Annotated in this window: 107 protein-coding genes and 1 riboswitch (1 of these 108 only partly in view); of the genes, 60 read left to right on the forward strand and 47 right to left on the reverse strand. The window is 72.8% G+C overall.

The window, feature by feature from the left end; genetic code table 11:
* Positions 1–89, reverse strand: partial view of a CAP domain-containing protein gene (locus tag AC1UE5_RS12630; RefSeq protein ID WP_482923794.1) — the start only. The gene continues 454 nt to the left of window position 1, outside the view; the window shows 89 of its 543 coding nt (coding positions 1–89); its start codon is at positions 87–89; the stop codon falls past the left edge of the window.
* Between the two features lie 39 nt (positions 90–128).
* Positions 129–209, reverse strand: a riboswitch (cyclic di-GMP riboswitch).
* Between the two features lie 333 nt (positions 210–542).
* On the opposite strand from AC1UE5_RS12630, the gene nucS reads away from it, so the two are divergent.
* Positions 543–1,220 (forward strand): endonuclease NucS, encoded by a 678-nt coding sequence (gene nucS, locus AC1UE5_RS12635; RefSeq protein WP_482923796.1) that lies wholly within the window; start codon positions 543–545, stop codon positions 1,218–1,220.
* Positions 1,221–1,223: 3 nt separating this feature from the next.
* Here nucS and AC1UE5_RS12640 read toward each other — a convergent pair whose 3' ends face one another.
* Positions 1,224–1,874: an MBL fold metallo-hydrolase gene (locus AC1UE5_RS12640; protein WP_482923798.1), complete on the reverse strand. Its 651-nt coding sequence runs from the start codon at positions 1,872–1,874 to the stop codon at positions 1,224–1,226.
* Between the two features lie 83 nt (positions 1,875–1,957).
* Between AC1UE5_RS12640 and AC1UE5_RS12645 the strand changes: the two genes are divergently transcribed.
* The gene (locus AC1UE5_RS12645) at positions 1,958–2,662 is read left to right on the forward strand and encodes a Type 1 glutamine amidotransferase-like domain-containing protein (protein WP_482923800.1); all 705 of its coding nucleotides are present in this window, start codon (positions 1,958–1,960) and stop codon (positions 2,660–2,662) included.
* Positions 2,663–3,436, forward strand: coding sequence for a Type 1 glutamine amidotransferase-like domain-containing protein (locus AC1UE5_RS12650; RefSeq protein ID WP_482923802.1), 774 nt, complete (start codon positions 2,663–2,665; stop codon positions 3,434–3,436).
* On the opposite strand, the gene AC1UE5_RS12655 is transcribed toward AC1UE5_RS12650, so the two are convergent.
* The gene (locus AC1UE5_RS12655; protein ID WP_482923804.1) at positions 3,433–4,101 is read right to left on the reverse strand and encodes a class I SAM-dependent methyltransferase; all 669 of its coding nucleotides are present in this window, start codon (positions 4,099–4,101) and stop codon (positions 3,433–3,435) included. The two genes, AC1UE5_RS12650 and AC1UE5_RS12655, sit on opposite strands and share 4 nt — an antisense overlap.
* Complete coding sequence (locus tag AC1UE5_RS12660) at positions 4,098–4,526, reverse strand: secondary thiamine-phosphate synthase enzyme YjbQ (protein ID WP_482924243.1); 429 nt, start codon at positions 4,524–4,526, stop codon at positions 4,098–4,100. The genes AC1UE5_RS12655 and AC1UE5_RS12660 overlap by 4 nt, the downstream gene beginning before the upstream one ends.
* An 18-nt stretch (positions 4,527–4,544) precedes the next feature.
* Between AC1UE5_RS12660 and AC1UE5_RS12665 the strand changes: the two genes are divergently transcribed.
* From AC1UE5_RS12665 to AC1UE5_RS12675, 3 genes are read left to right on the forward strand one after another with little or no spacing between them, the layout of a single operon-like run.
* Positions 4,545–4,802, forward strand: a complete 258-nt coding sequence (locus AC1UE5_RS12665) for an MGMT family protein (RefSeq protein ID WP_482923806.1) — start codon at positions 4,545–4,547, stop codon at positions 4,800–4,802.
* Entirely contained in the window at positions 4,799–5,707 is a 909-nt protein-coding gene (locus AC1UE5_RS12670) for a DUF1028 domain-containing protein (RefSeq protein WP_482923808.1), read from the forward strand. Before AC1UE5_RS12665 ends, AC1UE5_RS12670 begins: the two co-directional genes overlap by 4 nt.
* Before the next feature lie 2 nt (positions 5,708–5,709).
* A complete protein-coding gene (locus AC1UE5_RS12675) occupies positions 5,710–6,369 on the forward strand; it encodes a cobalamin B12-binding domain-containing protein (RefSeq protein WP_482923810.1) in 660 nt (219 codons plus the stop codon).
* 77 nt (positions 6,370–6,446) lie between these two features.
* On the opposite strand, the gene AC1UE5_RS12680 is transcribed toward AC1UE5_RS12675, so the two are convergent.
* The 3 genes from AC1UE5_RS12680 to AC1UE5_RS12690 are packed head-to-tail and all read right to left on the reverse strand — an operon-like array spanning position 6,447 to position 11,739.
* Positions 6,447–10,763 (reverse strand): multifunctional oxoglutarate decarboxylase/oxoglutarate dehydrogenase thiamine pyrophosphate-binding subunit/dihydrolipoyllysine-residue succinyltransferase subunit, encoded by a 4,317-nt coding sequence (locus AC1UE5_RS12680; RefSeq protein ID WP_482923811.1) that lies wholly within the window; start codon positions 10,761–10,763, stop codon positions 6,447–6,449.
* Between the two features lie 14 nt (positions 10,764–10,777).
* Positions 10,778–11,056, reverse strand: coding sequence for a hypothetical protein (locus AC1UE5_RS12685; protein ID WP_482923813.1), 279 nt, complete (start codon positions 11,054–11,056; stop codon positions 10,778–10,780).
* Positions 11,057–11,091: 35 nt separating this feature from the next.
* A complete protein-coding gene (locus tag AC1UE5_RS12690; RefSeq protein WP_482923815.1) occupies positions 11,092–11,739 on the reverse strand; it encodes an NUDIX hydrolase in 648 nt (215 codons plus the stop codon).
* A gap of 46 nt (positions 11,740–11,785) precedes the next feature.
* Between AC1UE5_RS12690 and AC1UE5_RS12695 the strand changes: the two genes are divergently transcribed.
* Positions 11,786–13,366 (forward strand): FAD-binding oxidoreductase, encoded by a 1,581-nt coding sequence (locus AC1UE5_RS12695; RefSeq protein WP_482923817.1) that lies wholly within the window; start codon positions 11,786–11,788, stop codon positions 13,364–13,366.
* Here AC1UE5_RS12695 and AC1UE5_RS12700 read toward each other — a convergent pair.
* On the reverse strand, positions 13,341–14,057 hold the full coding sequence (locus tag AC1UE5_RS12700) for an alpha/beta hydrolase (protein WP_482923819.1): 717 nt from the start codon (positions 14,055–14,057) through the stop codon (positions 13,341–13,343). The genes AC1UE5_RS12695 and AC1UE5_RS12700 overlap by 26 nt on opposite strands.
* Before the next feature lie 70 nt (positions 14,058–14,127).
* On the opposite strand from AC1UE5_RS12700, the gene AC1UE5_RS12705 reads away from it, so the two are divergent.
* Genes AC1UE5_RS12705 through AC1UE5_RS12725 form a run of 5 tightly spaced genes read left to right on the forward strand, consistent with a single transcriptional unit; the run spans position 14,128 to position 17,647 of the window.
* A complete protein-coding gene (locus AC1UE5_RS12705) occupies positions 14,128–15,567 on the forward strand; it encodes a D-glucuronyl C5-epimerase family protein (protein WP_482923821.1) in 1,440 nt (479 codons plus the stop codon).
* The gene (locus tag AC1UE5_RS12710) at positions 15,564–16,439 is read left to right on the forward strand and encodes a ketopantoate reductase family protein (RefSeq protein ID WP_482923823.1); all 876 of its coding nucleotides are present in this window, start codon (positions 15,564–15,566) and stop codon (positions 16,437–16,439) included. Before AC1UE5_RS12705 ends, AC1UE5_RS12710 begins: the two co-directional genes overlap by 4 nt.
* 11 nt (positions 16,440–16,450) lie before the next feature.
* Positions 16,451–16,798 (forward strand): hypothetical protein, encoded by a 348-nt coding sequence (locus AC1UE5_RS12715; RefSeq protein WP_482923826.1) that lies wholly within the window; start codon positions 16,451–16,453, stop codon positions 16,796–16,798.
* 55 nt (positions 16,799–16,853) lie between these two features.
* On the forward strand, positions 16,854–17,279 hold the full coding sequence (locus tag AC1UE5_RS12720) for a PaaI family thioesterase (RefSeq protein ID WP_482923829.1): 426 nt from the start codon (positions 16,854–16,856) through the stop codon (positions 17,277–17,279).
* Between the two features lie 11 nt (positions 17,280–17,290).
* Positions 17,291–17,647, forward strand: coding sequence for a VOC family protein (locus AC1UE5_RS12725; RefSeq protein ID WP_482923831.1), 357 nt, complete (start codon positions 17,291–17,293; stop codon positions 17,645–17,647).
* 4 nt (positions 17,648–17,651) lie between these two features.
* Here the strand turns inward: AC1UE5_RS12725 and AC1UE5_RS12730 are convergent, their stop codons facing one another.
* Together AC1UE5_RS12730 and AC1UE5_RS12735 are read right to left on the reverse strand one after the other, a co-directional pair.
* The gene (locus AC1UE5_RS12730) at positions 17,652–19,166 is read right to left on the reverse strand and encodes a Ppx/GppA phosphatase family protein (RefSeq protein WP_482923834.1); all 1,515 of its coding nucleotides are present in this window, start codon (positions 19,164–19,166) and stop codon (positions 17,652–17,654) included.
* 9 nt (positions 19,167–19,175) lie between these two features.
* On the reverse strand, positions 19,176–19,553 hold the full coding sequence (locus AC1UE5_RS12735) for a VOC family protein (RefSeq protein ID WP_482923837.1): 378 nt from the start codon (positions 19,551–19,553) through the stop codon (positions 19,176–19,178).
* Positions 19,554–19,609: 56 nt separating this feature from the next.
* Here AC1UE5_RS12735 and AC1UE5_RS12740 point away from each other — a divergent pair, with 56 nt between their 5' ends.
* The 9 genes from AC1UE5_RS12740 to AC1UE5_RS12780 all read left to right on the forward strand — a co-directional run bounded on the left by AC1UE5_RS12740 (position 19,610) and on the right by AC1UE5_RS12780 (position 31,858).
* Positions 19,610–20,995 carry an ABC1 kinase family protein gene (locus AC1UE5_RS12740; RefSeq protein WP_482923840.1) on the forward strand — a complete coding sequence of 462 codons (1,386 nt, stop codon included), beginning with the start codon at positions 19,610–19,612 and terminating at the stop codon, positions 20,993–20,995.
* A 553-nt stretch (positions 20,996–21,548) separates the two neighbouring features.
* The gene (locus AC1UE5_RS12745) at positions 21,549–22,229 is read left to right on the forward strand and encodes a hypothetical protein (RefSeq protein WP_482923842.1); all 681 of its coding nucleotides are present in this window, start codon (positions 21,549–21,551) and stop codon (positions 22,227–22,229) included.
* A 467-nt stretch (positions 22,230–22,696) separates the two neighbouring features.
* Positions 22,697–23,434, forward strand: a complete 738-nt coding sequence (locus tag AC1UE5_RS12750; protein ID WP_482923844.1) for a hypothetical protein — start codon at positions 22,697–22,699, stop codon at positions 23,432–23,434.
* A gap of 92 nt (positions 23,435–23,526) precedes the next feature.
* Positions 23,527–24,225, forward strand: coding sequence for a hypothetical protein (locus AC1UE5_RS12755; RefSeq protein WP_482923847.1), 699 nt, complete (start codon positions 23,527–23,529; stop codon positions 24,223–24,225).
* Positions 24,226–24,302: 77 nt separating this feature from the next.
* Entirely contained in the window at positions 24,303–25,019 is a 717-nt protein-coding gene (locus tag AC1UE5_RS12760; RefSeq protein WP_482923849.1) for a hypothetical protein, read from the forward strand.
* 317 nt (positions 25,020–25,336) lie between these two features.
* Positions 25,337–25,972: a hypothetical protein gene (locus tag AC1UE5_RS12765; RefSeq protein ID WP_482923852.1), complete on the forward strand. Its 636-nt coding sequence runs from the start codon at positions 25,337–25,339 to the stop codon at positions 25,970–25,972.
* A 449-nt stretch (positions 25,973–26,421) separates the two neighbouring features.
* A complete protein-coding gene (locus tag AC1UE5_RS12770) occupies positions 26,422–28,509 on the forward strand; it encodes a hypothetical protein (RefSeq protein ID WP_482923855.1) in 2,088 nt (695 codons plus the stop codon).
* A 35-nt stretch (positions 28,510–28,544) separates the two neighbouring features.
* The gene (locus AC1UE5_RS12775) at positions 28,545–31,448 is read left to right on the forward strand and encodes a carbon-nitrogen hydrolase family protein (protein ID WP_482923857.1); all 2,904 of its coding nucleotides are present in this window, start codon (positions 28,545–28,547) and stop codon (positions 31,446–31,448) included.
* Positions 31,449–31,582: 134 nt separating this feature from the next.
* Entirely contained in the window at positions 31,583–31,858 is a 276-nt protein-coding gene (locus AC1UE5_RS12780) for a helix-turn-helix domain-containing protein (RefSeq protein ID WP_482923860.1), read from the forward strand.
* 240 nt (positions 31,859–32,098) lie between these two features.
* On the opposite strand, the gene AC1UE5_RS12785 is transcribed toward AC1UE5_RS12780, so the two are convergent.
* The gene (locus AC1UE5_RS12785; protein WP_482923863.1) at positions 32,099–32,800 is read right to left on the reverse strand and encodes a hypothetical protein; all 702 of its coding nucleotides are present in this window, start codon (positions 32,798–32,800) and stop codon (positions 32,099–32,101) included.
* Between the two features lie 108 nt (positions 32,801–32,908).
* The gene (locus tag AC1UE5_RS12790) at positions 32,909–33,592 is read right to left on the reverse strand and encodes a TetR/AcrR family transcriptional regulator (RefSeq protein WP_482923865.1); all 684 of its coding nucleotides are present in this window, start codon (positions 33,590–33,592) and stop codon (positions 32,909–32,911) included.
* 269 nt (positions 33,593–33,861) lie between these two features.
* Between AC1UE5_RS12790 and AC1UE5_RS12795 the strand changes: the two genes are divergently transcribed.
* The 6 genes from AC1UE5_RS12795 to AC1UE5_RS12820 are packed head-to-tail and all read left to right on the forward strand — an operon-like array spanning position 33,862 to position 42,262.
* Positions 33,862–35,148 (forward strand): MlaD family protein, encoded by a 1,287-nt coding sequence (locus AC1UE5_RS12795; protein WP_482924245.1) that lies wholly within the window; start codon positions 33,862–33,864, stop codon positions 35,146–35,148.
* The gene (locus AC1UE5_RS12800; RefSeq protein ID WP_482923867.1) at positions 35,145–36,524 is read left to right on the forward strand and encodes an MlaD family protein; all 1,380 of its coding nucleotides are present in this window, start codon (positions 35,145–35,147) and stop codon (positions 36,522–36,524) included. Before AC1UE5_RS12795 ends, AC1UE5_RS12800 begins: the two co-directional genes overlap by 4 nt.
* Positions 36,521–37,948, forward strand: a complete 1,428-nt coding sequence (locus AC1UE5_RS12805) for an MlaD family protein (protein WP_482923869.1) — start codon at positions 36,521–36,523, stop codon at positions 37,946–37,948. The genes AC1UE5_RS12800 and AC1UE5_RS12805 overlap by 4 nt, the downstream gene beginning before the upstream one ends.
* On the forward strand, positions 37,945–39,438 hold the full coding sequence (locus tag AC1UE5_RS12810; RefSeq protein ID WP_482923871.1) for an MlaD family protein: 1,494 nt from the start codon (positions 37,945–37,947) through the stop codon (positions 39,436–39,438). The genes AC1UE5_RS12805 and AC1UE5_RS12810 overlap by 4 nt, the downstream gene beginning before the upstream one ends.
* Positions 39,435–40,784 (forward strand): MlaD family protein, encoded by a 1,350-nt coding sequence (locus AC1UE5_RS12815; protein WP_482923873.1) that lies wholly within the window; start codon positions 39,435–39,437, stop codon positions 40,782–40,784. Before AC1UE5_RS12810 ends, AC1UE5_RS12815 begins: the two co-directional genes overlap by 4 nt.
* Positions 40,781–42,262 carry an MlaD family protein gene (locus AC1UE5_RS12820; RefSeq protein WP_482923875.1) on the forward strand — a complete coding sequence of 494 codons (1,482 nt, stop codon included), beginning with the start codon at positions 40,781–40,783 and terminating at the stop codon, positions 42,260–42,262. The genes AC1UE5_RS12815 and AC1UE5_RS12820 overlap by 4 nt, the downstream gene beginning before the upstream one ends.
* A 2,184-nt stretch (positions 42,263–44,446) precedes the next feature.
* Here AC1UE5_RS12820 and pyk (AC1UE5_RS12825) read toward each other — a convergent pair.
* Complete coding sequence (pyk, locus tag AC1UE5_RS12825) at positions 44,447–45,859, reverse strand: pyruvate kinase (protein WP_482923877.1); 1,413 nt, start codon at positions 45,857–45,859, stop codon at positions 44,447–44,449.
* A gap of 276 nt (positions 45,860–46,135) precedes the next feature.
* On the opposite strand from pyk (AC1UE5_RS12825), the gene AC1UE5_RS12830 reads away from it, so the two are divergent.
* Genes AC1UE5_RS12830 through AC1UE5_RS12845 form a run of 4 tightly spaced genes read left to right on the forward strand, consistent with a single transcriptional unit; the run spans position 46,136 to position 51,204 of the window.
* Complete coding sequence (locus AC1UE5_RS12830) at positions 46,136–47,248, forward strand: sensor histidine kinase (protein WP_482923880.1); 1,113 nt, start codon at positions 46,136–46,138, stop codon at positions 47,246–47,248.
* On the forward strand, positions 47,245–47,928 hold the full coding sequence (locus tag AC1UE5_RS12835; RefSeq protein WP_482923883.1) for a response regulator: 684 nt from the start codon (positions 47,245–47,247) through the stop codon (positions 47,926–47,928). Before AC1UE5_RS12830 ends, AC1UE5_RS12835 begins: the two co-directional genes overlap by 4 nt.
* A gap of 58 nt (positions 47,929–47,986) precedes the next feature.
* Positions 47,987–50,062 (forward strand): MMPL family transporter, encoded by a 2,076-nt coding sequence (locus AC1UE5_RS12840; RefSeq protein WP_482923886.1) that lies wholly within the window; start codon positions 47,987–47,989, stop codon positions 50,060–50,062.
* Between the two features lie 47 nt (positions 50,063–50,109).
* A complete protein-coding gene (locus AC1UE5_RS12845) occupies positions 50,110–51,204 on the forward strand; it encodes a Fic family protein (protein ID WP_482923888.1) in 1,095 nt (364 codons plus the stop codon).
* Here AC1UE5_RS12845 and AC1UE5_RS12850 read toward each other — a convergent pair.
* From AC1UE5_RS12850 to AC1UE5_RS12865, 4 genes are read right to left on the reverse strand one after another with little or no spacing between them, the layout of a single operon-like run.
* Positions 51,201–52,283 (reverse strand): aminopeptidase, encoded by a 1,083-nt coding sequence (locus AC1UE5_RS12850; RefSeq protein ID WP_482923890.1) that lies wholly within the window; start codon positions 52,281–52,283, stop codon positions 51,201–51,203. The genes AC1UE5_RS12845 and AC1UE5_RS12850 overlap by 4 nt on opposite strands.
* Positions 52,280–53,419, reverse strand: coding sequence for a pyridoxal-phosphate-dependent aminotransferase family protein (locus tag AC1UE5_RS12855; protein ID WP_482923892.1), 1,140 nt, complete (start codon positions 53,417–53,419; stop codon positions 52,280–52,282). Before AC1UE5_RS12855 ends, AC1UE5_RS12850 begins: the two co-directional genes overlap by 4 nt.
* Before the next feature lies 1 nt (position 53,420).
* Positions 53,421–53,783, reverse strand: a complete 363-nt coding sequence (locus tag AC1UE5_RS12860) for a hypothetical protein (RefSeq protein WP_482923894.1) — start codon at positions 53,781–53,783, stop codon at positions 53,421–53,423.
* Positions 53,784–53,788: 5 nt separating this feature from the next.
* Positions 53,789–54,973 (reverse strand): ester cyclase, encoded by a 1,185-nt coding sequence (locus AC1UE5_RS12865; RefSeq protein WP_482923897.1) that lies wholly within the window; start codon positions 54,971–54,973, stop codon positions 53,789–53,791.
* 26 nt (positions 54,974–54,999) lie between these two features.
* Here AC1UE5_RS12865 and AC1UE5_RS12870 point away from each other — a divergent pair, with 26 nt between their 5' ends.
* The 3 genes from AC1UE5_RS12870 (at position 55,000) to AC1UE5_RS12880 (ending at position 58,709) form a co-directional block, all read left to right on the forward strand.
* A complete protein-coding gene (locus AC1UE5_RS12870; protein ID WP_482923899.1) occupies positions 55,000–56,004 on the forward strand; it encodes an MBL fold metallo-hydrolase in 1,005 nt (334 codons plus the stop codon).
* 45 nt (positions 56,005–56,049) lie between these two features.
* Positions 56,050–56,973: a methylenetetrahydrofolate reductase [NAD(P)H] gene (metF, locus tag AC1UE5_RS12875; RefSeq protein WP_482923902.1), complete on the forward strand. Its 924-nt coding sequence runs from the start codon at positions 56,050–56,052 to the stop codon at positions 56,971–56,973.
* Between the two features lie 74 nt (positions 56,974–57,047).
* Positions 57,048–58,709: a hypothetical protein gene (locus AC1UE5_RS12880; RefSeq protein WP_482923904.1), complete on the forward strand. Its 1,662-nt coding sequence runs from the start codon at positions 57,048–57,050 to the stop codon at positions 58,707–58,709.
* A 2-nt stretch (positions 58,710–58,711) separates the two neighbouring features.
* On the opposite strand, the gene AC1UE5_RS12885 is transcribed toward AC1UE5_RS12880, so the two are convergent.
* Positions 58,712–59,419: a class I SAM-dependent DNA methyltransferase gene (locus AC1UE5_RS12885; protein WP_482923906.1), complete on the reverse strand. Its 708-nt coding sequence runs from the start codon at positions 59,417–59,419 to the stop codon at positions 58,712–58,714.
* A gap of 90 nt (positions 59,420–59,509) precedes the next feature.
* Between AC1UE5_RS12885 and AC1UE5_RS12890 the strand changes: the two genes are divergently transcribed.
* The gene (locus AC1UE5_RS12890; protein ID WP_482923908.1) at positions 59,510–61,237 is read left to right on the forward strand and encodes a hypothetical protein; all 1,728 of its coding nucleotides are present in this window, start codon (positions 59,510–59,512) and stop codon (positions 61,235–61,237) included.
* Here AC1UE5_RS12890 and AC1UE5_RS12895 read toward each other — a convergent pair.
* The 5 genes from AC1UE5_RS12895 to AC1UE5_RS12915 are packed head-to-tail and all read right to left on the reverse strand — an operon-like array spanning position 61,234 to position 65,607.
* Positions 61,234–61,524 carry a hypothetical protein gene (locus AC1UE5_RS12895; RefSeq protein WP_482923911.1) on the reverse strand — a complete coding sequence of 97 codons (291 nt, stop codon included), beginning with the start codon at positions 61,522–61,524 and terminating at the stop codon, positions 61,234–61,236. The two genes, AC1UE5_RS12890 and AC1UE5_RS12895, sit on opposite strands and share 4 nt — an antisense overlap.
* A 54-nt stretch (positions 61,525–61,578) precedes the next feature.
* Positions 61,579–61,848: a hypothetical protein gene (locus AC1UE5_RS12900; RefSeq protein ID WP_482923913.1), complete on the reverse strand. Its 270-nt coding sequence runs from the start codon at positions 61,846–61,848 to the stop codon at positions 61,579–61,581.
* An 8-nt stretch (positions 61,849–61,856) separates the two neighbouring features.
* Positions 61,857–62,903 (reverse strand): threonine aldolase family protein, encoded by a 1,047-nt coding sequence (locus AC1UE5_RS12905; RefSeq protein ID WP_482923916.1) that lies wholly within the window; start codon positions 62,901–62,903, stop codon positions 61,857–61,859.
* Positions 62,900–63,556: an SDR family NAD(P)-dependent oxidoreductase gene (locus AC1UE5_RS12910; RefSeq protein WP_482923918.1), complete on the reverse strand. Its 657-nt coding sequence runs from the start codon at positions 63,554–63,556 to the stop codon at positions 62,900–62,902. The genes AC1UE5_RS12905 and AC1UE5_RS12910 overlap by 4 nt, the downstream gene beginning before the upstream one ends.
* Positions 63,553–65,607 carry a DUF6421 family protein gene (locus tag AC1UE5_RS12915; RefSeq protein WP_482923920.1) on the reverse strand — a complete coding sequence of 685 codons (2,055 nt, stop codon included), beginning with the start codon at positions 65,605–65,607 and terminating at the stop codon, positions 63,553–63,555. Before AC1UE5_RS12915 ends, AC1UE5_RS12910 begins: the two co-directional genes overlap by 4 nt.
* Positions 65,608–65,642: 35 nt before the next feature.
* On the opposite strand from AC1UE5_RS12915, the gene AC1UE5_RS12920 reads away from it, so the two are divergent.
* From AC1UE5_RS12920 to AC1UE5_RS12930, 3 genes are read left to right on the forward strand one after another with little or no spacing between them, the layout of a single operon-like run.
* Entirely contained in the window at positions 65,643–66,098 is a 456-nt protein-coding gene (locus AC1UE5_RS12920; protein WP_482923922.1) for an Lrp/AsnC family transcriptional regulator, read from the forward strand.
* A gap of 34 nt (positions 66,099–66,132) precedes the next feature.
* Positions 66,133–66,801: a M48 family metallopeptidase gene (locus AC1UE5_RS12925; protein WP_482923924.1), complete on the forward strand. Its 669-nt coding sequence runs from the start codon at positions 66,133–66,135 to the stop codon at positions 66,799–66,801.
* A 10-nt stretch (positions 66,802–66,811) separates the two neighbouring features.
* Positions 66,812–67,591, forward strand: a complete 780-nt coding sequence (locus AC1UE5_RS12930; protein WP_482923927.1) for a PfkB family carbohydrate kinase — start codon at positions 66,812–66,814, stop codon at positions 67,589–67,591.
* On the opposite strand, the gene AC1UE5_RS12935 is transcribed toward AC1UE5_RS12930, so the two are convergent.
* From AC1UE5_RS12935 to AC1UE5_RS12965, 7 genes are all read right to left on the reverse strand, one after another.
* Entirely contained in the window at positions 67,588–69,348 is a 1,761-nt protein-coding gene (locus tag AC1UE5_RS12935) for a S8 family peptidase (protein ID WP_482923929.1), read from the reverse strand. The genes AC1UE5_RS12930 and AC1UE5_RS12935 overlap by 4 nt on opposite strands.
* A 56-nt stretch (positions 69,349–69,404) precedes the next feature.
* Positions 69,405–69,737, reverse strand: coding sequence for a hypothetical protein (locus AC1UE5_RS12940; protein ID WP_482923931.1), 333 nt, complete (start codon positions 69,735–69,737; stop codon positions 69,405–69,407).
* A 24-nt stretch (positions 69,738–69,761) separates the two neighbouring features.
* On the reverse strand, positions 69,762–71,159 hold the full coding sequence (locus AC1UE5_RS12945; protein WP_482923933.1) for a hypothetical protein: 1,398 nt from the start codon (positions 71,157–71,159) through the stop codon (positions 69,762–69,764).
* Between the two features lie 57 nt (positions 71,160–71,216).
* Complete coding sequence (locus AC1UE5_RS12950; RefSeq protein ID WP_482923935.1) at positions 71,217–71,714, reverse strand: GNAT family N-acetyltransferase; 498 nt, start codon at positions 71,712–71,714, stop codon at positions 71,217–71,219.
* A gap of 64 nt (positions 71,715–71,778) precedes the next feature.
* The gene (locus tag AC1UE5_RS12955; protein WP_482923937.1) at positions 71,779–73,113 is read right to left on the reverse strand and encodes a citrate synthase; all 1,335 of its coding nucleotides are present in this window, start codon (positions 73,111–73,113) and stop codon (positions 71,779–71,781) included.
* A gap of 46 nt (positions 73,114–73,159) precedes the next feature.
* On the reverse strand, positions 73,160–73,378 hold the full coding sequence (locus AC1UE5_RS12960; RefSeq protein ID WP_482923940.1) for a hypothetical protein: 219 nt from the start codon (positions 73,376–73,378) through the stop codon (positions 73,160–73,162).
* Positions 73,379–73,380: 2 nt separating this feature from the next.
* Positions 73,381–73,695 carry a hypothetical protein gene (locus AC1UE5_RS12965; protein ID WP_482923942.1) on the reverse strand — a complete coding sequence of 105 codons (315 nt, stop codon included), beginning with the start codon at positions 73,693–73,695 and terminating at the stop codon, positions 73,381–73,383.
* Positions 73,696–73,799: 104 nt separating this feature from the next.
* On the opposite strand from AC1UE5_RS12965, the gene AC1UE5_RS12970 reads away from it, so the two are divergent.
* A complete protein-coding gene (locus AC1UE5_RS12970) occupies positions 73,800–74,477 on the forward strand; it encodes a ferritin-like domain-containing protein (protein WP_482923944.1) in 678 nt (225 codons plus the stop codon).
* Here the strand turns inward: AC1UE5_RS12970 and AC1UE5_RS12975 are convergent.
* Positions 74,474–75,415 carry a PfkB family carbohydrate kinase gene (locus tag AC1UE5_RS12975; protein WP_482923946.1) on the reverse strand — a complete coding sequence of 314 codons (942 nt, stop codon included), beginning with the start codon at positions 75,413–75,415 and terminating at the stop codon, positions 74,474–74,476. The genes AC1UE5_RS12970 and AC1UE5_RS12975 overlap by 4 nt on opposite strands.
* 30 nt (positions 75,416–75,445) lie before the next feature.
* On the opposite strand from AC1UE5_RS12975, the gene AC1UE5_RS12980 reads away from it, so the two are divergent.
* Positions 75,446–76,402 carry a quinone oxidoreductase family protein gene (locus AC1UE5_RS12980; protein WP_482923948.1) on the forward strand — a complete coding sequence of 319 codons (957 nt, stop codon included), beginning with the start codon at positions 75,446–75,448 and terminating at the stop codon, positions 76,400–76,402.
* A 64-nt stretch (positions 76,403–76,466) separates the two neighbouring features.
* On the opposite strand, the gene AC1UE5_RS12985 is transcribed toward AC1UE5_RS12980, so the two are convergent.
* Positions 76,467–77,105, reverse strand: coding sequence for a response regulator (locus AC1UE5_RS12985; protein WP_482923950.1), 639 nt, complete (start codon positions 77,103–77,105; stop codon positions 76,467–76,469).
* Between the two features lie 11 nt (positions 77,106–77,116).
* Between AC1UE5_RS12985 and AC1UE5_RS12990 the strand changes: the two genes are divergently transcribed.
* From AC1UE5_RS12990 to AC1UE5_RS13005, 4 genes are all read left to right on the forward strand, one after another.
* On the forward strand, positions 77,117–78,301 hold the full coding sequence (locus tag AC1UE5_RS12990) for a GAF domain-containing sensor histidine kinase (protein WP_482923952.1): 1,185 nt from the start codon (positions 77,117–77,119) through the stop codon (positions 78,299–78,301).
* Positions 78,298–78,876, forward strand: a complete 579-nt coding sequence (locus tag AC1UE5_RS12995; protein ID WP_482923954.1) for an RNA polymerase sigma factor — start codon at positions 78,298–78,300, stop codon at positions 78,874–78,876. The genes AC1UE5_RS12990 and AC1UE5_RS12995 overlap by 4 nt, the downstream gene beginning before the upstream one ends.
* Positions 78,877–78,963: 87 nt before the next feature.
* Positions 78,964–80,415 carry a DUF4331 domain-containing protein gene (locus AC1UE5_RS13000; protein WP_482923956.1) on the forward strand — a complete coding sequence of 484 codons (1,452 nt, stop codon included), beginning with the start codon at positions 78,964–78,966 and terminating at the stop codon, positions 80,413–80,415.
* A 79-nt stretch (positions 80,416–80,494) separates the two neighbouring features.
* Entirely contained in the window at positions 80,495–81,595 is a 1,101-nt protein-coding gene (locus tag AC1UE5_RS13005; RefSeq protein ID WP_482923958.1) for a tetratricopeptide repeat protein, read from the forward strand.
* On the opposite strand, the gene AC1UE5_RS13010 is transcribed toward AC1UE5_RS13005, so the two are convergent.
* The 3 genes from AC1UE5_RS13010 to AC1UE5_RS13020 all read right to left on the reverse strand — a co-directional run bounded on the left by AC1UE5_RS13010 (position 81,578) and on the right by AC1UE5_RS13020 (position 85,515).
* On the reverse strand, positions 81,578–82,051 hold the full coding sequence (locus AC1UE5_RS13010; protein ID WP_482923961.1) for a Fur family transcriptional regulator: 474 nt from the start codon (positions 82,049–82,051) through the stop codon (positions 81,578–81,580). The genes AC1UE5_RS13005 and AC1UE5_RS13010 overlap by 18 nt on opposite strands.
* Positions 82,052–82,136: 85 nt before the next feature.
* Positions 82,137–82,697, reverse strand: a complete 561-nt coding sequence (locus tag AC1UE5_RS13015) for a hypothetical protein (RefSeq protein WP_482923963.1) — start codon at positions 82,695–82,697, stop codon at positions 82,137–82,139.
* A gap of 52 nt (positions 82,698–82,749) precedes the next feature.
* Entirely contained in the window at positions 82,750–85,515 is a 2,766-nt protein-coding gene (locus AC1UE5_RS13020; RefSeq protein ID WP_482923965.1) for an AAA family ATPase, read from the reverse strand.
* Between the two features lie 35 nt (positions 85,516–85,550).
* Here AC1UE5_RS13020 and AC1UE5_RS13025 point away from each other — a divergent pair, with 35 nt between their 5' ends.
* The 4 genes from AC1UE5_RS13025 to AC1UE5_RS13040 all read left to right on the forward strand — a co-directional run bounded on the left by AC1UE5_RS13025 (position 85,551) and on the right by AC1UE5_RS13040 (position 90,210).
* Positions 85,551–86,957, forward strand: coding sequence for a DEAD/DEAH box helicase (locus AC1UE5_RS13025; RefSeq protein WP_482923967.1), 1,407 nt, complete (start codon positions 85,551–85,553; stop codon positions 86,955–86,957).
* 60 nt (positions 86,958–87,017) lie between these two features.
* Entirely contained in the window at positions 87,018–88,061 is a 1,044-nt protein-coding gene (locus AC1UE5_RS13030; RefSeq protein ID WP_482923969.1) for a hypothetical protein, read from the forward strand.
* A gap of 16 nt (positions 88,062–88,077) precedes the next feature.
* On the forward strand, positions 88,078–88,539 hold the full coding sequence (locus AC1UE5_RS13035) for a peptidylprolyl isomerase (protein ID WP_482923971.1): 462 nt from the start codon (positions 88,078–88,080) through the stop codon (positions 88,537–88,539).
* A 90-nt stretch (positions 88,540–88,629) separates the two neighbouring features.
* A complete protein-coding gene (locus tag AC1UE5_RS13040; protein ID WP_482923973.1) occupies positions 88,630–90,210 on the forward strand; it encodes an aldehyde dehydrogenase family protein in 1,581 nt (526 codons plus the stop codon).
* Between the two features lie 15 nt (positions 90,211–90,225).
* On the opposite strand, the gene AC1UE5_RS13045 is transcribed toward AC1UE5_RS13040, so the two are convergent.
* Positions 90,226–90,675, reverse strand: coding sequence for a PaaI family thioesterase (locus tag AC1UE5_RS13045; RefSeq protein WP_482923975.1), 450 nt, complete (start codon positions 90,673–90,675; stop codon positions 90,226–90,228).
* Positions 90,676–90,684: 9 nt separating this feature from the next.
* A complete protein-coding gene (locus AC1UE5_RS13050; protein ID WP_482923977.1) occupies positions 90,685–91,392 on the reverse strand; it encodes a CpsB/CapC family capsule biosynthesis tyrosine phosphatase in 708 nt (235 codons plus the stop codon).
* A 22-nt stretch (positions 91,393–91,414) separates the two neighbouring features.
* Between AC1UE5_RS13050 and AC1UE5_RS13055 the strand changes: the two genes are divergently transcribed.
* Genes AC1UE5_RS13055 through AC1UE5_RS13070 form a run of 4 tightly spaced genes read left to right on the forward strand, consistent with a single transcriptional unit; the run spans position 91,415 to position 93,484 of the window.
* Complete coding sequence (locus tag AC1UE5_RS13055; protein WP_482923981.1) at positions 91,415–92,281, forward strand: cytochrome c oxidase assembly protein; 867 nt, start codon at positions 91,415–91,417, stop codon at positions 92,279–92,281.
* A 4-nt stretch (positions 92,282–92,285) separates the two neighbouring features.
* Positions 92,286–92,441, forward strand: coding sequence for a hypothetical protein (locus AC1UE5_RS13060; RefSeq protein ID WP_482923983.1), 156 nt, complete (start codon positions 92,286–92,288; stop codon positions 92,439–92,441).
* A gap of 39 nt (positions 92,442–92,480) precedes the next feature.
* A complete protein-coding gene (locus tag AC1UE5_RS13065; protein ID WP_482923986.1) occupies positions 92,481–93,041 on the forward strand; it encodes a hypothetical protein in 561 nt (186 codons plus the stop codon).
* Entirely contained in the window at positions 93,038–93,484 is a 447-nt protein-coding gene (locus AC1UE5_RS13070) for an OmpA family protein (RefSeq protein WP_482923989.1), read from the forward strand. Before AC1UE5_RS13065 ends, AC1UE5_RS13070 begins: the two co-directional genes overlap by 4 nt.
* 49 nt (positions 93,485–93,533) lie before the next feature.
* On the opposite strand, the gene AC1UE5_RS13075 is transcribed toward AC1UE5_RS13070, so the two are convergent.
* The gene (locus AC1UE5_RS13075) at positions 93,534–94,382 is read right to left on the reverse strand and encodes an alpha/beta fold hydrolase (protein WP_482923992.1); all 849 of its coding nucleotides are present in this window, start codon (positions 94,380–94,382) and stop codon (positions 93,534–93,536) included.
* Between the two features lie 58 nt (positions 94,383–94,440).
* Here AC1UE5_RS13075 and AC1UE5_RS13080 point away from each other — a divergent pair, with 58 nt between their 5' ends.
* Positions 94,441–95,049: a TetR/AcrR family transcriptional regulator gene (locus AC1UE5_RS13080; protein ID WP_482923994.1), complete on the forward strand. Its 609-nt coding sequence runs from the start codon at positions 94,441–94,443 to the stop codon at positions 95,047–95,049.
* Here the strand turns inward: AC1UE5_RS13080 and AC1UE5_RS13085 are convergent.
* The 3 genes from AC1UE5_RS13085 to AC1UE5_RS13095 are packed head-to-tail and all read right to left on the reverse strand — an operon-like array spanning position 95,036 to position 97,978.
* The gene (locus tag AC1UE5_RS13085; protein WP_482923996.1) at positions 95,036–95,659 is read right to left on the reverse strand and encodes an HAD family hydrolase; all 624 of its coding nucleotides are present in this window, start codon (positions 95,657–95,659) and stop codon (positions 95,036–95,038) included. The genes AC1UE5_RS13080 and AC1UE5_RS13085 overlap by 14 nt on opposite strands.
* Complete coding sequence (locus AC1UE5_RS13090) at positions 95,646–96,725, reverse strand: phosphotransferase family protein (RefSeq protein WP_482923997.1); 1,080 nt, start codon at positions 96,723–96,725, stop codon at positions 95,646–95,648. Before AC1UE5_RS13090 ends, AC1UE5_RS13085 begins: the two co-directional genes overlap by 14 nt.
* Positions 96,725–97,978, reverse strand: a complete 1,254-nt coding sequence (locus tag AC1UE5_RS13095; protein WP_482924000.1) for an acyl-CoA dehydrogenase family protein — start codon at positions 97,976–97,978, stop codon at positions 96,725–96,727. The genes AC1UE5_RS13090 and AC1UE5_RS13095 overlap by 1 nt, the downstream gene beginning before the upstream one ends.
* Before the next feature lie 68 nt (positions 97,979–98,046).
* Here AC1UE5_RS13095 and AC1UE5_RS13100 point away from each other — a divergent pair, with 68 nt between their 5' ends.
* Positions 98,047–99,522, forward strand: coding sequence for a hypothetical protein (locus AC1UE5_RS13100; RefSeq protein ID WP_482924003.1), 1,476 nt, complete (start codon positions 98,047–98,049; stop codon positions 99,520–99,522).
* A 31-nt stretch (positions 99,523–99,553) separates the two neighbouring features.
* The gene (locus AC1UE5_RS13105) at positions 99,554–100,033 is read left to right on the forward strand and encodes a SixA phosphatase family protein (RefSeq protein ID WP_482924005.1); all 480 of its coding nucleotides are present in this window, start codon (positions 99,554–99,556) and stop codon (positions 100,031–100,033) included.
* Here AC1UE5_RS13105 and AC1UE5_RS13110 read toward each other — a convergent pair.
* Positions 100,030–101,382, reverse strand: coding sequence for an FAD-dependent oxidoreductase (locus AC1UE5_RS13110; protein ID WP_482924008.1), 1,353 nt, complete (start codon positions 101,380–101,382; stop codon positions 100,030–100,032). The two genes, AC1UE5_RS13105 and AC1UE5_RS13110, sit on opposite strands and share 4 nt — an antisense overlap.
* 30 nt (positions 101,383–101,412) lie before the next feature.
* Positions 101,413–101,595: a hypothetical protein gene (locus AC1UE5_RS13115; protein ID WP_482924010.1), complete on the reverse strand. Its 183-nt coding sequence runs from the start codon at positions 101,593–101,595 to the stop codon at positions 101,413–101,415.
* A 115-nt stretch (positions 101,596–101,710) separates the two neighbouring features.
* On the opposite strand from AC1UE5_RS13115, the gene AC1UE5_RS13120 reads away from it, so the two are divergent.
* The 3 genes from AC1UE5_RS13120 (at position 101,711) to bcp (ending at position 104,749) form a co-directional block, all read left to right on the forward strand.
* On the forward strand, positions 101,711–102,571 hold the full coding sequence (locus AC1UE5_RS13120; RefSeq protein WP_482924012.1) for a DNA-formamidopyrimidine glycosylase family protein: 861 nt from the start codon (positions 101,711–101,713) through the stop codon (positions 102,569–102,571).
* A gap of 26 nt (positions 102,572–102,597) precedes the next feature.
* Positions 102,598–104,007: a pyruvate kinase gene (pyk, locus tag AC1UE5_RS13125; RefSeq protein ID WP_482924014.1), complete on the forward strand. Its 1,410-nt coding sequence runs from the start codon at positions 102,598–102,600 to the stop codon at positions 104,005–104,007.
* Between the two features lie 280 nt (positions 104,008–104,287).
* On the forward strand, positions 104,288–104,749 hold the full coding sequence (gene bcp, locus AC1UE5_RS13130) for a thioredoxin-dependent thiol peroxidase (RefSeq protein WP_482924016.1): 462 nt from the start codon (positions 104,288–104,290) through the stop codon (positions 104,747–104,749).
* Here bcp and AC1UE5_RS13135 read toward each other — a convergent pair.
* Positions 104,746–105,471, reverse strand: coding sequence for an OBAP family protein (locus AC1UE5_RS13135; RefSeq protein ID WP_482924018.1), 726 nt, complete (start codon positions 105,469–105,471; stop codon positions 104,746–104,748). The two genes, bcp and AC1UE5_RS13135, sit on opposite strands and share 4 nt — an antisense overlap.
* A gap of 17 nt (positions 105,472–105,488) precedes the next feature.
* A complete protein-coding gene (locus AC1UE5_RS13140) occupies positions 105,489–106,970 on the reverse strand; it encodes an amidase (protein WP_482924020.1) in 1,482 nt (493 codons plus the stop codon).
* 261 nt (positions 106,971–107,231) lie between these two features.
* On the opposite strand from AC1UE5_RS13140, the gene AC1UE5_RS13145 reads away from it, so the two are divergent.
* Positions 107,232–109,181, forward strand: a complete 1,950-nt coding sequence (locus tag AC1UE5_RS13145) for a beta-propeller domain-containing protein (protein ID WP_482924023.1) — start codon at positions 107,232–107,234, stop codon at positions 109,179–109,181.
* Between the two features lie 49 nt (positions 109,182–109,230).
* Complete coding sequence (gene aac(3), locus AC1UE5_RS13150; protein ID WP_482924025.1) at positions 109,231–110,091, forward strand: aminoglycoside 3-N-acetyltransferase; 861 nt, start codon at positions 109,231–109,233, stop codon at positions 110,089–110,091.
* Here aac(3) and AC1UE5_RS13155 read toward each other — a convergent pair.
* Positions 110,088–111,032 (reverse strand): DNA-3-methyladenine glycosylase family protein, encoded by a 945-nt coding sequence (locus tag AC1UE5_RS13155; protein ID WP_482924027.1) that lies wholly within the window; start codon positions 111,030–111,032, stop codon positions 110,088–110,090. The two genes, aac(3) and AC1UE5_RS13155, sit on opposite strands and share 4 nt — an antisense overlap.
* Complete coding sequence (locus AC1UE5_RS13160) at positions 111,029–111,568, reverse strand: methylated-DNA--[protein]-cysteine S-methyltransferase (protein WP_482924029.1); 540 nt, start codon at positions 111,566–111,568, stop codon at positions 111,029–111,031. The genes AC1UE5_RS13155 and AC1UE5_RS13160 overlap by 4 nt, the downstream gene beginning before the upstream one ends.
* Between the last annotated feature and the right edge of the window lie 17 nt (positions 111,569–111,585).

A 111,585-nucleotide genomic window follows, 5' to 3' on the forward strand; every position in this document is an offset into this window, starting at 1 on the left:
GCGCAGGAGGCGGCCTCGGCGGCCGGAGCGGATAGCGCGGTGCCGGCGAGGGCGACGGTCGAAAGAGCAGCGATGGTCAGACGGCGCATAGGTGGACTCCCCTGTTGTCCTCGTGCGCCTCCAAGCCCTTCGGCGGCCCGGCCGGCTCCCTCCCAGGAGCCCCGTTGGCTTTGCGGACCCGCCTCGCGACGGGGGTGCCTTTCTCGGGGGCGCTTCTACGTTCTGTCTCTCAAGGGATCGGATCTTGGTCCAGACCTTTGACCGCCCCTGGTCCATCCGTCCAAGTGCCCCCGCGCCACCGACCGGAAGGCCCGTTCCGGCAGGCGCTGAAGGGGCGTCACGGCCCGTCGCAGAACTCGGCGCCGCGAGATGTCATCGAGCGTCGCCTGGCGACGCTCATCGTCATCTCGTCGTGCTGCACGTGACGAGATGTCGTTTCCCGTCACCACGTGCTGACCGCCCGGCGCTTCCGCGACGAAATCGCGCTGCGTGCGGGGTCGCTGCGAAGCTCCATCTGGCCGCCTGGCTACCGTCAACGGGCGATGCGTCTGATCGTTGCCCGCTGCGAGGTCGAGTACTCCGGAAGGCTCTCCGCCCACCTCCCCGAAGCCCTGCGCCTGCTCATGATCAAGGCCGACGGGTCCGTCATGGTCCACGCCGACGTCGGGGGCTACAAGCCGCTGAACTGGATGACCGCGCCCACGGCGATCGACGAGAAGGACGGCCGCATCACCGTTCGCAAGGTCAAGGGCGACGACCGGCTGGAGATCAAGCTCCACGAAGTGCTCCACGACGTCACCCACGACATGGGCGAGCCCGAGTCCACGGGCGGCCTCGTGAAGGACGGCGTCGAGCGCGACCTGCAGGAGCTGCTGGCCGACCAGCCGCACTGGTGCGGCGAGGGCTTCCGCCTCGTGCGCCGCGAGTGGCCGACGGACATCGGGCCGGTCGACCTCATGTGCCGCGACGAGCAGGACGGCTGGATCGCGGTCGAGATCAAGCGCGTCGGCACGATCGACGCGGTCGAGCAGCTCAACCGGTACCTGGAGCGCATCCGGCTCGACCCGGCGATGGCCGCCTGCGAGGGCGTCCTGGCCGCGCAGGTCTTCAAGCCGCAGGCGCGCGTCCTCGCGGGCTCGCGCGGCATCCGCTGCGTCGAGGTCGACCTCGCGGTCCTCCGCGGCGAGCGCGAGCCGGATCTCACGCTCTTCGCGGCCTAGCGCCTACTCGATCACGCGGAGCTTGTCGGCGGCGTCCCGGAGCACCGGGCCGTGGCCGAAGCACACGACGTCGGGGCGCAGGTCGATGAGCCTCTGCATCGACCCGCGGTTCTGCGGCACGTCGGCCGTGACGAAGTCGAACGGCGCGCGCAGCCCCGGCTTCAGGCGCGGGAAGAGCATGTTGAACCAGACGTCGCCGCAGACCAGCAGGCGGTCGGACTCCCGCCAGAACGCGATGTGGCCCTTGGAGTGACCGGGGACGTCGAGCACGGTGAAGCCCGCGACCTCGTCGCCCTCGGACAGCGTCCGGTCCGCGCGGATCGCCGGCAGCTTGCCGTTCATGTCCTTGAGCCACCCGAACCGCCCGCCCGCCGGGTCGCCGGCGCGCCCGAGCGCCAGGTTCTCCGCGTCGCCGGCCGGCGCCCAGAACGGGATGCCGAGCGCCTCCACGACCGCCTTCGAGCCGCCCGCGTGATCCGGGTGGCCGTGCGTGAGCGTGTGCGCGGCGACGGTCCGCCCGCTCAGCTTCCCGGGGAGCTTCTTGCCCATCCCCTTCGTCCCCGCGTCGACGAGCACGTCGCCGAGCAGATACGCGTTGACCGACTCGCGCGGCGCGAGCGGGATCTGCCAGACACCGTCAGCCACCTGCAACATGCGGCCGGACCCTACCGACCGGCGACCGACTTTGGACCGCGTGGACGATGACGCCCGGCCACGCCGGCCTCACCCTTGATCGGGTGCAGATCGTGGCTTTCGGCGGCGGCGGGTTCTCGATGGAGGCCGGCAACCCCCTGCTCGACGACTACGTCCTCGGCCTTCCGCAGGCCGAGCGCCCCAAGGTGTGCTTCCTGCCGACCGCGAGCGGGGACGCGGATCACTACATCGTGCGGTTCTACCGCGCGTTCGACCCTGGGCGGTGCGAGCCGAGCCACATCTCGCTCTTCCGGCGCGACCGGACGGCGCCGGACCCGGAGGAGCACCTGCTCAGCCAGGACATCATCTACGTGGGCGGCGGCAACGTCACGAGCCTGCTCGGCGTCTGGCGCGCGCACGGGCTCGACGAGGTGCTCGCGGAGGCGTGGCGCCGAGGCGCGATCCTCGCCGGCCTCAGCGCCGGCTCGCTGTGCTGGTTCAGCGAGGCGGTGACGATGTACAACCAGTCTCGCCCGCCGGCGCCGATCGAGGGCCTGGGCCTGCTCCCGTACTCGAACTGCGTCCACGTCGACGCCGAGCCGCGCCGGCTGGAGGCCTACCGGGAGCTGATCGAGGACGGGATGACGCCGGGCTACGCGGTCGAGGACAGCGCCGCGCTGCACTTCGTCGGCTCCGAGCTGCACCGCGTCGTGACGTCGCGGCCGAAGGCCAAGGCGTACCGTGTCGCGCCAGGCGAGATGACCCAGCTCGACTCCCACTTCCTCGGACCCGTGGCGGTGGCCGCCTAAGTGGCCCGGACGATCTTCGCCATGGGCGGGGGCGGCTTCACGATGGAGCCGGACAACCCCGCGCTGGACGAGTTCATCCTGTCGCTCGCCGACGCGCCCGATCCGCGCATCTGCCTGCTGCCCACCGCGTCCGGCGACGCCGACGAGCAGGTCCGCCGCTTCTACGCCACGTACGGCGACCGCCCGTGCACGCCGACGGACGTCTCGCTCTTCCGCCTCGGCCGCGACCCGATCGACGTCGAGGAGCACCTGCTCGGCCAGGACATCGTCTACGTCGGCGGCGGCTCGCTGCGCAACCTGCTGGCGATCTGGCGGGAGCACGGCGTCGACGAGATCCTGAGCCGCGCGTGGGAGCAGGGCACCGTCCTGGCCGGCATCTCCGCCGGCGCGATGTGCTGGTTCCGCGGCGGCGTCACGACCTCCAGCGGCCGGCCCGAGCCCGCTCGCGGCCTGGGGCTGCTGCCGCACTCGCTCAGCGTCCACCTCGACGGGGAGCCGGCGCGCCGGCCGGTCTACCTCGACGCCGTGCGCAGCGGCGCGCTCCCGCCGGGCTGGGCGGCCGACGACGGCGTGGGGCTCCTCTTCCGCGACGACCAGCTCGTCAAGGCGGTGTCGTCGCGGCCGCGCGCGGGCGCCATCGAGGTCCGCCCCGACGGCTGCACGCCGCTCGTGGTGGAGCAGCTCACCGTGCGCGAGCGGCCCAGCGACGCCCGCACCGCGCCGTTCGAGGTCCTGGAGCTGCGGTCGCTGCGCTACGGCTCCAGCAGGCGCTAGCCGGGGCGGCGGCAGGTCAGCACGACCTGCAGCGCGAACAGCTCCGGCCGGCGCGCGACGAGCGCGGGCCCGAACCGGGCGAGCGCCGGCACGCGGCTCTCCAGCGGCAGCGGCGCGGGGGCGAACGCCTCGCGCTCCACCACGAAGCCTGCGTCCTCGACCAGCGCGCGGGCGGTTGTGCGCGTGAAGAAGCGCAGGTGCGTGCGGTCGAACAGCCCGTGGTCCTCCTGCGGGAAGCGCCCGCGCAGCACCGCCCGCCGCGCGGTCCAGTGCGCGATGTTGGGGAGCGAGACCACGGCGCGCCCGTCCGGCGCGAGCAGCTCCCGCGCCCACCCCAGCACCGCGCCCGGATCGCGCAGGTGCTCCAGCACGTCGCCGAACAGGATGCGGTCGTACGGCGGCGCGGCGGGGACCTGCGCGCGGATCGCGGCGTCCTCGACGTCCCCGCTGACGACGGCCGCGCACGCCAGCGCCGCGACACCCGCGGCCGCCGGGTCCGCCTCGACGCCGACGACCTCACAGCCGCGCGCGGTCAGCTCCCGCGCCAGGTAGCCCTCGGCGCAGCCCACGTCGAGCACCCGCGCGCCGTCGGGCACGGCGTCGAGGAGCACGCGGTGGCTGGCGGACAGGCCCGCCTGCGCGACGAGCCCGCCGTAGACCGTCACCCGCGCGCCTGGCCCTGCAGCGTGATCGTCAGCCGCCGGGGGCCGCCGTGATCGCGCAGCTCGCACAGGTAGACGCCCTGCCACGTGCCGAGGTGGAGCTGCCCGTCTCGCACCGGCAGCGTCAGCGACGGCCCGAGCAGCGAGGACTTGATGTGCGACGGCATGTCGTCCGGGCCCTCGTCGGTGTGCGTCCAGAACGGCGCGTTCTCCGGCACCGCGCGGTCGAACCACGACGCGAAGTCCACGCGCACGTCGGGCGACGCGTTCTCGTTGAGCGTCAGGCCGGCGCTCGTGTGGCGGATGAAGATGTGCGCGAGGCCGACCTCGAGGTCGCGCAGCTCGGGCGTCGCCTCGGCGATCTCGCGGGTGATCAGGTGGAAGCCGCGCTCACGCGGGCGGAGCTGGATGTCGCGCTGGGTCCACACGTCCACGACACTACGACGATGGAGGTCCCCGAGATCCTCGAGCGCGTGCGCGCGGTGCCGCCGGGCAAGGTCGCCGCGTACTCGGACATCACCCCGCACGCGCCGCGGCTCGCCGGCCGCGTGCTGTCGGACTCGCTGGAACCCGACCTGCCGTGGCACCGCATCGTGCGCGCCGACGGCTCCCTCGCCAAGGGCCACCGCCAGAAGGAGCTCCTGATCGCGGAGGGCGTCCGGTTCGTAGGAGACCGTGTGGACATGGCTAGGTTCCGGGTGTGACCTACTCGATCGTCGCTCGTGACCCGCAGACCGGCGAGCTCGGCGTCGCCGTGCAGTCGCACTGGTTCGGTGTGGGGGCCGTCGTCCCGCACGTGCGCGCCGGCGTCGGCGCGGTGGCCGCGCAGTCCGTGCCCGACCCCACGCACGGCCCGCGCCTGCTCGACCTGCTGGCGCAGGGCGTCGCACCCGACGCCGCCATCGACCAGGTGCTCGCGGGCGACGAGGGCGGCGGCTTCCGCCAGTTCGGCGTCGTCGACGCGCAGGGGCGCGCGGCCTCCTACACCGGCCCCGGCTGCATGGCCGAGGCGGGCCACAAGTCCGGCGCCGGCTTCGCGGTGCAGGCGAACATCATGGCCAGCGCGGACGTCTGGCCCGCGATGGCGGAGACCTTCACCGGCGCGCAGGACGGCACGCCGCTGGCCGAGCGGCTGCTCGCGGCGCTCGACGCGGCCGAGGAGGCCGGCGGCGACATCCGCGGCCAGCAGTCCGCGGCGCTCGTCGTCCTCCCGCCGCCGCCCACGCCCGGCGCGCCGCCCGTGCTCCCCGTCGACCTGCGCGTCGAGGACCACCCCGAGCCGCTCGCCGAGCTGCGCCGGCTGCTCGTCCTGCACCGCGCGTACGCGGCGGCGACCGCCGGGGACGAGGCGATGGCCGAGGGCCGGCTCGACGACATGGTGCGCCACTACGAGGAGGCCGGCCGGCTCGCGCCGGGCAACCCGGAGCTGCTCTTCTGGGCCGGCATGGCGGCGTCCTACACGGGCGACACCGAGCGCGGGCTGGAGCAGGTCGCGCAGGCGATCGAGGCGTCCCCGGGCCTCCGCACGCTGCTCGAACGGCTCACCGAGGACGTGGCGCCCGCGGCCGACGCGGTACGCGCCGGTCTCGAAAGCCGCTACAACTCCTGACTGTGGATCATGTCCTCGGCAAGGACGTCGGCGCGGTCCGCGAGGAGTTCGTGGCCGCGCTGGTGGCCGGGGACGCGAACCTCGCGGAGATCATCGCGCTCGACGCGGTGAGCCAGGGCGTGCCCGTCGCCGACCTCTACGTCGACGTCATCGGCCCCGCGCTGACGGAGATCGGCCACGGGTGGGAGGTCGGCATCATCTCGATCGCCGACGAGCACCTCGCGACCGGGATCGCGCACGACGTGATGCGGCTCGTCGGCCGCACCGCGACGCGCTACCCGCGCCGCTCGCGCGAGCGCGTGCTGCTGGCGGCGATCGGCGGCGAGGCGCACATCACGGGCCTGCGGATGATCGGCGACCTCGCCGAGGGTCACGGCTTCGACGTCCGCTACCTCGGCGCCGCCGTCCCGGTCGGCACGTTCTCCGACATCGTCGCCAAGCACGAGCCCGAGTTCGTCGGGCTCAGCGTCACGATCGCCGGCTGGGGCGCCGACCTCGAGCGCGTCCTGCACGAGATCGAGGCCTCCGGCCACGCGCCGCGCGGCATCCTCGTCGGCGGCGCCGCGGTGCCGGACCGCCTGCGCGACGACCCGCGCGTCGTCCACGCGGCGGACGCGCGCGAGGCGCTCGACGTGCTCGAGCGCCTCGCTGACGCGGTCTAGGGAGAGCCCGCCGGGAGAATCCGCCCCTGGCGGATTCTCCCAATTGCCCGGTGAGCGCTGATCGCCCCCCGGGCGATCTAGCGATCGCCGGGCAACCGCTTGGGGAACTGCGAGACCGGCTGCGACAGGTCGAGCGCCGTCTCGACGATGCGGGCCTGCTCCTCGACGTGCGCGGCCGGGTAACCCTCGCCCGGTGAGGCGCGCTCGACGCGGCCGATGTACCCGAACTTCAGGTGGTCGGGCATGATCTGCTGCAGGCGCGGCGACACGTGCGCGCGGGCGCCCATGTTGCGCGGCTCCTCCTGGACCCACACGACCTCCTTGAGGTTCGGGTAGGTCCCGATCAGCTCCAGGATCTCCGCCTGCGGGAAGGGGTACAGCAGCTCGAGCCGGCCGACCGCGACGCCCTCGACGCCCTCGCGCTTGGGCGAGCCGACGAGGTCGTAGTAGATCTTGCCGGTGCAGAGGATCAGGCGTGTGACCTTCTCGACCGGCACGCGCGGCTCGCCCAGCACGGAGAAGAACCGCGTCTCGGAGAGGTGCTCGATCCGGTTCGTCGCCTGCGGCAGGCGCAGGAGCGACTTCGGGGTCATGATCACCAGCGGCCGCTGCTTGGCGATCCGGGCCTGACGGCGCAGCAGGTGGAAGTACTGCGCCGGCGTGGTGAGGTTCGCGACGCGGATGTTGCCCTCGGCGGCGAGCTGGAGCCAGCGCTCCAGGCGGCCCGAGGAGTGCTCGGGGCCCGAGCCCTCGTAGCCGTGCGGCAGCAGCAGCGTCAGGCGCGACGTCTGGCCCCACTTCGCGAGGCCGGAGACGATGAACTGGTCGATGATGACCTGCGCGCCGTTGACGAAGTCGCCGAACTGCGCCTCCCAGAGGACGAGCGTCTCCGGCGCCTCCTGCGAGTAGCCGTACTCGAAGCCCATCGCCGCCATCTCGCTCAGCGGCGAGTTGTGCAGCTCGAACGGCGCCAGCGCGCCGCCCAGGTTCTGGATCGGCGAGACGGACTGGCCGGTCTTCGCGTCGTGCAGGACCAGGTGGCGCTGCGAGAACGTGCCGCGCTCGACGTCCTGGCCGGTGAGGCGCACCGGGGTGCCCTCGGTCAGCAGCGACGCGTACGCGAGCGACTCGGCGTGCGCCCAGTCGATGCCGCCGTCCGGGCCGAGCGCGTTGCGCCGGCGCTCGAGCTGGCGGACGAGCTTCGGGTGGACCGTGAAGCCCTCCGGGACCTTGAGCAGCTCCTCGTTGAGCGCCCGCAGCCGGTCGGCGTCCACCGCGGTCTTGACCTGCGGCGACGGCGAGCGGTCGAGCTGGTACTCGCCCGTCGGCTGGTCGACCTGGCCGCCCTCCTCGGCCGCCCGGGCGATCGAGGCCTTGAGCTCCTGGTGGAGCGTCGTCAGCTCGTCCCAGATCTCCTTCTTGCGCTCGTCGACCTCGTCCTGCGAGATCACGCCCTGCTCGACGAGCTTCTTGGCCCACAGGTCGGGCGCGCGGTCGTGGCCCTTGATCTTCGCGTACATCTCCGGCTGGGTGTACGCGGGCTCGTCGGCCTCGTTGTGGCCGTAGCGGCGGTAGCCGATGAGGTCGATCACCACGTCGTGGCCGAACTCCTGCCGGTACGCGAACGCCAGCCGCACGGCCGAGATGCATGCGGCCGGGTCGTCGGCGTTGACGTGGATGATCGGGCAGTCGAAGCCCTTCGCCAGGTCCGACGCCCAGCGCGTCGAGCGCGAGTCGTCCGGCTCGGTCGTGAAGCCGACCTGGTTGTTGGTGATGATGTGGACGGTGCCGCCGACCTGGTAGCCGTCGAGCGCCTGGAGGTTGAACGTCTCCGAGACGACGCCCTGGCCCGGGAAGGCCGCGTCGCCGTGGAGCAGGATCGGCACGGCCGCCGCGGTGTCCTGGTGCGCGTGCGGGCCCTGGCGGGTCGTCTGCGCCGCGCGGGTCGCGCCGACCACGACCGGGTCGACGAACTCCAGGTGCGACGGGTTCGACTCGAGGTTGACGAGGATCGACTCGCCGCTGCGCAGCTGGTAGCTGCCCTGCGCGCCGTGGTGGTACTTGACGTCGCCGGTGCCGCCCTGCGGGATCGTCGTGACCGCCTCCAGCGTGGAGGCGCCCTCGAACTCGGCGAAGATCGTGTCGTACGGGCGGCCCAGGTTGTGGGCCAGCACGTTGAGCCGGCCGCGGTGGGCCATGCCGACGACGACCTCGCGCCCGCCGTGCGCGGCGGACAGCTGGATCAGCTCGTCGAGCATCGGGACCGTCATGTCCAGGCCCTCGATGGAGAACTGCTTCTGGCCCAGGTAGGCCTTGTGGATGAAGCGCTCGAACGCGTCGACCTTGATGAGGCGGTTGAGGAGCCACTTCTGCTCCTCGGTCGTCAGCGGCTTGCGGAACGTGCCCGACTCGATGTTCTCCCGCAGCCAGACGCGCTGGCGGTGCGAGGAGATGTGCTCGATCTCGTAGGCGATCGTGCCGCAGTACGTCTCCTTCAGGTGCGGCAGCGCGTCGGCCAGCGTCGCGCCCGGCACGTAGATGCGCAGGATCTTGGCCGGGATCTGCGCCATCAGCTCGGGCGTGAGGCCGACGTCGGCCGGGTCCAGCGCCGGATCGCCCTCGGGCTCCTGGCCCAGTGGGTCGAGCCGCGCGGCGAGGTGGCCGTGCGTGCGGTGCGCCTTGACGAGCGACGTCGCGGCCTGGACGGCCTGGAGCAGCTCCTCGTCGACCTCGCCCGGCTTGCGCGCCTCGGTCGTCGTCGTGTCGCGCGCGGTGGCCGCCGCGGCGGCGGGGGCCGGCGGCGCGGGCGCGGGGCCCGGCTCGACGCCGAGGGAGCCGAAGACGCCCTCGTAGAACCCGTGGTCGCCCTGCAGGTACTCCTCGACGCGCTGGAGGAACTGGCCCGACTCCGCACCCTGGATGATGCGGTGGTCGTACGTCGAGGTCATGGTCATGACCTTCTCGGCGCCGATCAGCGCGCCGATGTTGCCGAGCCCGACCGGGTAGGCGATGGAGCCGGTCGCGACGATCGTGCCCTGGCCCACCATCAGGCGCGGCACGGAGGCGATGGTCCCGATGCCGCCGGGGTTGGTGAGCGAGATGTTCGCGCCGGACAGGTCGTCGGCGGTGAGCTTGTTGTCGCGCGCCTTGGCGATCAGCTCGTCGAAGGCGGCCTTGAACTCGGTGAACGACTTGCGGCCCGCGTCCCGGATGACCGGGACCATCAGCGTGCGCTCGCCCTTCTTGTTCGTGACGTCGACCGCGATGCCGAGGTTCACGGCGTCGGCGTCGACGCGGTACGGCTTGCCGTCGCGCTCCTCGAACACGTGCGCCATGACCGGCATGTCCTGCTGGACGGTCAGCGCGATCGCGTAGGCGATGAGGTGGGTGAACGAGACCTTCTGGCCGGCGCTCTTGAGCTGCTTGCGGCGGCCGTCCATCGCGGTGACGGTGATCGTGCGGAAGGACGTGGCGGTCGGGATCGACCGGCTCTCGTCCATGTACCGCGCGAGCATCGCCGACGCGCCCTTGATCAGCTTCGCGTCCGCGGCGCTCGCGCCGGCGCTGGCCCCGCCGTTGGCCTGGGCGGAGAGGACGTCGTCCTTCGTGATGCGGCCGTTCGGGCCGGTGCCCTGGACGCGGCCGAGGTCGACGCCCTCGACGGCGGCGACGCGCTGGGCGACCGGGGAGGCCTTGACGTCGCTCGGCACCGCGGCGGGCGCTGCGGGAGCGGCGGGGGCCGCGGCGGCGCCGCCGTTGGTCGGCGCGGAGCCGGCGGCGGGCTTGGCGGCGGCCGCGCCGGTCTTCATGCGCGCGATGACCTGGCCGACCGTGACGGTGGCGCCCTCCTCGGCGAGGATCTCGGTCAGCTCGCCGGAGGCCGGCGCGGGAAGCTCCATGTCCACCTTGTCGGTGGAGATCTCGACGATCGTCTCGCCGTCCTCGACGGCGTCGCCGACCTGCTTGGCCCACTCGAGGATCGTGCCCTCGGTCACCGACTCGCCACCGGCGGGAGTGACGATGTCGAGGATCTTCCCGGCGCCGTTGGCGGCTGCGTCGTCGCTCGTCGGCGTGCCGGCCTCGCCGGCTGCCGCCTCGGGCGAATCGCCCCCGCCCGACGGCTCGGCGCTCGGCGGCGCGCCGTTCCCGATCGCGATCTCGGCCAGGACCGCGCCGACGGTGACCGTGTCACCTTCGGCGAAGTGGATCTTGACCACGGTGCCTGAGGTCGGGGCGGGGACCTCGGCGTCGACCTTGTCGGTCGAGACCTCGACGAGCGTCTCGTCGGCCTCGATCGTGTCGCCTTCCTGCTTGTGCCACTCGAGGACCGTGCCCTCGGTCACGGACTCCCCCATCGCCGGGAGCGTGACTTCAATCGTCGTACCGGTCGCCATGAAAGCTCGAACTCTCAGCCTACCCGCTCTCTTCGGCGGGTCTCGCGGATGAACATGTAGGACCCGAAGAAGGGTCCGACCCCGCCCAGGATGACCACCGCGGCGGCGACCTTGATCGGGATGACACGAAGGTGCACCGCCGCCAGGCAGGCGATGCTCATGAGGATCCATCCCCAGCCGTGGATCCAGCCAAGCGCGGTCGTGTCCGCACCGGTGAACATGGCGGTCAGGAGCGCGCAGTACACGAGCGAGTGCGCGAAGGACGCGTACTTCAGCGCGGTGAACCCGGACATCCGTCGAGCTGGCGCGGCGGAGGTCCCCACGGAACTCACGCGACCAGCAGCGCGGCGCTGCGGAGGGGCTCGTCGGCCTCGGCGGGCCAGTCGGCCGGATCGGCCGGCCACCAGGCGAAGTCGTCGTGCTCGTGGTCGGGGGTGACCTGCGCGCCGGGCGCCAGCCAGGCCTGCCCGATGAACATGACCAGGCCGCTCGGCATCCGGACCAACGCCTCGCCCTGTGCGCGCTCCGGGGCGACCGACCACTCCTCGTCCATCTCCCGCACGAGCGTGTGCGCGGGGGACTCGTCGGGGTCGACCGCGCCGCCCGCGCCGAGCGCCCAGCGGTTCGGCCACGACGCCAGCCACGAGGCGCGCCGCCCCGCCAGCCAGCGCCCGTCGGCGTCCCGGATGACGCACAGCGCCGAGAGTGAGCCGGACGTCTCGCCGGCGACGAGCCGCAGGGCCCACCGCATCGGCTGCAACGTGACGTGCAGGCGACCGTCCTCGTGGGTGAAGTCGACCAGCCGCGCCGCGACCCCGTCGTGGCTCGGCGACCCCCGCTCCGCGAGCGCGGCGATGGCGGCGTCGGCGGCCGCGGTCTGCTCCGCGCCCGGCACGAACGCCTCCTCGAGCCACGTCGCCTCGATCCGGTCCAGGGGCCAGGGACCGCGTGCGAGCAGGACGGGCAGGTCGGCCATTCACTCGGGAGGCTACGACGCTCGCGCTGTGGAAGGCTGCCCGGCCATGGGTCGGCGACGCAAGCACTGGGGCTGGGGCTACGAGGACGAGCAGCCCACGCTCGACGAGGTCCGCGCGATGGCGGGCGGGATCCGGGACCTGCTCGGGCTCGGGAGCGGGGAGGTCGAGGCGCCCGTGGAGCTCTCGGCCGCGCGCCTGCCTGCGCCCGCGGTGCCCGTTCCCTCCGCCCTCGCCGACTTCGCGTCCGACGACGCCCACGCGCGCGCCTTCCACGCGCACGGCGCGTCGTACAGCGACGTGGTCCGCGGGTTCCGCGGCGACTTCCCGCACGCGCCCGACGTCGTCGCGCGGCCGCGGGACGAGCGGGAGGTGGAGCGCGCGCTCGAGTGGGCGGCGGCGGAAGGCGTGGCGGTCGTCCCGTTCGGCGGCGGGACCTCCGTCGTCGGCGGCGTGACGCCGCAGGTCGACGGACCCGCGCTCTCGCTCGACCTCACCGCGCTCGACCGCGTGCTGGAGGTCGACGACGTCTCGCGCGCCGCGCGCGTGCAGGCGGGCGTCCTGGGCCCGGAGCTCGAGCGGCAGCTGGCCGAGCACGGCGGCATGACGCTCCGCCACTTCCCGCAGTCGTTCGAGCTGTCGACGCTCGGCGGCTGGATCGCGACGCGCGCCGGCGGCCACTTCGCCACCGTCGAGACGCACATCGACGACCTGGTCGAGTCCGTCCGCGCGGTCACTCCCGCGACCGGCGTCTGGGCGTCGCGCCGCCTGCCCGGCTCCGGCGCCGGCCCGTCGCCCGACCGCCTCTTGCTCGGCAGCGAGGGCACGCTCGGCGTCATCACCGAGGCGTGGGTCAGGATCCGGCCGCGCCCCACCTCGCGCCGCTCGGCCGCGATCCTCTTCCCCGACTTCCTGCACGGCGCCGAGGCCGTGCGCGCGATCGCCCAGTCCGGCCTCAGGCCGTCGAACTGCCGCCTGATCGACCCGCTGGAGTCCCGCTTCACCGGCGCGGGCGACGGCACCAGCGCCACGCTCGTCCTCGGCTTCGAGTCCGCGGGCTTCGACGTCACGCCGCTGTTCGAGCAGGGCCTCGCGCTCGCCCGCGAGTGCGGCGGCACGGTGGAGGAGCCCGACGAGGACCCGCTCACGCACGACGGCGACGGCGCGGTCGGCGCCTGGCGCAGCGCGTTCCTGCGCGCGCCCTACCTGCGCGACACGTTCGTCGCGATGGGCATCCTCTCCGAGACGTTCGAGACCGCGATCACGTGGGACCGGTTCCCCGCCTTCCACGCGGCGGTCATCGGCGCGACGCGCGAGGCGGCCGGCCCCGGCGCGCTCGTCTCCTGCCGCTTCACCCACGTCTACCCGGACGGCCCCGCGCCGTACTTCACCGTGCTCGCCGACGCCCGCCGCGGCGAGGAGGTCGAGCAGTGGACGGAGATCAAGGCCGCCGCGTCGCAGGCGATCGCCGCGGGCGGCGGCACGATCACCCATCACCACGCCGTCGGCCGCGACCACCGGCCGTGGTACGACCGTCAGCGGCCCGAGCCGTTCGCCGCCGCGCTGGCTGCCGCCAAGGCCGCGGTCGACCCGGCGGGGATCCTCAACCCCGGGGTGCTGCTGGACTGAGCACGCGCTGCTCGAGGTCGAGCAGCGCGTCCGCCACCGCATCCGGGTGCGTCGCGATCGCGAGATGCTGCACGCCGTCGAGCCTGCCGACCGGCCAGCCGCGCTCGGTCGCCTCGGTCGCGCGTGCCTCGTAGGTCTTGCTGAACCGCAGGTACGCGGCGGGGCGCGCCGTCCACGCCTGCGGCACGTCGACCTCGTCGGTGAAGTACGTGACCGGCAGGCGCGGGACCTCGTCGAAGACGGCGCGGCGCAGAGCCTTGTCGGGGAGGAGCGCGCGGACCGTCCGGCGCGGGAACCACTCGTGCCACGGCGACAGCACCCGCTCGTCGGAGCGGCGCTGGAGCTGGTCGAGGAACGTCGGCGGCGCGAGCGCCACGGTCTCCGCGTCCGCCGGCGGCAGCGACGCGTCCGCGAAGAGCAGCGCGGCGATGTCGAGCCCGTCGGCGATCGCCGGCAGCATCAGGCCCGCGCCGCTGTGCCCGGCGAGCACGACCGGCCCGCCGACCGCCTCCACCGCGGCCCGCGCCGTGTCGACCGCGAACCGCCACTGCGGCTGCGGCGCGTCGACCAGCCCGAGCAGCGACGGCACGACCACCGTCCGGCCCCGCTCCCGGAGCGCCGCGGCCGTCGGTGCCCAGGTCGCGGGGCCGACGAGCGGGCTGTGGACGAGGACGAAGGTCGGTGCAGGCATGCGTGCAGGCGAGTATGGCGTCCACCGCGCCCGCGACACTTCTCGCGCGCGCGTGTTGAAGAACGTTGTGATGCCGCTCCTCGTCCTCGTGCTGCTGGCCCTCCTCCCGGCGAGCGCCGCCGCCCAGCCGCTCGACCTCCTCCCGCAGCAGCTCGAGCCGTGCCCCGGCGCGGCCGCGCTCGCCCCGCCGGCGGCGCCGACCGTCCGCGCCGCCGTCGCCGCGAAGACCGTCCGCGGCGCGATCCGCAACGCCCCCGCCGAGGACGCCGCGCGGTACGAGCAGATCTACGAGCGCGCGCTCTCCACGCGCGGCAGGCTCTCGGGCCAGCGCCGCAGCGAGCTCGCGGCGGTGATCGCCCAGCTCGAGTCGTTCGCGCGCGGCGGCATGCTCACCGTCAGCCGGATGCCCGCGCTCCTCCTCCAGCTCGACGTCAACGCCGACTGGTGGGCGAAGAACGCGCCTCCGCCGCCGCCCAAGCCGTCCTCGAAGCCGTGCGCCGGCGGCACCGGCCAGGGTGGCGCGCGCGTCGTCCGCGACGAGATCGTCTTCCAGTGGTACTCGGGCCAGGGCCTGCAGCTCCAGCAGCTCGCGACGGCGGGCCGCGCCAACGCGCTCGTCAAGGCGTGCATCGAGGAGAACCCGGAGCTGGCCTGCGACCGCGCCCGCGTGAAGACCGCGATGGACGGCCTCGCGATGCTCGCCGTGGACCGGGGCGGGTTCCGCGCGTGGGAGTACTACTTCGGCTTCGGCGGCGGCAGGCCGCCGTGGATCAGCGGCCTCGCGCAGGGCACGGCGATGCAGGCGCTCAGCCGCGGCGCGCAGGTGCTGCAGGACCCGTCGTACCTCGCGGTCGCGAAGGAGGCGCTCGGCGCGTTCGAGACCGCGCCGCCGCGCGGGGTCCGCGTCAAGGCGGGCGCGGGCGCGCACTACCTCCTTTACTCCTTCAACCCGGGGCTGCGCGTCTTCAACGCCCACCTCCAGGCCGTCGTCGGGCTCTACGACTACGCCGAGGCCGCGGACGACGACGCCGCCCGCCGGGCGTTCGCGGCGGGGGAGCGGCGCGCCCGCCAGGAGGTCCCCGCCGCCGACACCGGCGCGTGGTCGCGGTACAGCGCGGGCGGCAGCGAGTCCGACCTGGGCTACCACCAGCTCGTCCGCGACTTCCTGCGTTCGCTGTGCGACCGCACCAAGGGCGCCGTCTACTGCTCGACGGCGGAGCGGTTCACGCGCTACCTGCGCGAGCCGCCCAGGATGAAGTTCCTCCCTTCTTCGCGCGCGCGTGCGCGCGCGGGAGCCTTAGCGCGCTTCTATCTCACGAAGATCTCGTGCGTGACCCTGACGGTCACCCGCGGCGGCCGCACGGTGGCGACGCGCAGCGCGGTGCTCGGCCGCGGCGCGCGCGGCCTCGCGTGGACGCCGCCCTCGCGCGGCGACTACCGGGTGAAGGTGAGCGCGAAGGACCTCGCGGGCCACACGTCGTCGATCAGCACCGTGGTGCGCGCCGGGTGACGGTCGCGGTCCTCGGGCCCGGGGCGGTCGGCGGCTTCGTCGCCGGCGCGCTGACGCGTGCGGGCGTCGCCACGACGGTCGTCGCCCGGGACGAGACCGCCCGCAGGCTGACGCTCGACGGCCTGCGCGTCCGGTCCGTGCGGCTCGGCGACTTCCTCGTCCACCCGCGCGCGGTGGCCGAGCTGACGGAGGACGTCGACGTGCTGATCGTCGCGGTGAAGGCGCCCGCGCTCGACGCGGCGCTCGAGCGTGTGCAGGCGCGGCCCGCGCTCGTCGTGCCGCTCCTCAACGGGCTCGAGCACCTCGCGCTGCTGCGGGCGCGCTTCGGCGCGGACGCGGTCGTCGCCGGCTCCATCCGCATCGTCGCCGAGCGCGTCCAGCCCGGGGTGATCGTCCACACCTCGGCGCTGTCGCGGATCGAGCTCGGCCCCGAGACGCCGGCGGCCAGCGCGTTCTCCCACCAGCTCCGCCTCGCCGAGATCCCCACGATGGTGCGCGCGAGCGAGGCCGAGGTGCTGTGGCGCAAGCTCGCGAGCCTGGCCCCGCTCGCGCTGACGACCGCGGCGTCGGGCGGGTCGATCGGGAGCGTGCTCCAGCACCCGCGCTGGCGCCTGCTCCTCCAGGACGGCGTCGACCAGTGCGTCGCGGTCGCGGCGGCCGAAGGCGTGCGGCTCGACGCGGACGCGCTGCTCACGCGGCTGGCCGAGCTGCCGCCGGCGATGACGAGCTCGCTCGCCCGCGACGTGGAGGCCGGCGGGCCGAACGAGCTGGACGCGATCGGCGGCGCGGTGCTGCGCGCGGCCGAGCGCCACGGCCTGGCCGCGCCCGCGGTCGAGCAGCTCGTGCACCGCGTCGCCGAACGGGTACGCTGACTGGCAGAGCCATGGCCGACACGTCGAAGATCGCCAAGAACCTCCGCGCCTTCCAGATCGCCCTCAACGCGCACGACCGGGAGAACCCCGACCACAACGCGTACGGCATCGGGCTCGCGCACTTCGACATGGAGCGCCTCGGCTTCGAGGAGGGGGAGGAGATCTTCCCCGGCATCACGATGCACGCCGACGGCGGCGTCACCGGCAACTTCCGCGTCCTGTGCGACGGCCTGCACAACGAGAACGAGGAGTCGGCGGAGGAGTCCGAGGTCGTCGAGGCGGTCTCGTCCCAGCCGGTCGCGGTCCCTGTCGGCGCCCCGGGCGGCGACGACGACCAGCGCCGCTTCAGCGACAACTAGCCGTTACCTCGGAGGTCATGGCGGCGCGGCGCCGGGGACGGCATCGTGCGACCGCATGACCACCGACACGCCCACCCGTCGCCAGCTCGTCGCGCAGTTCGTCCCGCACTCCCCGCTCGTCCAGACGCTCGGGATGGAGCTGACGCTGCTCGAGCCCGACGTCTGCGAGCTGACGCTGCCGTTCCGTCAGGCGAACACGACGATGGCCGACGTCGTCCACGGCGGCGCGATCGCGTCGCTGGTCGACACCGCCGCGATGGTGGCGGCGTGGGCGGCGGACGAGCCCGCGACGTCCGCGGCCGGCGCGACGGTCAGCATGAGCGTCGACTACGTCAGCGCCGCGCGGGCGTGCGACGTGGTGGCGCGGGCGGAGGTCGTGCGGCGCGGTGGGCGGCTCTGCTTCGTCGAGGTCACCGCCCGCGCGGGCGGCTCGGACGGCGAGGTCGTCGCGAAGGGCCTCGTGACCCACCGCTTCGGCTAGCGTCGGGCGGCATGACCGTCCGTCGCATCGTCCCGAACCTCCACGGTGCCGCCGACCCGGCCGCGAGCCGCGCGCTCTACGAGGACGTCCTCGGCCTCGAGCTCGCGATGGACATGGGCTGGATCGTCACCTACGCCGACCCGTCCGACCCCAAGCGCACGCAGCTGCAGGTGATGCGCGAGGACGCGTCAGCGCCCGTATCGCCCGACGTGTCGATCGAGGTCGACGACGTCGACGCGGCCCACGCCGCGGCGGTGGAGCGGGGGCTGGAGATCGTCCACCCGCTCACCGACGAGCCGTGGGGCGTGCGCCGCTTCTTCGTGCGCGATCCCGGCAGCGGCGCCGTGATCAACGTCCTGACCCACTGAGGCGCTAGCTCGTCACGACGCTCAGCGGCTTGGAGAAGACGCGCTCGAAGAGCTGCGTCTCCCGTTGCGCCGCCCACCGCGCGAGCGACAGGTCGTCGCCGCCCTCCAGCCGCAGCTCGACCGAGCCGTTCGAGACGTCGACGTGCGCCGCGCGCACGAGCTGGTCGCGCGAGCGCTCCAGCTGCTCTGCGACGCGCAGGATCGTCGCGCAGCGGGCCACCATCTCCCGGTCCCCCTTGCGGCCGAGCGGCGCGAGGTAGTCGAGCGAGGGCGTGCCCTTGCGGTGGTACTTGGCCATCTGCGCTACGAGCGCGATCTCGCGGTAGGACCAGCCGGGCAGGCCGGCGTTGAGGATGAGGTAGCGCGAGTGCTTGTGGTGGTCGTCGTAGTCGACGCTCGTCCCGATGTCGTGCAGGAGCGCGGCGGCCCACAGCAGCTCGCGCTCCTCGGGATCCCCCGCGTGAAGCCCGGCGGCGGCGAGGTCGTCGAACATCGACAGCGACAGCTCGGCGACGTGGCGGACGTGGCGCGGGTGCTCGCCCTCGTACTGGAGGAGCAGGTTCCACACGCTCTGACGGCGGACGTCATCGAACAGCCCCTCGGGCCGCAGGTACCGCTCGAAGAACACACCCTCGCGGAGGCCCGCCTCGGTCACCTCCAGGCCGTCGAACTCCCCCGCTTCGAGCACCGCCTGGATCGTCGCCGCGCCCGCGAGGATCAGGTCCGCCCGGCCGGCCTTGATGCCCGGCACCGCCTTCGGGCGTTCGCTCGCCGGGACCGCGGCGAGCCGCTCGACCAGCTCGTCGAGCACCTCGCGCGTGATCGTGAAGCCCTGCACGCCGAAGGTCGGCAGGTCCAGCGCGTGCTGCGCCGCCGACGCGAGGTTGCGCACCGTGCCGCCGATCCCCACCAGCCGGCCGCCGCGCCCAGCCCACCCGGACTCGGCGAGCGCCGACTCGACGTGCTTGCGCAGCCCCTTCAGCGCCTTGCGCGAGGCCGGCTCGCCGTCGGCGAAGAACCGCTCGGTCATCCGCACCGCGCCCAGCGGCCACGACTTCAGCTCCGTCGCGCGCCGCTCCTCCACCGACACCAGCTGGAGCGAGCCGCCGCCCAGGTCCAGCACGGAGCCGTCGACGAGCGACGTCGAGTTGACCGCGGCGAGGTAGCCGTAGCGCGCCTCCTCCTCGTCGGACAGCACGCGGATCTTCAGTCCCGACGTCGCGGCCGCGCGCTCCAGGAACTCCGTCTGGTTGGAGGCGCTGCGGATCGCCGACGTCGCGACCGCGTCGACCTCGCGCTCCTCGTCCAGCCCGACCCCGCGCGCGAAGTGCGCGAACAGCTCGAGCGTCGAGAGCGCGCGCCGCATCGGGTCGGGCTGCAGCGGCCCGTTCACCGGCTGCCCCTCGCCGAGCCGCACCGCCTCGTAGATCTCGTCCGTCCGCTTCCACCGTCCGTTGCCGGCGGTGAAGACGACGAGGCGGAACGAGTTGGAGCCGAGGTCGACGACGGCGAGGTGCATCGCCACCTTCTACCCCGCGGGTCGCTCGATCAGCTCGATGCGATAGCCGTCGGGGTCGCGCACGAACGCGATCCGCGAGCCGCCGGCGCGCACCTGGTACGGCGGCTTCTCGGGCTGGATCCCCTTCTCAGCGAGCTTGGCCAGCGTGCCGTCGAGGTCCTCGGTCGTCAGCGCGATGTGGTTGTAGCCGGTGCCGAGGTCGTAGGAGTCGACCCCGAAGTTGTAGGTGAGCTCCAGCCGCGGCCCGTCGCCGGGGAGCCCCATGAAGACGTTGATCGCCTCGTCGCGGATCGGCGCGCGGCGCATCTCCTCGAAGCCCAAGGCCTCGTAGAACGCGACCGAGCGATCGATGTCGCCGATGCGATAGCAGGTGTGGATGAGCTCCATGACGTCCGAATGTACGGCGTTCAGCGGGCCGTGCGACGGGTAGCCTCCGCCGGAGCATGGCCCGTGAGCGCGATCCCATCCCGACCTCGCGCCTGCGCCGCCTGAGCAAGGTGGGAGGGCTAGCCGCGACCCAGGGCGCCAAGCAGGTCGGGACGCGGGTGGCGAACCTCGGCCGCGACGACGAGGCGAGCGCCAAGGCGCTGGAGAAGCGGCAGATCGAGGCGGCCGAGCAGATCGTCGCCGTGCTCGGGACGATGAAGGGCGCGGCGATGAAGATCGGCCAGGTGCTGAGCTTCCTCGACGTCGGCCTGGTCCCGGAGGAGTACCAGGAGGAGTTCCAGCGCAAGCTCGCCGAGCTGCGAGACGCCGCGCCGAAGGTCTCGTTCAAGGACATGAAGAAGGTCCTGGAGGGCGAGTACGGCGACAAGCTCGACGAGGTGTTCGAGACGTTCGACCCGGTGCCGATCGCCGCCGCGTCGATCGGTCAGGTGTACAAGGCCAAGCTCCACGACGGACGCGACGTCGCGGTGAAGGTGCAGTACCCGGGCGTCGCCGCCGCGGTCCGCGCGGACATGCAGAACCTCGGGGTCATCCTGCGGCTGATGAAGAGCGTCTTCCCCGGGCTCGACGTGAGCGCGATGGGCGACGAGATCCGCGAGCGCATCCACGAGGAGCTCGACTACGAGCTCGAGGCGACCAACCAGCGCACGCTCGCGCGGATCTACAAGGGCCACCCGTTCATCGTCATCCCCGACGTCGTGCAGTCGCTCTCGCACGAGAAGGTCGTGGTGAGCGAGTTCGTGTCCGGGCGCGGTTTCGAGGAGCTCAAGCAGCTCCCGCAGGCCGAGCGCGACCGGCTCGGGGAGATCATCTTCCGCTTCTACTTCGGCTCGATGTACCGGCACCGCCAGTTCTCCGGCGACCCGCACCCGGGCAACTCGATCCTGCTCGACGACGGGCGGATGGCGTTCCTCGACTTCGGCCTCTTCAAGCGCATCCCGAAGGAGGTCGCCGAGAGCGAGCTGCGCATCGGTCGCGCCGGCGTCGAGGGCGACGGCGAGACGCTGCGCTCCGAGCTCGTGGAGGCCGGGTTCATCAAGGACCCCGAGAAGTGGCCGCCCGAGGTGCTGCTGGACCAGTTCAAGTCGCTGACCTGGTGGTACACCGAGGACCGCGAGGTCGAGCTGACGCCCGAGATCGCGACGCAGGTCCTGATCGACATGTCCGACCCGCGCTCGCAGTTCTACGGGCGCATGCGCCACGAGAACGTCCCGGCCGACCATCTGTTCGGCCGGCGGCTCGAGACCCTGACGCTCGCGGTGCTGTCGCAGCTGCGTGCGCGGGGGAACTGGCACCGCATCTCGCGCGAATGGGCCTACGGCGACGCGCCGGTGACGGAGCTCGGCAAGCAGGAAGCCGAGTTCTACGTCCGCCGCGGATGAGCGGCGATGCGCCAAACATGTGTGTGTCTGTCAGGCGGCGGACCCCGTCAAGAGGTGGCGAACTCGTGCAGCTTCGGCAGTGGTTCTACCGTTCTCGCGCCGGTCAGGCATTCCTGACACTTGGTTGTTCCTAGATTTTCCACAGGGTGGTGCATCAGCGCCCAGGAAGCCGATGTACAGGTTTTGCACACCCCGCGGAAACAGTTGCTCAATCAACTCTCGGAATCGCTTGACAACGGAACTGCACCTGTGTTTGATGCTGCTTGTCGACCACTCGGTTCGTGCTCAGCTGAAACGCCCGGCGCGAATGGTCCCGAAGCTTGGTCGACGGGTCCGAGGAGAGAGAGGGGTGGGTTGTGACGTAGCCGCTAGCTGCTGTGTCCGTTTCACACGACGTTCGCTGCGCCGCGCGGGTCATGCGCGCCAGCGGAACCTCCAGCAGTACCTGAGGCGAGGCGGCGCCGAATCTGACCTCAACGCCTGCCCCGCCCCAGTTCATTCACGAACTGCCAGTTGAGATTACTCGACTGGCTCCTCCGAAAGGAAGCATCTCATGCGTAAGCATGTTCTGGCCATCGCCACGGCTGCGATCGCGGTGTTCGGCGGCCTCACCTCGGCGGCTTCGGCCGACCAGCTGCAGTCGCAGGATCCGTCGACCCTCGCGTGGTCTGCGGTCGGCACCGGGACCTCCGGCGTGCTCAGCGGCTCGCTCGCGAGCAGCTCGGCCCTTCTGGAGACCGATCTGGGCAACGTGTCGTGCACCGTGTCGACCGTCGGCGGCAGCGTCACGGCCAACGGCGGCGTCGGCAACACCACGAACGTGACTGGTGGCATCACGAGCCTCACGTTCACGAGCTGCACCGACGACAGCTCGCTGTTCAACCTGCGGAACTGCACGAACGCGAGCAACCCGGTCATCGCGTACGCGTCGACGTCCACCCCGTTCGGTGTGACGGCGGACGCTGACGTCAGCCCTGACCTGTTCGCGCTGGCGAACATCAACGTCGACGTCTGCATCGACCCGGTCCTCGGTTCGAACGCCGACTGCAAGTACACCGGCACCGCCAACGGTTCGATCGTGGGTAGCCAGGTCATCTTCGACCTCGAGCCGGTCACTTCGACCACGGGCTTCCCGTGCCCGAGCAGCTCGACGTTCACCGCGACGTACAACGTCCGTCACGATCACGACAACAACGCCGGGACCGCCGGCCGCGTGGTGCGCCTCGTCGACTAAGTAGACCCTCGCAGCCGGCCTCACAAGGGGCCGCGAGATGGGCCTGGGCCCGCTCGACGATCGTCGAGCGGGCCCGTCGTCGTTCTTGGGTCGGGCCGGCGCTCGGGGCGGGGGTGCCGGCGCGCATACACTTGAAACCGGTTACTCAAACAACCCTCTCAACGCCTTGACAATGGAGCTGATCGTGTGTTTGTCTCGGTCGCGAGCTTCTTGATCACTCGAATCGCGCTGAGCTAACCGTGCGGCGCGTCGGGCCCAGTCGATCCTTGACGGGCCGGGGAGGGAGGGTCGGTCATGACGTAGCGGTTCGCAGGTCCCGTACTACCGACGTCCGCGCGACCAGTGCGCGCGCGGATCCGCAGGACCCCAGGCGAGGCGGCGCCGAATCTGACCTCAACGCCGGCCTCGCCCAGTTCACGAGAACTGCCAGCCAGAGGCCTGGCTGGCTTCCCGAAAGGAAGCATCTCATGCGAAAGCATGTCCTTGCCATCGCTGTCGTCGCGGTGACGGTGTTCGGTGGCGCGACGTCGGCCGCGTCGGCCGACGTCCTCGAGTCGTACAACACGGGGACGGCCACGTGGGCGACTGTCCCGACCGTTGCCCCCAACAACTGGCTGGTCGGCCAGCTCGCGTCGGGCTCGACCGCCCTGCTCGAGACCGACCTCGGCGACGTGACGTGCACGGTGTCCACGGTGCGCGGCCAGGTCACCGAGAACCCGGGTAACCCGGCTGCGGGCGCCGTCTTGGGCGTGGATGACGTCGAGGGCGGGATCACGCACCTCACGTTCACCAGCTGCAGCGACAACAGCGGGCTGTTCGACCTGCGCAACTGCACGGCCACGAGCGGGCCGGTCGTGGCCTACGCCTCGACGACGACGCCCTTCCCCGTGCGTGCCGATGCCGATCCGGCGGTCGACGTGTTCGCCCTGTCGGGCATCAACGTCGACGTCTGCATCGACCCGGTCCTCGGTTCGAACGCGAACTGCAAGTACACCGGGACGGCCAACGGCTCGATCACCAGCGCCACGGGCAACCCGCCCTCCACCCCCGCCAAGGTGATCTTCACCCAGGAGCCGGTCACGTCGACCACCGGGTTCCCGTGCCCGACCGCCTCGACGTTCACCGCCACGTACGACGTCAAGCATGACATCGACGCTGACGGCGTCTACGAGGCCAGCGACCGCCACCTGCGCCTCCTCAACTGAGCGCGCTGATCTCGCCCGTCTGAGGCCGACGTGAGAGCGGGGTCCGGTCGTCGATCGGCGACCGGACCCCGCAGTCGGGCGGAGGACACGCCATGCACAAGCACTTCGTTTCGGTCGCCGTCGCCATCGTCGCGCTCGGCAGCTCGACCCCGACCGCGTCGGCTGACGAGCTCGAGTCGTTCAACCCGTCCCCATCCCCGGGCGTATGGATGACCGTCCCGTCCACCGCGCCGAGCAACTGGTTGGTCGGCAAGCTCGCGTCCGGCTCGACCGCCCTGTTGGAGACGAACATCGGCGACGTCACCTGCACGGTCTCGACTGCGCGCGGCCAGGTCATCGAGAACCCGGGCAACCCGGCTGCCGGTCTGTTCGCAGTCGATGATGTCGAGGAGACGATCACCCACCTGTCGTTCACCAGCTGCACCGACAGCAGCTCGCTGTTCAACCTGCGTAACTGCACGGACAAGAACCAGCCGGTCGTGACCTACCCGTCGTTCCTGGTGCGCGCGGATGCGGACACGGCCGTCGACGTCTTCGGCCTGTCGAGCATCCACGTCGATGTCTGCATCGACCCGGTTCTCGGAATCGACAAGGACTGCAAGTACTCCGGGACGGCCAACGGCTCGATCGTCGGCAGCCAGGTGATCTTCGAGTTTGAACCGGTCACGACGACCACCGGGTTCCCGTGCCCGACGAGCTCGACGTTCACGGCGACGTATGACGTCAAGCACGACGTCGACGCCGATGGCCTCTACGAGGCCGGCGATCGCAACGTGCGGCTCACGAACTGATCGCGCTGCCGTCGCGCACATCCACCTCCCGACCACCATCAGCCAGCTCGCCTGCTGGCCTCTCGAAAGGTCCCACCATGCGTAAGCCTGTCCTTGCGATCGTCGTCGCGCTCCTCGTGGCCGGCGGTACGTCCTCGGCTGCGTCGGCCGACGTCCTCGAGTCGAGCGGCCCCAACGGGTGGTCTCCTGTCCCGACCGTTGCCCCTCACAACTCGCTGGTTGGCCAGCTCGCGTCGGGGGCGACCGCCCTGCTCGAGACCGACATCGGCAACGTCACCTGCACCGTTTCCAACGTCCGCGACCGGGTCGGCGAAAACCCGGGCGGCGCCGGTGGCGTCTCCTCCTCGGATGACGTCGAGGGGAGGACCACCCATCTCACGTTCACCAACTGCACCGACGACAGCTCGCTGTTCAACCTGCGGAACTGCACCGCCACGAGCGGGCCGGTCGTGACGTACCCGTCGTTCGGTTGGCGCATGGATGCCGACACGGACCCCGATACGTTCGCGCTCTCGGGCATCAACGTCGATGTCTGCATCGATCCGGTCCTCGGGTCGAACGCGGACTGCAAGTACACCGGGACGGCCAACGGCTCGATCGCTAGCGCCACGCCCAACCCCCCGACCTCGCCCTTCAAGGTGACCTTCGATCAGGAGCCGGTCACGTCGACCACCGGGTTCCCGTGCCCGAGCAGCTCGACGTTCACCGCGACGTACAACGTCAAGCACGACATCGACGCTGACGGCGTCTACGAGGCCAACGACCGCCACCTGCGGCTTCGCGACACCGACTAGATCGCGCTGACGCCGCCCTCCGGATCGCACGGTGCGGCTCCGCGACATCGACTGATCCTCTCACGATGTCGTGACCCCGACGGCTTGCCTATCGACGGGTAGGCAGATCGTCGGCGGTTCTCGCCTCGCGTCATGGCATCGGGCGGAACCTCCCACTGATCTTGCGTTTGACACCGGAGCCGCAAACGTGTTTCTTGACCCGTCAAGCCCGACTTCCGATGGAGACCGAAAAGACGCGTTGTCTTGCCGGTACGCGGTCGGCTCGGGATCTCTCGTTGGACGATCTAACGCGTCGTCCGAGATCGAAAGGGCACGCGTTGCACAAGAAGATCTTGATCGCGGTGACGGTGCTCGCCGGCTTCGCAGGAGGCGGCGCCACAGCTGCGGCCGACACGCTGCAGTACGACAACGGCGGAACGTGGACCGCGGTGCCGCAGGGCGGCACGTTGACGAGCTCGTTGAGCTCGGGGACGGACTTCCTCCTGGAGTCCGACTTCCTCGGCGACACGTCGTGCTCCGCGTCGACCTTGACCGGGAGGGTCGACGTCAACCCGGGCGCCCACGTGCTCGCCTCGGTCACGTCGATGACGTTCGGTGGCTGTTCGAACAACAGCGCCTTGCTCGAACTGCGACCTTGCGGTTCGGGGGACGAAGGGCTGGTTGCGCATGCCTCGCCGACGGCGCCGTTCGGGGTGGCCTTCGGCAGCAACCCGTCGCCCGATTCATTCGCGCTCTCGAACATCGACCTCGATCTCTGCATCGACCCGGTCCTTGGCACGAACGCGACGTGTACGTATGAGGGTGCAGTAGGCGGCAGCATCTATGGAAGCACGCTCAGCTTCACGGCCGAATCGATCATCTCCACAACCGGGTTCCCGTGCACGTCGGAGGACTGGCTGACGGCCGTGTACGTGCTCCGCTACAACGGAAGCCAGGTGCGCCTGGTCAGCTGAGGGTTGCTTCTGTCGACGCGCTTCGTTTGAGTCGCGAGGCCCGGTCGTCGGATCGAGCGGGCTCTGCGGCCGCTCCGGCGGCAGGGTCCCGACGGATTCAGAAACACGACCTTGACACGGTAATCAGTTGTGTGTTTAGTGCTCCGATGAGAGGAGAGGTCCGCGGGTCGCGGGGTCACCCTGGGGCGAGTCACTGAGGGCTTTCGCCAGGAGCACGCGCGAGCGGTCGTATCCCACCCGTACCGCGCGCCCGAACATCAGGCGCGCGCGAGAACCGACGAGGTAGGAGCACGATGCAGGAAGCACGTGGAGGTCACCCCTCCACCCTCCCATGGCGCGCGCGTCGCGCCGGGTGGTCAGCGGCAGCGCTGGCGCTGGGCACGGTCGCCTTTGCCGTAGCGCCGGCCGGGGCCAGCGCGCAGGGCCGCGGCTACGAACTGGTCTCGCCGGTGGAGAAGAACCTCGGCGACACCGTCCGCGTCTCGCGCCTCGCGAGCGACGGGGAGACCGTCGCGTTCGGGACCATGTCGCGGGACGGCGAGACGACAGGCATCTCGTTCACCAACTGGGTCGTCGCCCGGCGCACGGCGAACGGGTGGCTGAGGTCGGAGGCGAACCCGAAGAGCGTCCAGGCTTCGCACACGTCGAGCCCAACGCCGACCTTCCCGGCTGCTTGGTCGGCGGACTTCTCGAAGTGGGTCGCGAACACGCCAGTCCGGTTCAGCCTCGACGACCTCGACATCGTCCCAGACACCTACCTCGTCGATGCAGCGACCGGCGTAACGACGTTCCTGAGCCACAGCACGCTCCCGGATACCGGCGGGCAGTCGCTCTGGTCGGGTGGGACCGCGGATCTGTCGCTCAACGTGTTCGAGGTCCGGAACAGGGCGCTCCTCCCGGGCATGAACGCCACCGCGGTCTACCAGCGCGTCGGCGACACGCTCACCCCGGTCTCGATCCTTCCCGACGGCACGCCGATCAACGGGTCGTCCTCAGTTGCGACGGACCCCGGCGCCCGGTCGACGCTGGAGCCCAACGCCACCGTGTCGCTCCCCTACGGGGGCGCTCACGCCGTGTCCGACGACGGCTCCCGCATCTTCTGGGTCCAGGGTACGGGCGGGGTCACCGGCGGAGCGCTGTACGTCCGCATCAACGGCACGGAGACGAGGCCGCTCTCGGTCTCCAAGGCGGCGGGCGCGGACGACACCGTCTGGCCCGGGACGTTCATCGCGGCGACGCGCGACGGCCGCACGGCGTGGTTCCGGAGCTTCGAGCAGCTCACGGACGATGCCACCGTCGGTGGCGGCATCTACCGCATCAACGTCGACACCGGCGACCTGAAGTTCCTGACGCCTGAGACCGATCCGCCGGATCCGGGCAACCCGCAGGGGTCGCGGATCACCCGTGCGATCGCGTCGGACGACGGCTCGCGCCTCTACGTCATGGCGGATGGGATCCTCGCGGACGGCGCGACGGACAGCGCGAACAACGCGTACGTGATCACAGGCGATGAGGTTGAGTTCATCGCCACCGTCGACGGCGGCGACCGGTTCGTCCGGTCCACTCGGGACGGCCGCTATGCGCTGCTGTCCTCGGTGACCGCGCTCAACGGCGCAGACCCGAACGGCCACCGCGCGTTCTATCGCTACGACGCGGTTACGAAGTCCCTCGACTGCGTCTCGTGCCGCGCTGACGGGTCGCCCTCGCAGGGCGACGCCAACCTCGACGCGCAGCCGCCCGGGTCCGCGCTCGGACAGGACGTCACGACGCCGCGGAACCTCACCACCGATGGCGACGTGTTCTTCGCCACCGCGGATCGCCTCGTCCCCGAGGACCTCACGCCCGCAACGGACGTCTACGAGTTCGACGGCGAGACCGGCGACGTGTCTCTGTTGACGTCCGGACGCAGCGACTACGACAGCTACATGGGGGAGAACAGCGACGACGGTCGCGACGTCTTCGTCATGACGCGCGAGGCCATGGTGCCGAACGACACGGACGGCGGCCTCCTGGACCTGTACGACGTGCGGCGCGGTGGCGGGTTCCCCTACACGCCGCCTCCGCCTCCGCCGACATGCGCGGGTGAGGGGTGCCAGAACCCGGCGACCGCAGCGCCGTCGCTTCCGCAGCCTGGGAGCGCGCTCTCGTTCGGGCCGGGGAACATCGTCCCGGACGCTGACGAGGACACGGACTCCGGGGAACGGAGGTTCAAGCTCGCGACGCTGAAGGGCTCGACCATCGCAACCCAGCTCGCGCGGGGCCGGGTGATCAACGTGCCGGTCACGATCTGGGGCGGCGGCGAGGTCTCGGTCAAGCTCACCGGCCGTGTGCGCGGCCGGACGCGGACGCTCGGCTCGGCGAAGCGCACGATCCGCACGACGCGGAACGTGAAGGCGAACGTGTCGCTGAGGCTGTCGTCGTTCGGTCGGCGTGAGCTGCGCCGGGTCGGCCAGCTCAGCGCACGGCTGAGCGTTCAGGTCGAAGGCGTCGACGAGGCGCAGACCAAGTCCCTGACCCTGAAGGCGGTGACGAAGTGATCACCGCGAGCTTCCCGAACACAAGGATGGCATCGGTGATCGCCGACACCCGGAGCGGAAGGGCGCTCCGCCTCGCCGCGGCGGCCGCGGTCGCCCTGCTCGTCACCGTCGTGTGCCTGATCGGCGCGACGCCCGCGCGCGCGGACCTGGCGATCGACCAGTTCTCGACCACGTTCCACGATCCTGCGGGGAACCCCGTCACGCAGGCGGGAGCGCACTCGGAGTTCACGACGGACTTCGACTTCAGCACCGTCACGAACCCGCTCGGGGCGCTGCTGCCCTCGGAACAGCTCCGCGAGGCGGTCTTCGACCTGCCTGCGGGGCTCTATGGCAATCCTCAGGCGGTCCCGGCCTGCACGCCCGCGGACTACGGATCGCACTTCGGTGTCTGCCCGGTGTCGTCGCAGGTCGGCTACATGAAGCTGCAGTTCAACGCGCCGCCGGCACCCACGTTCGATCTGCCGGTGTTCAACATCGAGCCCCGTGAGAACGAGCTCGCGGCGTTCGCCACGGCCGTGTTCGGCGTGCCGGTGCACATCCGCATCAGCCTCCGCGAGGACTACCGGCTGCGAGCCACCATCACCAACGTCAACCAGGCGACGACGGTGTTCGGTGCGACGCTCACCCTCTGGGGCGTCCCGGCCGATCCGGTGCACACCCCGGAACGCAACAACCAGGAGCCGAGCACAGCGCCGCTGAGGCCGTTCATGGCGGCGCCGGCGAACTGCGAGGGGCCGCTCGTCACGACGATGCGCGTCCGCACCTGGCAGCAGCCGGACAAGTGGATCGAGCGGACGGCGGAGAGCCCTGCGCGAACCGGATGCGACAAGCTGAAGTTCGACGGTGACATGTCGTTCACGCCGGAGACGTCGCAGGCCGACGCTCCGTCCGGCTACCGCGTGAAGCTCGAGATCCCGCAGGAGGAGAGCATCAACGGTCTCGCGACGCCGCAGCTGCGCAAGACGACCGTGACGCTGCCTGAGGGCGTCTCGATCTCTCCGGGTTCGGCGAACGGCCTCGAGGCGTGCACGGACGGGCAGCTCGCGCTCAACAGCGAGGCCGATCCGTCCTGCTCGCTGGCTTCCAAGATCGGCGAGGTCAAGGTCACGACCCCGGTCCTCGAGGAGCCCCTCGAGGGTGACATCGTCGTCCGTTCGCCGGAGCCCGGGAACCTGTTCCGGATCGCGCTCATCGCGCGCGGCCCGGGCGTGGTGATCAAGCTCCCAGGCACGATCAACACCAACAAGACGACCGGCCAGATCACGGCCGTGTTCGACAACACGCCGCAACTGCCGTTCAGCGAGCTCGATCTCGTGTTCAAGGGTGGGCCGCGTGCCCCGCTCGCGAACCCGCGGACCTGTGGTGCGCAGACCGTCCAGTCTGAACTCGTGTCGTGGGGCGGTCAGACGGCGACGAGCACAAGCGGCTTCAACATCACCGGCTGCAACGGCGGCTTCGCGCCGACGTTCGAGGCCGGCACCGTGAACCCGCTCGCCGGCGCCTTCAGCCCCTTCACGATGACCATCCGGCGGCCCGACGGCCACCAGGACATCGCGGGGCTCGCGCTCGACATGCCGAACGGCCTGCTCGGCAGCATCCGCGGGATCCCGCAGTGTCCTGAGGCCCAGGCGGCCGCGGGCACCTGCGGTGAGGCCAGTCGGATCGGCACGACCACCGTCGAGGCGGGCCCGGGCTCCATGCCGTTCCCGCTCCAGGGCAAGGTGTTCCTGGGTGGCCCGTACAAGGGGGCGCCGTTCAGCCTGTCGGTCGCGGTCCACGCGCTCGCGGGCCCGTACGACCTCGGCATGGTCGTCGTGAGGGCGCCGATCTTCGTCGACGCCGCGAACGCGAAGCTCGCTGTGCCGTCGGATCCGCTGCCGACCATCCTCGAGGGCGTGCCGCTGCGGCTTCGGACCATCAACATCACGATGGACCGGCCCGGCTTCACGTTCAACGCCACGAACTGCACGCCGATGCAGATCGGGGCGCGGATCACCAGCACGGGCGGTGCCGTGGCGAGCCCGGCAGTGCCTTACCAGGCGCAAGGCTGCGCAGGCCTTCCGCTGAAGCCGAGTCTCGCCCTCACGCTCGAGGGCAAGAAGGAGACGACGGACGGCAAGCATCCGGGCATCCGTGCCACGCTCACGCAGGGTCGCGGGGAGTCTGGCCTCAAGAAGGTCGCGGTGAAGCTGCCGCTCAGCCTCGCCCTGGATCCGGACAACGCGCAGGCGCTGTGCAAGCCGGAGCAGGCGGCCGCTCGGGCGTGCCCGGCAGGTTCGATCATCGGTCGCGCGTCGGCGGTCACGCCGGCCCTGAACGAGCCGCTCACCGGTCCGATCTACTTCGTGGAGAACACGAGGCGGACGGCCAGCGGGAACATCCGGCGCACGTACCCGAAGCTGTGGCTCGCCCTGAAGGGTGAGGTGCCGCTCGACCTGTACGCGCAGTCGGACGTCGACGACGACCACCTGGTCACGACGTTCGACATGATCCCCGACGCGCCGATCAGCCGGTTCGATCTGTCGATCACGGGCGGCAAGAACGGCGTGATCGTGGCGAACACCGACATCTGCCAGAAGCGGCAGGTCACCGGCGTCACATTCGACGGCCAGAGCGGCAAGCGCGTGCGGTCCAACGTCCGCATGGAGCTCCCGTGCGGGTTCAAGGTGGCCAAGCGCACGGCTAAGGGGAGCAGCTACGAGCTGACCCTCAGCGGCCTGAAGGCGGGCAAGGTCACGGTCAGCGGCGACGGCATCGAGTCCGCGTCGCGGACCGTGAAGCGATCCTCTGTCGCGCGGATCATGGCGAGTCCGACCGACGAGACGCGGGCGGCGGTTCGCCGCAACGGCAAGGTCAGCCGGAAGGTCACGGTGACCTTCACGCCGAGCGGCTCGAAGAAGTCCCAGAAGACCACCACCACGCTCACCTTCCGGCGGTGAATGGGCCGCGCGGCCCGCGTGCCGTGGAGTAACGAACGACACGAAGGGCCCGCTCGAGCGGGCCCTTCGCCGTTGAGGATCATCTGCGGCCGCTACTCAGCGACTGTCAACCTCGGAGTAGGCGTCAGCAATCGTTGCGCCCCGCGAACGGCGCGCAGAAGATCTCGTCCAACCATGTCGCGCTGGGTCAGCAGGTCCGGCAGCTGCGTGTCGAGCGCGGCCTCAGCCAGAGAAGGCTCGGGCTTCGGATGGGCATGCACATGACGTACGTCGAGCGCGGCGAGAAGAACGTGTCGGCGACGAACCTCTTCAGGCTCGCCGTCCGCCTGGGCGTCCCGACGCGTGACCTGTTCGACACGCTCGAGCTAGACGCCGACGAGGCCATCGGCATGCCCGCAGCTGACGGCTGATCGCGGCGGCAGCCGGTCCGAGCAGCAGCGGGGGACACACCCAGTGACCTCTCGGTCGGCGCGACGGCGCGTTACTCCGCCACGATCTGCTCGTGCGGGCGCTGCCGGAGCTCCCGCCACCGCAGAACGACGAAGGGCGCCGGCGGATACTTCCGCCGGCGCCCTTGGCCGTGGGGTGCTGCGTGTCAGGCGCGGATCAGGGGGAGGGGACCGCGCTGACGGGTGGTGCGGCTCAGATGCCTACTTGCAGGCCACCGAGCTCGCGAACTTGGAGGAGCCGCCGGTCGAGAGGAAGGTCTCGACCTCGTACTCCCACTTCTTGGACGACGGGCAGCTCGTCGTGGCGAGCCAGTCGCCCTTGCCGGCGGTGATCGTCAGGTCGCGGAGCGCGATCGGCACGCCAGCGACGATCTGCAGGTTGCGCGGCACGGTGAGCTCGAGCTTGTAGGCCCACTTGCCGCTCATCTTCGTGATCTTGCCCGGGACCGGCGCCTGGACGCGCGCGGGGTTCTGCAGCACGGTGTAGAGGTAGACCATGTTCGCGCCGCCGTTGACCACGGTGATCTTCGGGCGGGTGATGTCCGTGTCCGCGAACGCGGTACCGGAGCCGGAGCCCATGATCGAGTCCTTCGGGCAGTCGTCCGGGCCGCCGCGCGAGAGCACGGCCTCGCTGCACTTCGGGTGCTTGCCGCCGTTGTAGAGCGAACCCTTCGGGAAGAGGACGACGCCCCGCTCGATGACGGGCTTCTCGACGTCACCGGGGGTGTCCCACTTGACGTTGACCTTCAGCTTCACAGCCTGCGGCTTCTTCTTCGTGCCGGCCTTGTTCGGCGTGACGGTGGCCTTGCCGGACATCGTCGTCGTCGGCGTCTGCGCGATCGCCGGGACCGCCAGCGCAGCAGCCGTCGCGATGCCCGCTGTCGCGGCCAGGACCTTTCGCATGTACAACCCTCTCCTCTTCGATGAGACGCGCGCCTACGGTAGTGGGAACGCGGCTCCGTTGCAAACGTGCGTGTACACGAACCCCGCTCTTGGCGCGAAGTTGCGGACTTACGTGTGTTCAGTTCGCAACCGCTCGCCCTCGCGCTTGGCGACCTCCACGCCGACGTACGGCAGGAGGGCCACCTCCACGAGGTCGGGGAGCAACGACGCCAGCTCCCGCTCGCTGCGCAGATGGCGGAAGACGGCATCGTACGCGCCGCCCACGATCGCCTCGGCGGTCAGCGTCGGCAGCAGCTCGTAGTGGGGGAGCGACTGCGCGCTCTCGTCGATGACGCGGGCGAACCCGTTCATCACCTCGGTCCGGCGCGCGGCCGCCGCCGGCCCCGCGGCCAACGCCTCGACGATGCACACCCGTGCCGGCCCGGGGAGCGCGGCGAGGTGGCCGATGAAGGCCGCGAAGCCCGCGACGATCCGCGGCTCGAACTCCTCCTCGCGGCCCATGGCCTCCTGCACGGCGGCGAACAGCCCCTTCGCCGCCGCGTCGTACGCCGCGAGGAACGCGTCGTGCTTGTTGTCGAAGATCTCGTAGAACGTGCGCCGGGAGACGCCGGCGCGCCGCACGATGTCCTCCACGTTGGCGCTGGCGTAGCCGAGCTCGGCCGCCGCGTCGATCGTCGCGTTGAGGATCCGCGCACGCTGGTTGCTCTGCACGAAGCCGCGCGAGAGCCCGTGCCGCCCGGAGGGCAGCTTGGGCTTCGGGCCATCGAACTCGAACGCTCCTGAGGTCGTCACGTGGACGCGACGATAAACGCACGAGTGTCCGACGGTCAACACAAACTGAACACAATTCCGGTTGCCCCCGAAAACAGTCCCGTATATGTTGCCGTCTCCGGCACCGCGCCCCCGGTGTCTCCGGAGAGAAGGGTCTGCTCCTGTCGTCAGCCTCCACACGCCCCGCCAGCCCGCGTGCCGCCGCGTCGTCGCGCCGTTCGCGACCGCCCCTGCGCTGGGCGGCGCTGCTGGCGCTCGGCGCGGCCGTCGTCGCACTGACCGTCGTCGTCCTGGGCAACGGCGGTCACGAGTACCGGATCCTCTTCAACTCGGCCGGTCAGCTCGTGCCGGGCGACATCGTACGCATCGGCGGCGCGCCCGCGGGCGAGGTGAAGACCGTTCGCCTCACCGACGACAACCAGGCCGAGATCCTGGTCACCATCGACGACGACCGGGCGCCGCTCCACGAGGGCACGACCGCGACGATCCGCTGGCAGGGCCTCGTCGGCGTCGCCAGCCGCTACATCGACCTCTCCCCCGCGCCGGACTTCCGACCCGAGCTGGAGGACGGTTCCACGCTGCGCGCCGACCGCAACCGCTCGATCGTCGAGGTCGACCAGCTCATCAACACGCTCGATCCCGACACGCGGAAGGGCCTGCAGGAGCTGATCTCCGGCTCGGGCGACTGGTACAAGGGCCGCGAGGAGGCCGCGAACCGGTCGGCGCAGTACTTCGGCCCGGCGCTGGAGCAGATGCGGAAAGTCAGCGCGGAGATCACCCGCGACGACCAGGTCTTCCAGGACTTCATCGTCGAGGCCGGCGACGCCCTGGGGGCGATCGCGGAGCGCGGCGAGGATCTGACGAGCGCGGTCGGCGCGGCGCGGCAGACGCAGCGGGCGCTGTCGTCCGACACGGAGTCGCTGAGGACGGCGCTCAACGAGCTGCCGCCGGCGCTGCGCGAGGGCAGCGACGCGATGGTCGAGCTGCGCCAGGCGCTCCCCGACCTCACGCGGCTCGTCGACGCGACCGGCAAGGGCACGAAGGACCTGACGCCCTTCCTGCAGGACCTGCGGCCGGTGCTGGAGGAGTCGGTGCCGGTGTTCGGCGGCCTGCGGCAGATCGTCGACGGCCCGGGCAAGGCGGACGACGCGCTCGACGCGCTGCAGGATCTGCCGACGATCGCCAAGCAGGCGAAGTCGGCGTTCCCGTCGTCGGAGAAGGCGCTGACCGACTCCGCCCCGATCTTCCAGTTCATCCGCCCGTACACGCCGGACCTGATGGCGTGGATCCGCTCGTTCGGCGGCGCGATGGCGCCCTACGACGCGAACGGCCACTACGCGCGGTCGGTCGCGGTCTTCGACGCCTTCCGCTTCGTCGAGGACGCCGACGGCGGGCGGCTCGAGCCCAAGCCGCCGGCGGAGCGCAACACCGGCGAGGGCCTGAGCACGGGCAACCTGCGGCGCTGCCCGGGCACCGGGACGCGGCTGCCGGCCGACGGCTCCGCGCCGTTCGTCGACAGCGGCGATCAGGCCAACGTCGACTGCGACCCCAAACAGACGATCGGGGGCACCCGGTGAGGCGGCTCGTCGGGGCGCTCGGCATCGTGGCAGCGATCGCGGTCGTCGGCTTCGCGCTGGGCGCGGGCGGCTCGGGCTCCGGTGTGGGCGGCGACGGCTACCTCGTCCGCGCGGTCTTCGACAACGCGAGCTTCCTGGTCGCCGGCGAGGACGTGAAGGTCTCCGGTGTCAAGGTCGGCGAGATCGTCGAGCTCGACGTCACCGAGGAGAACAAGGCGGCGGTCGTCCTGCGGATCGAGGACCCGGCGTTCCAGTCGTTCAAGCAGGACGCGCGGTGTCGCATCGCGCTGCAGTCGCTGATCGGCGAGCAGTTCGTCGAGTGCGAGCCGACGCAGGAGCGCGGCGAGGGCGTCGAGCCGGCGCCGGACCTGGAGCGGATCCCGGAGGGGCAGCGCGGCGAGGGCCAGCACCTGCTGCCGGTCTCGCGGACGACGACGCCGGTGAACGTCGACCTGCTCAACAACATCATGCGGCTGCCCCAGCGCGAGCGGTTCCGCATCATCATCAACGAGCTCGGCGCGGGCCTCGCGGGCAACGGCCAGGAGCTGAACGCGGCGATCAAGCGCGCGAGCCCGGCGCTCCAGGAGGCCGACGAGCTCGTCAAGACGCTCGCAGACCAGAACGAGATCCTCGGGCGGCTGGTCGACGCGTCCGACGAGGCGCTGGCGCCGCTGGCCGAGCGCCGGGAGGACCTCGGTGGCTTCATCCAGCACGCGGGCGAGACGGCGCGCGCGACCGCTGAGGAGGGCGCCGCGCTGGAGCAGAACTTCGAGAAGCTGCCGGCCTTCCTCGCCGAGCTGAAGCCGGCCGCGGAGCGGTTCGGGGCGCTGGCCGACCAGATGGGGCCGGCGATCGCGACGCTCGGCGCGAAGGCCGACACGATCAACGAGACCACGCAGCGGCTCGGGCCGCTGGCGGAGGCGGCGACGCCGGCGCTGAAGACGTTCGGCGAGACGGCGACGAAGGGCCGCCAGACGTTCCCGAAGCTCGATGGGCTGCTTGACGACCTCAACGCGCTGGCCAAGCCGCTGCGGCCCGCGGCGATCGACCTGGGGCGGCTGTCGAAGAGCCTGAACGACACGGATGCGGTCGAGCATCTGCTGCGGCTCCTCTACAACTACACCGGCGCTACCAACGGCCGGGATGCGCTCGGGCACTACATCAGGGCGGGGCTGCAGGCGGGGGCGTGCATCGATCGCACTTCTACGAGCGTTGGGGGCTGCCAGTCCACGTTCGACCAGACGGGCGAGACCCAGTCCGCACTAGAGGGTAAGGTCCAGGAACCGGCGGCCACGGCCGCGCGCGCCAGCCTCGCCGACTACCTGCTGGGTCAGGACGCCGAGCACCTCGGCGCGCTGCCGGGAGGCACGCGATGAGGCGCAACACCGGCTCGATCGCCGCCAACCCGATCCTGATCGGCGCCGCGACGACGCTCATCACGGTCGTCGCGGTCTTCCTCGCGTACAACGCGAACAGCGGGCTGCCGTTCGTCCCCAGCTACACGCTCGAGGCGCACATGCGCAACGCGTCCGGCCTCATCAAGGGCAACGAGGTGCGGATGGGCGGTGCGCGCATCGGCGCGGTCTCGAAGATCGAGCCGCTCGTGCGCGAGAACGGCGGCACGGGCGCGATCCTCACGCTCAAGCTCGAGCGCTCGATCGGCGAGCTGCCGCGGGACACGACGCTGCGCGTCCGGCCGCGCTCGCCGCTCGGGCTCAAGTACGTCGAGGTCACGCGCGGGCGCTCGTCCGAGACGTTCGCCGACCACGAGACGATCCCGCTCCAGCGCGCGAGCGACGTGCCGGTCGAGTTCGACGAGTTCTTCGGGATGTGGGACGAGCCGACCCGCGCAGGCTCGCAGGACAACCTCGGTGAGTTCGGCAACATCTTCGCCGGACGCGGGCGGGACCTGAACGACACCTTCCGGGGCCTGAAGCCGCTCGTCGACCACGCCGAGCCGGCGCTGAAGAACCTCAACGACCCACGGACGGAGTTCGACGACCTCTTCCCCGCGTTCGAGCAGTCCGCCACCGAGGTGGCGCCGGTCGCGGAGACCCAGGGGCCGATGTTCGGCCACCTCAACACGACCTTCAAGGCGCTGAGCGACGTCTCCGAGGACCTCAAGGCGACGATCGCGGGCGGCCCGCGCGCGCTCGACGTCGCGACGGAGGAGCTGCCCGCGCAGGCGAGCTTCGTGGAGGAGAGCACGGAGCTGTTCGCGGCGTTCCGCCCCGGCTTCCGCTCGCTGGCGGAGTCGTCGCCGGCCACGGCGCGCGCGTTCAAGGCCGGCGAGCCCGCGCTGCGCAAGGCGCCGGCGCTCAACAAGCGGCTCATCGACACGTTCGACGCGCTCGAGCGGTTCGCCGCCGACGGTCGGGTGAGCCCCGCGCTGGAGCGGCTGACCGGGACGCTGACCACCCTCGAGCCCACGCTCGCGTTCGTGACGCCGGCCCAGACGACGTGCAACTACGTGTCGCTGCTGCTGCGCAACGTCGGGAGTGCCCTGTCGGAGCACGATGTCATCGGCTCGCAGCTGACCGCGATGCCGATCTTCCCGCCGCAGCAGGCCGGGAGCGAGTCGGGTCCCGCGGCCTCCCCCGCCAACGGGCCCGACGGCGAGCCCCCGATGAACGATGACTCGTTCCTCCACTCCAATCCGTATCCGAACACGGCGGCGCCCGGTCAGGATCCCGAATGCGAGGCGGGCAACGAGAAGTACCTCGCGGACAAGCAGGTCATCGGCAACCAGCCCGGCAACCAGGGCACCTTCAGCGAGAAGACCTGGGAGGACGGCGAGTGAGGCGTCAGCGCGGCATGAACCCGGTGAAGGCCGGCGTGATCGCGCTGGTGCTGATCTCCATCGGCGTCTACCTGGGCTTCACGAAGTCGATCCCGGTCGGCAACCCGTACGAGATCCAGGCGGTCTTCGAGGACGCCAACATGGTCCAGAAGCGGTCGCCGGTCCGGATCGCGGGCGTCGACGTCGGCAAGGTCACGAAGGTCGAGCGCTACCGCGACACCGACATGGCGCTCGTGACGATGGAGCTGGAGGACGGCGGACGGCCGGTGCACAGGGACGCGCGCATGAAGGTGCGGCCGCGCCTGTTCCTCGAGGGCAACTTCTTCATCGAGCTGGAGCCGGGCTCCGCGCGCGGCGCCGAGCTCGACGACGGCGCGATGATCCCGGTCGCGCAGACGTCGGCGCCGGTGCAGCTCGACCAGGTGCTGTCGGCGCTCGACTCGGGCGTGCGCGGCGACCTCCAGGAGGCCGTGCAGGGCTTCGGCGAGGCGCTCGGATCGAAGCCGACGCCCGAGGAGGACGCCGAGCAGGATCCTGCGGTGCGTGGGCTCACCGGCGGTGAGGCGCTCAACCGGACACTGAAGACGAGCCCGCAGGCGCTGCGCGACACGGCGATCGTCTTCGAGGCGCTCCAGGGCCCGCAGCCGCACGACCTCTCGCGGACGATCCGCGGGTTCGCGCGGGCGACGAAGGCGCTCGCCGACCACGAGGGCGACCTGCGTGATCTCGTCACGAACTTCGACACGACGATGACGTCGTTCGCGAACAAGAGCGCCGAGCTGGAGCAGACGGTCAAGCTCCTCGGCCCCGCCTCGAAGAAGATTCGCCAGGGGCTCGACGAGCTCGACGAGGCGCTCCCCGCGACGCGGCGCTTCGCGCGCGAGCTGACGCCCGCGATGGAGGAGCTGCCGGCGACGATCGAGGCGGCCGGGCCCTGGCTCGAGCAGGCCAAGCCGCTGCTGAGCGAGGCCGAGCTCGGCGGGCTCCTCGACGATCTCGTCCCGGCTACGAAGGACCTCGCCGCGCTCGCGCAGGCCAGCCGCGAGTTCCTGCCGAAGATCGACCTCTTCAACCGCTGCGTCACCGACACGATCCTGCCGACCGGCAACGTCAAGGTCGACGACGGGTCGACGTCCGCGGGCGTCGAGAACTACAAGGAGTTCTGGTACGCGATGGTCGGCCAGGCGTCGGAGGGTCAGGGCTTCGATGGCAACGGCCCGTTCCTGCGGCTTGCCGCGGGCAGCGGCGCGAACAAGCTGATCACGGGCAACGTGGCATGGTCGAACGAGCCGTTCTTCACCAACGCTGGGCTGAAGCCGCTCGACACGCGGCCGGCGTGGCCGGCCAAGGAACCGCCGATGAACGCCTCGGTCCCGTGCCACAAGAGCGGCGTGCCGGACGTGAACGGGCCTGCCTCTCGTGGCGGCGCTGACGGCTCCGCGCCGCGCGCTCCCGCGCCGCCGATCGAGGACGGCGAGGGCGGCGGATGATCCGCGGTATCCGAAAGCAGCTCTCGGACCTGCTGTGGGTCATCGCGGTCGTGATCGTCGCGGTGATCGTCGGCGGCTACATCGTCGTGCACCAGCGGCTCACGTGGCCCGAGTGGTTCCCCGTCGTCGGCGAGGAGTTCTTCGACCTCGAGGCCGAGTTCCAGAACGTGTCCGGCGTGCTCCCCGGCCAGGGCCAGCAGGTGACGGTGTCCGGCGTCCACGTCGGCGAGATCGGCGGTGTGCACCTGGAGAACGGGGTCGCGGTCGCGACGCTGCGGATCAAGCCGAAGTTCGCCCGCGTGTACCCCGACGCGACCATGCTCCTGCGGCCGAAGACCGGCCTCAAGGACATGATCGTCGAGCTCGACCCCGGCACCAAAGCGAGCGGGCCGGAGCTGAAGGAGGGCGCACGGCTTTCGTCCGCGTCGACCGATCCGGACGTGAACCTCGACGAGATCCTGGCGTCGCTCGACGGCGATACCCGCGACTACCTGACGCTGCTCGTCGACGACGGCGCGCAGGCGCTCGGCGACGGCAACGGGCGCGAGCTGGCGTCGACGTTCCGCCGCTTCGAGCCGCTCTCGCGCCACGCGGCGAAGGCGTCCAAGCTCGTCGCCCAGCGGCGCGGCAAGCTCGAGCGGCTGATGGGCAACCTCTCCAAGCTCTCGGTCGAGCTGGGCGAGCGTGACCGGCAGCTCGGGCAGTTCGTCAACGCGTCGAGCGACGTGTTCCGCCACTTCGCCGCGCAGAACGCGAACCTGGAGGCGACGCTGGAGCGCTTCCCGCCGGCGCTAGAGGCGACCGACGAGGCGCTCGGCAAGGTCGCCAAGCTCGGCGCGACGCTCAACACCGCACTCGACGACCTGGAGCCGACCGCGAAGGCGCTTGCGCCGACGCTCCGCCAGGTGCGGCCGTTCCTTGAGGAGACCGCGCCGGTGCTGGAGGACGACCTACGGCCGTTCGCCCGCGAGGTGCAGGACGAGGTCGCGAAGGTCCGCCCGGCGGCCGAGGCGACGGCGCGCGCGACCCCGGAGCTGACGGAGTTCACCACGTTCTTCAACCGCTTCTTCGACACCCTCGCGTACGACCCGCCCGGCGAAGGCAAGGGCAACGAGGGCTACCTCTTCTACCTGCCCTGGGCGAACCACAACACGAACTCGATGATGGCGTCGCAGGACGGCGTCGGCGCTCTGCGTCGCACGATGCTCCTGATGTCGTGCGGCCCGCTCAAGCTGCTGGAGTCGCAGGCGAACTCCGGTCGTAACCCTCAGCTCCAGGCGTTGATCCAGCTGTTGTCCGCGCCGAGCCACGCCGAGATGTGCGGGTCTCAGGGAGCGTCGAAGTGATCAAGACCGTCCCCACTGCCGCGCGCCTGGCGACGATGATCATCTTCGCGCTGTCGAGCTTCGGTGCGCTGCTCTACCTGTGGATGGCGTTCGGCGGCGGTGTGCCGTTCAAGCCCGACGGCTACCGCGTCAACGTCCTCTTCCCCGAGGCGACGCAGCTCGCCGAGCAGTCCGACGTGCGCATCTCCGGCGTCTCGGTCGGCAAGGTCGTCGAGATCGAACCCGGCGTCCGCAACCGGACGAGAGCCACGCTGGAGCTGGACGAGCAGTATGCGCCGTTGCCCGCGGACAGCAGAGCGATCCTGCGGCTCAAGTCGCTGCTGGGCGAGACGTTCGTGGAACTGACCCCCGGCGATCGCAACGGGCGCAAGCTCACCGAGGGCGGCGAGCTGGCGACCACCGCGGTCTCGTCAACGGTCGAGCTCGACGAAGTGCTGCGGACGTTCGACGCGTCCACGCGCAAGAGCTTCCAGGACTGGATGCAGGCCTCGGCGCGCGCGCTCGACGGGCGCGGCGCGGACGTCAACCAGGCGTTCGGGCAGCTTCCAGGCTGGGTCGAGGAGACCACCGACCTGACGCGGACGCTTGACGCGCAGGACGCGGCGGTGCGCAAGGTCGTCGCGGCGACGGGTGACGTGTTCGACGCGATCTCCCAGCGCGAGGGCGACCTCGCTGGGCTCATCACCGAGACCGAGCGGCTGTTCTCCGTCACATCCGATCGCAACCGCGAGCTGCAGCAGCTGTTCCGCCAGCTGCCCCGGTTCGAGCGCGAGAGCTCAAAGACGCTGCCGCTCCTGACGGCGTTTGGCGAGCGCGCGGAGCCGGTGGTCAAGCAGCTCCAGCCCGTCGCCGCCGAGTTCGAGCCGACGTTCAAGGCGGTCGAGGACCTCGCGCCGGAGTTCGAGGGCTTCTTCACGAAGCTCGGCCCGACGGTCGACGCGTCGGCGCAGGGCCTGCCGGCGTTCAACCAGGTCCTGGCCGACTTCCCACCGCTGCTCGACCGCTTCCATCCGTTCCTGCGCAACCTCAACCCGATGCTCGGCTACATCGGCCAGCACCGGCGCGAGCTCACCGCATTCCTCGGCAACGCGGTCGGCGCGTCGCAGGCCTACAACCTTCCCAACGTGTACGCCGGCAACGTGCAAGGCCCGGTCCACTACCTTCGCGCGTCCCAGGTGCTTTCGCCCGAGGCTCTGGCCTACCAGTCGCGCCCCTTCGGGTCGTCGCGCCAGAACGCTTATCCCGCACCCGGTCAGCTCGACCAGCTCTCCTCCGGCCTCACGTCGCTCTCCACGGCCCCGTGCACGAACAGCACGCCGGCGCCGCCGGCGACTGCCATCCCCGAGACACTCACGCCGCTCCTCACGTCGAACGCCTTCCGCACCACCGGCCGCGACGTCGCGCGCCCCGCGTGCAAGGAGCAGGGACCCTACCCCGGCTTCGGCACGATCTTCCCGCATCTCCGCGCGGACAAGTAGACCGAACTGACGGTGCCTCCCTGTCCTCGGCGGGCGGCAGAGGTGGACATCCGTGGCACGCCATCCGCTCGTCAGTGCGCTCACCGGCTCACGCGAGAACGCAACCACATGTGAGGTAGGCTTGCAGGGTCTTAACCGCGCGAGCGGGATCAGGCCGGCGGGAGCCCACGCGTCGCGCAGTGGCCGCAGGCAGCCCGCTCTCTGGAAGCCCATGCGAGGGTCACAGTCGGCACCTGCTGTTTCGTCGCTGCGGCTCCGAGGCATATAACGCCGGGCGGCTGCGCGACCGACGCGAAGGTCGCGGGAGGCGACCGCGCGACGCGACCGGTATGACTTCAGCTTCACCGGGCTGCCCGTGCGACCGGCGGGACGCGACGGCACCGCGCAGAAACGAGCAGATGCGATCGGGCGCGGGAGCGTGCCGCAGTTCCGAGCCCGATGCGCTCACGGAACCCGTGGTAACGCGGGAACCCCGGTTCTGCGGCCGTGCAAGACGTCCCAGTCTCGTCGCTCGCCCGCGGCCGCGGTGCGACCGCGCCGCGGCATGCCTTCCACGCAAGAGCGCCGGACGAAGGCGATCGGATCCGGGGTTCGTGCCCAGATGAGTGAGCGCTTGGCTCGACTGTGGGCCGGCCCAGATGGCCGGCCCACAGCTCAAGCGAACTGCCTTAGCGCCCCGCGAACAGAGGGATCGGCGCGCCTGCCGACCGTGAGGTTGCTGCCTCCCCGGACGCGCTCAGGCTGAGCGACGCCAGGTTGGTGCCGGCGATCGCGTAGACGCCGTCGGACACATTCGCCCGAACCTTCGCGCCTGAGCGCGTTGTGGCCGTCACGACCTCAACCCCAGCGGGCGCAACGCCATACACCTTTGACCTCACGGTGTGCCCCGGGGCGGGGAGCGGCGAGGTGCGCGACTTCTGGTTGGGCTCGATCAGCTCGAGCGTGAGAGAGCCGGCCTTGGCCCCGGCCAGTGACTGGCACGCTCCAGACTCCTCGGTGATGAGGCACACGCTGTCCCGGCCGGGGATCAGATGCCACGTCGAGCCGTCGCCCGTCGGGGAGGCAATCGGCCTCGCGAGATCTGGGTTCGGTGCGTATCGGTCCGCGATCACGGGGACGCTTGAGAACCTCCTCGCCCAAGCTGATGTCGTCTCGGGAGCCGGCTCCCTGAGGACCGGGAATGCGCTGAGCTGCTCCGCGGACGCGGACGCAGGGCCGCCCGGCACGCTCGCCGAGTCTGCGCTGCTGCTGGCGGTGACGGCGACCGCCGACGTTGCGGCGAGAGCGAGTGCGACGGTGGTGATGCGCCTGAACGAGGACATGATGTGGGTACCTCCGGTCACGCGAAGAACGAGTCGGCGATCATGTACGTCGAGGGGTAGTACGACCCCGCGCCGGTACCAGCCCAAGGCGCACGGATGTACGCCGGGTTGTACTGGTGGGCCGCACCGCCGGCTCCGCAAACCACCGATCCTGCCCAGGTGCCGGACGCCGTGTCCCAGGCCGCGACACACGTCTGGGCGTCGTCCCAGCCGTACCAGGGGCCACTCACGTTGACGCTCAGCAGCTGACCGGGAGCGAACACTCCACCCGTACCGAGCCAGTCCGGGCCCCAGTACCTCATCTGGCCCCCAGCGTGCGAGACCGAAGGAATGGCTGCGAAGCAAAGCACCGCCGCTGCGAGCGCGATGAGGCTTCGTCGAACGACTGACATGTGGCTCCCTTCGATGGAGTTGTCATGCAGCGAACGCATGACACGATCAGCACAATGCAAACCGTGGGTAGATCTCATTAAGTAAGGAAACCTATGTCAATAGCGGAGCGCATTGAGTAGTGGTTCGGGCGCTAAACCTCCACATAGTTGTACACGTCTAAGTGTCCAGTCGTCACGCGGTTCCGAAGAGCCCGAGAACGGCCACGCCGACATCCGGCCTAGCGACAGGGCGTGAGCGAGCGGCGGCGAGGGTGGCCGCGACGTTGCCGTGCTGCGCGACGGCGGCGCTTCACCGGATCACATCACCGCGGCCACGAGGCTTGTCCAGCCGCGTTCGTGACCGTGAGGGTGGCGCCGCCACGCGACCCGCGCGGACGCGGCGGGCAGGCGCGCGCTGACCCGTGTCCGCACGACCACTCGCGCGTCGCCGGGCCACACCACGACCAGCCTGGCGCCCGAGTCTCCGCGAGCTACAGCTGCTGGATCTGGAAGAGCGAGGTCGTGCCGGGGCGGCCGGAGGGGAGGCCCGCGGTGATCCCGACGCGGTCGCCGGGCTTGCACCAGCCGAGCTCGAGGACGCGGCGGGCGGACTCGGCGATCAGGGTCTCCGTGACCTCGTGGCGGCGCATCGAGCTCGCCTTGACGCCCCACATGAGCTGGCAGCGGCGGACGGTCTCGCGACCCGGACTCAACACGTAGATCGGGACGTCGGGGCGGTGGGCGCTCACGAGCCGGGCGGACCGGCCGCTCAAGGTCGGGACGACCAGCGCCGCCAGGCCGAGCTCGCGGGCCGCGCGGCAGGCGTTGTAGGCGACGGTGTAGCCGGGGTCGCGCTCGTCGCGGCGGACGCGGGTCTCGATCCACCGCTCCGTCGGCATGATCTTCTCGGTCTGGCGGGCGACGGCGGCCATCATCGACACGGCGCCGACGGGGTGGGCGCCGACGGCGGTCTCCTGGGAGAGCATCACCGCGTCGGTGCCGTCGAGGATCGCGTTCGCGACGTCGGCGACCTCCGCGCGGGTGGGGCGCGAGGAGGTCACCATCGACTCGAGCATCTGCGTCGCGGTGATCGCGGGGCGCGCGTACTCGCCGGCCAGCGCCAGCAGCCGTTTCTGGGCGACCGGCACCTCCTCGATCGGCAGCTCGATCCCGAGATCCCCGCGCGCGACCATGATGCAGTCGCTCACCTTGAGGATCTCGTGCGCGCGCTCCAGCGCCTGCGGCTTCTCGAACTTCGCGATGAGCGGCGCGCGCGTGTGCTCGCGCAGCACCGTGATGTCCTCCGGCCGCCGCACGAACGACACCGCGACCATGTCGACGCCCATCTTCACGCCGGCCTGCAGGTGCTCGAAGTCCTCCTCCGGCACCGCGGGCAGCGCGGCGGTCTCGCCCGGCAGGTTCACGCCCTGGCGCGACGCGACGGAGCCGCCGATCTCCACCCGCGCGTCGATCTCCCCCTCGCCCGCGCGCACCGCCTGCGTCCGCAGCCGCACGGTGCCGTCGGCGAGGTAGAGCACCTCGCCCTCGTCGACGGTCTCCGCCAGCCCGGCCCAGGAGATCGACATGTTGTGCGCGTTGCCGATGTGGTCGCCGTCCGGCCCGCACTGGAACGTCACCACGTCGCCGGGCTTCAGCTCCGCCCGCCCGTCGGCGAGCTGCCCGATCCGCAGCTTCGGCCCGGGCAGGTCCTGGAGGATCGCGACGGGGCGGCCCGCGCGGCCCGCGGCCTCGCGGATCCACTCGGCGGTCTCGGCGTGCTGCTCATGCGTGCCGTGGCTGAAGTTCAGGCGGGCGACGTCCATGCCGGCCTTGATCAGCTCGACGAGGACCTCGCGGTCCCGGGAGGCAGGGCCGATGGTCGCCACGATCTTGGTGCGCCGCACCAGTCGAAGGTACCCCGTCGCCGCGGAACCCGGCGTGAACGCTTAAGCAACTGCGCCCCGGAGGACCTGTTCGGTCCGCCGGGGCGCACTTGCAGCGGTCGCCTGAAGCTCCAGGAGAAAGAGAGCCAAGCTGCTCCAGTGATCGGACGCGCCGCGCAGTTCTTGAGCCGGCCCGAGCCGGATGGACGTTCGTACGAGCGCGTACGCCCGCTGACGTACGCGCGAAGCCGCCGCCGGGACCTTGCGCGGCCACCCAGCGCCCGCCACGATCCGGTCGTGCCGCCCCGCCGCGCCCAGCCGCTCCTGGCCGACGCCGTCTTCGCCCTCGCGCTCACGATCTTCCTGGCCGTCGTCGAGCCGGTCGTCGCGAAGGAGGAGGGCGGGTTCGGGACGCCCGGCTGGGTCCTCATCGTCCTCGCGGGGATGGCGTTCACCCTCCGCACGGTCTCGCCGGTCGCGGTCTTCCTCGTCACGTACGGCGCGCTCACCGCGTGGATCGGGCTCAGCTACCCCGGCGGGCCGATCTACCTGTGCGCGATCGGCGGCACGATCGTGCTCGTCCTCGCCCACCCGCTGCGCCGCGCCGTCGCGCTCACCACCGCGGGGATCGTCGTCTGGGCGCTCACGGCCGTCGCGGCCGGGATGTTCGAGGCGCACATGCTGATCGTCTTCCCGGCGTGGATCGCGGGCGCGGCGCTGCTCGGCGAGGCGCACCGCCAACGCCAGGGTCGCGTCGTCGCGCAGCAGGCGCAGGCGATCGCCGAGGAGCGGCTGCGCATCGCGCGCGACGTCCACGACGTCGTGGGCCACTCGCTCGCGACGATCTCGCTCCAGGCCGGCGTCGCCGAGCACCTGCTCGCCGACGACCCCGAGCAGGCGCGCGCCGCGCTCAAGACGATCCGCGAGGTGAGCCGCCAGTCCCTCAGCGAGCTGAGCGCGATGCTCGGCGTGCTGCGCGGGGAGCGGGCCGAGCGCGCGCCGACCCCGACGCTCGACGCGATCGAGCCGCTCGTGGCGCGCATGCGCGAGGCGGGTCTCGCGGTCGACGCGCGTGTGGAGGCCCCGGCGGTTCCGGAGGTGGTCGGCGTCGCGGGCTACCGCATCGTGCAGGAGGCGCTGACGAACGTCGTTCGCCACGCCGGCGTCGGCGCGCGCGCGACCGTGACGGTGACGACCGAGGACGGCGAGGTCCGCATCGAGGTGCGCGACGACGGGCGCGGCGCCGGCGAGCGTGCGGTGGAGGGCAGCGGCCTGCTCGGGATGCGCGAGCGCGCGGCGGCGGTGGGAGGCGCGGTCGAGACGACGCCGGACCTGCTCGGCGGCGGCTTCCGCGTCCGCGCGCGGCTGCCGCTCAACGGCCGCGCCGTCCGGCAGGCGGTGCGCACGTGAGCACGCCGACGAAGGTCCTGCTCGCCGACGACCAGGCGCTGATCCGCGGCGGCCTGCGCGCGCTGATCGACGCGCAACCCGACATGGAGGTCGTCGCCGAGGCCGCCGACGGCGCGCAGGCGATCGACGCCGCGCGCCGCCACGGCCCCGACGTCGTGCTGATGGACATCCGCATGCCGATCCTCGACGGGCTCGTCGCGACCGAGCGCATCGTGCAGGACCCCGAGCTGCGCGACGTGAAGGTCGTGGTGCTCACGACGTTCGAGCTCGACGAGTACGTCTTCCAGGCCCTGCGCGCGGGCGCGTCCGGGTTCCTCCTCAAGGACGCCGAGCCGACCGAGCTGCTGCGCGCCGTCCGCGTGGTCGCGGCGGGCGACTCGCTCCTCTCCCCGAGCGTGACTCGCCGCGTCGTCGAGGCGTTCGCCGCCGCCGCGCCGCCGTCGCTGCCGCCGGAGGGCCTCGAGGAGCTGACCGAGCGCGAGCGCGAGATCGTCACGCTCGCCGGCCACGGCCTCTCCAACCACGAGATCGCCGACCAGCTGGTCATCTCGCCCGCGACCGCACGCACGCACGTGAGCCGCGCGATGCTCAAGCTCGGCTGCCGCGATCGCGCGCAGCTGGTGGTCTTCGCGTACGAGTCGGGGCTCGTTGCGCCCGGCCGCGTACGTCACGGCGCGTAGGCGCGAAGCCGCTCTGCGCCCGACGACCTGCGGCGCCCGCCCGCGGACGATCCCCGGCATGCTCGTCACGCTCGCCCGTCTCGTCTCCCGCCGTCCACGCCGCGTCGTCCTGGCGTGGGTCCTCGCGCTCGTCGCCATCGGCGCGATCGTCCCCGGCATCGCCGGGGAGTTCCAGGCCGACTACGGCACGCCCGGCTCGGAGTCCGAGAAGGCGGCCGACCTGCTGGCTGAGCGCTTCCCCGGCCGCTCCGGCGACGCCGTCTCCGTCACGTGGGCGGCCGATCAGGGCGCGCAGTCGCCCGAGGTCCAGCGACGGATCGACCCGCTGATCGCCGAGGCGACGAAGCTCGAGGGCATTGGGGAGCCCGACCCGCCGCGCGTGTCGCAGGACGGCACGGTCGCGACGGTCGACCTCGCGCTCGACGAGCGCGGCTGGGAGGTGCCGGTCGAGACCGGCGAGAAGCTGATCGCGCTGGCCGAGGACGCGCGCGGCGACGGCGTGCAGGTCGCGGTCGCCGGCGGGCCGGTGGAGGAGGCCGAGGGCGGCGGCTCGCCCGAGGTCGTCTCGCTGCTCGCGGCGCTGGTCATCCTGCTGATCGCGTTCGGCTCCGTGGTCGCCGCCGGTCTGCCGATCCTCGTCGCGCTCTTCGGGCTCGGCATCTCGGCGACGCTCACCGGCCTCCTCTGCCTCGTCATCGACGTCCCGGAGTGGGCGCCGGCCGTCAGCTCGCTGATCGGCATCGGCGTCGGGATCGACTACGCGCTGCTCGTGCTCACGCGGTTCCGCGCCGCGCTCGGGCGCAGCGGCGACGTCGACGCGGCGATCCTCGAGGCGCAGACCACCGCGGGCCGCAGCGTGCTCATCGCGGGCACCACCGTGCTGATCGCGGTCAACGGCTTGTTCTTCATGGGGATCTCGTACCTGGAGGGCGTCGCGCTCGCGTCGTCGCTCGCCGTGCTCGTCGTGATGGCCGCCGCGGTGACGCTGCTCCCCGCGCTGCTGAAGATGCTCGGCACGCGCGTGGACAAGCTCCACATCCCGGGGCTGCACGACACGGTGAAGGAGAGCGCGACCGAGCACCCCAAGCTCGCCGCGCGGTGGAGCCGCTCGGTGCAGCGCCACCCGTGGGTCGCCGTCGGCGCCGGGACGCTGATCGTGCTCGCGCTGTCGTTCCCCGCGCTCGGGCTGCGGCTCGGGTTCCCCGACGCCAGCAACCAGAGCACCGAGACGCAGGCGCGCCAGAGCTACGACCTGCTCGCGCGCGGGTTCGGGCCGGGCGCCAGCGGGCCGCTGCTGCTCGTCGGCGAGAAGGACGCGGTGGCGGCGTCGGCCGACGTCGCGCGCGGCGACGCCGACGTGGCCTTCGCGGGTGAGCCGGCGGTCGGGCCGGACGGGCAGACCGCGGTGCTGACGGTCGTGCCGAAGTCGTCGCCGCAGGCGGAGGAGACGTCGGATCTCGTCAAGCGCCTGCGGTCCGCGCTTCCGGACGGCGTGCTCATCGGCGGGACCACAGCGTCGGTGGTCGATCAGTCGACGCTCATCGCCGAGCGCCTGCCGCTGTTCGTCGCCGGCGTCGTCGGGCTGTCGTTCCTGCTCCTGCTCGTCGCGTTCCGCTCGCCGCTGATCGCGCTGAAGGCGGCGGTCATGAACCTGCTGAGCGTCGGCGCGGCCTACGGCGTCATGACGGTGGCGGCGGACGGCGGGTTCCTCGGCGGCCTCATCGGGATCGACGAGCCGACACCGGTCGCGCCGTTCATCCCGGTGATGATGTTCGCGATCCTCTTCGGCCTGAGCATGGACTACGAGGTCTTCCTGCTCAGCCGCATCCGCGAGGAGGTGCTCCAGCACGGCGACACCGCGCGGGCGGTGACCGACGGCCTCGCGCGGACGGCGCGCGTGATCACCGCGGCCGCGGCGATCATGATCGCGGTCTTCCTGTCCTTCGCCGTCGCCGACGAGGTCTTCCTCCGGCTCCTGGGGATCGGGATGGCGACCGCGATCCTCGTCGACGCGACGATCGTGCGGATGGTGCTCGTGCCCGCGTTCATGCAGCTCGTCGGCAAGGCGAACTGGTGGATCCCCGCGTGGCTCGACCGCCTGCTCCCGCGCGTCGCGTTCGAACGCGTCTCATGACGATCGGTTGACGATTAGACGATTTATCGTCTAATCTGTCATCCGCGTTGTCGCTTTTCTCCACCCCCGACGTCCCCGCCGCCCTGCAGCGCAAGCTCGACGAGCTGGACGCGCTGCGGGTGCGGCTCGGGGACACGACGGGGCAGCCGGGGCCGTGGCTCGGCACGCTGCGGCGTCAGGTGCGTGCGTCGTCCGCGGAGAGCTCGATCGCGATCGAGGGCTACACCGTCCCCGCCGGTGAGACCGTCGCGCTCGTCACAGGGGAGCGTCAGCCGGACCCGACCGACCGCGACCGGATGGCGCTCGCCTGCTACGGCCGCGCGATGGATCACGTGGGCGTGCTCGCCGCCGACCCGCGGTTCCGCTGGGACGAGCGCGTCGTCCTCGACCTCCACTTCGACGCGTGCTGGTTCCAGCGCGACAGGCGCCCGGGGCTGTACCGGACGGGCGGCATCGAGGTGACGAGCGCCGGCGACGGGCCGCCGGCGTACGTCGGGCCGCCGGCCGACGTGGTCCCCGCGCTGGTGGAGGAGCTCGTCGACTGGCTCCAGCTCGAGGACCTGGACGCGCACGTCGTCGTTCGCGCGGCGATGGCGCACCTGCACCTCGTCTCGATCCACCCCTTCGAGGACGGCAACGGCCGCGTGTCGCGGATCCTCCAGTCGCTGGTGCTCGCGCGCGAGGGCCGCGTGGCGCCCGAGTTCGGCTCGATCGAGGAGCACCTGCGACGGCACACCGGCGACTACTACGCCACGCTGCAGCGCGTGCAGGGCGGCCGCTACCGGCCGGACCGAGACGCCGGGCCATGGGTGCGGTTCTGCATCGATGCGCACCTCGAGCAGGCCGAGTCGCGGCTTCGCCAGATCGAGGAGGCGTCGACGCGCTGGGCCTACCTGGAGACGGTGGTCGAGCGGCCTCGCTGGCCGGAGCGCCTGGTCATCGCCCTCGAGCGGAGCCTGTTCGGCGCGCTCGACCGTGCCGGCTACGCCGCGGAGGCCGAGGTGTCGGCGGCGACGGCGAGCGCGGACGTGCGACGTCTGCTCGACGCGGGCCTGGTCGATCAGCGCGGGCAGGGCCCCGCAACGCGCTACGTCGCGAGCGACGCGCTGCGCGCGGGGGTCCGCACGGCGCTCCGCGGCTAGGTGCCCGCGAAGCGGCCGTTCTCCTGCAGGACCTCACCGTCCGCAGAGAGGCGGCCGCCCTTGCGCAGGTCGCAGATGAGGTCCCAGTGGAGGGCCGACTCGTTCTTGCCGCCGGTCTCGGGGTAGGAGCGGCCGAGCGCGAGGTGGACCGTGCCGCCGATCTTCTCGTCGAGCAGGATCATCCCCGACGGGCGCTGGATGCCGAAGTTCGTGCCGATGCCGAGCTCGCCGAGGCGGCGCGCGCCCGCGTCCGTCTCCAGCGCGCGCTGGAGGTGGTCGTCGCCCTGCTCGGCGCTCGCCTCGACGACCACGCCGTCGCGGAAGGTCAGGGTGACGCCGGACACGTGGACGCCGGCGGGCGAGGACGGGATGTCGAAGAAGATCGTGCCGTTGGCGGACGTCTCGTGCGGGCCGGTGAAGACCTCCCCGGACGGCATGTTGCGCTTGCCGTCGCTGTTGGCCCAGTCGCGCCCCTTGACGTTCAGCGTCAGGTCCGTGCGGTCGGACTCGATGCGGATCTCCTTGGCGCCGCTCAGCCGCCCGATCAGGTCGGCCTGGAAGTTGCGCAGGCCGGTCCACGCGACGACCGGGTCGGGCTTGTCGAGGAAGAGCGCGCGCTCGAGCATCCCCTCGAACTGGGCGAGCGAGAGCCCGGCCTCCTGCGCGAGCGCCTCGGTCGGCCAGACGGTCAGGCACCAGCGGCGCTTGAGCGCCTCCTGGCGGATCGGGAGGCGGCCGAGCGACGCGCGGCGCAGCTTCTCGGGGTCGATCCCCGCGAGCGCGCGCGTGTTCTCCGGCGCCTGGATCGCCACCGAGGCGGCGGCCTTCTTCGCCTCGTCGAACGCGAGCGGCGCGTAGCCGTCGAGGTGCGACTCGCGCGCGTGCTCGTAGTAGCCGGCCGTCTGGCCCGGCAGCTCGACGCGCAGGAGCGGCCAGCCCTCGCGCTCGAGGATCTCGCGCTGCAGCTCCAGCATCAGCGGCGCGGCGAGCGTGGTGGAGCGGACGACGACCTGCTGGCCCTTCTGGACGTCGAGGCAGTAGCCGGCGAGGAGGCGGGCGAACTTCGCGGGATCGATCACAGCTCTGAGAGTGCCTCGTCGGGGGACGCGCCGAGCTCGGAGGCGACCGCGCGGACCAGGCGCTCCTGCGCCGCACGCTCCGCGCCGACGCCCATGACGCCGATCCGCCACAGCTTCCCGGCGTACGCGCCGAGGCCGCCGCTGACCTCGATGCCGTGCTCGGTGAGCAGCCGCCGGCGCACGGCCTCGCTGTCGACGCCCGGCGGCGGCGTCACGGCGAGCAGCGACGCGAGTTGCTCGCCCTCGGGCGCCAGCCGCTCGAAGCCGAACGTCGCCAGCGCGCGCCGCAGCCCCTCGTGCGCGCGAGCGTGACGCTCCCACCGCGCCTCCAGCGGCTCCTCGTGCACCAGTGCCAGCGCCTCGCGCAGCGCGTAGACGAGGTTGATCGGGGCGGTGTGGTGGTAGGCGCGGCCGCCTTCCCCGTCCCAGTATCCGAGCACCAGGCTGAGGTCGAAGTACCAGGACCGGACGGGCGTCTCGCGGGCGTGCAGCTTCGCGATCGCCCGCTCGCCAGCGGTGAACGGCGCCAGCCCCGGCGGGCAGTTGAGGCACTTCTGCGTCCCGCTGAACGCCGCGTCCACGGCGGCGGCGTCGAGGTCGAGCGGCTGCCCGCTCAGCGACGTGACGCAGTCGAGCAGGAAGAGCGCGTCGTGCTCGCGGCAGAAGTCGCCCAGCCCGTCGAGCGGCTGGCACACGCCGGTCGACGTCTCGCCGTGCACCACGAAGAGCGCGTCGAACCCGCCGTGGGCCGCCGCGATCAGGTCCTCGACCGGGATCGCGCGGCCCCACGGCGCGATGATCTCCACGACCTCGGCGCCGTTGCGCCGCAGCTCGTCGGACATCCGCTCGCCGAACAGCCCGTTGACGCCGCAGATCACGCGGTCGCCCGGCTCGACGAAGTTCGCGACCATCGCGTCCATCCCCGCGCTGCCGGTGCCGCTGATGGGGAGCGTCGCCCGATGCGTCGTACGGAACGTCCGGCGCAGCAGCTCCGCGGTCTCTTCCATCACCGCCGCGAAGGCCGGGTCGAGGTGGCCGATCGTCGGCAGCGCGAGCGCGTCGAGCACGGGCTGCGGCACCGGCGAGGGGCCGGAGCCGAGGAGCAGCCGCTCCGGCACGGTGAACGAGGCGGTCACGTCACGGGGCCTCCACGTCGGGGAACCACTCGGCCAGGTGCTCGCGCAGGACGCCGCGGATCCACGTGCGCTCCTCGGGCGAGGCGAAGCGGAACCGCTGCAGCAGCTCCTTCTGCTTCGTCGTCGCGACGCCGGACAACGTCCACCCGACCACGAGCCGCTCGAACAGGAACTCCACGCCGCGCTGCCAGCGGTCCTCTGACGTCTGCGCCGGCCCGGTGCCGAACGTCATGAGGTTCGCGTACTCGCGCCGCGTCGCCGGCGTCATCGAGCCGCGCAGGGTCAGCGTCGCCTCGCCGTCGGGCGACGGGTAGTCGGTGGTGGGAGCGGTGAGCTTCTCCCGCTGGCGGCCGCGCTTGCCCATGGGCCCTAGCTTGCCGCAGCGCGGTCCAGCTTGGCCCGCACGTCGTCGCGGACGGGCTCGGCGTGGCCCGGCCAGGCGGACGCCGGGTCGAGCGCGGCGAGCTTGCGCAGCGACGCACGCGCCTGCTCGGTGTCGAGGTTGTAGCCGGCGATCGGCAGCTGCGGGTCGCAGTCCTTGCCCATCATGTCCAGCGTGTAGAACGCGTCGCTCGTCAGCGCGAGGCGGTCGCTCTCCCGCCAGAGCGCGATCAGGCCCGGTGCGTGGCCGGGGAGGTGGACGACGCGGAAGCCCGCGATCTCGTTGCCCTCCTCGACGGTGCCGGAGATCTTCACCGGACCGCCGTCCCACAGCTTGGCGTGGAAGAGCTTGTGGAGCGGCCGCTCCCACCACGGCAGGAACTTCAGCCCCGGCTCCCAGTACCGCCAGCCGCCGCTGCCTTCCGCGTCCTCCTTGTCGGCCGGGTGGCACAGGACGGGGACGTCGAACGCGGGTGCGGTGCCGCGGTGGTCGGTGTGGCCGTGGCCGAGCACGATCCGCGTCAGCCCGCCGAGCTTCGCCGTCGCCGCCGCGACCGCGGGCGTCATGACGCGCGCGCCAGCGTCGAACATCAGGACGCCGTTGCCGTCGCGGATGAGGTAGACGGTGCAGCGGGCGGGATCGGCGCCCTGGACGCGCCAGACGCCCTCGGCGACCGGCTCGGGCTCGCCGCTGCCCGCGAAGTGCTGCGTGAGCCTCGTGCGCGCGTTGAACGCCTTCGCCAGCCGCGCCTCGGCGGCGCTGCCGGCGGGCGGGAGCGCCCCGAGCTGCCGCGCGATCTCGGCGCCGTTGACGTAGAAATCGTTGCGGACGATCTTGCCGTCGGCGATCTGCACGACGTCCACGCCCTCGACGCTCACGCGCGCGCCGTTGGGCTTGAAGCCCTGGAACTCGCCGGGGCCGGCGAACGTCGCGGTCATCCGCCAGCGGGCGGCGGCGCGGTCGGACTCCTCGGTGAGCGAGAGCAGCTCGAACGTGAAGTCGGGGAACGCGTCCCACAGCTCGCGGAAGTACGCGAGCAGCTCGGCCTTGCCCGCGTTCTCCAGCAGCCCCTGCCCGTTGATGCGCGCGTCCTCCGCGTACGCGCGCTCCTGCGGCGTCGTGTCGCCACAGCGGATGGACTCGAAGTACTCCCGCGCCACGCTTCTCTCCATGCAGCCGGACACTACTGTTGCGTGCCGTGAGCGAGACGACGCGTCGTCGAGAGGTCGGGCGCGGCGAGCGCGTCGTCCCGGGCGTCTGGCGCCTGCGGCTTCCCCTGCCGTGGCCCGGCGTGCCGCACTGCAACGCCTGGGCGCTGGCCGCGGGCGACGGGATCGTGCTGGTCGACACCGGCATGCACGAGCCCGGCTCGGTCGGGCACCTGGAGCGGGCGCTGAACCAGGTCGGGCTGAAGATCGAGCACGTCCGGCTGCTCGTGTGCACGCACGCGCACGCCGACCACTACGGGCAGGCCGCGACGATCGTCGAGCGCGCCGGGTGCGAGCTGTGGATGCACCCGCGGCACGAGCACATGCTCAAGTACGCGAGCGACCCCGCGGCCGCGATGGAGGCGCGCATCCAGACCGCGCTGCAGAGCGGCGTGCCGGAGGCGCCGCTGCGCAAGTTCATGGAGGCGCGCAAGGACGCGGGCACCGGCATCGCGGGGATCGTGCGGCCGCACCGCGACCTCGTCCCGGGCGTCGAGGTCGACACCGACCTCGGCGTGTGGACCGTGCACGAGACGCCCGGCCACGCGCCGTCGCACGTCTGCCTCTTCCAGCCCGAGAAGCGGATGCTGATCTCCGGCGACCACCTGCTCGGGCGCGTCTCGCTCTACTACGACTACGGCTACACGCCCGACCCGGCGGGTGAGTTCCTGCGCTCGCTCGACGTCGTCGACGCGCTGGACGCCCGGCTGTGCCTGTCCGGTCACGGCCGCACCTTCACCGACGTGCGCGCGCACGTGGACGCCAACCGCACGACGGTGCAGGCGCGCCTGGCGCGGGTGGAGGAGGTGCTGCGTGAGCGCGGCCCGATCACCGCGTTCGACGCGCTCCCCCACGTCTACGGCGCGGCGGTCACGCCGATGACGGCTTCGTGGTGGCTCAACGAGACGCTCTCCTACCTCACCCACCTGGCGGTGCTGGGGCGGGCGGAGCGGGACGGCGGGGAGCCCGAGCGCTGGCGCGCGGTCGCAGACTGACACAACCTTGACACGCGCGTGTCAGGGTTGGGGTAGACTCCTCGCATGCGCATCGACGAGCTGCTGGCGGCCAGCGATGAACCGGTCTTCTCGTTCGAGTTCTTCCCGCCGAAGACCGAGCAGGGCGAGCAGAACCTGTACGCCGCGCTCGAGGAGCTCAAGCGGCTCGACCCGTCGTTCGTCTCCGTGACGTACGGGGCGTTCGGGACGACGCGCGACAAGACGATCGAGATCGTCCAGCGGATCCACCAGGACTTCGGCCTGGAGGCGATGGCGCACTTCACCTGCGTCGGCGCGACCGCGGACGAGCTGCGCGACGTGCTGAACCAGATGCGCGACGCGGGCATCTCGAACGTGCTCGCGCTGCGCGGCGACCCGCCTCCCGGTCAGGAGGAGTGGGTCAAGACGGAGGGCGGCCTGGAGTACTCGCGCGAGCTCGTGGAGCTGATCCGCGACGAGTACGACTTCGCGATCGGCGGCGCGTGCTTCCCGGAGACGCACATCCACGCCGTCGGGCCGGAGGAGGACCTGCAGTTCCTCAAGGCCAAGGTCGACGCGGGCGCGAAGTTCCTCATCACCCAGCTGTTCTTCGACAACAAGCTGTACTTCGACTTCGTCGCGAAGGCGCGCGCGATCGGCATCGACGTGCCGATCATCCCGGGCGTCATGCCGATCAACGATCCGAAGCAGATCGCGCGCATCACGTCGCTGTGCGGCTCGGAGATCCCGGCCGGCCTGCAGGCGGCGCTGGAGCGCCGGGCGGATGACCTCGAGGCGGCGCAGGCGCTCGGCGTGGCGTTCGCGACGCTGCAGTGCGCGGAGCTGCTGCGCGGCGGCGCGCCGGGGATCCACTTCTACACGCTCAACCGCTCGCCGGCGACGCGCGCGATCCTCGCCGCGCTGAAGCTGATGCGGCCGTGGGATGAGCGGGCCTCCGGGCTCGCCGAGACCTCGCTCGCGCTCGGCTGAGCCGGGGCGCCCCGGCCGTCGCGTCCGGGGTTCCGCCGATGTGGGCGGCGCGCGCGTGACCGAGGATCGGGCGCATGCCCCGCACGCCGTCCGCGCTCGCCCTCGCCTGCCTCGCCCTGCTGCTCCTCGCCGCGCCGTCCTCCGCCGCCTGGTTGCCGCCGGTGACGGTGACCGAGCGCGGCGGGTCCGATCTCTCGGTGGCCCTGGCGCCGACCGGGCACCTGGCGGTGGCGGTCGACCGCGGCTCCGCGCCGAGCGAGGTCGCCGGTGTCGCGGTGCGGCCGCCCGGCGGCACGTTCTCGTTCACGCCGACCACCGGGCCGTGGCGTGTCACGGCGTCCGCGGACGGGACGTTGACCGGCGCGGTGCTCGCGCCCGATCGGCTCGAGGTCGCAACGCGGCCGCCGGCCGGCGCGTTCGGCCCGCTCGTCACGGCAGCGGCGCCGAGCGTGGCGGCCGGCGCACGGGCGCTGGCCGTGAGCCCGGGCGGGACGGTCGCGGCGTTCTGGGCCTCGGGGACGTCGGCCGTGCGGGCCGCCGGCGGGCAGGTCGCCGTGGAGCCGGCGCCGTCGTCGTTCACCGCCGCCCCACGGCTCGTCGTCGCGGACAGCGGCGCCGCCGTCGTCACCAGCGGCATCGGCACCAGCTTCTCCCTCGCGGTCCGTGCGGCGACCGGCGGGTGGAGCACCGCCGAGCTGATGCCCGACGTGATCCAGCCCAGCTCCACCGCCGCGGCCGTGAACGACCGCGGTGACGTGCTCGCGGTGTGGGCCACGACCACCGCCGTCCGCGTCGCGTACCGCCCGGCCGGCGGAGCCTTCGGGGCGCCGCGGACCGTCGCCGGCCTCGCCCCGCACGACAACCCCGAGCTCGTGGCGACGCTCGGCCCGGACGGCACCGGCGTGATCGCGCGCGGCGGCCCGGCGGCGTCGGGTCAAGAGCTCGCGGTCGTGCCGGTCGCGGCAGGCGGCGTGCCCGGGGCGCCGGTGGTGGTCAGCACCGGCAGCGCCCTCCCGGTGCTCGCGAACGCCGTCACGGACGCGCAGGGCACGAGCTGGCTGGCCTGGCTCGAGGGCCCGTTCAACGACGCGGTGGTGAAGGCCCTGCAGGTGGCGGACGGCGAGCTGGGCACGCTCGCGCTGGTGAGCGCGGCGGACGAGCACCTGCTGGCGAGCCTCGGAGCGCGCCCGGCGATCGCGGTGGACGGGCGCGGCAACGCCGCGGTGGCCTGGCCCCGGCCGGGCGACGCGCGGCTGGCCGAGTTCGATGCGCCGGCGCCTCCACCGCCGCCCGGCGACGACCCGCCCGATGAGGGTGGCGACCAGGGGCGCGGGGGCGGCGGGACGGCGCCGCCCGAGGTGCGCCGCGGCGATCCGGCCGGCCCGCGCGTGCTGCCGGGACCGGTCGTGCGGGGGCTCACCTTGCGCCGGCAGGGCGCGACCCGGCTCCGCGTGTCGTTCACGCTCGACGGCGCGGCGAAGGTGACGCTCGCCCTGCACCGTGGCCTGCGCGGACGGCGGGCGGGTGGGGTCTGCGCGCGGCCGACCCGCGCGAACCGGCGGCGCGCCGCCTGCACGCGCTGGGCGCCCGTGGGGCGGGCGAGCGTCCGGTCCGGGAAGGCGGGGGTCAACCGCGTGACGCTGACGGTGGGGCGGCTCACGCCCGGCCGCTACCGGCTCGCGGCGACGCCCTCGGGCGGTGCGGCGGCGCGGGCGTCGCTCACGGTGCGCCGGTAGGGCTACGCGGCCGGCTTGCGCCAGACGAGCGCGAACGTGATCGGCTGGCCGCGGTAGCGCTCCCACTTCGGCTTCAGCTCGATCCAGACGTCGTCGATGATGCGCTCGCGCATCTCGGCGACCTTGAGGCCGGCGGCAAGGCCGGACGTGATCTGGTCGCTGAGGTGGTGGACGTGCGTCTCGATCGCCACCGGGCCGTCCGCGCCGTCGTAGTGCGTCGGCATGCCGCTGGCCATGATGAAGTGCGGGTGGAAGCCGACGTGGACGAACGCGCCGCCCGGCCTCAGCAGGCGCGCGGCCTCGGCGTGGAACGGCGTGAGGTCCGCGAGGTGCTCGTCGACCAGGGAGCTCGTGACGAGGTCGTAGGCACCTGACGCGAGGCCGGAGTCGCGCACGTCGCCGACCGCGAGGGAGCGGAAGACGCCGCGCGCCTCGGCCTTCGAGAGCATCTCGGGCGTGACATCGACGCCGTCGATCGCGCCGGCGCCGTGCTCGCTGAGCCACTGGCCGGTGCGGCCGGTGCCCGAGCCGAGGTCGGCCACGGCGCGGGCCGCGGCCCAGTCGACGGAGGTGAGCTGGGCGAGGAGCGCGACGTCCATCTCGTCCTCGACGGTGTCCTCGTAGTGCGGCGCCCACTCGCCGTAGCCGCTGCGCGCGTCCACCGTCCGGTAGCCGCGCTGGTCGAATGCCTCGAAGTCGATCCGTGCCATGTCGATAGGGCAGGGTAATACGTATGACGAACCGGGTCCACGGGGAGTTCCCCGATGTACGCCGGGCGGCCGGCGCGCAGCATCGTGTCCATGCCCCGGACCCGCAGCTCCCTCCTCGCCGTCGCGCTCGCCGCGTCCGGCGCGCTGATCGCCCTGCCCGTCGCGCCCGCGTCCGCGTGGACGACGGAGACGCTCTACACGGCGAGCGACGGCGGCGACGTCGGCGACCCGCAGCTCGCGCTCGACGCGTCCGGGGAGCTGGCCGTCGCGTGGACCGAGTACCACCTGCCCGCCCGGCGCGGCGCGCCGGGGGCGTGGAACGAGACGCACGGGCTCGTGCGCGTCCCCGGACGGGCGGACGAGCCGTTCACGTGGGAGGACGACCGGACGCTCGTGGCCGACGCCGGCGCGATCCTGGCGGTCGAGTACGGCGCCGGGGACGCGTACACGCGCGTCGCCACGCGCCCGTCCGGCGGGGCGTTCGGCCCGCTCGTCGAGGTCGCTCCGGACGTCGCGCAGGTCGCCGTGAGCCGCGGGGGCGCGCGGATCTTCGCCTACGAGGACCCGGGCAGCACGACGGTGCTGACGCGGGTGCAGCTGCCCGGCGGCGTGCTGGGGCCGGTCGAGACGGTCGGGCCGGAGGGCCGCGCGAACGGCGCGCAGTTCGCCATCTCCGACGCCGGCGAGGTCGTCATGGCGTGGTCGCGGTACGACGGCGGGACGCACCACTACGTGGAGACGCGGACGCGGTCGGTCGACGGCACGTGGAGCGCGGTGCGGACGCTCGGCGAGGGCGACGAGGTCGCGCTGGCGATGAACCGACGCGGCGACGCGGTGGTCGCGTGGCGCGGCGAGACGTCGGCGCAGGCGGCGTACCGGCCTGCGGGCGGGAGCTTCGGAACGGTGGCGCCGGTGTCGGTGCCGTACGCCGGCGGCGGGGGCTACAAGCCGCTCGTCGCCGTGGATCCGGCCGGCGGCGGGCGCGTGCTGAGCCTGACCTACCGCGACGGCGCGCTGCAGCCGATCGAGGAGACGCGGTTCGCGGCGGGCGGCGCGTTCGGCACGCCCGGGCAGCTCGCGGAGGGCGTCCCGCACTGGCTGGTGGCGCTGCGGTACGACGAGCAGGGAACGGCGTGGCTCGTGCACGCGACGTCGGACGGGATGGCCGTCCGGAGCGCGGCGGCGGGTGGCGCGTTCGGGCCGCAGACCGCGCTGACCGACGGCGTGGAGGACCCGAACACGACGTACGTGAAGCTCGCCGTGGACGACCACGGCGGCGCGGCGGTGGCGTGGGACAGCGGCGGCGCCGCGGAGAACCGGATGCGGCTGGCGACACACGCGCTGCCCGAGGGACGGCCGGGTGGCGGCGGCGGAGGTCAGCCGGGTGGCGGCGGCGAGCCCGGCGGCGGCGAGGGGTCCACCCCGCGCGCGGTCGCCCCGAGCCCGCAGCCGGCCGGCACGCCGCGACCCGCCGCGCCCGCGACCGTCCGTGGGCTCACCGTGCGGGTCCGCGGCGGGCGCCGCACGGTGGCCTTCACGCTCTCCGCGGCGGCGCCGGTGCGGCTGGCGGTGCAGCGCGCGGCGGCCGGACGGAAGGTCGGCAAGGCGTGCGTGAAGCCGACCCGGCGGAACCGCGGGAGGGCGGCGTGCACGCGCTGGGTCGCGGTCGGGCGCGCGGTGACGCACGCCGGCGCCGCGGGCGCGAACACGCCGAAGCTGACGCTGCCGGTGAAGGCGGGCCGCTACCGCGTCGTCGCGACGCCCGCCGGCGGTCGCGCGGCGACGGCCGCCTTCACCGTGAAGTCGCGGCGCCGCTAGCGCCGGACGGCGACGGGCCCGCAGGCCCGGAGCGCCTGCGCGACCGCGTTTGCGGCGGTCGCCTGCCACCGGCCGGCTTCGACCAGCAGGTCGAGCCGGTCGAGCGCGGCGTCGCGCCGCTCCATCGCGTCCGGCTCGCCGAAGAGGAGTGCGTCCGCCGCGTCGACGAGCTGCTCGCGCTCGTCGTCGTGGAGCGCGGCGGGGCCGCGGGCGTCGAGCAGCTCACGTAGGCGGGTGTGGGCACGCCCGCGACGGGCGAGGTCCTCGGAGGTGGCGTCGAAGCTCATGCGGGTGGTGGATCCCCCAAACGCTTCCGTTCAAACCTCACCGGGCGCGTGCGGTCAGGCCGGGGGTTCGATCGGGAGGCCCTGCGCCACCTGCGGGCGGCCGGCGAGGTCGTAGCGGATGTCGACGGAGTCGTCCTGGCGGTACGTGCCGATGCCCCAGGCGCCGAGGAACCAGCGCCAGAGGCCGAGCGGTCCCTCCTTCTCCAGGTGGCGCTCGAACACCAGCGTGCGGCCCTCGACGGTGTAGTCGCGCCCGGGGCGCTGGGGGACGCCGTTGAGGAAGACCTCGTAGTCGTCCGGCACGTACGACGGAAGGTGGACCACGCAACGCGCTATCGCCCGACGACCTCCTCGACCGCCCGCGCGAAGGCGTCCACGTCCTCCTCGGTCGTATCCCACGAGCACATCCACCGCACCTCGTCGCGCGCCTCGTCCCAGGTGTAGAAGAGCCAGTCCTGCTGGAGCCGCTCGGCGGCCCCAGGCGGGAGGATGGCGAAGACCGCGTTCGCCTGCACCTCCTGGGTGATCTCGACGCCGTCGATCGCCCCGACGCGCTCGGCCAGCCGGCGTGCCATCGCGTTCGCGTTGCCGGCCGCCGCGCGCCAGCGCTCGTCCTCGAGCAGCGCGAGCAGCTGGGCCGCCACGAACCGCTGCTTCGACGCGAGCTGCAGCGTCTGCTTGCGGAGGAAGAGCGCGCCCTCGGCCAGCTCGGGCCGCAGGAACACGACGGCCTCGCCGAAGACGAGGCCGGCCTTCGTGCCGCCGAACGACAGCGCGTCGACGCCGGCCGCGAGCTCGCCGAGCGAGACGCCGAGCGCCGCGGCGGCGTTGGTGAACCGCGCCCCGTCGACGTGCAGGAGCAGTCCGCGCGCATGGGCCTGCTCGGACAGCGCGCGGATCTCGTCGAGCGTGTAGAGCGTGCCGAGCTCGGTCGACTGCGTGATCGACACGACCTTCGGCTGCGTCGCGTGCTCGTCGCCGAACCGCACGAGCCGCGTCTCGACCAGCTCCGGCGTCAGCTTGCCGTCGGGCGTCGGGACCGTGAGGAGCTTGCGCCCCGCGACGCGCTCGATCGCGCCGCACTCGTCGACGTTGACGTGCGCGGTCTCCGCGCAGACGATGCCCTCCCACGGCTGGCACAGCGCGCGCATCACCACGGTGTTCGCGCCCGTGCCGTTGAAGACGGGGAACACCCGCGCGTCGGGCCCGAGCTCCCGCGCGAACGCGGCCTCCATCCGCTCCGTCCACGCGTCGTGGCCGTACGAGCCGGCGTGCGTGCCGTCGCTCGCCGCGGCCAGCGCCGCGAGCACCTCGGGCAGCGCGCCCGCGTGGTTGTCGCTGCCGAACCCGCGCGGGTGCGCGCCAGACGGCGCGCTCATCCGTGCAGCGGGAGCCGCTGGCCGTTCATCTGGCCGGCGGCGTCGGACAGCGTCCAGGCGATGGCGTCGGCCATGTGCCGCGCGTCGGCGAAGGTCCGGTACGCCTTGTCCGGGTTCGCCGCGCGCATCTCGGGAGTGACGATCGCGTTCACGACGAGGATGTTGGCAGTCCCGCGCGTCTCGGCCAGCTCGTCGGCGTAGGCGAGCGTCCACGCCTCGGCCGCCGCCTTCGCCGCGGCGTACGCGGCGTTGGTCGACGTCGGCGCCTGCGCGACCTTCGACGACACCAGCACGAACCGCCCGCGCTCCTCCGCCGCCTTCAGCGCCGGCGCGAACGCGCGGGTGACGTGCTGGACGGTCCGCACGAGCAGGTCGTGCAGCAGCGCCCAGTCCTCCAGCGGTGCCTCGGAGAGCGGCCGGCCGCCCTTCCACCCGCCGACGCAGTGCACGACCGCGGTGACGTCCGCGAGCGACGCGGCCCAGGACCGGACCGCGTCGTCGTCGAGCAGGTCGACCGCGACGTGCTCACCCGGCAGCCCCTCGAGCAGCTCGGGCTTGCGGTCGACCAGCACGAGCTCCTGCCCGTCCTCGGCGAGGCGGCGCGCCACGTGCGGGCCGAGCGCGCCGCCCGCGCCGGTGACGACGACCGTCATGCCGGCTGCGCGCTGACGTCGAGCTTGCCCTGGAGCTGGAGGTAGAACATCGACAGCGGGAACTCGTCGGCCTCGACGCGGTCGATCCACGCCTTCGGCTCGGCCTCCTCCAGCCCGTCGAACGCCCGGCCGGCCCACGCCGAGGTGCGGCTCGGCGGCACGTAGGTGGCGACGAGCTCGTGCGCGGCGATCCAGTGGTTGACCTTCGAGCGATCGATGCCGGAACGGTACAGCTCCTCGACCATCGCCCGGAGGGCCTGGACGCCGTCGGCGATGCGGTCCCACTCGACCGTCAGGCGGTTGTCCGTCCAGTGGACGAAGCCGTGCTTGTGGAGGTAGGCGAACAGCAGCTGGCCGCCGAGCCCGTCGTAGTTGCGCACGCGCGGGCCGGTGATCGGGAAGCGGAACAGCCGGTCGAACAGGATCGCGTACTGGACGTTGCGGGCGAACGCGAAGCCGCCCTGCTCCAGCGCGACCGCCTCGCCGAACGCGGTGAGGTCGCAGCGCAGCTCCTCCAGCGCGTACATCCAGTACGGCGAGCGCTGGCGGATCATGAACGGGTCGAACGGCAGGTCGCCGTGGCTGTGCGCGCGGTCGTGCACGAGGTCCCACAGCAGGTACGCGTCGCGCGACAGCTCCTCGCTGGCCAGCAGCGCGGCCGCGTCCGGCGGGAGGTTGAGGTGGAGCAGGTCGGCGGCCGACGAGATGACGCGGCGGAACCGCGCGGACTCGCGGTCGCAGAAGATGCCGCCGAAGTTGTTCACGGGCCGGCCGGCGACGCTGACCGTCTCGGGGAAGAGCACGGCGCACTCGCTGTCGTAGCCCGCCGTGTTGTCGACGAACGTGACCGGCACGAACTTCGCGTTGTCGTACTTCGTCCGCTCCAGCTCGGCCAGCCACTCCGGCCACGGCACGCGCACGATCAGCGCCTCGAAGCGCGTGTCGCGCGACGCGTTCTGCAGGTACATCGGGAAGACGACGAGGTGCTCGACGCCGTCGCGGCGCTCCAGCTCGGGCCGGAACAGCTCCAGCGAACGCGTGAAGTCGGGCTTGGCGTAGCCGCCGGCCTGCCACGCGCGCAGGTCGTCCACGACCGCGGCGAGGTAGTCGGCCTGGTGCGGGAACAGCGGCGCGAGGCCCTCGATCGCCGGGACCATCGCCTCGACGTGGGGGGCGACGGCGTCGGTGGCGGACCCGTCGGGCTCCTGCTCCACCCGCAGCGCGTCGGTGGCGGCCTTCAGCGCCGCCCAGTGCGGCGAGTCGAGCGCGGGCGAGGCGACCGACGGCGCGGCGGCGGCGAACGCCGGCTCGGCCAGCCAGTACGCGAGGTTCTGCCAAAGCTGGCGGTGGCCCAGCTCGTCGAGGCAGTCGTCGCCGAAGAGGTCGGAGTCGGCGAGCACCGCGACGCGGCCCGCGCCGGCCTGGGCGACCGCGAGCAGCGCGGCGCCGGGCGCGTCGGACGACGGCGAGGCGGTGGCGAGGACGCGCGCGGGGGCGTCGGCGGCGACCGTGCCCGAGCGGTAGAAGCAGACCTCCTCGACGCCGGCGAGGACGTCGACGCCGTGCTCCGGCGCGTGGACGAGGTCGGCGAGGACCCAGTGCGGCGCGTGGTGGTTCTGGTGGTAGTCGCTGACGACCGCGTTGTCGATGCGCAGCCCGAAGCGGCCGAGGAGCGCGTTGAGGTTGTTGCCGTACTTGTCCTGCTCCTCCTCGCCGAGCACGAGCAGGCCGCCGCCGGCGCGAACCCACGCCTCGATCGCGTCCAGCTCGTCCGGCCCCAGCACCGGCGAGCCGCCGGGCACGACGCGCTCCCACTTGGCGTCCGACGGGTGCGCGAGGACGAGCACGTCGGCGCCGTCGAGCGTCGCGGCCGTCAGCGGGCCCTCGGCGTGCGGCTCGACCGCGAAGTCCCGGCCGCGCAGGAGGTCCGCGGCGCGGGCGTAGGAGGAGTCCTCGGGGTGGGCGGGCTGGATGGTCTTCGCGACCTCCGGGCGGATCGTCCACGCCTGGGAGTGCGACTCGTCGAAGAGGATGCGGGCGAGCTTGCGCATGGCGGGAATGATCACATCGATTCCGGCTGCCATGGGTGCGTCTTCGTGCAACAATTCGCAGAATCGACGCAGTTGACGAGCAGATCGTTGCGCTTCTGACGCAGAACGCGCGCCGTTCGTACGGAGACATCGGGGAGCGGGTCGCGCTGAGCCCGCCCGCGGTCAAGCGGCGGGTCGACCGGCTGCTCGCCTCAGGCGCGCTGCGCGGCTTCACGACCGTCGTCGACCACGGCGCGCTGGGCGAGCACACCGAAGCGCTGGTGGAGCTCTTCTACGCGCCCGGGACGCTGCTCGACGAGGTGGCGGAGACGTTGCGCGGGCACCGCGAGGTGGTCGAGGCGTGGAGCGTCACCGGCGAGGCCGACGCCATCGCGCGCGTGCGCACGCGGGACAACGCGGACCTCGAGCGGCTGATCATGGACCTGCAGCGCGATGGGCTCGTGATCCGTACGCGCTCGCAGGTCGTCCTCTCCTCCCTGCTGGATCGCTGAGCGGTCCGCGGCGCGGCGTACCCTGAGCGCGCCCATGGCCGCGCTCCCCGACTTCGAGTACACCGTCCGCCGCTCCGAGCGCTCGCGCCGCGTGCGGGTCTCCGTCAGCCCCGAGAAGGGTGTCGAGGTCGTGCTCCCCAAGCGCGCGTCGGCGAAGGAGGCGCAGCGCGCGGTGGTCGAGCTGCGGCCGTGGATCGAGCGGCGGCTGCGCGAGGTGGAGGCGACGCGGGCCGCGGTGGCCGCGCGCGGCGACACGGTCCCCTACCTCGGAACCGAGCTGCGGCTGCAGCCCGAGGCCGGGCGCACGCGCGTGCACCGGCGCGACGACACGCTGCTGGTCCCGGCGGACCCGGAGGCGCGCGGCGAGGCGCTCGAGCGCTGGTACCGGCGCCAGGCGCGCGCCGAGATCGAGCCGCGGCTGCAGGCGGCCGTCGCCCAGCTCGGCACGACGTACACGAAGCTCACGATCCGCAACCAGCGGACGCGGTGGGGCAGCTGCTCGTCGACCGGCGCGATGAGCTTCAACTGGCGGCTGCTGCTCGCGCCCGCGCCGGTGCTCGACTACGTCGTCTGGCACGAGGCGTGCCACCGCATCCACATGGACCACTCGCCGCGATTCTGGGCGCTCGTCGCCCACCACGTCCCCGGCTACGCCGGGCCGCGCCGGTGGCTGCGCCGCCACGGCGGGACGCTCGTCCTCTAGGAGCCACGGCGTGATCGCGGTCGTCGGCCACGTCGAGTGGGTCACGTTCGCGGAGGTGGAGCGGGTCCCGGCCGCGGGCGAGATCGTCTTCGCGCGCGGCGGCACGTGGGAGGCGCCGGGCGGCGGCGGGGCGGTGCCGGCGGTGGAGCTGGCGCGGCTCGCGCGCCCCGGCGAGGCCACCGCGTTCTTCACGAGCGTGGGCGACGATGCGCTGGGTGAGCGCACCGCGGTGGAGCTGCAGGCGCTCGGCGTCACGCTGCACGCCGCGCGGGCCGGCGTGCCGCAGCGGCGCGCGTTCACCCACCTCGACGCGCAGGGCGAGCGCACGATCACCGTGACCGGCGCGCGCCACGTCCCCGAGGGCGCGGACCCGCTGCCGTGGGACGCGCTGGCGGGCGCGGACGCCGTGCTCTTCACCGGCGGCGACGCGGAGGCCTTCGCTGACGCCCGACGGGCGCGGACCGTCGTGGCGACGGTCCGCGCGCTGGCGGAGATCGAGGGCGCGGAGGCGGACGTCGCGATCGCCAGCGCGCACGACCCCGACGAGGTGCGGATGGCCGCCGGCCGCTCGGGCGTCGTCTGGACCGAGGGCGCCGCCGGCGGGCGCTACGACGGCGGGCGCTGGGCGGCGACGCCGCTCCCCGGCCCGATCGCGGACGCGTACGGCTGCGGCGACTGCTTCGCCGCCGGGCTGACCTACGGACTCGGCCGCGGGCTGCCGCTGGCGGACGCGCTGCTGCTCGGCGCCGAGCGGGGCGCCGCCGCGCTCACGCGCCGCGGCCCGTACTAACCGACGCGGAAGACGGCGGTGCGCTTGGCCCCGCCGGCGAGCGTCACGGTCGCGCGGTAGCGGCCTTTGGCGAGGCGCTTCGTCGCCGTGTAGACCGTGCGCCCGGCCGCCACCGTGCGGGTCGCGCGGAACGCCGTCGTCCACGCGCAGCGGCCGCGCTTGCACACCCGCCGCTGGAGCTGGAGCTGCGCCGTCGAGGCGGCGGAGGAGGTGATCGTCAGGCGGGCGCGGCGGCGGCTGACCTTGACGGTGAGCGCGCGCACGCGGGCCGCCGGGGCGGTCGTCTCCGCGCGGTCCTCGGGCGTCTCGGTGCGTGGCGTCGCCGGTGCGGGCGCGGGCTCGGTCGTCACCGGGGCGACGACGACCGGCACGACGGGCTCGGCGGTCCCCGGGTCGGGCTGCTCGCCGGCGTTGGTCGTGCCGGCGCTGCCGTCGCCCTCGTCCGGGTCGACGGGCGTGACCGGCGTGTCGTCGCCCAGCGCGGCCAGCGCCGCGTGGGCGTTCGCGCGGCCACCGGAGACGGACGGCAGACCGGGCTTGGCGTCGGCCGTCGCGCGCAGCGTCTGCGCGAGCGTCGCGCCGTCGGAGTCCGGCGAGCGCTGGACCATCAGCGCGGCGACGCCCGCGACGTTCGGCGTGGCCATCGACGTGCCGCTCAGCAGCCCGTAGCCGCCGCCGTAGGTCGACTGGATCAGGTCGCCGGGGCCGTAGAGGTCCACCGCGGTCGTGCCGTGGTTCGAGAACCACGCCATCGCGTCGTCGTTGTCCGTCGCGCCGACGCAGACGACGTTCGCCGCCGGCGCCTCGCACGGGGCGTAGGTCGTGGTCTCGAGGTCCAGCGTCTCGTTGCCGGCGGCGGCGAGGAAGATCGTCGCGGGGTAGTCGTCGGCGACGTCGGCCGCGGCGGCGGCGATGAAGCCGGCCGTCTCGCCGCCGAGCGACAGGTTGACGACGCGCACGCCACGGTCGCCCGCGTAGGCCATCGCGTCGAGGATGTCGTCGAACGAGCCGTCGCCGTTGGCGTCGAGCGCGCGGAGCGGCATCGCCCGCGCATCCGGGGCGACGCCCGAGACGCCGGCGCCGTTGCCGTTGGTCGCGACGATCGTGCCGAGCACGTGCGTGCCGTGGCCGTTCTCGTCCTGCGGCACGCTGTCGTTCTCGACGAAGTCCCAGCCGGGGACGAGGCGGCCGGCGAGGTCGGGGTGCGCGGCGTTCACGCCGGTGTCGATCACCGCCACGTCGATCCCGGCCCCGGTGGCGCCGAGGGACCACGCTCCGAAGACGTCCATGTCGGCGTCGGGCGTGCCGGGGTCGTCGACGACGTAGCCGTACTCGTCCTGGTAGCGGAGCGTCTGGCCGCTGTTCTCCAGCGACCACTGCAGCGGCAGGTACGGGTCGCTGCCGCACGTCGGCTGGGAGAGGCCGGCGCGGCTCCCGCACGTGGTCGCGGTCGCGTGGACCGCGGCGTTCGGGATCGCCCAGCGGACGTCGGGGTCGGCCTGCAGCTCGGCGAGCGCGGCGTCCTGCTCGGTGGCCGGGACGCTGACGACCTCGGCCTCGTCGAGCAGGAGCCCGCGCTCGTGGCGCACGCCCGCGTCGCTGCGCACCGCGCGGCGCTCGGCGGCGCTGAGACCGGCGTCACGGCGGACGATCAGCTCGGCACGGTCGGGCGTCGTCGCGGCCGGCGCGACGGCGGGAACGGCGAGGGGGAGCGCGCAGGCGAGCGCGGACAGCAGGGCGGGGACCCGGAGGGACACGCGGACGGGATCGACGCGTTCGGAGGAGTGCTTGAGCGGTCTGGACGGCAGCTGGGTCAGATGGCCGGGGAGAGGGCGCGCCGCAACGCCTGCACCGCCGTCTCGTGTCCGTCGACCGCCACCGGCCGGCGGCGGACGCGCCCGGTGAACGCGACCGCCGAACCGTCGCCGCGCACGTCCACCCCGCCGCGCACGCCGCCTGGGCCGCGGACCTCGAACCGGCCGGTCACCTGCGCCTCCGGCGCGTACTCGCGCCCCAGCACCGAGCGCCCACGCGTCCGCCCGGCGTCCCCCGTGCGGGCGGCGAGCTCGTCCAGCGCCTCGTCGAGCGTCGCGAACCGCGCCCGCTCGACCTTCGGCCCGACCCGTGCCGTCACGGTGTACGCCACGGGCCGAACCCTACGGCCACGCGCTCAGCGCTTGCTCTTGGCCTTCGTCACGGTCCAGTTCGTCGCGCCCTGGCACGAGTCGATGACGTACTTGCCGGAGACGATGTTCAGCTGCGACTTGAACACCGACGCGTAGCCGCTCCCCTTGCCGCTGCGCGTGAGCTTGCCGCGGTAGGTCATCTGCTGCCCGACCGCGTTGAACGTCGTGTCGAACTTGCCGTCCCGCCCGATCACGATCGGGAAGCCGTCGGGCGAGAAGTACGACAGCATCTGGAAGCGGTTCGTCGTCGGGCAGAACGCGTTCGCGGAGCCGCTGACGGAGCGGATGACGCCGTGGTCGACGGAGATCGTGAACGGCCCCGGCCCGCGGTACTCCCCGTCGTAGCGCGCGTCGCCGCCGGTGAGGACCGTCAGCTTCTGCTCGAGGGTCGTCGCCGCGGCGCCCTCCCGCTCGACCTTCGCGGTGAGCGACAGCCGCAGCTTCTTCCGCTTGAGGAGCTGCTTGCGCTCCTTGGCGTTGAGGCGGAACGACGTCCACTCCTCGTCCGCCCACTCGATGTCGCTGATCGTCTTCGTGCCGACCGTGCGCTTGCCGTTCTTGATCGTGACCTTCGCCGTCACGTCGCCCTTGGCGTTGTTGGCGAGGTAGATGTCGAACCAGCCCTGCTCGGCCTGCGCGCCGGGGCGGACCATGCCGCGCGGGTCGATCGTGAACGGCGCCTTGCCGTCGATCGTGTCGTCCTCGGCCGGCGTGGTCGGGGTCTCGGGGGTCGACGGCGGGGAGGGCGTCGTCGGGGTGGTGGGCGGCGTGGGCGGCGACGGCGGCGGCGGGCAGGTGAAGTAGCAGTCGTCCTCGGTCTCGTCGCCCTTGCCGTCCTGGTCGTCGTCGCTCTCGGCGCGCGCCTGGACGAGCAGCTCGTCGCCGGTGCGGTCGTAGGCCGACGTGCGGGTCTCGCCGTCGCCGAACGCGGGCGAGAAGACGGTGGTCCCGAAGCCGGTGTCCGGCACGACGCCGACGGAGCCGCCGAGGATGTCGATCGCGACCGTCACCCACCCGCCGGGCGCGACGAGGTGGGTGGGGAACGTCTGCACGCCGCCCCCGGCCGAGCCCTGCACGACCTCGCTGCGCGCGACCTCCGTCATCGCGCCGTCGTCGCTGACGCGGAGGAGCCGCAGCCGCGCCCGCGCGCGCTCGCCGAGCTGCGCCGACCAGCTCGTGACGATCGACCCGTCGGGCACGTCGGCGCGGTTCCAGCCGTCCGCGCTCGACGCGATCGTGCATGGACCGTCCGGGCACTGCAGCCACTGGCGCTGGTCGGCGCGGGAGAGGTCGCTGCCCACCGTCGTCGCGGCCGACGCGGCGGCGGGAAGGCTCAGGAGCGCGGCCGCGCCCAGCGCGGCGGCGAAGGGGAGTCGAAGCATGCGGCGAGCCTGCCGCCGCGACGATCCACGCACATCGGGAAACCCCCCGAAGCGCGGCTACGCCGCCAGGTGACCCGTGAGCTCGCGCAGCCCGTGGTCCCACCGCTGCTCGAGCCGGGCGGTGATGGACGCCATCAGGCGCTGCGCCGGCTCGTTGTCGCCGAGCAGCGTGGCGGTGATGCGCTTGACGCCGCGCTCGCGGGCCTCGTCGGCCAGCCGGCGGCCCAGCTCGCGGCCGAGGCCGCGGCCCTGGAGCGGGTCGCCGACCACGATCGCCGCCTCGGCGGTCTCCGGGTCCTCGCGCAGCCGCACGAACCGCGCGACGCCGTAGAAGACCTCCGGGTCCTCGGCGCTCACCGCGACGATCGCGACGTGGTCGAGCCCGTCGAGCTCGGTCAGGTAGCGCAGCTCGGAGGAGCTGAAGCGCGGCTTCGGCATGAGGAACCGCCGCCGCCGCGACTCGGGCGAGAGCCGCGCGAGGCCCTCGGACAGCCGCCCCTTGTCGTCCGGCCGGAGGTGCCGGAACAGGATCGGAGGGAGCGGCGCGGCGGACACAGTCTCGTAGTGAAACCCACCGGGGCCCCGCTCACTGTGTCCGCCGTCACACTCGTGCGATCCGTTACGACCTCTGGTCGACCGGCACGTAGTCGACGCCGCGCTCGCCCGTGTAGATCTGGCGCGGACGGGCGATCTTCTGCTCCTTGTCGTCCACGAGCTCCAGCCACTGCGCGATCCAGCCGGAGGTGCGGCCGATGGCGAACATGACCGGGAACATCGCGACCGGCAGCCCGAGCGCCTCGTAGATGAGGCCCGAGTAGAAGTCGACGTTCGGGTACAGCTTGCGCTTGACGAAGTACTCGTCCTCGAGCGCGATCTTCTCCAGCTCGGTCGCGACGTCGAGGAGCGGGTTCTTGCCCGTGACCTCGAAGACGTCCTCGACGGCCTTCTTGATGATCTTCGCCCGCGGGTCGAAGTTCTTGTAGACGCGGTGGCCGAAGCCCATCAGGCGCTCGTCGCCGTTCTTGACGCCCGCGATGAAGTCGCGCACGTTGTCGGTCGTCTCGATGCGCTTGAGCATCCGCAGCACGGCCTCGTTGGCCCCACCGTGGAGCGGGCCGTAGAGCGCGGCGACGCCGGCGGCGAGGGCCGAGTACGGGTCGACCTGCGTGGAGCCGACGGAGCGCACGGCGCTCGTGGACGCGTTCTGCTCGTGGTCGGCGTGGAGGATGAACAGGACGTCGAGCGCGCGCTCGAGCCGGGGATCCGGCTCGTACTTCAGCTCGGTCATCTTGTACATCATGTTCAGGAAGTTGCCCGAGTACGACAGGTCGTTGTCGGGGTACACGTAGGGCTGCCCCTGCGTGTGGCGGTACGCGAACGCCGCCAGCGTCGGCATCTTCGCGATGAGCCGGACGGTCTGGATGTGGCGGTTGTCCGGGTCCTTGATGTTGTTCGCGTCCGGGTAGAACGTCGAGAGCGCGCCGACCGACCCGCAGAGCATCCCCATCGGGTGCGCGTCGTAGCGGAAGCCCTCCATGAACTTCTTGACGTTCTCGTGCACGAACGTGTGCACGGTGATCTCCTCGGTCCACGCGTCGAGCTCCTTCTGGGTGGGGAGCTTGCCGTGGATGAGGAGGTACGCGACCTCGAGGTACGAGGACTTCTCCGCGAGCTGCTCGATCGGGTAGCCGCGGTACTCGAGGATGCCCTTGTCGCCGTCGATGTAGGTGACGGCTGAACGCGTCGACGCGGTGTTGGTGTACGCCGGGTCGTAGGTCATCAGCCCGAAGTCGTCGTCGGAGACCTTCATCTCGCGGAACGCCATCGCGCGTACGGTGCCGTCCTCGATCGGCACCTCGTACGTCTTGCCCGTCCGGTTGTCCGTGACGGTCAGAGAATCCGAGCCTGCGGAGCCAGCTCCGTTCGTCTGCTGCGTCTCCGTCTCAGCGCTCATGGGGCCTCCTGGGAAGGTGTGTCGATGCGGGGTGGTGCGTGGTGCGTCAGGACACCGCGACGATGGCAACCATCGTGCCCGCTACCAGCAGCGAGCCAACACCCATGATGGCGCGGTTCGCCGACTGCCCGAGTCCGGGGCGCGCGAGGCCGATGGCGGAGACGGCGACCGCGAAGGCGGCGAGCAGGCCGCCGAGGACGAAGAAGGCCGTCTCGGAGTGCTCGGACTCCTCGGCGGCGGCGGCGAGGATCGTCAGCAGGTCCATGGTCAGCCGACCTTACCGGGCGAGCGCCCGTTGTGGCGCCGCGACGCCAGGACTGCACGCTCGCGTGCGAGGGCGGGCACGCGCGTGCGCGGGGGCGACGGGACCGCGGGATCGCCGTGCGGACCGCGCCGCCGCGGGCCGCGCGGGTGACGGGGGTTCGTCGGGTGCGGCCGGCGCAGGCCGCCGTCGCCGCCGTCGTCGTCCGCCTGCGACTCGGGATCCGGGGTCGCGCGCACCGACCACCACACGAGCCAGAGCAGCGCGACGAGCGGGATCTTCAGGACCAGCATGATCCAGATGAAGCCCCACTCCTCCATTCCGTGGAGGCTACCCCTCGACGCCAGCGGCGGAGCGAAGAATTTCCCGTCTGGCGGTGATCCGCTCGCCCGCCGCTCGCGCAGGACGGGGCATGGATCACCTCATGCTCGAGAAGCTGGACCCGTCCGGCGCGCTCCGCGACGCTGCGGAGGACGCCGGCATCGACCGCGCGTCGTTCCTGCGGCGCGGTGCCGCCGCGGGCGCCGGCCTGGCGGTCGGTGGCACGCTCCTCGGCCTCGCCTCCCCCGCGCAGGCCGCGATCTCGACCACGCGCAAGTCGCTGGCGAACGACATCAAGATCGGCAACTACGCGCTCACCCTCGAGTACCTCGAGGCGGAGTTCTACGCGCAGGCGGTGCGCAACAACGCGTTCTCGTCCGACGCGTTCCGGCTGTTCGGCACCGTCACCGGCGACCACGAGGCCGCGCACGTCGCGGCGCTGAAGAAGATCCTCGGCTCCAAGGCCGTCAAGAAGCCGACGTTCGACTTCGGCAACGCGGTGACGGACCCGGCGACGTTCGCGCAGACCGCGCAGGTGCTGGAGGACACGGGCGTGGCGGCCTACGCCGGCCAGGGTCCGAACCTCAAGACGCGCGCGATCGTGCAGGCGGCGCTCTCGATCCACTCCGTCGAGGCCCGCCACGCGGCGTGGATCCGCTTCCTCAACAGCGGCGGCGCCGGCGCGGAGTCCGGCCTCCCCGCGCCCGCCGGCTTCGATCAGGCCAAGTCGGAGAAGGCCGTGCTGAAGGCCGTCACCGCGACCGGCTTCATCAAGAGCTAGGCGCGCAGCTCGATGGGCGCGTCTTCGAAGTGCGTGATGCGCGCGAGCTCGGAGACGCGCTCGGAGATCTCCGGCGCCGTGAGGGTCGCGACCCGCTCGGTGCCGAAGCCCTCGACGTTGAACGACGCGGCGGCGGTGCCGTAGGCCATCGCGCGGCGCAGGAGCGCGTCGTCGATCTCGCCGCTCTCGAGGTTCGCGGCGAGGTAGCCGACGAAGCCGCCGGCGAACGAGTCGCCCGCGCCGGTCGGGTCGATCGCGGTCTCCATCGGGTACGCGGGCAGGGCGAAGAAGCCGTCCTTCGTGAAGAGCGCCGCCCCGTACTCGCCCTGCTTGGCGACGACGATCCGCGGGCCCATCTCCATCACGGCCTTCGCCGCGGCCATCAGCGACGGCTTGCCGGTGAGCTGCTTGATCTCGGCGTCGTTGAGGAGGATCGCGTCGACCGTGCCGATCGTCCTGACGAGCGAGTCGCGCGCGATGTCGATCCACAGGTTCATCGAGTCCATGGCGACGAACTTCGCCCTCTGGCACTGCTGGCGCACGTCGTACTGCAGGTCCGGCTGGATGTTCGCGAGGAACAGGACGTCCGCGTCCTGCGAGGCCTGCGACAGCTTCGGCTGGAAGGTCTCGAAGACGTTCAGGTCGGTCGCGAGCGTCTCGCGCGAGTTCAGGTCGTAGCCGTACTCGCCGGCCCAGAAGAACGTCTTGCCGCCGGCGACGTGCTCGATGTCGTCGGTGTGGATGCCGCGCGCACGCAGCACCTCGTACTCGGCCTCGCCGAAGTCGTCGCCGACCGGTCCGACGGGCCTGATGCCGTCCGTGAAGAACGAGGCGGCGAGGGCGAAGTGGGTGGCGGCGCCGCCCAGCATCTTCTCGCGCTCCCCGAACGGGGTCTTGACGGCGTCAAAGGCGATGGATCCGACAACGGTGAGGCTCATACGCGCGGTGACTATAGGGTCCGGCGCTCCATGCGAGCCGTGCAGATCACCGAGTTCGGCGGGCCGGAGGTGCTCCGGATCGTCGATCTCCCCGAGCCCGAACCCGCCCCCGGCGAGGTCCGCATCCGCGTGACGCGGGCCGGCCTGAACTTCGCCGACACCCACCAGCGCCAGAACCGGTACGTCGCCAAGCAGGCGCTCCCGCTCGTGCCCGGATCGGAGGTCGCGGGCGTCCGCGAGGACACCGGCGAGCGCGTCGTCGCGCTGTGCGGGAAGGGCGGCTACGCGGAGGTCGCGGTGGCGCCTGAGGCGCTCACCGTGCCGATCCCCGACGGGCTCGACGACGGCACGGCGCTGGCGATGCTGATCCAGGGCACGACCGCGTGGCACCTCTACCGGACGAGCGCGAACCTGCGGCCCGGCGAGTCGGTGGTCGTGCAGTCCGCGGCGGGCGGGACGGGCTCGCTGTGCGTCCAGCTCGGCAAGGCGTTCGGCGCCGGCCGCGTGATCGCGACGGCGTCGTCGGAGGAGAAGCGCCGGCTCGCGCTCGACCTCGGCGCGGACGTGGCGATCGACTCCGATCCCGAGGGGATGGCGGAGCGGATCATCGAGGCCAACGGCGGCGAGAAGGTCGACGTCGTGCTGGAGATGGCGGGCGGGAAGGTGTTCGACGAGTCGCTCGCCGCTACCGCCCCGCTGGGCCGGTGCGTGGTCTACGGCATCGCCTCCCACGACCAGAACGACCTGCGCACCGGCAAGCTCCTCAAGGGCTCGCTGAGCGTCGTCGGCTTCTGGTTCAACCACGTCGTCGAGCTGCGCCCCGACCTCTTCGCGGAGGGCCTGCGCGACCTGTTCGCACGGGCGGCGGCGGGTGAGCTGCGCGTCGTGGTCGGCAGGACCTACGGGCTGTCCGAGGCGCGGGCGGCGCAGGAGGACCTCGCCGGGCGCCGGACGAGCGGCAAGCTGCTGCTCGACCCGAGTCGCTGATCAACCTTCCGGACGATGGCGCCACGGCGCAGGGCGCGACTAGCGTTGCGCCGTGGAGCCCTCGTCAGGAGAGGTGGCGCGCGGCGAACGCCGCGGCCTCGGCGCGGTTGCGGAAGCGCAGCTTCTCGAGGATGTGCCTGATGTGGGTCTTGACGGTCGCCTCGGAGATGACCAGGCGCTCGGCGATCTCGCGGTTGCGCAGGCCCTCGGCCACGAGCGTGAGCACCTCCCGCTCGCGGTCCGACAGCTGGCCGAGCCGCTCGTCCGGCGCCCGCCCCGGCCCCAGCTCTGCGAGCATCCGGCTGGCGTGGTCGGCGGTGATCCGGCCGTTCCCGCGCGCGGCGTCGAGCACGGCCTCGGCCAGCGTGCGCGGATCCATGTCCTTGAGCAGGTAGCCCGCGGCGCCGAGGCGCAGCGCCTCGTACAGGTCCTCCTCGCGCTGGGAGACGGTGAGGATCAGGACCTCGACCGGCGGCTCGCGCCGGCGCAGCGCCGCGAGCGTCGCCAGACCGCCCAGGCGCGGCATGCTCAGGTCGAGCAGCGCGACGTCGGGCGGCTCGCGCTCGCTCAGCTCCAGCGCCTCCCAGCCGTCGGCGGCCAGGCCGGTGACCTCGATGCGCCCGTCCGCGGCCAGCAGCGCCGCGGTGCCCTCCCGCACCAGGCGGTGGTCGTCGGCGACCAGCACGCGCGTCCTGTGGGCCATGGGAGCCGAGCATGACCGGGATCGACCGCCAGGCGCAAGGGCAGGCGTGCGCGCCGACGGGGCTCATCGGGCAGCTCGCGCCCGAGGTGTCGACCGGCCTGGCCGCGCTGGCCCGCGTCGCCCGGGCGCTGACCGGGACGGGCGAGCTGGCCGACGTGGCCGAGCACGCGCTGGGCGAGCTGCGCGAGGCGTTCGCGCTCGACACCGCCGTGCTCTACGTGCCCGAGGACGGGCGCGTGCTGCGGCGGTTCGTGCAGTCCCCCACGCCGCAGGAGCGGCGCGGCACCGCATGCGAGCTGGAGCTCGACCCGGCCGCGTGGCGCCTCGCGATCGCCAGCGGCTTCCCGCTCGTGTTCGGGGAAGAGGGCTCGTGGCTGCTGGACAACCCGTTCGACCCGCCGCCCGCGTGCTGGCTCGTGCTGCCACTGGTCGCCGGTGGGCGGCTGGCCGGCGTGGCGATGGCCGCACGCGCCGAGCCGCTGCGGCTCGACGCGACGACCGCCACGGTCCTGTCGCTCGTGAGCGGGCAGCTCGCGGCAGGCATCGCCACGGCGCAGCTGCGCGGCCAGCTCCAGCGGGCGGCGATCGATCAGGAGCGGCTGCGGCTCGCGGCGCAGCTCCATGACGGGCTCGCGCAGGACCTCGCGCTCGGCGTGCGGGAGCTGGCGCTGCTCGACTCCGGCCCGCGCCGTGAGGTCGCCGACGCCAGCCGGGCGCGGCTGCGCGGGGCGCTGGAGGAGGCGCTCGCGCTCGTGCGCGCGCGGCTCGCCGACCTGTCGAGCGAGCCGCCCGTGGAGGGCCTGCGGGCGGCCGTCGAGCAGACCTGCGGGCGGTTCGCCGCGCTCGGCCTGCCGGTGCGCGCGCACGTCGCCGCGCAGCTCCCCGACGTCCCGCCGCCCGCCGCGGCGGTGGTCGAGCGCGTGCTCACCGAGGCGCTCGCCAACGCGCACCGGCACGCGGCAGCGACCGCGGTCGACGTGCGGCTCGCGGCGGGGGAGCGGTGGCTGGAGCTCGTCGTCGACGACGACGGGCGCGGGTTCGACCCCGAGGCCGCCGCGGGCCGCGCCGAGCGGCACTTCGGCCTGTCGATCATGCGCGACCGGGCGCGCGACGCGGGCGCGGGCGTCGTCCTGGACAGCGCGCCGGGACGCGGCACGCGCGTCGCGCTGGTCGTGCCCCTGGAGCCGGCGCCGTGAGGGCGGGACGGCGCGGGCGGGCCGTCGCGCGGCTCGACGATGCGGCGCTGGCCCGGCGGGCGGGCGGCGGGCAGCCGGACGCGTTCGCCGAGCTGTACGACCGCCACGCGCGGGTCGCGCACGGGTACGCGCGGCGGCTGTGCGGGCCCGAGCTGGCCGACGACGTCGTGCAGGAGGCGTTCCTCGCGCTGTGGCGAGGCGTGGCCGAGTACGACCCGGCGCGGGCGAGCGTGCGCACGCTCCTGCTGACGCTCGTCCACCACAGGGCGATGGACGCGCTGCGGCGGGCGGCGGTGCGCTCGCGGCACACCGGAGCGACCGTCCCCGAGGAGGCGCCGGCCGACGGCGCGACCGACGCCGACGCGCTGCGCTCCGCCGAGGCCGCCGACGTGCGCGGCGCGGTGCGCCTGCTCCCGCGCGAGCAGGCCGAGGTCGTCGCGCTCGCCTACTACGCGGGCCTCACGCAGCGCGAGATCGCCGCGGCGCTCGGTCTCCCGCTCGGCACCGTGAAGGGCCGGATGCGGCGGGCGCTGGAGCGGCTCGGGCAGGCGCTCCCGGCGCCGTGTCCTACGTGAGAACTCCTCGCAACGAACCTTACGGAACCGCTCGCGGCGGTCGTGCGCAGAGGGAGGTGCATGGTCCATCACGACAAGGAGCGAGACATGCACCTCAGGCCCCTCATCGGCGGGGCGGTCGTCGTCGCGGCCGCTGCGGGCGCGCTGGCGGCCGGCCCCGGGCTGGGCTCCAGCCACCGCGAGGCGCCGGGCTCGATGCTCGACCCGGCCGCCGACGACACCGACGTCTACGCGTTCACCGCGAAGGACGCGCCGGGCGCGCTGACCGTGGTCGCCAACTGGATCCCGCTGGAGGATCCGGCCGGCGGCCCGAACTTCGGCAAGCTCGATCCGCAGGCGCGGTACTACGTCAAGATCGACAACACCGGCGACGGCGCCGAGGACGTCGCGTACCGGTGGCAGTTCAAGAACCGGTTCCGCAACCCCGAGTCGTTCCTCGCGGCGGTGCCGCCGGTCCGGTCGATCAACGACCCGAACCTCAACTTCGTCCAGACGTACGACCTGTACCGCGAGACCTACGCGGGCGGGAAGCTGCGGACGAGCCGGCGGATCGCGAACGACCTGCCGGTCGCGCCCGACAACTCCGGGCCGAAGACGTTCCCCGACTACGCGGCCGTGGCGGCCGGTGCGGTGAAGTCCGTCAACGGCGGCGGCAAGGCGTTCGTCGGCCCCCGCGACGACCCGTTCTTCGTCGACCTCGGGTCGATCTTCGACGGGATCAACATCGACAAGCCGGGGCGGCCCGCGATCGGCCTGGGCAACCAGGGCGGCGGCAAGGACGACCTCGCCGGCTACGGGACGCACTCGTTCGTGCTGCAGGTGCCGGAGGAGCACGTGACGCGCGACGGCAAGGCCGTCGGCTCGGCGAAGGCCGGCAACGCCGTGGTCGGCGTGTGGGCGTCCACCGAGCGCAAGCGGATCGCGGTGCACGGCGGCGGCAAGGGCGGCAAGGGCCACGACGACGAGTGGGTCCAGGTCTCGCGGCTCGGCAACCCGCTCATCAACGAGGTCGTGATCCCGCTCGGGCAGAAGGACAAGTTCAACCGGACGTCGCCCAAGGACGACCTGGCGAACTTCGGCAAGTACGCGCTCAACCCCGAGCCGGCGCGGATCCTCAACGCGCTGTTCGACCTGGGCGTCAAGGAGACGGACCGCACGGACATCGTCCAGGCGCTGCTGACCGGGGTGCCCGGGCTGACGCAGATCGGGACGAAGCCGGCCCCGGCGGACACGCTGAAGCTCAACCTCGGCGTGCCGCCCGCGGAGACGCCGAACCGCTTCGGCGTGCTGGCCGGTGACGTGGCCGGGTTCCCGAACGGGCGGCGGCTGGCGGACGACGTCGTCGACATCGAGCTGCGCGTCATCGCGGGCGCGCTGCTGAACCCGGCGAAGAACGTGCCGCTCGGCGACGGGGTGGACCAGAACGACAAGCCGTTCTCGGCCAGCTTCCCGTACGTCGTCGCGACGGACTCCGGGTTCGACTCGGCCCTCAAGCGGACGGAGCCGGCGCACGCGCCGGTGCCGCAGCCGCCGCAGTGATCCACCTGGTGGCCGGTGGCCGGCGCGGGGGCGCTTCTGCCCCACGCCGGTCGCCGGCCGCCTCGACCTCCCCGCGCTCATGACCCGTCTTCTCCCCTTCCTCGTGGCGGTCCCGCTGGTGGCCGCCGCGCTCGCGGTCCTCGTGGGCCGCGCCTCCGACCCGCCGCCGTCCGCGGCGAAGGCCGCCCCGTCCTCGCTGCAGCGTGCGACGCAGGAGGCGAAGCGGCACCGCTTCCACGCGGCGCTCCGCCACGCGCGGGCGGCGCAGAAGGCCGATCCCCGGTCGGACGCCGCGGTCCCGGTGATCGTCGACTCGCTCGTCGAGCTGGGACGACTGGATCAGGCCGCGGCCGAGCTGCAGCGGATGATCGACGCGAAGCCGACGCTCGCCGGGTACGCGCGGGCCTCGTACCTGCGCGAGCTGCGCGGCGACCTCGACGGCGCGGCAGACGCGATGCGGCTCGCCGTCGGCGCCGGTGCGGGCGCGCGCCGGCAGGGTGCCGCCGTGACCGTCCTGCTCGGCGACGTCGAGCTGCGCCGCCGACGGCGTGCGGCGGCGCGCCGCGCGTACGGCGAGGCGCTGGCGGCGGTGCCCGGCCACGCCGCGGCCCGTGTCGGCCTGGCCCGCCTCGACGCCGCGGCCGGCCGGTACGACCGCGCGATCGCCGAGCTCCGCGCGGCGGACGCGCGCCAGCCGCTGACCGAGACCCTGATCGAGCTCGGCGAGACCGAGCTCGCCGCCGGCCGGCAGGCCGACGCCGCCCGGACGTTCGGCCGCGTGCGTGCCTCGCAGCGCCGGGAGCGGGACGCCGGGTACAGGATCGCCTCCGAGGTCGGGCTGTTCGAGGCCGAGCATGGGGACGCCGGTGCGGCGGTCGCGCTCGCCCGCGCGGGCTGGCGCGAGGCGCCGACCGTCCGGGCGGCCGATGCGCTGGCGGCGGCGCTGGCCGCGGCGGGCCGGGGCGAGGAGGCGCTGCGGTGGGCGCGCCGCGCGCTGGCGGGCGGGTGGCGCGAGCCGTCGGCGCTCCACCACGCCGGCCAGGCGGCGCTCGCCGTGGGCGACCGGCCGCTCGCGCGGCGGTGGCTGCGCGCGGCGATCGCGCGGGCCGACGCCCTCGGCCCGTGGCAGACGGCGCAGGCCCGCCGGGCGCTGGCCGCCGCGTCACCGCGCGGGCGCTGAGCCCGCGGCGCAGCCGGCGCACAGGCCGCTGACCGGAACGCGGGAGAACCGCGCGACGTGCCCGCACGCCGCGCGGATCGCCGCGCGCGCCGCGTCGAGCAGCGCCGGATCGAGCGGCGTGAGCTCGCCGCACCGCTCGCACGCGGCGTACTCGCGGTCGGTCGCCGGGGCGTAGCGGGCGGGCGCGCGGCCCAGCTCGACGCGGCGGACGAGCCCGGCCTGCTCGAGCGTGTCCAGGTTGCGGTACACGGACCCGAGGTCCGCACGCGGGAACCGGCCGCCGAGGCCGTCCGCGAGCGCGGCCGCCGGGAGCGGCCGGTCGGCGCCGTAGAGCGCCTCCAGCACCAGACGGCGCGGGGTGGACACCCGCATCCCGCGCGCGCGGAGCGTGTTGACCGCTGCGGCGAGGCTCATGGGCGTCGGCGCGTGGGCGAGGGCGGCGTCTTGCGTGGGCACGGCAGCCTCCTGGGCAGAGGTGGGGGGAACCGACGCCCGCAAGTGCGAACCGCTCGCACCTGCGGATCAGGTGCAGCCGGGAGGATCACCCGTTCGGACGATGGAGCACCGTCTCGCCGCCGGGCTCCAGCACCGCGATGCCGTCGTGGACCTCCGCGATGGCCGCGAGATCCGCCGCGTCCCCGACGACGAACGGGCAGAGGGTGACCACCGGCGACGACGCGAAGCGCGCCTCGTAGTGGCGGTCGTACTCCAGCACCGCGTCGAGCGGCAGCAGGTCCGTCCCGACCGCGAACCGCGCGTACCACATGGCCTCCAGGCCGCGGTCGAGCGCGGCGGCCAGCGGCGCCTCCAGCTCGCTGCCGTACGCCTCCGGCGGCTGCGACAGGTCGATCTCGTGGACGATCAGGCGCCCGTCGGGCTCCAGCCGCGCGAGGTCGAGCCCCGCCGCCTCCAGCGCCGCCCGCTCCTCCGCCTGCCGGTGCGGCATCGCGCGGTGGACGAGCCACCCGTCGCGCCGCGCGCCGAGCGCGTAGAAGGCGGCGAGCACCGCGGGCACCTCCTCGGGCCGGTTCACGAGGACCGCGAGGTGCCGGCACGCCCCGCTGGCGACCGCCGGCTCGACCGTCTCGGCGAAGTCAGCCACGGCTGGGCGAGCCTACCCCCGCAGACGGCGCGCGTGAAGGCGCGCGGGCGGGTCAGGCGACGCCGACGGTGGGGCGCTCTTCGGCGAAGAGGCGCGCGAGCTGCGTCCGCGACCGGACGTCGAGCTTGCGGTACACGTGGCTGAGGTGGTGCTCGACGGTCTTCGGGCTGAGGAACAGCGACGCCGCCACCTCGCGGTTGGTCATCCCCTGCGCCACCAGCAGCGCGATCTTCAGCTCCGACGGCGTCAGCTCGTCGGCGCTCGCCGCCTGGTCGCGCGGGCCAGACGGGCCGCCGGTGGCCGCCATCTCGGCGCGCGCGCGGGCCGACCACGGCTTGGCCCCGAGCCGGTCGAAGACCTCCAGCGCGGCGTTGAGGTGCGGCCGCGCATCGGCCCGGGCCCGGACGCGGCGCAGGCGCTCGGCGTACGCGAGGTGCGTGCGGGCGCGCTCGAACGGCTGCCCGTCGCGCTCGTGGTGCTCGAGCGCCTCCTCGAAGTGTTGCTGGAAGTCGTCCTGCGCGAGCAGCCCGCGGCACCGCGCGGCGGCGGCGAGCGCCCATGCGCGCTGCGTCGTCTCGGCCTTGGCGGCGAAGCGGTCGAGCGCGGCCTGCGCCCGTTCGGTCTCGCCCGCGCGCACGAGCGCCTCGACGTGGGTCGGCGGCCACTGGACCAGGCCCGGCTCCTCCTGGTGCAGGCGGTCGGCGACGAGCTGCGCCTCGTCGAGCAGCTCGATCGCGCGCTCCACCCTGCCGGTGATGAGGTCGTCGAACGCCAGCGCGTTCAGCGAGTAGATCCGGATCGCGTCCGAGCCCAGCGCGCGCGTCAGCTCCAGCGACTCGCGGCCGTGGGCCTGCGCGTCCTCGCTGCGGCCCAGCCCCGCCTCGACCTCGGCCAGCGCCGCCAGCGCGTGGCACAGCAGGCCGATCTGCCCGGTCTGGCGCGCGAGCTCGGCCGCCTCGCCCGCGTCGGCGAGCGCCGCCTGCCAGCGGCCGCGGCGGAGCTCCAGGTGGGAGCGCGCGGCCAGGGGGTAGATGATAAGGCCGAGCGCCGCGGCGTCGCGGGCGGCCTCGACGATGCGGTTGAGGACGAGCTCCGCGCGATCCCATCGCTCGACCCAGATCGAGCAGTGGCCGGCCATCCCGATGATCTCCGGCAGCCCGCTGAGCACGTCGCCGGGGAGGACGAGCGGGACGATCGCGTCGAGCAGCCGGTCGCCGTCCGCGGTGCGCCCGAGCGCGATCTGCGCCTCGCCGATGAGCAGCGACGCGATCGCCTCGACGCCCGGGTCGACGCCGCCGCCCGCCAGCGCGCAGGCGCGCATCGCGGACTCCTCCAGCGCCGGCATGTCGCCGGTCATCATGTGCGCGACGCTCGCCTCGATCAGCGTCTGGGCGGCGCGCTGCGGGTCCTCGTCCTGGATGCGGCGCGCCTCGCCGTCGAGCAGCTCGTACGCGATCCGCGGGGCGCCGCGGCGCAGCTCGACGTGCCCGCGGGCGCGGCGCACGTCCGCCTGCAGGAGCGGGTCGTCGGTGAGCCGGACGGCCTCGTCGAGCAGCTTCAGCGCGCGGTCGGCCCCGCCAGCCATCGTCAGGTCGCGGGCGGCCTCGAGCAGGCGGCGGGCGCGCGCCTCCTCGTCGGTCGACAGCTCGGCGGCGCGCTCGAACGCGGCGGCGGCGGCCGAGTTGCCCCCGCGCTCGCGCGCGTCGACGCCGGCCTCCTCCAGCGCGGACGCGACGGACTCGTCGGGCGCCACGGCGGCGATCGCCAGGTGCCACGCGCGCACGCGCGGGTCCGGTGCCACGGCGGCGAGCGCCTCGTGCGCCGCGCGGCGGTCCGGCGCGCCGGCGGCGTGGTAGATCGTCGAGCGCAGCAGCGGATGGCGGACGTCCACGCGCGCGTCGGCGAAGCGGACGACGTCGGCGGCCTCCGCGGGCGCGAGCGCGTCGTGCGGGACGCCGAGGTGGTCGAGCGCGGCGTGGAGCAGGTCGACGCGGCCGGTCACCATCGCGGCGACGACGGTCAGCGCGCGGCGCGTCTCGTCGGGCAGGGCGCCCAGCTGGCGGCGGAACGCGCTCTCGATGCTCGACCCGGCCGGCAGCGGCGCGGGCAGCGCGTCGCGGCCGGCGAGCTGGTCGGGCGTCAGCGCGTGGGGGATCTCCACGAGCGCGAGCGGGTTGCCCGCGGCGGTGTCGAGCAGCACGTCGGCGACCTGCGGCAGCAGCTCGGCTCCGGCCGCCTGCTCCAGCAGCGCGCGGGCCGCGTCGCCCTCCAGGCCGCCGATCCGCAGCCGCGGCAGCCCGAGCTCCTCGGCCTTCAGCCCTTCGCCGTCGCGCGCGCCGATCAGCAGCACGACGCCCTCGGCCTCGATCCGCCGCGCCGCGAAGAGCAGCGCCTCCAGCGTCGCCTCGTCGAGCCAGTGCGCGTCGTCGACCACGGCGAGCACGGGCTGCTCGTCCGCGGCGGCGCCGAGCACGCTGAGCACCGCGGCGGGCACGGCGAAGTGGTCGTGCGGCGAGGGCTCCTCGATCGCCATCGCGCCGCGCAGCGCGCGGGCCTGCGCCGCGGGGATGCGGTCGAGCAGGTCCAGGAGAGGCGTCAGGAGGTCGAGCAGACCGGCGAACGGGATGTCCGACTCGGACTCGTAGCCGCGCGCCCGCAGGACGCGGAAGTCGTCGCCCGCCATGGCGATCGCGGCGCCCAGCAGCGTGGTCTTGCCGATCCCCGCCTCGCCGTGGACGACGAGCGCGCCGGAACGTCCGCTGCGGGCCGCTTCCAGCACGGCCTCGAGCTCGCTGCTCTCCCGGGTTCGTCCCAGCACGAGCGGTGAAGGGTACGGCCTCGTACGATCTTGCCGTGACCAGTTTCAAGGACCTCGGCCTCTCCGAGAGCACGCTCGAGGCCCTGCAGGACGTCGGCTACGAGTCTCCCAGCCCCATCCAGGAGCAGGCGATCCCGCCGATGCTCGAGGGCCGGGACATGATCGGCCAGGCGCAGACGGGCTCGGGCAAGACCGCTGCGTTCGGCATCCCGATCATCGAGTACGTCGATCCGAGCGACTCCGACGTGCAGGCGCTCGTGCTCACGCCGACGCGTGAGCTCTGCATCCAGGTCACCCAGGCCCTGCGCGCCTACGGCCAGCGCAAGGGCGTCGACGTCGTGGCGACGTTCGGCGGCGCGCCGATCCGCTCCCAGCAGGCGCAGCTGCGCGCCGGCGGGCACGTCGTGGTCGGCACCGTCGGGCGCGTGCTCGACCTCATCAGCCGGCACTCGCTCATGCTCAGCTCGTGCCGGTTCGTCGTGCTCGACGAGGCCGACGAGATGCTCGACCTCGGGTTCCTCGAGGACGTCGAGAAGATCCTGTCGCTGACGCCGAACTCGCGCCAGACCGCGCTGTTCAGCGCGACGATGCCGCCGCCGATCCGCTCGCTGGCCGACCGGTACCTCTACGACCCGGCGCACATCAAGGTCAAGGCGGAGACGCTGACCGTCGACTCGGTGGAGCAGTTCCAGCTCCCGGTCGAATCGAAGGACAAGGCCGAGAAGCTCGTCGAGGTCCTCGCGGCCGAGAAGCCCGACCAGGCGATCGTCTTCGCGCGCACGAAGATCCGCACCGACCAGCTCTACCGCAAGCTCCGCGACAAGGGCATGAACGTCAAGGCGCTGCACGGCGACATGTCGCAGGGCGCGCGCGACGGCGTGATGCTCGGCTTCAAGAGCGGCCGCGTGCCGCTGCTGGTGGCGACCGACGTCGCGGCCCGCGGCCTCGACATCTCGACGGTCACCCACGTCGTCAACTTCGACGTCCCGACCTCGCCCGACGTCTACGTGCACCGCATCGGCCGCACCGGCCGCATCGGCCGCTCCGGCCGCGCGATCACGTTCGTCGAGTCGCGCCAGAAGAAGGAGCTGCTGGCGATCGAGGACCACATCGGCACCTCGATCTCCCCGTGGATCGAGGGCGCGCACGTCGCCCCGGCGAAGATCGAGGAGAAGCCCAAGCGCCACCGCAAGCCGCGCGCGAAGGCCGACGCCGACGGCGACTTCCGCACGCTGATCGCGGCCGCGGGCCTGGCCGACGGCGTCGAGGTCGCGGACATCGTCCACAAGGTCACCAAGGGCGCCGGGCTCGACGGCGAGGCGGTCCGCAACGTCCGCGTGCTGCAGCGCTTCTCGCTCTTCGAGGTGCCCGGCGACGAGCTCGACCGCGTGGCCGAGGCGCTCGGCAAGCAGGGCGTCGCGACCGAAGCCGCGCGGGCGTAGCCCGCGCAACTCCCACCGCCGAGGCGCGTTCCAACCTCGGCTAGCCTGGCTACGCAGCGCATGTCCGACGAGTCCCAGACCCAGCCCGACACCGCACAGCAGCAGCCCGAGGTCGCGCAGGCCGAGGTGACGCCGGAGGCCCCGGCGCGGGCCTGCTCGTCCTGCGGCGCCGCGCTCACCGCCGACCAGGACTGGTGCCTGGAGTGCGGGGCCGCGCAGCCCGGGCGCCTGGGCGGGCGGCCCGGCTGGCGGGCGGCGCTCACCGTGCTGGGCCTGACGACCGTCCTCGCGGGCGGCGCCGCGGCCGCCGCCTACGCCGCGCTCTCCAGCGACTCCGAGCAGACGCCGATCGCGCAGGCCCCGCCGGCGACGACGCCCACCGTCCCGCCGCCCACGGCGACCGCGCCGACGGGCACCGAGGTCATCGTCCCGACGACGCCCACGACGCCGACGACCGAGACGACGCCGAAGATCCCCGCGCCCGACAGCGAGAGCGCGGACGTCCCGGACGTCACCGACACGCCCGCGACCCCGGTCACGCCCGCCACCCCGGCGACGCCCTCCACCGGCTCGGGCTCCACCGGGTCGACCGGCTCCACCGACGACGGCGACACCGGCACCGAGACGACCGAGACGACCGAGACGACGGAGACCGAGCCTGAGCGCGTGGCGCTCGACCTGCCCAAGAGCGCGGCCGGCGCGTACGACCCGTACCAGCGGGCGACGAAGACCGGCGCGAAGCCCACGGATCCCGCGGACGCCATCGACGGCGACAAGGAGACCGCGTGGGAGGCCTCCGTCGGCGACGACGGCAAGGTCCAGGTCGGGCTCCTCATCAGCCTCAAGGCGACCCAGTCGCTCACGGACCTCGAGCTGACCACCGACACGCCGGGCTTCACGGTCGAGACCTACGCCACGCGCGCCAGCGAGCCGCCGCCGGACGTCCTCGACGACCGGTGGGAGCACGTCACCGACGCCCGCGACGCCGGCCTCACCGAGGAGCTGAAGCTCGACGGCAAGTACCGCCACGTGCTGCTGTGGTTCACGGTGCAGCCCGCGGACAAGAAGGTCCGCATCCCCGAAGTCAAGCTGTTCGACCAGTAGGAGAACCTCCGTCCCGATGCCGTCCGTCGCCACCATCCAGACCACCGAGGGCCCGATCACCCTCGAGCTCTACGACGAGGACGCGCCCAAGACGGTCGCGAACTTCAAGAAGCTCGCCAGCGACGGCTTCTACGACGGGGTGATCTTCCACCGCGTCATCAAGGACTTCATGATCCAGGGCGGCGACCCGACGGGCACCGGCTCCGGCGGCCCCGGCTACACGTTCGAGGACGAGTTCAACCAGCACAAGGTCGTCCGCGGCGCGATCGCGATGGCCAACGCCGGCCCGAACACGAACGGGTCGCAGTTCTTCATCGTCACCACCGACGCGGCGCCGTGGCTCGACGGCAAGCACACCGTGTTCGGCAAGGTCACCGAGGGCATGGACACGGTCGACAAGATCGAGGGCACGCAGACAGGCCCCGGCGATCGCCCGGTCAACGACATCGCCATGACCGGCGTCGAGGTCGCGGCCTAGCTCGACGCAGTGTCAGGTCCGGGTGGGGCTGTCCCGCCCGGACCGGTAGGCTCCTGGCTGGTCAGCCAAACCGGCGAGGAGGATCACCCCATGGCAGGCGTCACCGAACGCGTCGAGGACACAGTCGAGCCGTCCCAGGTCTCTGGCACTGCCAAGGGCTCGTCCGACGGCGTCATCGTGGTGGAGAACCCGGCGACGGGGCAGGAGATCGGCCGCGTCCCGGAGCTGTCGGCCGAGGCGGTCGCCGAGCTGGCGCGCAAGGGCCGCGCCGCGCAGCCGGGGTGGAACGCGCTGGGCTTCGAGGGCCGCGGCCGCGTCCTCAAGCGCGCGCAGAAGTGGATCGTCGACAACCGCGACCGCGTGATCCAGACGATCATGGCGGAGACCGGCAAGACGTACGAGGACGCCCTCACCGCCGAGTACAACTACGCCGCGGGCGCGTTCGGCTTCTGGGCCAAGAACGCCGGCAAGTACCTGGCGGACGAGAAGATCAAGACCGCGTCGCCCTTCGTCATGGGCCGCAAGCTCGTCGTCCGCTACCAGCCGCTCGGGCTGATCGGCGTCATCGGCCCGTGGAACTACCCGCTGACCAACTCGTTCGGCGACTGCATCCCGGCGCTCGCCGCGGGCAACTCGGTGATCCTCAAGCCGTCCGAGGTCACACCGATGACCTCGATGCTGATGGCGGAGATGCTGCGCGAGTGCGGCCTCCCCGAGGGCGTCTACCAGGTGGCGACCGGCCGCGGCGTGACCGCGCAGGCGCTCATCGACGAGTCCGACATGATCATGTTCACCGGCTCCACGGCGACCGGCAAGAAGGTCATGGAGCGGGCGGCGCAGACGCTGACGCCCGTCGCGCTGGAGCTCGGCGGCAAGGACCCGATGATCGTCCTCGCCGACGCCGACGTGGAGCGCGCGGCCAACGCGGCGGTCTACTACTCCTTCCAGAACGGCGGCCAGACCTGCATCTCGGTCGAGCGCGCCTACGTCGAGGAGCCGATCTACGACGAGTTCGTCAAGCGCGTCACCGAGAAGGCCCGCGCGCTGCGCCAGGGCGTCCCGGGCGAGCCGGGCTCGGTCGACGTCGGCGCCGTCACCTCGCCGCCGCAGATCGACATCATCGAGGACCACGTCAACGACGCCCGCGAGAAGGGCGCGCGGATCGTCGTCGGCGGCCACGCCAAGCGTGGCGAGCCGGGCAAGAGCGGCAACTTCTTCGAGCCGACGGTGCTGGTCGACGTCGACCACACGATGAAGGCGATGACCGAGGAGACGTTCGGCCCGACGCTCCCGATCATGAAGGTGCGCGACGCCGAGGAGGCCATCCGGCTGGCGAACGACTCGCCGTACGGCCTGGCCGGCTCGGTGTGGACGAAGGACGTCGCCAAGGGCGAGGCGGTCGCGCGGCGCGTGCAGTCCGGCGCGGTCGACGTCAACGACGCGATGATCAACTACACCGCGCTCGAGCTGCCGATGGGCGGCTGGAAGGCGTCGGGCCTGGGCTCGCGCCACGGCGCCGCCGGCATCCGCAAGTACTGCGCGCAGCAGGCGCTGCTCGTGACGCGGTTCGCGCCCAAGCGCGACGTCCACATGTTCCCGTACAAGAAGGGCACCACGAAGCTCATCGCGGGCCTCGTGAAGGTCCTCTACGGGCGGGGCAAGCGCTCGTAGCTCAGCCGCGACGGCTCATGGCGTGAACACCGCGCAGGTGGTCGTGCCGTGGGCCAGCAGCTTCCCGTCGGACTCGCGGGTCAGGTGGCCCTCCGCGGTCGCCACCCGCCGTCCGCTGCTGATCACGGTTCCCTCGCACAGGACGCGGCCGGTGTCGGCGGTCATCCCGCGGATGTACTTCACCGCCAGGTCGAGCGTCGTGTAGCCCACGCCCGGCGCCAGCGTCGTGTGCACCGCGCAGCCGAGCGCGGAGTCGAGCAGGGTCGCCGCGAACCCGCCGTGCACGCTGCCGATCGGGTTGTAGTGCTTCTGGGCCGGATGGCCGGCGAAGACGACCCGCCCCTCCTCGATCTCGATCGGCTCGAAGCCCATGAGGAGGGCGATCGGCGGGGGCGGGAGCTCGCCGGCCGCGACGGCCCGCATGACCTCCAGGCCGCTCATGTCGGCCAAGGCACTGGGTTGCATGACGCAACTCTACACGGCGCGCCTCGCCCTGATCCCCTCCCGCAGCAGCCGCGCCGGCTCGTCGGTCAGCGCGCCCGCCGCGACGAGCTCGCGCGCGTCGGCCTGCAGGTAGGGCCGCGTCGGCGGGTGCGCATCGGTGGCGACGACGTGCGCGAAGCCGTCCGCGACGAGCCGGCGGGCGGCCGCGGTGCGCGCCTCGCTCTCCTGCCCGGTGAGCGGGCCGACGTTGACCTCGAAGCGTGCGCCGCCGTCGAGCAGCGCGGTGAGCTTCGGCAGGCCGCCGTCGAGCACGTCCTTGCTGCGCTCCGGATGGGCGAGGAGCAAGCCGTAGCCACGCGCCTGCAGCTCGCGGGCGCCGTCCAGGAAGTCGTCCGAGACGCCCGAGAACGGCACCTCGTAGAGCACCCAACGAGCGTCCGGCGGGCCGTGGGCGATGATCTCGAGCTCCTCGGCGTCGAGGACCGGGATCGACTCGGGCTTCAGCTCGCCGCCGACCTCGACGGTGAGCGCGATGCCCTCGTCCGCGAGCGCGGCGCGGACCTCGTGGACGCGGTCGGGCAGCGTCCGCACGTCCACCTGCTCGACGTGCGGGGTGGCGACGATGGTGGTCGTGCCGGCGGCGACGGCGGCACGGGCGTAGGCGATGGACTGGTCCAGGGTCTCCGGGCCGTCGTCTACGCCCGGCAGGAGATGGCAATGCAGGTCGACGGAGAGCACACCTCGAGGCTAGGGTGCGCGTGTGGGTCCGGTTGTTGCGCACTTGACGCCGGTCGTCGAGCCCGTCCAGCTGCTCGGGCCGGCGCTCGCCGCGGGCCTGTACGCGCGGCGCTGCTCGACGCTGCGGCGCGCCGGGCGGCCCGTTCCCGCGTGGCGGCAGTGGTGCTTCTGCGGCGGTGTGCTGCTGGCGACGCTCGGGCTCGTCGTGCTGGGGCACCTCGCGGGGGAGCGGTTCGTCGCGCACATGGCCGAGCACCTGCTGCTCGGGGACCTGGCGGCGCTGCTGATCGTGCTCGGGCTGACCGGGCCGGTGCTCGCGCCGCTCCTGCGCGTGCGGTGGCTGCGGTGGGTGCGCGCGCTGGGGCACCCGGTCGTGGCGCTCGTGCTGTGGTCGGCCAACCTCGTCGTCTGGCACCTCGCGGCGCTGCACGAGGCCGCGCTGTCCTCCGAGGCCGTGCACGCCGTGCAGCACGCGTGCTTCGTGGCGACCGGCATCGGCATCTGGATGCCGCTCTTCGGGCCGCTCCCGCAGCCGGCGTGGTTCGGCAACGGGGCGAAGGTCGCGTACATCGTCGGGGTCCGCCTGCTGGGCACGGTGCTCGCCAACGTGCTGCTGTGGACCGGCCACCCGCTGTACGACGGCTACGACGTCGCCGACCGGCTCGAGGATCAGACCGCGGCGGCGTCGCTGATGATGATCGAGGGCTCGCTGCTGACGCTCGTGCTCTTCGGGTGGCTGTTCCTGCGCTGGATGGCGCAGGGGGAGGAGCGCCAGGCGCTGGTCGAGCTCGGCGCCGACGAGGCCCGCGCCGCCCGCGCGGTCGCCGCCGGGCGCGGGGAGGAGCTGCGCCGCCGGTTAGCCCCCGTTGAGGAGCGGGCACCACACTGACCTCATGAGCCTCGTCTCCAAGCTGATGAAGTTCGCCCGCACCCCGCAGGGCCGCCGCCTCGCCGACCAGGCGATGCGCACCGCCAAGGACCCGAAGACCAAGCGCCAGATCCAGCAGCTCACCAAGCAGCTGCAGAGCGGCCGCGGCAAGCGCCACTAGCTGGGGCGAACTCCTGGCCGCCCGTCCCTCCGGGCGGCCATGACCAGCATCAAGATCAGCGCCCTCGCGGCGCTCGCCGCCACGTCGTTCGCCTTCACCGCCTGCGGGGAGCAGGAGAAGGGCGAGGCCACCGCCGCCGCCGGCCAGCCGATGGCCGCGGAGGAGAAGATCGTCGACCTCGCCTCCGGCGAGACGGTCTCGACCACGCCAGAGGCCGCGCCCATCGCGGTCGCGGAGGGCGTCGACGACGGGATGTCGGCGCAGCTCCTCCGGCTGCAGCGCGTCGGGAAGGTCGTCACGGCGACGCTGCGGCTCGTCAACGACAGCGACAGCCTCTTCGACCCGGATCTCGAGGGCGAGAACGGCGAGTACGACACCGCGGAGGGGCTGAGGCTGGTCGATGAGGTCAACGGCCGCGAGCACTTCCCCCTCGAGAGCCCCGGCGGCGGGTGTCTGTGCTCGACGGACATCGGCGACATCGACCCGGGCGAGACCGCGGGCATCTCGGCGAAGTTCCCCGCACCGCCGGCGGACGTGACGCAGGTATCCCTCCACGTCCCGGAGTTCCAGTCCTTCGACGCGGTCCCGCTGGGGCAGTGAGGCTCGCGCTCGCCGTCGTCGCCCTCGCCGCGGTGCCCACCACCGCGGCGGCGGCCGCCGGGACGATCGTGCCGCTTACGCCGCGGATCGAGCCGGTGAGCGGGGTCGTGCGGGAGCAGTTCACGCGCATCGAGATCGCGCAGACGCGCACCGAGACGACGTACGCGCTGCCCGCGGACGTGCTGTTCGCGTTCGACTCCGCGCGGGTGACCGCGAAGGGGCGGCGCGCGCTGCGGCGATGGGCGCGCGAGCACCGGGACGGGCGGCGGGTCACCGTCGTCGGGCACACCGACGCGCGCGGGCCCGCCGCCTACAACCTCCGCCTCTCGCGCCGCCGAGCCGCGGCGGTCGCGCGGGTCCTCGGCGGCGCGGTCACCGTCAGGGCGCGCGGCGAAGCGCCGCCCGCCTCCCGCCGGGTCGAGCTGATCGTCCCGCGCCGGTAGGGGTCATGCGCCTTTTCGACCGTAGAGGTCGAAAAGGCGCACCACCCCCTCACGCGGCGACCGGCACCAGCGCGAACTCCGCGATCACCTCCGCGAGGCGGTCGGGCTGGTCGATCATCACCAGCGTCCGCGCACCCGGGATCGCCTCCACCCGCGCGTCCGGGATGACCGCCGCGAGGCGGTGCGCGTCGCGCAGCGGGAAGAGCCGCCGGTCGTCGACGCCCCATGCGAACAGCACCGGGCGGTCGAACCCCGCGAGCCGGCGCCCCGTGTCGAGCGTCAGCTCGTTGTCGATCGCCCGCGTGAAGCGGAGCGTGTCCTCGAAGACCCCGCGCACCTCGGCGAGCGGCCGCACCCACCCGCGCGCGAGGTCGTCGACGCCGCGGCTGGTGAGCAGGCCGTAGCCCAGCGGCGAGCGCCGGATCGCCCCGAACCGCATCGTCGCGCCCAGCGCCTTCATCGCCACCGGAAAGCGCGCGAGCGGCGGCAGGAGCTTGAAGAAGCTCGGCGGCATGTTCTCCATCACGTCGCAGTTCGTCAGCACCAGCGCGCCGAGGCGCTCGCCATGGTCCACCGCCACCACCTGGCACAGCGCGCCGCCGCTGTCGTTGCCCACGAGCACGACGTCCTCGAGCTCCAGCGCGTCGAGGAACGCCGCGATCAACGCCGCCACGCCCCGCGGCGTGAGGTCGGCGGCCGGCCCGAGCGCCTCCCGGTGCGCGCCCAGCGGCCACGTCGGCGCCAGGCACCGCAGCCCGCGCGCGCCGAGGCGCTGCGCCACGCCGCGCCACTGGTCGCCGCCCATGAGGTACCCATGGACGAACACGACGGGCCGCCCGGACGCCGGTCCGGCCTCCTCGTAGTGGATGGTTCCCTGCTGAAGCTGCACCGACGGCATCGCGATCACCCTTCGACGGAACTTGCGTACAGCCTGTACGTATTTACAGACAGACTGCATGGAAATCAAGCGACGCACGCAGGCGGAGCGCTCCGCCGCCACCCAGGAAGCCCTCATCGCCGCGGCCCGGCGCCTGTGGGCCGAGCGCGGCTACGCGGCCGTGGGCACGCCCGAGATCGCGCGCGAGGCCGGCGTCACCCGCGGCGCGATGTACCACCAGTTCGCGGACAAGGCCGACCTGTTCACCGCCGTTGTGGAGGCGGTCGAGGTCGACACGATGCAGCAGCTGGCCGAGCGCGTGGCGGCGGCGGGCGCGCGCGATCCCGCGACCGCGCTGCGGTCAGCGGCCGACGGCTGGCTGGAGGTCAGCCAGGAGCCGGAGGTCCGCCAGATCCTGCTCCTCGACGGCCCCGTCGTTCTCGGCTGGAAGGCGTTCCGCGACCTCACCCAGCGCTATGGCCTCGGGCTCACCGAGACGCTGCTGGACGCCGCGATGCGCGCGGGCCAGCTCAGGCGCCAGCCCACCCGCCCGCTCGCGCACGTCGTCATCGGCGCGATCGACGAGGCCGCGATGTACGTCGCGACCGCCGAGAACGCCGGCGCCGCCCTCACCGAGGTGCGGGCGGTCGTGCACGACATCCTCGACGGCCTCCTCAGCGCAGGCTGACGCCGAGGAGCTCCTCCAGCTGCGGGATCGTCTCGTCGGCGCTGACGTGCTTGACGGTCGCCATCCCCAGCTCCAGCGCCGGCTTCAGGTTCCCGCCCAGGTCGTCGACGAAGACGCAGGAGGACGGCGGCAGTCCGATCCGCTCCGCACCCAGCGCGTAGATCGCCGGGTCGGGCTTGCGCATCCCCACCTCGTGGGAGATCACGACGCCGTCGAACAGCCGCGGGAAGTCGTCGCGGTCGTACACGAGGGCCTCGCCCCAGGAGTTCGAGATGAGCCCCGTCCGCACCCCCGCGCGCTTGGCCGCCGCGACCGCCTCGATCATCGCCTCGTCGGGGCCCGCGTTTGCGAACAGCCTGCCGGCAAGTCCGTCGGCGCGGTCCTCCGACAGCCCGATGGCGCGCGCGAACTCGGTCTCGAACGTCGGGGCGTCGAGCTTGCCCAGCTCCAGCTCGAAGAGCAGCCGCTTGGGCTCCGGGGACGAGCGGAAGGCCTGCGCAACGAAGTCGTCCGGCAGGCCCTCCTCGCGGCAGAACACGGTGAAGCTCGCGAAGACGTTGGTGGTCAGGACGCCGCCGAAGTCGACGAGCAGCCCCTCACGCCCCGGCAAACGCCAGCTCCTCCGCGCGTCGCGCCAGCTCGACGACGCCCTCGCCGAACGACTTGAGGAACGGGTCGTCGGTGGTGCCGCTCACCGCGCGCTTGTAGTTGCCCTCCATGAAGACGATCGACTTCCACAGCGCCAGCGTCTGGTACCAGCGGATGTCGGTCATCGAGCGGCCGCTGCGCTCCTCGTACCGCGCGACCAGCTCGGCCCGCGTCGGGAAGCCCTCCTCGCGTGTCACGCCGGACAGCTCGAACATCCCGAGCGGCGGGTCGTCGCGGTCGGTCCACAGCGTGCAGAGGTAGCCGAGGTCGGCGAGCGGGTCGCCGATCGTCGCCATCTCCCAGTCGAACACGGCGATCACGCGCGCCGGCGAGTCCGGCGCGAGCATCACGTTGCCGAGCCGGTAATCGCCGTGGACGATCGTGGCGGCGGGCGACTCGGGCAGGTTCGACGCGAGCCAGCCGCCGACGCGCTCGACCGCGTCGATGTCGCGGGTCTTGTTGTGCTCCCAGAGCCCGGTGAACCGGCGCAGCTGACGTTCGAGGTAGCCGGTCGGCTTGCCGAAGCCCTCCAGGCCGGCCTGCTCCCAGTCGACGGCGTGGATCTCGACGAGCGCGTCGACGAGCGACTCGCCCATCCGGCGCCGGTCCTCGACGCTGTCCAGCGCCGCCGGGACCTCGCTCGTCACGACGTGGCCGTCGACCTTCTCCATCACGTAGAAGGGGGAGCCGATCACGCTGTCGTCCGCGCACGCGGCGAGCACGGCCGGCACGCGCGCCGCGCCGGCGACCGCCTGCAGCACGCGCGCCTCGCGCGTGACGTCGTGGGCCGACGGCGGGAGCGGCGGCCGCGGCGGGCGCCGGATCACGGCCTCCCAGTCGCCGCGGGTGATGACGAACGTGACGTTCGAGTGGCCCTCGCCGACCGGCGTCGCCTCGATCGGGCCCGAGCCCAGGCCGCGCTCGTCGAGGAACGCCTCCAGCGGCTCGGTGACCAGCAGCGGCGGCCGCTCGTTGCCCTCCGCCTCGGCGAAGGTCCGGACGATGTCGTCGGGCGCGATGGTGTGCACTAGGTGAGGTCTCCGGTTGCCTGCGTGAGCGACTGGCCCTGCAGCGCGAGCTTGAAGCACTCGCGCGCGATGACCATGCGGTGGACCTCCGACGCGCCGTCGTAGATCCGGGCGGCCCGCGCATCCTGGTAGATCCGGGCGATCGGGAGGTCCATCGCGATGCCCGCGGCGCCGTGGATCTGCACCGCGCGGTCCGCGATCCGCCCGAACGCCTCGGACACGAAGGTCTTCGTCATCGCGACCTCCTGCCGGTGCGGGAGGCCGTTCTCCACCTTCCACGCCGTGTGGAGGACCATGAGCCGGGACGCGTAGAGGTCCATCGCCGAGTCGGCGATCATGAACTGCAGACCCTGGTGGCGCGCCAGCTCCTTGCCGAACGCCTTGCGCTCCAGCAGCCGCTGGGCGGACAGGTCGAGCGCGCGCTGGGCCACGCCGATCCACCGCATCGCGTGCGCCAACCGTCCGCCCGCGAGCCGCTTCTGCGCGATCACGAAGCCCTCGCCCTCGCGGCCCAGCAGGTTCCCCACCGGCACCCGGACGTCGGTGAGCGTGATGACCGGGTGGCCGCCGGGGGAGTGGGAGCCCATCCACGCCGGCTCGCGCTCGACCTCCCAGCCGGGCGTGTCGGTCGGGACGAGGATGAGCGAGTAGTTGCGGTGGCCGGCGGCCTCGTCCGTCCCAGTCTTGGCGACGACGATCGCGAAGGCCGCGCCGATCGCGCCGGTGATGCACCACTTGCGGCCGTTGAGCACCCACTCGTCGCCGTCGCGGACCGCGGTGGTCTCGAGGTTGGTGGGATCGCTCGACGCCACGTCCGGCTCGGTCATCGCGAAGCACGACCGCGTACGGCCCTCGGCGAGCGGCCGCAGGTACGTCTCGAGCTGTTCCTCGTTGCCCGCGATGAGGAGCGTGTGCATGTTGCCCTCGTCGGGCGCCATCGCGTTGAGCCCGAGCGAGGCGAGCCCGCTGACGCCGCACTCCTGCGAGATCAGCGCCATGCCGAGCACGCCGATCCCCAGCCCGCCCCACTCCTCGGGCAGGTGCGGCGTGTAGATGCCCAGCTCGCGCGCGCGGTCGCGCAACCGGTCGACGACGTGCCAGCTGGCCAGCACGTCCTCCGGGTCCTCGATCTCCTGCTCCGCCGGGAGCACGTCCTCGTGGACGTACACCCGGATCCGGTCGAGCAGCTCGCGCAGCTCGGGCGGGATCGTGAAGTCGATGGCGCCGGCGGCCGGCGCGGACGGGACGGTCACGGGCGGGAACGCTACACCCGGGAAACCGCGCAACCTTCCTGCCTCTACCTTGTTCTCAGGTCGTGGGTGTGCCCGCCGCACACCTCCCCTCGTCCCCTCGTAGGAGGCCTCCTCCCATCCGCCGCTGCATCGCCCTCGTCCTGCTGCTCTGCGCCGCCCTCCCGGCCGGTGCCGCCCACGCCTCCAAGTCCCAGGAGCTCGTCTTCGACGCGCGCCGCGACGTGATGGACCCGGCGACACGCGCGGACGCGCTGGACGAGCTGCAGGCGATGGGCGTGACGCAGATGCGCCTGCTCATCTACTGGAAGGACGTGGCCCCGCAGCCGGAGAGCGCGACGCGGCCCAGCGTCGACCTCGCCGACCCCGCGTCGTACTCGTGGGGGCAGTACGCGGACGTGTTCGCGGCGGCGAAGGAGCGGGGGATCGAGGTCCTTCCGACGCTGACGCTGCCCGGCCCGAAGTGGGCGATGCGGGACAAGAAGGACTTCCTGACGTACCCCAACGCGTCGCTCTTCGGGCAGTTCACCGAGGCCGTGGCGAAGAAGTTCGGCGCCGACGTCGACACGTGGGCGTTCGGCAATGAGCCCAACCACCCGGACTTCCTGCGCCCGCAGTTCAAGAGCGGGAACGTGGCGTCGGGGCGTGTGTACCGCCAGCTCTACCAGGCCGGGACGAAGGCGCTCGACCGCAGCGGCAACGGCGACGACGCCAAGCTGCTGGGCGAGCTGCTGCCGCGTGGCTCCAACAACCCCGGCAGCGACCCGGCGAAGTCCCGCGTCACGCCGCTGGCCTTCCTCCGGCAGGTCCTCTGCCTCGACAGCGACTACAAGAAGGTCGGCAGCTGTGGGCGGCTCGACATCGACGGTGTCTCGCTGCACCCGTACTCGACCGCTGGCCAGAACCCGTGGTTCGCGTCGCCGCTGAAGGACGACGTGACGATCGGGACGCTGTCGCGGCTGACGAGCGCGCTCGACAAGGCCGCGCGGGCGGGGGTGGTGCGCAAGTCGATGCCGCTGTGGCTGACTGAGTACGGCGTCCAGTCGTCGCCCGACCGCATCACGGGCGTCTCGATTCAGAAGCAGATGGAGTACCGCGCGATGGCCGAGCGGATCTCGTGGGCCAACCCGCGCGTGAAGGCGTTCTCGCAGTACCTGCTCACCGACGACCCGCCCGTCGAGAACACGACGCCGAACCGGCGGTACCAGAACTTCGAGTCGGGCCTCCGCTACTCGACCGGCGGCGACAAGCCCAGCCTCAGCTCGTTCCCGCTGACGATCTCGGCGCTGCGCAAAGGGTCGAAGGTGTCGCTGTGGGGCCTCGTGCGCCCCGCGAAGGCGGCGACCGACGTGACGATCCTGTACCGCAACGGCAGCTCCGGCGACTTCAAGCCGCTCAAGAGCGTGCGGACCGACGCGCGCGGCTACTTCACGACGTCGACCTCGTTCCGCTCCGGCCGCCAGTACAAGCTGCGGTGGGACGACCCGCGCGCCGCGGCGCTGCCGCAGGTGGCGGACGACGCGGTCACCGCCATCAAGCGCGGATAGCGCGGGCGCACGCGGGTACGCTCGCGCCCAGATGGCGCAGCAGCTCTGGCTCCTGCGGCACGGCGAGGCCGTGCCGCACGACGCGGCCGCCGGTGACGACGGGCGCGCCCTCACCGATCGCGGGCGCGCGCAGGCCGCGGCCGCCGGCCGGGCGTTCGCCGCGCTCGAGCTGACGTTCCAGTTCGTGTTCACCAGCCCGAAGCTGCGCGCCGACGAGACCGCGCGGATCGCGTGCGCGGCGGGCGGGCTGGGGGAGCCGGTCGTGCACCAGCCGCTGCACTCGGAGTTCGACGTCCGCGAGGCGCTCGCGCTGATGGCCGCGGCCGGCCCGGACCACCGCGTGCTCGTCGTCGGCCACAACCCGGACTTCGAGCTGGTGGTCCACGACCTCACCGGTGGCCGCATCGAGATGAAGAAGGGCGGCGCCGCGGGCGTGCGCCTCACCGGCCCGTCGGGCGGCGAGCTCGTCTCGATCCTGCGCCCGCGCGAGCTCGAGCGGATCGCCGGCTAGCCGTCGAGCGCGCGGAGGGCGGCGCCCGCGGCCTGGAGGATCGGGTCGAAGACCGGCGCGACCGGCGGGGCGTAGCCGAGGTCGAGCCCGTCCACGTCGTCGATCGTCATCTCCGCCCAGATCGCGGTCGCGAGCACGTCCACGCGCTTGGCCGCGCCCTCGGTGCCGACGAGCTGGCCGCCGAGCAGCCGCCGGGTGCCCCGCTCCACCACGAGCTTGACCCAGATCGGGCCGCTGCCCGGGAAGTACCGGGCACGGGTCGTCGCCTCCACCGTCGCGCACACGACGTCGAGGCCCGCGTCGCGCGCCTCGCGCTCGCTCAGCCCCGTCCGCGCGACCTCGCGCGAGCAGATGCGCGACACCGCGGTGCCGAGCACGCCGGGGAACCGCGCGCTCCCGCCCGTCGCGTTGACGCCGGCGACGCGGCCCTGGCGGTTGGCGTGGGTGCCGAGCTGGACGTTCACCGGCCGCTGCAGCACGCGGTGCCACGACTCGACGCAGTCGCCGGCCGCGTACACGCCGTCGAACCCGGGCACGCGCTGGCGCTCGTCGACCATCAGCGCGCCGGTCGCGCCCACGAGCATCCCGGCCTCTCGCGCGACCTGCACCGCCGGCTTCACGCCCGTCGCGACGACGACCTGATCGGCGGCGATCCGCTCGCCGCCCGCGACCACGACCGCGTCGGGCCTGCCGTCCGCGCCCGCCTCGACCGCCTCGAGCGGCGTGCCGGTGCGGACGGTGATGCCCTCCCGCTCGGCGCCCTCCTGCACGTGCCGGGCCATGTCGGCGTCGAGCGTTCCCGCCATCACCTGGTCGGCGGCCTCGACGAGCGTCACCGTCAGGCCGCGCTTGACGAGCGCCTCGGCCATCTCGATGCCGATGTAGCCGGCGCCGACGACCACCGCGTGGCCACCGTCGCCAAGGCGCGCGTCGAGGCGCTGGGCGGCGTCCACGGTGCGTGCGGGCTCCACGAGGTCGGCGCCGGGCACGGGCGGCGCGAACGCCTCGGCGCCGGTGGCGACGACGAGCTGGTCGAACGGCTCGCGCCGCTCGTCGCGGCCGTCCACCACCACGGTCAGCTCGCGCGCGTCGAGGTCGATGGCGACGACCTCGTGGCCGACGCGCGCGTCGATGCCGCGCTCGCGGTGCTGCTCGTGCGAGCGGACGATCAGCCGGTCCGCGTCGTGGAAGTCGCGCCCGAGGAAGTACGGGATGCCGCACGCCGAGTACGACGTGTACGGCCCGCGCTCGAACGCGACGATCTCGAGCTCCGGTGAGCGGCGGCGGGCCTGACTGGCCGCGGACATGCCCGCGGCATCCCCGCCGATGATCGCCAGTCGCTCCGCCATCTGCGCGGGGAGGCTACCCCCGCACGCGCCTCACCACCCGAGGACCGCGTTCCAGCGCTCGGCGCTGTACTCCGTGTCGCGCTCGTGCAGGTCGCCGTTGCCGCGCGGGTGCGTCTGGAGCACGAAGCCGATCTCGCGGTCGTCGCTCTCCGGCGGCTCCTTGGTGAACCGCTCCGCGCGCTCGTCGACAGGTGGCGTGAACAGGTCGTCCATCCCGGCTCCTCCCTCAGGGTCGTTCCCGGTCCTGCTCAGAGGAGGGTGCCACCTGTTGCGGGGGTGTCAACCCTGATTCGCGGGTCAACCGGAGAGTCGTAGGATCGGAGGGCAGGTGCCCGAGCTTCCCGAGGTCGAGATCACGGCGCGCCGCCTCTCAGAGGCGGTGTCAGGCGCCGTGGTGGAGTCGACGATGGCGCCGGGCATCAACGCGCTGAAGACGTTCGACCCGCCGCTGCATGCGCTCGACGGGCAGCGGCTCGAGGGCGTTCGCCGCATCGGCAAGCACCTCGTCATCGACGTCGAGGGCGACCTGCACGTGCTCGTGCACCTCATGAGCGCCGGTCGCCTCCAGCTCTACGACAAGCGCGCGTCGATGCGCGACCGCACCTCACGGCTCCTCCTGCGCCTCTCCGGCGGGGAGGGCGAGCGTGAGCTGCGGCTGCGTGAGTTCGGCACGAAGCAGGCGGCGTGGGTGAAGGTCCTGCGCGGCGAGGAGGCCGTCCGGGCCGACGACGCGATCGCGACGCTCGGGCCCGAGGCGTGGCCCGAGCCGCCCGAGGACCTCGCCGCGGTGCTGAAGGCGCCGCGCCCGCTCCACAGCCTGCTGCGCGATCAGCGCGTCATCACGGGCATCGGTCGCTCCTGGGTCGACGAGATCCTCTGGACGGCGAAGCTCTCTCCCTTCAAGCGCGGCGACGATCTGAGCGCCGAGGAGGCAGACACCCTGCGCACCGCGATCCGCGACGTCCTGGACGGCGCGATCCAGCACTACGAGGAGGTCGTGCACCTCCCGATCCCCGACAAGCTCCCGCTTCCGCTGCAGGTGCACCGGAAGGCCGGCGAGCCGTGTCCGCGCTGCGGCACGACCATCGAAGCGGTCCACTACGAGGACTACGTCATGTGCTACTGCCCGCACGACCAGACGGGCGGCAAGGTCCTCAAGGACCGGCGGCTCTCCCGCCTGCTCAAGTGACGGCCGGACGGGAAGAACGAAGCGACATGCTGCAACGGCGGACGAAGATCGTCGCGACCCTCGGGCCCGCGACCGACCGGGCCGGGCTGCTCGACAGCCTCGTGGCGGCGGGCATGGACTGCGCGCGCCTCAACTGCTCCCACGGGACCCACGAGGAGCTGCGCGAGCGGACGGCGGCGGTACGCGCCGCGGCGGAGCGGGCCGGGCGCCCGATCGGCCTGCTGTTCGACCTCCAAGGGCCGAAGCTGCGGCTGTCGGCCGGGGTGGAGGAGCGCGAGGTGAAGCCGGGCGAGGAGCTCGTGTTCTGCGGCTCGGGCAACGGCGCTGAGGACGCGCGCGTGCAGGTGGAGTTCGAGTCGTTCGCGTCGCTGGTGACCGAGCGCTCGCAGATCGTGATCGGCGACGGCGTGCCGCGGTTCGCGGTCGACCGCGTCGAGGGCGACCAGGTCGTCGCGCGCGCCGTCTCGCCCGGGCCGGTCGTCGCGCGCAAGGGCGTCAACGTGACGTACGCGCGGCCCGAGCTGCCGGCGATCACCGAGAAGGACGTGCAGGACCTCGCGCTCGCCGCCGAGCTGGGCGCGGACTTCGTGGCGCTCTCGTTCGTCCGCGGTGCGGGCGACATCGAGCAGCTGCGCCGGCTGCTGCACGAGCACGGGTCGAAGGCGAAGGTCATCGCCAAGATCGAGAAGATCGAGGCGTACGAGCACCTCGACGAGATCATCGACGTCGCCGACGGGCTGATGGTCGCGCGCGGCGACTACGGCGTCGAGGCGGGCGTCGCGCACGTGCCGCTCATGCAGAAGGACACGATCTTCCGCGCGACGCAGGCGGGCAAGTTCGTCATCACGGCGACGCAGATGCTCGAGTCGACGATCAACGCGCCCGAGCCCACGCGGGCCGAGGCGGCGGACGTCGCGAACGCGGTCATCGACGGGACGTCCGCGGTGATGCTGAGCGGCGAGACGTCGATCGGCTCGTATCCGGTGGAGGCGGTGTCCGCGATGGCGGAGATCGCGCAGGCGGCCGAGCAGGCGCCGTCGATCCACGGTCGCGCCCGCCCGGTGCCCGACCGGCGGGCGAACGCCGCGGTGCTGCGGGCGGCGGTCGAGCTCGCCGAGGAGCTCGGCGCCGCGGCCCTGATCATCCCCACGACGACCGGCGGCGCGGCGCGCACCTGCGCGAAGTACCGGCGCAAGCAGCCGATCGTGGCGCTGGCGCACGACGTGGGCGTGGCCGAGCAGCTCACGCTGGAGTGGGGCGTCTATCCGTCCACCATGGGCGTCGCGGGCTCGGTCGACGACATGGTCGACGAGGCGCTGACGACCGCCCGCGACGTCGCGGGCCTGCGTCCCGGAGCGCGGGTCGTCCTCACGGCGGGCCGCCAGACCGGCACGCCGGGCGCGACGAACCTGGTGATGGTCCGCGAGATCCCCTAGCGGGTCGGACCGCCGGTCGGGACGACTTCCGACCGGCGGGCCGTGGCGCCGCGGGCGCGGCTCCCGCACCATCTCCCCATCGACTGCTCACCGCCGGGACGCGCCAGACCAGGACACGTGTGACCCGGCCATCAGACGCCCGGCCCCGCTGGACTCGGACGGTGGGGACGGGAAGGCGACCGGCGGCCACGGCATCCGCGAGAGCGGACGCCACAGCGGCCGCCGGACACGCCACTCTCCGTCAGGGCCATGCACCTGCTGGCCGGTCAGACTGTGGGGCATGATCGAGACCGGCCAGCAGGCTCCTGACTTCGAGCTCCCCGACCAGGACGGCAACCCCGTCAAGCTCTCGGACCTCCGCGGCAAGAAGGTCGTCCTCTACTTCTACCCCAAGGCCGACACGCCCGGATGCACCACCCAGGCGTGCGGCATCCGCGACCACGCGAGCGACTACGACGCGGCCGGCGCGGTCGTGCTCGGCGTCTCGCCCGACCCGGTCGCGAAGGTCAAGAAGTTCCACGCCGGGCAGTCGCTGAACTTCACGTTGCTGGCCGACGAGGGCCACGCGGTCGCCGACCAGTACGGCACGTGGGTCGAGAAGTCGATGTACGGCCGCACGTACTGGGGCAACGCCCGCGCGACGTTCGTCATCGACGAGGAGGGCACGGTCCGCCACGTCATCCCGAAGGCGACGCCGAAGACGCACGACGACGTCGTGCTGAAGGCGCTCGCCGAGCTCTAGGCCCGGTCCGCCTCCACCACCCCCGGCAGCGGCGTCGTGCCGTCGAACGCGGCGGCCATCGCGTCGACGCCGTGCTGGGGATGGGCGCGCTCCACCAGGTCCGCGCGCTGCCGCCGCTTGGCCGCCTCGTCGACGCCGAGCGCCGCGGAGAAGCTCCCCTTCAGCGCCTCGTCGGCCTCGCCGTCGCGGTTGAACGACCACATGAGCATCGCGTCGCCCATCGGCAGCGGGTCGCCTTCGCCCGGGCGGTCGTGGCGCCCGGTGTGCCAGGTGTGCCACGTCTTGCCGTAGCTGTTCATCAGCTGGGCGAGGAACGCCTTCTCCGCGACGTCCGGCAGGCCGGGCGCGACGAGCTGGCCGGAGAGGATCTCGTAGTTGTGCGGGTGCCACATGCCCTGCTCGTCCTGGGGCAAGGTCGCGAACAGCCGCTCGGAGACGATGTACTCGATCCCGATCAGGTTCGCGTCCTTCGTGTTGCCGTCGAAGATCACGCACTGCAACAGGTCCTGGTTGACCTGCCGGCAGAAGTGGTGCGCCTCCATCTGCATCTCCGGCTCGTGGTGCCCGCAGTGCAGGCCCGCGACGTAGATGTCGAAGTCCTTGAGCGGCGTCATGTCCTGCAGGACGGCGGCGCCCGCCTCGAGCGTCTGCCGCCACAGCGAGCGGCCCTCGCCGGCGGGCGTCGTCGGGCTCTCGCGCTTGGGGATCGTCGGGTTGGCCATGTGGAGGCCTACCCGCGTCAGACCACCCGTGGCACCCGCTCCGCCCACGGGGCGGCCTGCTCCAGCTGGCGCGCGAGGCGCAGCAGCAGCTCCTCCGACCGCAGACGCCCCACGAGCTGCACGCCCATCGGCAGCCCGTCCGGCGTCCAGTGCAGCGGGAGCGAGATCGCGGGCCGGCCGGTGACGTTGGCGAGCTGCGTGTACGGAACCCACGCGAGGTTCTTCTGGATCACGTCGTCGACCACGCCGCCCACGCGCAGCAGCCGCGTCGTGCGCGAGCGCAGCAGCGCCTCGGCCACGAGCCGCAGCGGCGCCGGCGTGTCGAGCGCGCCGACGCGGATCGGCGGCTCGCCCAGCGTCGGCGTCATCAGCAGATCATGGGTGGCGTGGAGCCGCGCGAGCGCGCCGATGTGCTCGCGGCGCCGCTCGTCGGCGGCCTGCAGCTCCACCCCACCCGCCGCGCGCCCGAGCGCCGCCATGATGCGCGTGTCCTGCTCGAACGTCCTGACCGGCGCGCCGGTCTCGCGCACGATGCGGTCGATCTCGATCGCCTGGTGCACGGACCAGATCGTCATGAAGTCGCGGGCCAGCTGCGCGTCGTCGTGCGGCGGCGCGACCTCCTCGACCTCGTGGCCGAGGTCGGTGAGCAGCTGCGCGGCGTGCTCGACCGCCCGCACCGCCTCGGGGTGCGCCTGCGGGCGGATCGCGGACGCCACCGTGTAGCCGATCCGCAGCCGTCCCAGCGGCTCTTCGATCGCGTCGAGGAACGGGCGCTCCGGCATCGCGGGCGCGTAGGCGCTGACCGCGTCCGGGCCGGCCAGCACGTCGAGCATCGCGGCGCTGTCGCGCACCGTCCGCGCCACCACGCCGTGGGTCGCGAGCCCGTTCAGCGGCTCGCTGTCCACCGGGCCCATCGGGATCAGCCCGCGCCCCGCCTTCAGCCCGACCAGCCCCGTGCACGCGGCCGGGATGCGGATCGAGCCGCCGCCGTCGCTCGCGCCGGCCACGGGCACGACCCGCGCGGCGACCAGCGCCGCCGAGCCGCCCGAGGAGCCGCCGGGCGTCCGCGCGGGATCCCACGGGTTGCGGGTCGGCCCGAACAGCTCGGCCTCGGTGACGCCCTTCGCGCCGAACTCCGGGGTCGTCGTCTTGGCGAGCATCACCAGGCCGGCGTCGAGCCATCGCTGCACCACCGTGCTCGTCACCGCCGCGGGCCGGCCGGCGAGCGCCCGGCTGCCGGCGGAGGCGGGCACGCCCTCGAGGTCCTGGTAGAGGTCCTTGATGAGGAACGGCACGCCGGCGAACGCGCCGTCGAGCGGGCCGGCGACGCGGGCGTCTGCGTGCTCGTCCAGCCGCAGGGCGACCGCGTTCAGCTGCGGGTCGATCCGCGCGAGGCGCGCGCGGGCGGTCGCGAGGAGCTCCGCGGCAGTGACGACACCGGAGCGGACCGCCTCCGCGAGGCCGAGAGCGTCGTGCTCGACGTAGGTGCGCTCGTCCATGGCGGCGCGGAACCTACAGGTGCTGCACGGGCGAGGCCAAGCTGTCCCGTCCTGGCCCCGCCCGTACACGCATCGGGTCGGCAGCGGGTGGGTCAGGTCCGCCGCCGGAGGAGAGGAAGCGGGGTGTGGCCCGCGCCTCGACAGAGAAGGTACGCGCGCACCGGGCCTCCATCATCCGACCGGGTGGCGGAGATCGAGGCGCCGTCGCTCGACCGGTGGTCAGGGGTGTGGCAGGTGCAACGTCGGCGGTAGCATCGCGCCATGCTCCGCCGCCCGGCCGCGTTCGTCGCCCTGATCGCCCTCCTCGCCGTGCCCGCCACGGCCGACGCCGCCAAGGCCCGGACGGCGAAGCTCCTGCGCTTCGACTCCTGCCAGGAGCTGACCGCGTTCGCGCGCGACAAGATCGTGCAGACGGGCGGGACGACCGGCGTGCCGTTCCGCGGCGACGTGGTCTCGCCGCCGCCGCTCGAGCCCGCGGGCATCATGCCGACCCCGGCCCAGCGCGACGGGTCCGGGATGCCGGCGCCCGCCGCGACCACCGCGCCCGCGATGGCCGAGAGCGACGCCGCCGCCGGCGCGGGCGACACCGCGTTCTCCACCACCAACGTCCAGGAGGCCGGCGTCGACGAGGCCGACCTCGTCAAGACGGACGGCAAGCGGCTGTACGTCATCAGCGACGCCGCGCTCCGCGTCTTCGACGTCACCGACGCCGGCGCGCCGCCGCGGCAGGTCGCCAAGCTCGACCTGCCGGGCTCGTCCCACCAGCTCCTGCTGCGCGGGACGCGGCTCCTCGTGATCGGCTCCGCGACGCCGCCGATGGCCACCGACGTCGTCGGGCCCCGCCTCCCCGACACGGCGGCGTCGTCGGACATCGCGCCCGGCCCGGGCCAGGAGGCGAAGGTGCTCCTCACCGAGGTCGACGTCACCGAGCCCGCCGCGCCGAAGGTCGCCCGCACGATGGAGCTGGCGGGCCGCCTCGCGGGCGCGCGCCTCACCGGCGCCGCGGCGCGCATCGTCGTCGCCTCCACGCCCGACCCGATCGCCGCGCCGACGCCGCAGCAGCTCGAGGCGAGCGCGGCCAAGGCCAGGACGGCCCGCTTCCTCCCGCGCACGACCATCAGGAGCCGCATCACGCGCCGCACCTACCGCCGCTCGGTCGTCCCCTGCACCCGCGTGCGCCACCCGCGCGCGTTCAGCGGCCTGGATCTCCTGACGGTCCTCACCGTCGACCTCGACCAGGGCCTGATGAACGTCAACCGCGACGCCGTGATGGCGTCGGCGCAGGACGTCTACGCGAGCCCCACGAGCCTCGTCGTCGCCAGCCGCCGGTACGCCGACCCCGCGACCAGCGGCGGCGTCACCGACCTGCACATCTTCGCCGCCGGCGCCGAGCCGCGCACGGTCTACCAGGGCTCGGGCAGCGTCCCCGGGTTCATCCTCAACCAGTTCTCGATGTCCGAGCACGAGGGCGTGCTGCGCGTCGCCACCACCGAGGACGCGCCGTGGAGCCCCGAGACCGGCCAGGGCGAGTCGCAGAGCGGCGTCAGCGTGCTGAAGCTCGACGGCGGGAAGCTCACCACGATCGGCCGCGTCACCGGGCTCGGCAAGGGGGAGCGCATCTACGCCGTCCGCTTCCTCGGCGCGCGCGGCTACGTCGTCACGTTCCGCCAGGTCGACCCGCTCTACGCGCTGGACCTCAGCGACCCGACGAAGCCGCGCGTGACGGGCGAGCTGAAGGTCGCCGGCTACTCCGCGTACCTGCATCCGATCTCCGACACGCTGCTGCTCGGCGTCGGCCAGGACGCGACGGAGCAGGGCATGCGCCTCGGCCCGCAGGTCTCGCTGTTCGACGTGGGCGACCCGGCCCAGCCGAAGCTCCTGTCCCGCGCCGCGCTCGGCCAGACCGGCGCCTCCGCGGCCGAGCAGGACCACCACGCGTTCCTCTGGTGGGCACCCGCGAACCTCGCCGTGCTGCCGGTCGACACGTACGGCCAGCAGCCGTTCAGCGGCGCGATCGCCTACCGCGTCTCGCGCGAGGCCGTCGGCGAGGTCGGCCGCATCACGCATCCGGCGCCCGCGCAGGACCGGCTGAACCCGCCGATCGGTCGCTCGGTCGTCGTCGGCGACCGGCTGCTGACGCTCTCGCGCTACGGCATCGCGGTCAATGGGGTCAGCGACCTCGCGGCGCGCGGCTTCGCGCCGCTGGTCTGAGCACGGGGAGTGATGCGGGGCGGCGGCGTGCCGCTCGTACGCTGGCGCGATGGACGAGCAGGAGACGATGGAGCGCACGGGCGGGCCCGTCACGCGCAGCCGGCTCGCGCGCGAGGTCCGGGCGCTCGGCGTGGCCGAGGGCGACGTGGTCATGTTCCACACGCGCCTGTCGGCGCTCGGCTGGGTCGCCGGTGGCCCGCAGACGGTCATCGCGGCGCTGCTCGACGCCGTCGGGCCGGCCGGGACGCTGATGGCGTACTGCGGGTGGAACGAGGCGCCGCCCTACGAGTGGACGACGTGGCCGGCCGCGTGGCAGGAGGCCATCCGCGCCGAGCATCCGCCCTTCGACCCGGCGCTGAGCTCCGCCGACCACGCGGTGGGCCGCCTGCCGGAGGCGCTGCGGCACTGGCCCGGCGCACGCCGCAGCCGGCACCCGGACGTGAGCTTCGCCGCCGTCGGGGCGCTCGCGGATGAGCTGACCGCCGACCACCCGTGGGACGACCCGCATGGGCCCGGCACGCCGCTCGCGCGGCTCGCGGACCACGGCGGCAAGGTGCTGCTGCTCGGCGCGCCGCTCGACACGATCACGCTGCTCCACCACGCCGAGGCGCTGGCGCAGGCGCCCGGCAAGCGCTTCGTCCGCTACGAGCAGCCGATCCTCCAGGACGGCCAGCGGGTCTGGCGCACGCTGCACGACATCGACTCCGAGGAGGGCGCGTTCGACTACGGCGCCGTGGTGCCGGAGGGCGACGAGCCGTTCGAGGTCATCGCCAGCGCGGCGCTCGCCGCGGGGATCGGCAGCGCCGGCCGGGTCGGCGCCGCGCCGTCGCACGTCTTCCCCGCGGGGGAGCTGGTGCGGTTCGGCGTCGGCTGGATCGAGCGCGCGCTCGGCGCCGCGACGCCCGGCTAGGCCGCGGGCGGCGCCTCCGGCTCCTCCTCGACCCACGAGCGGGTCAGGTAGAGCCAGAAGGCCAGGCCCGCGTGGTCGCGGTACTTGCGGAACGCCCGCTGGATGCCCTTGTCGGTCACCCGCGGGCGCCCGGCCAGCCGCCGGTACGTCGGGCGCGTCCAGGAGTCGAGCACGAGCCGCCGCGAGCGGCCGAGGACCATCAGCACGTGGGCCATCGCGTACGGGCCGACGCCGGGGAGCGCGAGGAGCCGCTCGGCCGCCTCGTCGTCGGGCAGGTCCGGGTCGGCGAGCGCCTCGAGGTCGAGCTCGCCAGAGACGACGCCCGCCGCCAGCTCGCGCAGGTACGCACCGCGATAGCCCGCGCGCGCGACGTCGCGGTACCACTCCTCGGGCGCCGCGGCCATCTGCTCCGGGGTGGGGAACGCGCGCCGCTCCGGTCGCCCCTCCGCCGGCGTGCCCAGCTCGGAGACCAGCGCGCCGACCATCCGCTCGGTGGCCGACCAGGCGCAGTTGGTCGTGCAGATCGTCTTGACGACGTCCTCGAAGACCGTCGGCGCGCGCACGAGCCGCCCCGCGCCCGCCTCGGCCGCCCACGCCAGCTCGGGGTCGGCGGCGGCGAGCGCGTAGAACGCGCTGAGGTCGACGTCGAGCCGCAGGACGTGCCGCAGCTGCGCGACCAGCGTGCCCTGTGCGTCGGACGGCGGCGCGGGCGCGTCGCACGGGGCGTCGAGCACGACGCGCTCAGGTCCGCTCGGCCGCAGCCGCACGACCCACGCGCGCCCGGCGTCGTCACGCAGGACGGTCTCGAACCGCAGCCCGTCCTCGGCCACGACGTTCGGCGGGAGCGACGCGACGCCGTGGGAGAGCAGCGTGCGCGCGAGCGAGACGGGCTCCCCGCCGGCGCCCCGCAGCTCGAGCTCCGCGCTCCACCCGGCGCTCATGGCGCGTCGTCGAACAGCGGCATCGTCCCGGCCAGCTCCGGTCGCCCCTCCAACGCGAGCAGCCGCAGCTTCGTCGTGGTCCCGCCCGGCGCGCTGAACCCGCCGGTGGCGCCGCCCGCCGCGAGCACGCGGTGGCACGGCACGACGATGGGGAACGGGTTGCGCCCCAGCGCCTGCCCGACGGCCTGCGCCGCGCCGGGCTCACCGAGCGCCCGCGCGACCTCGCCGTAGGTCAGCGTCCGCCCCGGCCCGATGCCGCGCGCGACCGCGTACACGCGGCGGTGGAACTCGGGCACGCCGCTGTCGTCGAGCTCGACGTCCGCGAGGTCGTCGGGTGCGCCCTCCGTCAGCGCGCGCACCCGGTCGATCACGGCGGCGACGCGCGGCGGCGGCTCGCGCTCGTCCAGGCCCGGCCACGCCCGCGCGCGGTCGTTGCCGGGCAGTCGGACGCCCGTCAGCGCGCCGTCGCCGTTCCACGCGAGCGCGCACCGGCCGAGGGCGGTGTCGAAGTGCGCGAAGCCGGCCGCGGCGTCCATGAGCTCCATCCTCGCGC

It is taken from the genome of Parviterribacter multiflagellatus, assembly GCF_056863265.1.

Excerpts from the sequence above, each read along its gene's own strand:
- AC1UE5_RS12725 (WP_482923831.1), top strand. The coding sequence starts at position 17,291 with ATGACCGTCCGTCGCATCGTCCCGAACCTCCACGGTGCCGCCGACCCG.
- AC1UE5_RS12865 (WP_482923897.1), bottom strand. The coding sequence starts at position 54,973 with ATGGAGAGAAGCGTGGCGCGGGAGTACTTCGAGTCCATCCGCTGTGGC.
- AC1UE5_RS13060 (WP_482923983.1), top strand. The coding sequence starts at position 92,286 with ATGAGCCTCGTCTCCAAGCTGATGAAGTTCGCCCGCACCCCGCAGGGC.
- AC1UE5_RS12965 (WP_482923942.1), bottom strand. The coding sequence starts at position 73,695 with ATGGAGGAGTGGGGCTTCATCTGGATCATGCTGGTCCTGAAGATCCCG.
- AC1UE5_RS12980 (WP_482923948.1), top strand. The coding sequence starts at position 75,446 with ATGCGAGCCGTGCAGATCACCGAGTTCGGCGGGCCGGAGGTGCTCCGG.
- AC1UE5_RS12805 (WP_482923869.1), top strand. The coding sequence starts at position 36,521 with ATGAGGCGCAACACCGGCTCGATCGCCGCCAACCCGATCCTGATCGGC.
- AC1UE5_RS13080 (WP_482923994.1), top strand. The coding sequence starts at position 94,441 with ATGGAAATCAAGCGACGCACGCAGGCGGAGCGCTCCGCCGCCACCCAG.
- AC1UE5_RS13140 (WP_482924020.1), bottom strand. The coding sequence starts at position 106,970 with ATGGACGAGCGCACCTACGTCGAGCACGACGCTCTCGGCCTCGCGGAG.
- AC1UE5_RS12695 (WP_482923817.1), top strand. The coding sequence starts at position 11,786 with ATGGGTCGGCGACGCAAGCACTGGGGCTGGGGCTACGAGGACGAGCAG.
- AC1UE5_RS12915 (WP_482923920.1), bottom strand. The coding sequence starts at position 65,607 with ATGCGCAAGCTCGCCCGCATCCTCTTCGACGAGTCGCACTCCCAGGCG.
- AC1UE5_RS13110 (WP_482924008.1), bottom strand. The coding sequence starts at position 101,382 with ATGGCGGAGCGACTGGCGATCATCGGCGGGGATGCCGCGGGCATGTCC.
- AC1UE5_RS13040 (WP_482923973.1), top strand. The coding sequence starts at position 88,630 with ATGGCAGGCGTCACCGAACGCGTCGAGGACACAGTCGAGCCGTCCCAG.
- AC1UE5_RS12750 (WP_482923844.1), top strand. The coding sequence starts at position 22,697 with ATGCGAAAGCATGTCCTTGCCATCGCTGTCGTCGCGGTGACGGTGTTC.
- AC1UE5_RS12700 (WP_482923819.1), bottom strand. The coding sequence starts at position 14,057 with ATGCCTGCACCGACCTTCGTCCTCGTCCACAGCCCGCTCGTCGGCCCC.
- AC1UE5_RS12685 (WP_482923813.1), bottom strand. The coding sequence starts at position 11,056 with ATGTCCGGGTTCACCGCGCTGAAGTACGCGTCCTTCGCGCACTCGCTC.
- AC1UE5_RS12955 (WP_482923937.1), bottom strand. The coding sequence starts at position 73,113 with ATGAGCGCTGAGACGGAGACGCAGCAGACGAACGGAGCTGGCTCCGCA.
- AC1UE5_RS12720 (WP_482923829.1), top strand. The coding sequence starts at position 16,854 with ATGACCACCGACACGCCCACCCGTCGCCAGCTCGTCGCGCAGTTCGTC.
- AC1UE5_RS12990 (WP_482923952.1), top strand. The coding sequence starts at position 77,117 with ATGACCGGGATCGACCGCCAGGCGCAAGGGCAGGCGTGCGCGCCGACG.
- pyk (WP_482924014.1), top strand. The coding sequence starts at position 102,598 with ATGCTGCAACGGCGGACGAAGATCGTCGCGACCCTCGGGCCCGCGACC.
- AC1UE5_RS12910 (WP_482923918.1), bottom strand. The coding sequence starts at position 63,556 with ATGACGGTCGTCGTCACCGGCGCGGGCGGCGCGCTCGGCCCGCACGTG.
- AC1UE5_RS13155 (WP_482924027.1), bottom strand. The coding sequence starts at position 111,032 with ATGAGCGCCGGGTGGAGCGCGGAGCTCGAGCTGCGGGGCGCCGGCGGG.
- AC1UE5_RS12885 (WP_482923906.1), bottom strand. The coding sequence starts at position 59,419 with ATGGCACGGATCGACTTCGAGGCATTCGACCAGCGCGGCTACCGGACG.
- AC1UE5_RS12690 (WP_482923815.1), bottom strand. The coding sequence starts at position 11,739 with ATGGCCGACCTGCCCGTCCTGCTCGCACGCGGTCCCTGGCCCCTGGAC.
- AC1UE5_RS12730 (WP_482923834.1), bottom strand. The coding sequence starts at position 19,166 with ATGCACCTCGCCGTCGTCGACCTCGGCTCCAACTCGTTCCGCCTCGTC.
- AC1UE5_RS13065 (WP_482923986.1), top strand. The coding sequence starts at position 92,481 with ATGACCAGCATCAAGATCAGCGCCCTCGCGGCGCTCGCCGCCACGTCG.
- AC1UE5_RS12945 (WP_482923933.1), bottom strand. The coding sequence starts at position 71,159 with ATGCTTCGACTCCCCTTCGCCGCCGCGCTGGGCGCGGCCGCGCTCCTG.
- AC1UE5_RS12640 (WP_482923798.1), bottom strand. The coding sequence starts at position 1,874 with ATGTTGCAGGTGGCTGACGGTGTCTGGCAGATCCCGCTCGCGCCGCGC.
- metF (WP_482923902.1), top strand. The coding sequence starts at position 56,050 with ATGCGCATCGACGAGCTGCTGGCGGCCAGCGATGAACCGGTCTTCTCG.
- AC1UE5_RS12735 (WP_482923837.1), bottom strand. The coding sequence starts at position 19,553 with ATGGAGCTCATCCACACCTGCTATCGCATCGGCGACATCGATCGCTCG.
- AC1UE5_RS12680 (WP_482923811.1), bottom strand. The coding sequence starts at position 10,763 with ATGGCGACCGGTACGACGATTGAAGTCACGCTCCCGGCGATGGGGGAG.
- AC1UE5_RS12975 (WP_482923946.1), bottom strand. The coding sequence starts at position 75,415 with ATGAGCCTCACCGTTGTCGGATCCATCGCCTTTGACGCCGTCAAGACC.
- AC1UE5_RS12740 (WP_482923840.1), top strand. The coding sequence starts at position 19,610 with ATGGCCCGTGAGCGCGATCCCATCCCGACCTCGCGCCTGCGCCGCCTG.
- AC1UE5_RS12755 (WP_482923847.1), top strand. The coding sequence starts at position 23,527 with ATGCACAAGCACTTCGTTTCGGTCGCCGTCGCCATCGTCGCGCTCGGC.
- AC1UE5_RS12745 (WP_482923842.1), top strand. The coding sequence starts at position 21,549 with ATGCGTAAGCATGTTCTGGCCATCGCCACGGCTGCGATCGCGGTGTTC.
- AC1UE5_RS12925 (WP_482923924.1), top strand. The coding sequence starts at position 66,133 with ATGGCCGCGCTCCCCGACTTCGAGTACACCGTCCGCCGCTCCGAGCGC.
- AC1UE5_RS12785 (WP_482923863.1), bottom strand. The coding sequence starts at position 32,800 with ATGCGAAAGGTCCTGGCCGCGACAGCGGGCATCGCGACGGCTGCTGCG.
- AC1UE5_RS12985 (WP_482923950.1), bottom strand. The coding sequence starts at position 77,105 with ATGGCCCACAGGACGCGCGTGCTGGTCGCCGACGACCACCGCCTGGTG.
- AC1UE5_RS12960 (WP_482923940.1), bottom strand. The coding sequence starts at position 73,378 with ATGGACCTGCTGACGATCCTCGCCGCCGCCGCCGAGGAGTCCGAGCAC.
- AC1UE5_RS12970 (WP_482923944.1), top strand. The coding sequence starts at position 73,800 with ATGCTCGAGAAGCTGGACCCGTCCGGCGCGCTCCGCGACGCTGCGGAG.
- AC1UE5_RS12895 (WP_482923911.1), bottom strand. The coding sequence starts at position 61,524 with ATGAGCTTCGACGCCACCTCCGAGGACCTCGCCCGTCGCGGGCGTGCC.
- AC1UE5_RS12905 (WP_482923916.1), bottom strand. The coding sequence starts at position 62,903 with ATGAGCGCGCCGTCTGGCGCGCACCCGCGCGGGTTCGGCAGCGACAAC.
- AC1UE5_RS12760 (WP_482923849.1), top strand. The coding sequence starts at position 24,303 with ATGCGTAAGCCTGTCCTTGCGATCGTCGTCGCGCTCCTCGTGGCCGGC.
- AC1UE5_RS13145 (WP_482924023.1), top strand. The coding sequence starts at position 107,232 with ATGCTCCGCCGCCCGGCCGCGTTCGTCGCCCTGATCGCCCTCCTCGCC.
- AC1UE5_RS13160 (WP_482924029.1), bottom strand. The coding sequence starts at position 111,568 with ATGGACGCCGCGGCCGGCTTCGCGCACTTCGACACCGCCCTCGGCCGG.
- AC1UE5_RS12715 (WP_482923826.1), top strand. The coding sequence starts at position 16,451 with ATGGCCGACACGTCGAAGATCGCCAAGAACCTCCGCGCCTTCCAGATC.
- AC1UE5_RS12840 (WP_482923886.1), top strand. The coding sequence starts at position 47,987 with ATGCTCGTCACGCTCGCCCGTCTCGTCTCCCGCCGTCCACGCCGCGTC.
- AC1UE5_RS12815 (WP_482923873.1), top strand. The coding sequence starts at position 39,435 with ATGATCCGCGGTATCCGAAAGCAGCTCTCGGACCTGCTGTGGGTCATC.
- AC1UE5_RS12665 (WP_482923806.1), top strand. The coding sequence starts at position 4,545 with ATGGAGGTCCCCGAGATCCTCGAGCGCGTGCGCGCGGTGCCGCCGGGC.
- bcp (WP_482924016.1), top strand. The coding sequence starts at position 104,288 with ATGATCGAGACCGGCCAGCAGGCTCCTGACTTCGAGCTCCCCGACCAG.
- AC1UE5_RS13105 (WP_482924005.1), top strand. The coding sequence starts at position 99,554 with ATGGCGCAGCAGCTCTGGCTCCTGCGGCACGGCGAGGCCGTGCCGCAC.
- AC1UE5_RS13030 (WP_482923969.1), top strand. The coding sequence starts at position 87,018 with ATGTCCGACGAGTCCCAGACCCAGCCCGACACCGCACAGCAGCAGCCC.
- AC1UE5_RS13115 (WP_482924010.1), bottom strand. The coding sequence starts at position 101,595 with ATGGACGACCTGTTCACGCCACCTGTCGACGAGCGCGCGGAGCGGTTC.
- AC1UE5_RS13045 (WP_482923975.1), bottom strand. The coding sequence starts at position 90,675 with ATGCAACCCAGTGCCTTGGCCGACATGAGCGGCCTGGAGGTCATGCGG.
- AC1UE5_RS12880 (WP_482923904.1), top strand. The coding sequence starts at position 57,048 with ATGCCCCGCACGCCGTCCGCGCTCGCCCTCGCCTGCCTCGCCCTGCTG.
- nucS (WP_482923796.1), top strand. The coding sequence starts at position 543 with ATGCGTCTGATCGTTGCCCGCTGCGAGGTCGAGTACTCCGGAAGGCTC.
- AC1UE5_RS13005 (WP_482923958.1), top strand. The coding sequence starts at position 80,495 with ATGACCCGTCTTCTCCCCTTCCTCGTGGCGGTCCCGCTGGTGGCCGCC.
- AC1UE5_RS13075 (WP_482923992.1), bottom strand. The coding sequence starts at position 94,382 with ATGCCGTCGGTGCAGCTTCAGCAGGGAACCATCCACTACGAGGAGGCC.
- AC1UE5_RS12860 (WP_482923894.1), bottom strand. The coding sequence starts at position 53,783 with ATGGGCAAGCGCGGCCGCCAGCGGGAGAAGCTCACCGCTCCCACCACC.
- AC1UE5_RS13135 (WP_482924018.1), bottom strand. The coding sequence starts at position 105,471 with ATGGCCAACCCGACGATCCCCAAGCGCGAGAGCCCGACGACGCCCGCC.
- AC1UE5_RS12705 (WP_482923821.1), top strand. The coding sequence starts at position 14,128 with ATGCCGCTCCTCGTCCTCGTGCTGCTGGCCCTCCTCCCGGCGAGCGCC.
- AC1UE5_RS12890 (WP_482923908.1), top strand. The coding sequence starts at position 59,510 with ATGCCCCGGACCCGCAGCTCCCTCCTCGCCGTCGCGCTCGCCGCGTCC.
- AC1UE5_RS13000 (WP_482923956.1), top strand. The coding sequence starts at position 78,964 with ATGCACCTCAGGCCCCTCATCGGCGGGGCGGTCGTCGTCGCGGCCGCT.
- AC1UE5_RS13035 (WP_482923971.1), top strand. The coding sequence starts at position 88,078 with ATGCCGTCCGTCGCCACCATCCAGACCACCGAGGGCCCGATCACCCTC.